Source organism: Shewanella sp. SR43-8 (genome assembly GCF_014163775.1).
Lineage (GTDB): Bacteria > Pseudomonadota > Gammaproteobacteria > Enterobacterales > Shewanellaceae > Shewanella > Shewanella vesiculosa.
This window is the reverse complement of record NZ_JACJDX010000006.1, coordinates 173,015-288,357: the sequence shown is the minus strand read 5'-3', so window position 1 is coordinate 288,357 and position 115,343 is coordinate 173,015. Positions and strand designations below refer to the sequence as shown.

The following is a 115,343-nucleotide window of genomic DNA, read 5'->3' as shown; positions in this document are numbered from 1 at the left end:
CTTCTGCCTCAACTACGGCACCAATATCGACGTAACTTCCGCATTCTGTGCAACTATCGCTTACAAGGCCTTGCTGCTGTTTAATTTGTTTAATCATGACTTCACCCACTAGTTAATTTAACGGTCACTTATGAATATAACGTAGATCAAGCAGCCATTTATTTGCCATGCTCACAAATCCTAAAAGTATTCACTTAATCTAAACAAGATCACCGCATTACAGGCTTATGCTAGCTGAAGTGCTAACGTGTTTGATATCTTACGCTGCGTGCTGAGTTGATCTAAAAAATGCATGTCTTCTATGGGAGTATGTTGCTGGTAGGCATTAATCGCTTTATTTTTAGTGAGGTAATCACAGTTACTTAATACTTCGACCATAGCATCAGATTGCGACCCTCTAATGACCAGAGCTTCAGGTGTTAATGCTTGTTGCAGTTGAAACTGTCTGGCACCTTGTTGCTGAAATATCATCGCGTGATCAAAGGTGTCTGGATGGACAGAAATATCATCAACTAATAACTGCGGTTGCGGTACAGAAAATTTGTTGCGTAACTTTTGTGTGTTATCAGTGTCAGTTTCTAATTGAAACTGTGCCATATCACGAGCATCTACAGACAGCATAGCCAATAGCAAGCCAAATTCACCGCGACGATTATGCTCAATCGCGACGTTTAATCGGTTCCCTATTTGTAATTCATTGACTAATGTTGACTCAATTTGCATATAAAAACATCACAACTACTGCTCGATGCTATTTTATCGACCAAACAGTCATAAACTTTAGTAATTTATTCAACTTTACACTTTACATACAAAAGGTTTCTGACTACTATGGCGACCGCAATTGAGGAGGGGTTCCCGAGTGGCCAAAGGGATCAGACTGTAAATCTGACGGCTCAGCCTTCGAAGGTTCGAATCCTTCTCCCTCCACCATTTGCGTTGTTATAAAGTGTTTGTTGTGAAGCGTTAAAGTTGTAAAGCGTTAGAATGTAAAAAGAGAGTAAGAAAAAAAGAAAATATGTGGAGGGGTTCCCGAGTGGCCAAAGGGATCAGACTGTAAATCTGACGGCTCAGCCTTCGAAGGTTCGAATCCTTCTCCCTCCACCATCTTTCTTTTATTCATATTATCTTGCTGTGGAGGGGTTCCCGAGTGGCCAAAGGGATCAGACTGTAAATCTGACGGCTCAGCCTTCGAAGGTTCGAATCCTTCTCCCTCCACCATTTTACATTTTGTTTTATCAATTTATATCGTGATACTAGCTAAATATCTGTCCACAATTCCTCGTTATCAAGCATCGATTTTTTCAATTCCTACACGACAAGTTTTACCCCCTAACGGTACTATTTTTTGCTTAATCTTTTCTGCTGCTGTTAATTGCCTATTTAGCCGGTCAACATTATTGATGCCATTATTTACGGTATTTTGTCTTTATCTGCTCTATTTCATCCTTTACTGCCATTATTGAACAATAAATACCTATATAGGTCGATAAACACTACTCTTAACTTTGTATTTTAGTTATTATTTATTCCTTTTTGGAATAACGAGTATTATTGCATGTCATCATCTTGGGTCAATCAGGCCATTGCAAAAATAGAAGCCGATTATCAACGTTCTGCTGATACACATCTAATCAAATTAGACTTGCCACAACTTGATGGAATAGACATTTATCTAAAAGATGAAAGTACACATCCTACCGGCAGCTTAAAGCACCGTTTGGCTCGATCATTATTTTTATATGCCCTTTGTAATGGCTGGATAAAAAAAGATACCCCAATCATTGAGTCATCCTCTGGCAGCACTGCCGTTTCAGAAGCCTATTTCGCTCGATTACTCGGTTTACCTTTTATTGCGGTAATGCCTAAAAACACCGCTAAAAAGAAAATTGAACAAATTGAATTTTATGGGGCTAAATGTCACTTTGTTGATAATGGCAGTCAGATGTATGCAGAATCAGAAAGATTGGCTGCTGAGTTAACAGGTCACTACATGGACCAATTCACTTATGCTGAACGTGCAACAGATTGGCGGGGTAACAACAATATTGCTGATTCTATTTTTAACCAAATGGAACGCGAACCACATCCAATCCCAAGTTGGATTGTGATGAGTCCAGGAACTGGCGGCACTAGTGCCACTATTGGTCGCTATATTCGCTATCAACAACAAAAAACCCAACTGTGCGTCGTTGACCCAGAAAACTCAGTCTTTTATGATTATTTTCACAGTGGTGATGCCACGATAGTGAGTGATAAATACAGTAAAATTGAAGGTATTGGCCGACCTCGGGTTGAACCATCGTTTATTGCAGGGGTGGTTGATAGCATGATTAAAATCCCCGATGCTGCGTCAATCGCAACCATTCAATGGCTAGAACAATTAATTGGTCGTAAAACGGGCGCGTCCACTGGCACAAACTTGTATGGGGCGTTATTGCTGGCAACACAGATGCGACATGCAGGCCAAACAGGTTCAATTGTGACGTTAATTTGTGATGCTGGTGAACGTTATCTCGATACCTACTACAACCCCGAGTGGATCGAAAATAATATCGGTTGTTTTCAGCACTATCGCGAGAAACTGTCTGCCTTTAATGTTTGTGGTTTAATCAGTTAACTAAACATTAAAAAAAGCCGTTGGATCTGGATTCAACGGCTTTCATTATTGGCTCAGCATCAAGGGGAAACGTTGCTAAATACACATTAGTCGATATTCAAATATTTGTGAGTTTGAATCGACAAACGCCAATTACGCGCAATACACACTTTCATTGCAAGATCGGTTGCCCGCGCCTTTTGACTAATAGGTTGTAAACAAATCGTTTTGGCACTGATATCTATGTGTTGTAACAGCTCATCTAATTCTTCAATATGCCGTTCTGTCGCAATAGGATGTTTAATTTCGTTAGCACGATTTAAGGCTTGATCAAGTACCTTGTAGCCACCTTTCATATTAATTTTAGGTGATACCGTCACCCACACATCAGGATGACATTTCACTTCAAACGTACCACTGGTCTCAATCTGGATCTGATAACCCGCCTCAACAAAATCGTTAGTTAATTCCGTTAGGTCATACAAACACGGCTCACCACCAGTTAACACGATATGTTTTGCGGTAAAACCTTTGTCCCGAAATGCTTGCAGTAATGTGTGACCATTATGATCAGCCCAACGTCCTATGGTGCCATCGACCTGAATCACTTGCTCTGCGGTCACGTTATTCTCAGGTAACACATCCCACGTTTGCTTGGTATCGCACCATGAACACCCAACAGGGCAACCCTGCAAGCGAACGAACAGCGCAGGAACACCAGTATATGTGCCCTCGCCTTGTATGGTTTCAAATACTTCGTTAACGGGATATTTCATTGTTTACCTTACTTGTAGTGACCAGCAGTAACCGGCTGACGAATTACGGGCCGGCATTTATAGAGTATTTTGCCATTAGCTGCAAGTATTTACCGCTATGGCTTTGCAGTTGAGCCTGCCTTAGGTAAAATATCCATTCTATTTACCTGAACCACTGGGCGTTGATCACCCCGATCTTGCAAGTCAGTTCAGTACGTTAAGAGTATATCCATGTCAGATACAAAGCTAAACACACCGACTAAAGCCCTTGTTGTTTTCAGTGGTGGTCAAGATTCAACCACTTGTCTTATCCAAGCATTATCACAGTACGATGAAGTACATGGGATCACCTTTGATTATGGCCAACGTCATAGACAAGAAATAGAAGTGGCAAAATCATTGGCAATTGAGTTGAAATTAGCCAGTCATAAAGTCATGGATACTAGCTTATTAAACGAATTAGCTATTTCGGCGCTAACGCGTGATGCAATTCCGGTTTCACATGAATTGATGAACAATGGTTTACCAAATACTTTTGTTCCTGGCCGTAACATTTTATTTTTAACCTTAGCAGGAATTTACGCGTATCAATTGGGCTGTAATGACATTATTACTGGCGTATGTGAAACCGATTTTTCTGGTTATCCAGATTGCCGCAATGAGTTTGTGCAATCTATGCAACATTCATTAGCATTAGGCATGGATAAACCCCTGAAAATTATTACACCTTTAATGTGGCTCAATAAAGCAGAAACATGGGCATTGGCAGACAAATATCACCAATTGGCTTTAGTGCAACATCAAACCTTAACTTGCTATAACGGAATTGTAGGCAAAGGATGTGGCGATTGCCCTGCTTGTGTACTTCGTCAACGTGGTTTAGATGATTATTTACAAAACAGTCAAGTCGTGATGGACTCGTTAAACAGTAAGCTATAAGCCTATTATTGATATTTAGCCAGTAGTGTAAAGTTAACCATCTGATTTTTATTTCTTTAAGATTGCTTAATCAATATGAAAACACACTATTAGCCTAGTGAAGTCTTTTTAGTCTACAGTTAATTCCGTGTTGAGCTAAATCGGCTTAATTAGCCGTGAACAGAAGTATATAGAGGATATTTTGCTAAAACATAATTCAAACACAATTGGTCTGTATCATTTTCTTGTGGTGATCAGTCTTATTTGTATTGCTCTGTTTGCAGCAGATATTCCCTCTCCTGCATTTTTACCTATTGATCAGTATTTTAGCTATCAGTATGACTTAATTGCCAGTGGTCAGGTTTGGCGCTTAGTCACTGGAAACCTGTTGCATACCAATTTATGGCATTTGCTAATGAATTTAGCTGGATTTTGGGTAATTGTTTTTTTACATGAAGTGCATTACAAAAATCATTCAGGCAAGTTGTTGCTACTGTTTTTAAGCTTATGTTTATTTGAAGGCATAGGTTTATACCTGTTCTACCCTACCTTAAAGGCCTATGTGGGTCTAAGTGGCGTATTGCACGGATTATTTGTATTTGGTGCTGTGATGGATATACGTAAAGGCTACAAGTCGGGATACTTACTCGTGATAGGAGTCATGTTAAAAGTCGGTTATGAGCAAGTATTTGGTGCCAGTGACAGCGTGACTCAATTAATCAATGCACGGGTTGCCACTGAATCACATCTTGTTGGCCTTTTAAGCGGTCTATTGTGCGTGTTGTGTTGGTCGATAATGGATAATCGCTTAAGACATCATAATGAGGCATAAACTTGTGTCTGTCTTACTGCAATAATCTCACTAACAATAATCTCACTAACAATAGCCTCGCAGACAATCGTTTCACTATCAGACATTAATGATAAACAATGAGTACACTAAGGTACTCATTGTGTCGTTATTGGCTCAACTTCTGATACGGGCGTAACCTCGGATTGATCCATTTCTGCAGCTATCCCAGCATTGGGTTGTGTCACCTGGCTCGCGGCATTGGCTTGTGCTCGCTCAACTAATTTATCGTATTCTGCTTGGGTAATAAGATAACTTTTTAAGGCGGGTAACGATTTTGTCGCCGGTTCAGTCACGGGAATATCTGACATTCCACTAATATCAACTCGTCCAAATAACACCACTAATGTAATCACAAGCAGGTGGACAAATACCACGAGTAAAGCAAGATAAGGACTCCTACTCACAACAGCCAAAGCCCGTTGCAAGGCATTAGCATTTGGCTCATCAGGCTGTAACAAAGGTTCGTTGCGATTGACTGAACTTGTTACACCCGTTAACTGCAGTTGAATATCATCAGCGACTTGCTGGCGATGCTGTTGTAACTCATGTTCATCCACAACATCATCTTCTGACTCTACAAAAGGTGTCACGTTTTTGTCAAAATCAATACTAACAGCATCTGCTTGCGGTAATGATTTATTTCCCCAACGCGAGTGGTGGCGAGTTGATGCTGAAATACTCGAATGGGATTGTTGGTTATTTTTAAACATAAAGTCTAATCTGCCAATAATGATTGCCTAAGTATAACGTCAACCGCCTTATTGAATAGCACCTTATTTATGCGGTTAACCCCTCAATGAGATTAATAAAGCTTAACCCAATAAAGCGTAAAAAGACGATCTACGCCATGATGTATGAGACTTAAATTTCAGCTTACACGTGTTCACCTAAATATAGCTATTTAATATTAGGGCTGATAAACTCAATTTGCTCAAAATCCTTTTAGCGTTATTCACAGGATATTATGAATTCACTATCAAACATCTCGACATCAGAGCAAACATCTACCGTTTCTTCTGGCTCAGATTACGGCCATAGGGAAGAACAAGCCAATGCATTATCGCATGCGCTTGGCGTGATAGCAGGTATTGTTGGGTTAATTCTGATGCTTATAAAAGCTCCAGATCATTTAACCTTGCTACAAATCACAGGTGTAACGATTTATGGGGTCAGTATTATTGCGTTATTTTTAGCATCGACCTTGTATCACTCAAGTAAAAGCGCGCTGTGGCGAAAACGCTTTAAAATGGCTGATCATTGCGCCATTTATGCGCTCATAGCAGGCACCTACACTCCAATGATGCTGATTAGCCTTCAAAGTTCTCAGGCCACGATTATCCTTGTGGCTATTTGGACATTAGCTCTAGGAGGAATTATATTTAAAACCTTGTTCATTGGCCGATTTAAAGCTTTTAGTGTGCTGCTGTATTTATCCATGGGGTGGTTATGTGTCACTATAATAAGCGACTTAAACACTAAAATGAGTGATTTAGGCTTGGGCTTATTATTCGCAGGCGGCTTATTTTATAGTTTAGGCGTGGTATTTTATGTAGGTAAACGTATCCCATATAATCATGCTATATGGCACTTATTTGTTCTTGGCGGTGCGATTAGTCACTTTTTGTGTATCTACTTAACCGTACTGTAAAAGTGAGCTAAGGTAATCGCCAACTAAAATACACTACAATCGTAATCAGCTTGATTACGATTGTACTTTTGAAAATGTTTTATTATCCTTGCCTAATATTCAACATCTAATCACTATTGTATCTATAGTGGGTTTATTTGGGATCTAATGTCTACCCTATCTTCAATTGAGCGCATTTGGTTTATTGTTAACCTTATCCCAAAAGGCAATGTGTTACCTTATGGCGTTGTTGCTGACTTTGCAGGATTACCAGGCAGAGCACGTTACGTTTCTAGGGCGTTAAAATTAGCACCACAGAATCTAACCTTACCTTGGCATCGAGTGATTAATAGCCAGGGTAAAATCTCGTTTGCTAACAACACTGATGCTTTTCAAACTCAACAACAATTATTAAGATTAGATGGAATAGAAGTGAACGCAGGCAAGATTTCATTGTCTCAATATCAATGGAAACCTGATATCGCCACCCTAGTAATGACTTTACCCTTTTAATATCAAGCTATTAACTATTATCAAAATTGAAGGTAACAATACTTTGGTCAATAAATTAACTCGCTTATCCACGTTAATCTTGTGTATTAGCCCGGTGATCCACGCACACGCAACTGACAATCAACAACCTATTGCTGATAGCGAAACCACGCCTAGATTACATCAGTCAGAAACCGCCGTCATAACAGAAAAATTTGAACAAGTTAATCCAGCTGCGGCATTAAGTGACATGGAACAAGCAGCCATTTTATCACCCTTAACAGCCCATACTGCTAGCTATAAGGTGTTTTATGGTAGCTTCGAGTTAGGTGTAGCAAATTATCGCTTACCTGCAACCGATAGCGGTTTTTACAGCTATCATTTCGACAGCGATGTCAGCTTATTAATGCTATCTGATCAACGCCACCTTAAAAGCGAATTTACCCTAGAAAACGGTAAATTAGTGCCATTTCGATACATACAAGAACGCACTGGTACTGGTAGTGATTACACTGAACAAACCGCCTTTGTCAAAGGGCAACAATTTATTCACACCATCTACAAGCAAGAAGCATTAAAGCTGCCATACCAAGAGAAAGTATTTGACCCTTTGATGGTGCAATTACAATTTAGAATGGATTTAGCGGCCAATATTCGACCACTAGATTATAAAATGGTGAAAGAAAAAGAAATTGACGACTATCAATTTCGAGTCTTAGGTAAAGAAAAAGTCACGATAGAAAGCGGTACTTACGATACCGTAAAAGTTGAAGTTGTCCGCGACAGTACTAAAAGACAAACCTTTTTCTGGATGGCACCGACTTTAGCGTATCTGCCAGTGAGGTTAAGCCATTTCTCAAAAGGCAGTAAACAACTGGATATTCAGCTAGCAAACTACCAATTTGAGCAACCTCTACCACCTATGACACCGACACTCATTGATGGCCCTAACAAGCAAAGTTCAACAGCGGTAGATGAACTGCATACAGACCCTGAAACTAGTGCTCAAATCACAGAGTCAGAATTAGATGAAATAAAGCAATTAGCGGAGGATTAACTCACCTTTTCTAAATAACTTCCACTCACCTGGCTGTAACACAACCCAATTTTCGTTATTGGTCAGTGGCCTAGTTGCAATAACGGTTACCACGTCGTTTGGCGTGGTTTCTTGACTAAAATCAATGACCACATCGGTATCAATTAAAGTTGCCTTTCCAAACGGTGCACGGCGCGTGATATGGCATAAGTTGTTGGTACAATATGTCATCAAATCAATGCCATTACTCAACAACATATTAAACACGCCTAACTGTCTTATTTCATCAGCAAGTTGACTGATATAATCAAACACATCATCGAGATTATCAGGCTCATGCTCACCAAACTTATTGACCACAGATTCTAAAATCCAGCAAAAAGCTAATTCACTGTCTGTATCACCTACAGGTTGAAATCGAGAAACGATGAATCTTGAGTGGTAATCGGTCAATTGGCCATTGTGGGCATAAGTCCAATAACGGCCCCATAACTCACGACTAAAAGGATGGGTATTGACTAAGGATACGCAGCCTCGATTCGCTTGGCGAATATGACTAATGACAATTTCACTTTTAATTGGATATGACTTTATCAGCTGTGCAATATGTGATTGACTACTAGGACAAGCGTCTTTAAATGTGCGGTTTCCTTTACCTTCATAAAAGGTAATTCCCCAGCCATCAACATGAGGACCCGTTACTCCACCACGCTCAGCTAAGCCTGTAAAACTAAAAACAATATCCGTTGGCACATTCGCGCTCATCGCCAGTAATTCACACATTAGCCTTGCCTTTTCTGTTGCTATATTGAGCTAAACACTTTTCATAAGCGTATTGTATCGAGTAAGCCAATTGAGTGGAATATTTCTGACACACAAATATTTAAACAATTGTTTGAAAAAGGCTTGTAATCGAGGCGGCATAAGGTTAACTTTTATGTGACACAGGTCCGACCACGATCATTCCTGTGAATGAGATCAACAATAAATAAGCTATTTTGCCTACATATAGCTTTAAGGAGAAGTACAGTGACCACCCTACTTTGGATCATCGCGATGATCTTTGTGCTCGGCGCTATGGCATACTTAAGAGTATCGCTATTATCAACCACGATTGCTGCGGCAATTGTGTTAGTCGTCGGTAGCACCTTGGACATTATTGGTGTAATTACATGGATTGTATTCCTTGTTATTGCGCTGCCACTCAATATTAAATCATTCAGACAAAACTTTATCAGTCGTCCGCTGCTAAAAGTGTATCGCGGTATCATGCCTGAAATGTCTTCTACAGAGAAAGAAGCCATTGAAGCAGGTACAACGTGGTGGGAAGCTGATTTATTTGCCGGTAACCCTAACTGGAGCAAATTACACAACTATCCTAAAGCACGTTTAACTGCCGATGAACAAGCATTCCTAGATGGTCCTGTTGAAGAAGTCTGTAAAATGACAAATCAACATCAGGTATCACATCAATTAGGCGATTTGCCTCCAGAAATCTGGCAATTCTTAAAAGATCATGGCTTCTTCGCGATGATCATCAAGAAGAAATTTGGTGGTCTTGAATATTCAGCTTATGCCCAGTCATGCGTATTACAAAAGCTTGCTGGCGTCAGCAGTGAATTAGCCTCTACTGTTGGTGTTCCTAACTCATTAGGCCCTGGCGAGCTTTTACAGCACTATGGTACCAAAGAGCAGCAAGATCACTATTTACCTCGTTTAGCTAAAGGTATAGACGTGCCATGTTTTGCACTGACTAGCCCTGAAGCAGGCAGTGATGCTGGCTCAATTCCAGACTTTGGTGTGGTGTGTAAAGGTGAATTCCAAGGCGAAGAAGTGCTTGGTATGAAGCTAACATGGAACAAACGTTATATTACGTTAGCACCAGTCGCGACTGTATTAGGCCTGGCCTTTAAACTACGCGACCCTGAGCACCTACTAGGCGATAAAGAAGAATTAGGCATTACTTGTGCCCTTATTCCAACTGACATTCCAGGTGTTGAAACCGGTCGTCGTCACTTCCCATTGAACTGTATGTTCCAAAATGGTCCTACACGCGGTAACGAAGTGTTTGTACCATTAAGCTTCATTATTGGTGGCCCAGAAATGGCCGGCCAAGGTTGGAGAATGTTGGTTGAGTGTCTGTCTGTTGGTCGTGGTATTACCTTACCTTCAAACTCAGCCGGTGGCGTTAAAACTGCCGCTGTTGCTACAGGTGCTTATGCACGTATTCGTCGCCAATTTAAATTACCTATCGGTAAATTAGAAGGTATCGAAGAGCCAATGGCCCGTATCGGCGGTAACGCATATTTAATGGATGCCGTTGCAACCTTAACCACAACTGCCATCGATTTAGGTGAAAAACCTTCAGTTATCTCTGCCATCGTTAAGTATCACTTAACCGACAGAATGCAGAAATGTATTATTGATGCAATGGACATTCATGGTGGTAAAGGCGTCTGTCTTGGCCCAAATAACTATTTAGGTCGTGGCTATCAAGCTGCTCCAATCGCCATTACTGTTGAAGGTGCAAACATTCTAACGCGTTCAATGATTATTTATGGACAAGGTGCTATCCGCTGTCATCCATATGTATTGGCCGAAATGGAATCAGCGTTTGATACTGATGCAAACCGTGGCTTAGCTAACTTTGATTCAGCTATCTTTGGTCATATTGGTTTTGCAACGTCGAACTTTATTCGTAGTTTCTGGATGGGTGTTACCTCATCTTACTTCACCAATAGCCCTTACTCAGATAAAACAAAACGTTATTATCAACAGATGAACCGTTTCAGTGCAAACTTAGCGCTATTATCTGATTTGGCCATGGCGACACTGGGTGGCAACCTAAAGCGCAAAGAACGTATTTCTGCCCGCTTAGGTGACTTACTGAGCCAATTGTATCTCACTTCTGCCACGCTTAAGCGTTATGAAGACGATGGCCGTTTAACTGAAGATTTACCTTTAGTGCAATGGGCTGTTGAAGATTCATTATACAAGTTACAAGATTCATTAGATGACTTGCTTAACAACTTCCCAATGGGTTTAGGCATTGCACTGCGTGCGGTAATCTTCCCATTCGGTCGCCCAATTAAGCGTCCTAGTGATGTGTTAGATCATAAAGTGGCTAAGATCATGCAAACGCCTTGTGCGAGTCGTGACCGTTTAGGTAAAGGCCAGTTCTGGACTGCTTCTGAGTTCAATCCAGTCGGTATCCAAGAACAAACGTTCAAAGATATCCTAGCTGCAGAACCACTCTATGACAAAGTCTGTAAAGCTGCTGGTAAACGTCTACCATTTATGTGGTTAGATAAAGTTGCTGCAGAAGGTAAAGCGCTTGGTGTGTTAAGCGACAGCGAAATCGCTTTACTTGAACGAGCTGAAATTGGACGTTTGAAATCAATTAACGTTGATGACTTCGATACCAATGAGCTTCAAGCACAACTTGCACCAAAAGCTAAGCAAGAGAAAGCAGCTTAGCTGCTAGGTTTAAAACCTAAAAATAAAAAGGGTAAAGCGTAAGCTTTACCCTTTTTTATAGTAATAAATTATTCAGATAACTAAAGGACTAAGATGAAACACCTTACTGGATTACAATTGATGCAAGCCATGCTTAATGGCGACATCCCTGCCCCTTCAATCACCCAAACTATGCCAATGAACGCGATTGCGGTAAGCGAAGGCAGTGTCACCTTTGAAGCTTTCGCTGATGAGCGCCATCTCAACCCAATGGGCGGCGTGCATGGGGGTTTTGCTGCAACGGTTCTTGATTCAGCTACAGCATGTGCTGTGCACTCTGCATTACCCGCAGGTGTCGGTTATTCAACCATAGATTTAAATATTAAAATGGTCCGCCCTGTGCCTCAAAAGCAACGCTTATTGGCTAAAGGTAGCGTAATGAACTTGTCTACATCTCTGGGCATTGCAGAAGCAACCTTAACCACCGAAGACGGTAAACTATTGGCCACAGCCACCGCAAGCTGCCTTATTCTTCGTGGCAAATAGTCAATATTTGACCGCGTTAGGATGAACAGATTGTTAAATTCAAAATATTACTTCACTTGGGTTTAATCTATAGCCGCGCGGATATTCATGCTGGCAAGGTGTACTGAACTGTTCACGCCAGCCAATGTAACCTAATACAATAAGCCCTCAAATTAGTATGAAAACGCTTTTCAAACTGCAGCTTGCACTGCCAATCACATTAAATTAACTTACAATAGACTAGATTGTTCTGAGATGAGTAAACAAAAAGCCAGTCATGAAAATGACTGGCTTTTTGTTGTGCTTATTATCGTGTCAAACTAGGATCAATCGTCTTGTAATTCTATTTCCAACTGTTTGGCCACCGCTTCAGGAGAGCTACTGTTACGGGCAAATAAGCTGTATGCAACCGGGATGACAATCAAAGTAAAGAATGTTGCTAATAAAATCCCCGATAACACAACAACACCAATAACAAAGCGAGTTTCAGCACCGGCTCCAGACGCCATCACTAACGGAATCGCACCTGCTGCTGTCGTAATACCTGTCATTAAGATAGGTCGGAGTCGTTGTGTTGATGCTTGTAAAATGGCTTGTTGAAATTCAACTCCGCGATCGCGCAGCTGATTTGAAAACTCAACAATCAAAATACCATTTTTTGCCGCTAATCCTATCAACATAATAATACCAATTTGGCTGTATATATTCAGACTTTGACCTGTTAACCAAAGCCCCACGAGTGCACCTAAGGTGGCTAGTGGCACGGTTAACATAATGACCATAGGATGAATAAAGCTCTCAAACTGAGCCGCCAAAACCAAAAATACAATCCCTAACGCCAATAAAAAGACAAAGTTCATTGAGCTACCAGAATCTTGGTAGTCAAGTGATGGACCTTTGTAACTTATGACCGCTTCGGCAGGCAAATAGGTTGCAGCCAAATCATTCAGGTAGTCTAACGCTTCCCCTAAACTATAATCTTCTGCCAAATTAGCTTCTAAGGTAATTGAGCGCATTCGATTATAACGGTTCAACGAACTGGCATCGGCGAACTCTTCAATTGAAACTAAATTAGATAAAGGGATCAGTTCTTGAGAACGATCTGAACGCACGTAGATATTTTCCATATCGGTAGCCGTGCTTTGATTCTCACGATTACCTTCTACAATAACATCGTACTCTTCACCATCGCGCATAAAGGTGGTCACTAAACGAGAACCTAACATCGACTCGAGTGTTCTACCAATATGAGAAATTGACACACCTAAGTCTGCTGCTCGTTCACGATCAATCACTACCCGCAACTGTGGTTTAGTCTCTTGATAATCATGATCTAAGCCAATGAGCTTATGATTTTCTTTGGCTTTTTCTATCATGATATCGCGCCACTGAGCCAGTTCTTCATAGCTAGGGCCACCAATCACAAACTGCACCGGTTTCCCCACACCACGGCCAAATGCTTGGCGCATGATAGGAAACGCTCTTATACCGGCTAAATCAGATAAACGACTGCGAATATCAACAATGATCTCGTTAGCACTACGACGTTCCGCCCAATCTTCAAGAACAATAATCGCCATACCATTAGAGAAATCAGAGGAGCCTCCAAACCCACGCGGAGCACGGATCAATAAACGCTTAATTTCACCGCTTTCAACCAATGGCATTAAGCGTCCTTCTACTTCATCCATATATTTTTCAATATATTCAAAGCTCGCCCCTTGCGGACCATTTACCATCAAGAACATGGAACCACGGTCTTCTTGCGGCGCGAACTCTTGTGGCACTTTATTGAGTAAAAAACCACTAAATGCAAAGGCAATTAATACAACTAGCGATACTAGAACAGGACTTTTCATGCCTATTTTCAGGGTGGTCAAATACCAGCCAGATAAAATATTCATCATCTTATCGACTTGTTTAACTAACCACGGATCTTGATCGGCCGGTTTAAGTAACTTGGAACACATCATCGGCGTCAGTGTTAATGCAACAACACTGGAAAAAATCACCGCAGCACTCATGGTGACCGCAAACTCTTTAAACAGCTTGCCTAAATCGCCCTCGAGGAAGGTGATCGGCATAAACACAGCAACCAGCACCAAAGTTGTCGCCACCACAGCAAAAGCGACTTCACGAGCGCCCAAAAAAGCGGCTTTCAATGGTGAATCGCCATCTTCAATACGCCTGTGAATATTTTCCAGCATGACGATGGCATCATCGACCACCATACCAATCGCCAATATCATCGCCAGTAAGGTTAATAAATTGATGGTATAACCAAGGGCATACAGCACAATAAAGGTAGCCAATAAAGATACCGGTACCGTAATGGCAGGAATAAGCATGGCCCTGACCGAACCTAAGAATAAATAAATCACCACAATAACTAACACCATGGCGATAAAGAGGGTTTGATACACCTCATCGATGGAAGCTTCAATGAACACAGAACTGTCGTAGGAGCGTTTAATGTGCATCCCTGCTGGCAGGGTTGGATTTAATTTATCGACCAAGGCATTGGCCGCTCGCGCCACTTCTAAAGTATTGGCTGTTGATTGCTTACTGACACCTAAACCAATCATTGCTTCTTTATTGCCCCGGAACATAATCCGTTCTTCTTCAGAACCAATATCGACCTTAGCCACATCGCCAAGTTTAACTAAGTAGCCATCCTCACCTTGGGTTATCACCAAGTTCGAAAAATCTTCCGCGGTTTTGAATACTCTGTCTAAACGCACGGTAAAAATACGTTCTTTTGATTCAATTGAACCGGCGGGTAATTCTACGTTTTCTGCCCGCAATGCTGCTTCAACGTCTGATACCGTTAAGTTACGTGAGGCTAATGCTTGACGGTCAATCCAGATCCGTAAGGCATATACCTTACCGCCACCTAAACGCAGTGTTGATACGCCATCAATCACCGAAAAACGATCCACTAGATAACGGTTGGCATAATCAGTGAGCTGTAAAATATCCATTTGGTCTGATACCAAATTGAGCCACATGATCACTTCATCGCCGCCGTTCGCTTTATAAATCGATGGGGCGTCCGCTTCTATAGGAAGCCTTTCAAGTAAACCAGAAATGCGATCACGCACATCATTGGTTGCGGCCTCAATATCACGATTAATATCAAACTCAATGGTCACACTTGAGCGCCCATCACTACTGGATGAGCTGATATGACGAATGCCTTCTACGCCACTAATTTGATCTTCAATCAGCTGAGTAATCCGGCTTTCGACTACCGATGCACTGGCACCACGATAACTGGTTTCCACCGACACAATCGGTGGATCGATATTGGGATATTCACGCAGCGGTAATTTACCAAAAGACACCAGACCCAATACAATAAGCAAAATACTGATTACAGATGCTAAGACCGGCCTTTTAACCGATAAGTCAGTTAATATCATGCCGATGTCTCCATTCCTTCGACTTGAGCGAAGGTGAAGTTTTCTGCTTGCTGCACTTTAACAGTATCACCAGGACGAACTTTGAGAATGCCACGAATGATAATTTGTTGGCCCACGTCAAGGCCTTTAGCTATTTCAACCCAACCTCGAGAACGTGTACCTAAAGTTACTTCAATTTGTTCTACTTTGTTTTCTGCATTAACGAAATAAACGAAGTGCTTGTTTTGAATTGGGATAATAGCAGCTTCGGGTAACAATAATGCTTCACGACTTTGCTTAATTAAACGCACCTTCATTAACATGCCGGGCAGTAATTTATAATCATCATTTGGCATAACAGCACGTACGATTACCGCGCGAGTATCTGGATTAACACGGGTGTCTATTGAGGTAACAACACCTTTAAATATCTGCTCTGGGTAAGCTACAGCTCGAGCTTCAACGAGTTTACCTGGCTGTAATTCTTGAATGAAACGTTCTGGTACAGAAAAGTCTAATTTAATTTTACTCACATCATCCAGAGTACTGATTTGCTCGCCTGGGGTAACTAAGCTGCCCACACTGACTTGACGTAAACCAAGTTTACCTGCAAATGGAGCTTTAATTGCACGGTCTTCTAGGGCCGCTTTTGCCTGTTGCACTTCTGCACGAGTGGTATCAATTAAACTTTGTAGACGGTCACGCTCTAACTCGGCAATGGTTTTACTGGTGACCAATGAGCGGATACGATCTAATTCACGTAAATTTTCAACTAGCTTGATTTCGGTTACGGCCAGCTTGGCTTTATGTTCCTCGTTTCTGAGCTGCACGAGCAGTGCACCTTTTTCGACCAAATCACCGTCATTAAAATCAATCTTAGTGACAATTTCAGTAACTTTGGATGTCACGATAATAGACTCGTACGCTTTACCAGTACCCAAAGCTTCTACTTCATCACGAATAGGCATAATCGCCACTTTAGCAACCACCACATTAGGTATAGGCCGTGGGCGTTGAACAATAGCTTCTTCAGGAGACATTAAGTTGTACGCCAACAGTGCCGCTAGCACAATGACGATCAGTACGATTATCATTTTCATTTTGAGTCCAAAACCATTAAAGGCTAAATGAATTATGTATAGGATTAATGAGCTTATGTGATTGTACTTAGCAATGATTCCACATCAAGTCGTTTTACTTTTGCTTACAAATTACGAACATATCCAACAATTAGATCATATCCTTTCCATATTCACTTAATTGGCTGTTTTAACCAAAATTTAAGCGCTTTATGAATATTTTAGGCAGTATTTGAGTAAAAAAAAGTATTACAGCCTGATTGTCGACACATGCTGTGACAAATTGCTTAACATCATGACGCCATTGTTCGGGCTCAAATTTGCAAATTTGCTGCGTTAACTGTCAAAACAACAATTAACGACTTGCCAACGCCTAGACAAAAAAATGGTATTGAGGACTTGTGAAGAGCAAAAAAAAGAGACGCTTTAAGCGTCTCTTTTTTTGGTCCAAGCTATGCATGAAACTTAACGAACTTTTCGGTCTTCTTGCATTAAGTCAGAGATAATTTTGTACACTTCAGTAATAGACTCATCAGGAAGAGGTTTGTCTTCTGCATCACGAAGTAAAATTTTAGTCTGATTGACATCATCTGTTTCTTTAAGCAATAAACGATAATTGCCTTTTTTCAGTGTTAATTTCTCTTCGCTCCACAACGAGCTCCAGAAACCACCACTTTCTTCTAGATTAATGTAAAACAAACCTTGGCTGTTATCGGTATCAACAACATCAAAACCCATTTCCGGTAATACTAAACGCAAACGATCCCATACTGACTTGTAACTTGCGTCAGCTAACCAATAAGCCGCTTCGTCAGTATTTGTGACTAAGTCGACCTTAATCCCAAGGCTTTGCTCAATTCGTGCAGCACGAATCGATTGATCACGTTTGATGCTCATGTAAGCAATAGCATTATTAAGCATGTCAGTGGTATAACGACGCTTATCTTCACCGCTTAATAAGATTTGCTGATCTTTGTCGTCATAGAACTCTTGGTGTTCAATTAAATCTATCGCCACAGTACCTGAACGACCGTGGGGTTTTACGTCTATTTGAAAACGGTAACGCTGACGCAGTTGATACACTTTGTCACTGCTCCACCAATTAGATTCAATGATTTCATCATTTTCAATCCAATCTGTTTCAATAAAACCGGCATTCATATCTTCACTACGAACAGGGATATTGCTCTTCGCTAGATAACCGTTGATGACGTCATAAATTTCTTGTTTTAAATCTGTGGTGCTTTCAATCGATTCAATCACAACACGAATATTGTCACTGCTTTCTTCGATATGAGTACCTTCGGCCATAGGTAACACTTGTAATGGCGCACGAATATCAAGATTTTTACCAACGAGTTGTTTATTGACCTTGTTACTTACCGCAGGAATATCATATTCCTTGCTATAAGTTGGCGTATTTAGCCCTTGTGGGATAGTCAATAATGGTGCAGTTTCAGCATTAATGAAATCATCATTACCATTTGCCTGACGGCGGTCTAATGGCGTAGAGCAAGCTGAAACAGCTGCAACAAGGAGTAACGGAGTGACTTTCTTTAACATGAATTTATTTTACCTCAATATGAGCTTGTTTCATTGTTTCTATTAACAGACCATGAAACTGCTCAGAAAGTTCAGTTAAAGGTAAACGAATGTGGCCATTAGCAATCAAACCCATTCTATGAACAGCCCATTTCACTGGGATAGGGTTGGCTTCACAAAATAACGAGCTATAGATGCCCATGAGTGGTTTATCGATTGATTCAGCTAATTGTGTATTTTTGGCTAACGCAGCATCACACATGGCTTTAAACGCATGTGGAACAATATTATTTGCTACGGAAATCACACCATTACCACCCAACAATAAAAACTCGCGGGCAGTGGCATCATCGCCGCTATAAAGTAAAAAGTCATCACCACACAATTCACGTAAACGTGCCACACGGCTCAAGTCACCAGTGGCTTCTTTTACACCAATAATGTTACTGACACTTGATAACTCAGCCACAGTTTCAGGCTTCATATCAACTGCAGTTCGACCTGGTACGTTATACAGAATTTGAGGAATATCAGTACTTGCCGCAACGGCCGTATAATGGGCAATTAAGCCCTTAGGCGTTGGCTTGTTATAATAAGGCGTGACACCCAACATGGCGACAACACCAGATTTTTGCATGGCTTTGGTTAAGTCAATGGCTTCAGCCGTTGCATTGGCGCCATTACCACCAATAACGGCGATACGACCTGCGGCAAACTTAACAGTTTGGCTGACAACAGCGGCGTGCTCTGCCATAGGCAATGTTGCTGACTCACCTGTAGTACCGACCGCGACAATGGCATCAGTACCTTGTTCAATATGAAACTCAACAAGTCGTTCAAGACTTGCATAATCTACTGTGCCATCACTGTTCATTGGAGTGATTAAGGCTACGATGCTTCCGTTTATCATCTATCTTCCCCACGGTTTCAGGATTCGCTATGTTACTGATGCCAACCACTAATGACAAGCTCTTCGGTAACCATAAACTGAAATAAGTCATTTATGCTATTTAATGCACGTAACCTAGCATCTTTAGAGCCATTGCGCTAAAAAATAATCATATTTATGTGAGTGATATAGGTTAGTATATTGAGGTGTTTTAATGAAAAATGATAACATAAACACCCGCACCAAAACTTACATGCTTAGCGTAAGTTTTCGCTCAAAGATATCGACAAGTGAGGAAAATCCATGACCAATTACCTGGTCGTTACGGCAATGGGCGCAGACCGTCCGGGGTTAGTGAGTCGCCTAGCACGTTTAGCAAGTGAATGTGATTGCGATATTGTAGATAGTCGTATGGCATTATTTGGTAATGAATTTACCCTAATTATGATGATATCGGGCTCTTGGACAGCGATAACAAAAATTGAAAGCTTGTTACCGGCATTGAGTGTTGAACTTGAACTCATGACCGTCATGAAACGAACATCAAAACATACGCCGAAAAACTTTGTCTCACGTATTGAAGTCATTTTTAATGGCGAAGACCAACGTGGAACCATGAAGAGTATTACTCAGTTTTTAGCAGAAAGAGGCCTCGATTTAGCGGCCGTCCGCTCCCACGCTGATGATAACGATAGTCTTAAAACCCAGTCGATTTTATTAGCCATTAATATTCCAGAAAAAGTCGACCTATTAAAACTTGAACAGGGTATTCATGAACTGGCAGAATCGATGTCGTTAGAGTGCAGCATTAAGCGTATGCAGGGCATTGCTGCACCTTAATCCAATATTCACATCAGATAGTAGTGAACTTTGTTACTAACATTGACGTAATAAGCTCACTTTTATCCGCTAAAGGAAACATGATGAACACACTACAAGTTGGTGATACAGCACCAAATTTTTCATTACAAAATCAAGCTGGCGAAACCATTTCTTTGCAAGACACACTCACCAAAGGCCCTGTCTTAGTCTATTTCTATCCTAAAGCGGCAACGCCAGGTTGCACAGTACAAGCTCAAGGTCTGCGCGATATCAAAGCACAACTTGATGGCTTAAATATAACTGTTTTTGGTATTAGTCCTGATCCTGTGGCGAAACTGGCCAAATTTGCTGAAAAGCAAGCGCTCAACTTTGCTCTGCTAAGTGATGAAGACCATGCCGTTGCCGATGCCTTCGGAGTATGGGGAGAAAAACAATTTATGGGTAAAATTTATGACGGTATTCACCGTTTGAGTTTTATCGTTGGTACTGATGGCAAAATTAGCCATTTACTCAATAAGTTTAAAACCAAAGATCATCACCAAGTTGTGCTAGACACTCTTGCTCAATAGTGGATTGAGTTAACAGGCCTCTATCGACATTAGCCTGTATCACTCAGTAGACAATAAAAAGGCTTAGCATTTAATTGCTAAGCCTTTTTCGTATTTACGATTAACTCAATGACGACTCAAATAGCGCTAAGGCTTAAAGAGTTTTAGGATCTGATTTTTCTTCAGACATAGTGTCAGTCGATTGCGGCTCTTTGTCTGTTGAGGCCGATGCCATGGCAGCTTTGGCTTTCTCATTTGCAGCCAGCTCTTTCGCCAATTCAGAGGTTTCTTGCTTAATCAGTGTGGCCTCCTCCTCGGCTAATAAGCGCGCTTTTTCCTGTTCTTCAAACAGTGCAAGTTCTTCCTCTTTACGGCGGGCTTTTTCAATGGCTCGTTGCTCAGCTTCTTGCGCTTCTCGAATAGCTCTTGCTTCAGCTGCTGCTTTGGCTTCTGCCTCTGCTAGAGCTTTCGCTTGGCGATCAGCTTCATCGTCTAATGCACGTTGAATAACCGCCTGATCTTGCGCCTCTTGTGGTAATAAACTAATGAGCTCTATGCCCACTGGCAACACAATAGCTTCAACACCTGATAGCACTTTAACCTTACCTTCTTTGGTTAAATAAACCAGCGGCAAAGCGGTTTCACCATAGCGTTTTTTAAAATGCTCAAAGGTAAAGTTTTCAGTAATGTTGGTAATTTTGAGTACCGCACCTTTTGCCATTAACGTAGCAATTTTAGCGTAAGAAATATTCTCACCAAATAAACATAGACGCTTTAGATAAGATTCAGATAGTTGATGACGCGCACTGGCGCTGTCGGCATTGTTTAAACCATATACTTTTTCAGTGCCCATTAAATCTTGAAAATGAAATGTCACTAAAGGATTTAACTGACGATATGGTGACATCACTAATACTCGGCCAATACCGCTTAAATCCATGTAATTTGAAGCATGCTCCGATGCCGGATTACCAAAATACACTGGAATGTTTTCCATTCGAGCTTGGCGAATACTGTCCCAGTTGTTATCAGCTAAAATAACTTTGATATTTTTAGACATTAAAATTGATGCCAATTCACGGGAAAACTTAGATGCACCAAAGATTAATAACCCTTGGTTAGAACCTTCTTTTACCCCTAAAAACTTAGCCCAACGGCCCGCGGTTAAACTCTGAATAACCACAGTGCCGATAATGATTAAGAACACTAGCGGCACGATTGAACTGGCCCCTTCTAAACCCACTGACTCTAATTTTATCGCAAACAAGGATGAAATCGCTGCCGCAACGATACCGCGAGGGGCAACCCAGCTTAAAAACCACTTGTCATTAGATGATAAATTAGTGCCTAAACCTGAAACCCATATACTCAATGGCCGTGCAATAAACATCACCACCAACAACACGCCAAGGCCACCGAAACCAAGGTCGAGCATAGCACCAGAATCAAGACGCGCCGCCAGTAGGATAAATAATGCCGAAATTAACAGTACTGTAAGGGTCTCTTTAAATTCGAGAATGTCAGCAATATCGACCCCGCGCATATTGGCGAGCCAAATACCCATTACGGTCACAGTTAATAGACCAGACTCTTCCTGAATAATATTTGAACCAACAAAGATACCCAGCATAATGGTAAGTACTGCGGTATTACGTAAATAATGTGGAAACAAGTTCTTACGTATCGCCAGACCGGTTAAATACCCTGCTGCTGCGCCTAAACCAAAACCAAGGAGTAAGGTCAGGCCTAAGGCATTTAATACATGAGTGGTGGGATCGGCAGCCACGGCAATATACTCAAACACCAGTACGGCCAATAGAGCGCCAATGGGATCAATAACAATACCTTCCCAACGCAAAATGCTGGCTAAATTGGATTTGGGTTGCACGGTACGCAACATAGGCACAATAACGGTTGGTCCTGTCACGACCACCAATGCACCAAACAACATGGCTATTGCCCAATCAAAACCGAGCAGATAATGGGCTGCTGGGGCAATACACGCCCAAGTAATGAAAGCGCCAATGGTCACGAGATGCGTCACCATTCGTCCGTGTTCTTTAATTTCTTTAAAGTTAAGTGTTAATGCACCTTCAAACAAGATGACAGCAACACCGAGGGAAATGATAGGAAACAATAAATCGCCAAAAATTTCATCTGGATCTAATATGCCTAATCCGGGCCCGAGTAATAGACCACACAACAACAGTGGTAAAATTGCTGGCAGACGTAATTTCCAACCTATCCATTGACACAAAAGCGACAACACACCGATTAATGCCAGCATGCCTGTAATGTGTTCAACCATATTTGTTTCCTTCTTTTTCGATACACCACAAGATAACATCTATGCAATGCGCTTCACGATCATACGTGAACTGTAATATCCATCAGGCTTAATATTTTATAACCTAACCCAAAAGTTATTCAGATGTTGACGAGTAATCGAAGTCTGAATCTTGTTAATTCACGGCGCCAAAATAGTATCTAGTCAGGCTAACAATACTCATTGTTGTCGTAAATTCAGCATATAACATACTACTTTAACTGTAGGATCAAGCGTTTTTGACGGTCATCACATTTTGTACCGATAACAAAGTAACATATTAAGTCTATAATTTAATTGTTAAATTTTTATGTCTGTAAACGATATTAGATTAATCTTACAGGCTAAATTATCGACAAAAAAAACCTTGGCATGACCAAGGCTTTTTCTATTTGACACAAAACATAGTCATATTGGCTATTGCGGTACTCTTACATTACCTTCCATTAATACTCGAGCACTGCGGCTCATTATGGCTTTTTTAACCTGCCATTGACCATCAAGCAACTGCGCTTGTGCCCCGACTCTGAGCGTGCCTGAAGGGTGACCAAAACGGACTGCGGTTCTTTCGCCACCACCAGCAGCTAAATTAACTAAGGTGCCAGGAATTGCCGCAGCCGTGCCAATTGCAACAGCAGCAGTGCCCATCATAGCGTGATGTAATTTCCCCATAGACAACGCACGTACAACTAAATCAATATCATCTGTGGTCACGGTTTTACCGCTGGAAGAAACATACTCAGCATGCGGAGCAACAAAGGCGACTTTGGGGGTATGTTGACGAGCAGCGGCTTCTTCAATATGGTTAATTAACCCCATTTTAACAGCACCATAAGCTCGAATAGTTTCAAACATGGCTAAGGCTTTATCATCATTATTAATGTCATCTTGTAGCTCAGTGCCAAGATAATTAATGTCAGCAGCATTGATGAAAATGGTAGGAATACCGGCATTAATCATGGTGGCTTTAAACGTTCCCACACCAGGTACCTCAAGTTCATCGACCACATTACCCGTTGGGAACATAGCGCCTTCACCATCTGCGGGGTCTAAAAACTCAACTTGAACTTCAGCGGCAGGAAATGTCACTCCGTCCAGTTCAAAATCGCCCGTTTCCTGCACTTCACCATTGGTTATCGGCACATGGGCAATAATGGTTTTATGAATATTGGCTTGCCAAATCCGCACAACAGCAGTGCCATTGTGTGGTACGCGGCTGGGATCAATTAAACCGTTGCTGATTGCAAATGAGCCAACTGCTGCGGTTAAATTACCGCAGTTACCACTCCAATCGACAAACGGTTTATCAATAGCTACTTGGCCAAATAGATAATCAACATCGTGATCGGCTTGAGTACTTTTAGATAAGATTACCGTTTTACTGGTGCTAGAGGTTGCACCGCCCATACCATCTGTTTGTTTACCGTAAGGATCAGGGCTGCCAATCACGCGCAGCAACAATGCATCACGCGCTGCACCCGCTACTTGGGCCGCTGCTGGCAAGTCAGTTAAGCTGAAAAACACACCTTTACTGGTGCCGCCACGCATATAGGTTGCGGGGATCTTTATTTGTGGTAAATGTGCCATAACTTCATCCTATTATAAAACATAAAAATCGGTAGCTTATGCGTTATAAACTACCGATTAAGCTAGACGAATATGAGGCTAGTTAGCCACTTCATTGGCTAAAAAGTCTTGCGCAAAACGTTGTAATACACCGCCAGCTTCATAAATAGACAGCTCTTCAGCCGTGTCGACACGACACTTCACCGCAATTGTCACTTGCTCACCGTTTTTACGCGTCATGATCACATCTAACATAGCACCTGGCTTACGCTCGCCAACCACATCATAGGTTTCTGTGCCATCAATCTGATAAGTATGACGGTTATGACCTGCTGTGAATTCAAGCGGTAACACACCCATACCGACTAAGTTGGTACGGTGAATACGCTCAAAACCTTCAGCAACAATCACTTCAACACCCGCAAGGCGCACGCCTTTTGCTGCCCAGTCACGAGATGACCCTTGGCCATAATCAGCACCAGCAATAATAATCAGTGGCTGTTTACGCTCCATATAGGTTTCAATGGCTTCCCACATGCGAGTGACTTGGCCTTCTGGCTCAAGGCGCGCCAGCGATCCTTGTTTCACTTTGCCGTTTTCCTGCACCATTTCGTTAAACAGTTTTGGATTGGCAAATGTCGCACGCTGGGCGGTTAAGTGATCGCCTCGGTGAGTGGCATAAGAGTTAAAGTCTTCTTCCGGTAAACCCATTTTATGTAAATAGGCGCCTGCGGCACTGTCGAGCATAATCGCGTTTGATGGCGATAAATGATCTGTGGTGATGTTGTCGCCCAATACCGCTAATGCGCGCATACCTTTCATCGAACGCTCACCCGCTAAGGCTCCATCCCAATAAGGTGGACGACGAATATAAGTACTTTGTGGACGCCATTCATATTGTGGATTAACGTGACTGCCATATTCTACTTTGATGTCGAACATAGGCTCATAAACTTTACGGAACTGTTCAGGTTTAACGCTAGCTTTAACAACCGCATCGATTTCTTCATCGGTAGGCCAAATGTCTTTTAATGTAACCGCTTGACCTTGGTTATCAATACCTAAGATATCTTTTTCAATATCAAAACGAATGGTACCGGCAATGGCATAAGCAATGACCAATGGCGGCGAGGCTAAAAACGCTTGTTTAGCGTATGGGTGAATACGTCCATCGAAATTGCGATTACCCGATAACACAGCCGTTGCGTATAAATCGCGATCAATCACTTCTTGTTGAATAACCGGATCGAGTGCGCCACTCATGCCGTTACAAGTGGTACAGGCAAAGCCGACAATGCCAAAACCTAAGTTTTCGAGCTCAGGTAACAAGCCCGCTTCTTCTAAATATAACTGCACCGCTTTAGAGCCAGGCGCAAGCGATGATTTCACCCAAGGTTTACGTAATAAACCACGTGCATTGGCATTTCGTGCTAATAACCCCGCGGCAATCATGTTGCGAGGGTTACTGGTGTTAGTACAGCTAGTAATGGCGGCAATAATCACGGCACCATCGGGCATTTTACCTGGCTCGTTTTCAACTACGCCGCTAATGCCGCGAGCAGCAAGCTCAGAGGTTGGAACCCGAGAATGCGGATTTGAAGGACCGGCAATGTTACGGCCAACCGATGACAAATCAAAGTGCAGAACACGCTCATACACAGCATTCGTTAAGGTGTCAGCCCATAAACCGGCTTGTTTGGCGTAGGTTTCGACTAATTTAACTTGTGCGTCTTCACGACCGGTTAATGTCAAATAATCAATGGTTTGCTTATCGATATAAAACATCGCCGCGGTGGCGCCGTATTCAGGTGTCATGTTGGTAATGGTGGCGCGATCGCCCAAGGTTAAATGGGTGGTACCTTCACCATAAAACTCAAGATACGATGACACGACTTTTTGCGCCCGTAAGTATTCGGTTAAAGCTAATACAATATCGGTAGCAGTAATGCCTGGTTGTGGTTTACCGGTAATTTCAACACCAACAATTTCCGGTAAACGCATGTAAGATGCGCGGCCGAGCATCACGCTTTCCGCTTCTAAACCACCTACGCCAATGGCTATAACACCTAACGCATCTACATGAGGTGTATGGCTATCGGTGCCGACTAGGGTATCAGGGAACGCCACACCATTTTGAGCATGCACCACTGGCGACATACGTTCTAAGTTAATTTGATGCATGATGCCGTTACCCGGTTGGATAACATCAACATTTTTAAACGCCGTTTTAGTCCAGTTGATAAAATGAAAACGGTCTTCATTACGACGGTCTTCAATTGAGCGGTTTTTCTCAAACGCGTCTTTATCAAAGCCGGCATGTTCTACCGCTAACGAATGATCGACAATCAATTGAGTCGGTACAACAGGGTTAACCTTTGATGGGTCACCGCCTTTTTCTGCAATGGCATCACGTAAACCGGCTAAATCAACTAAAGCGGTTTGCCCTAAAATATCGTGACACACCACGCGAGCGGGATACCACGGAAAGTCGAGGTCATTTTTACGCTCAATCAGCTGTTTTAACGAATCAGTCAACGTCTCTGGCGCACAGCGACGCACTAAGTTCTCGGCAAACACGCGAGAACAATAAGGCAGTTTGGCATAAGCGCCCGCCTCAATGGCATCAACGGCTTCTTCGGTATCAAAGTAGTCTAAAGTTGTGCCGGGTAAAGGTTTACGATAATCAGTATTCATAGTAAGACCCACAGTAAATTTGGTGATCGGTGAGCGGTTGTTGATATCAGCTAAGTTAAGACATCACCGCATTTGATATGCGTTAATTGAAAAAAGCCGAGCCATCATATTGATACTCGGCTAATCAGATTAACGTTGGCTGATAGCAACCACTTTACGTGGCTCACTACCAACATAATCAGCACTTGGACGAATAATGCGATTGTTCGAACGCTGTTCCATTACGTGTGCCGCCCAACCTGTTAAACGTGAACAAACAAAGATTGGCGTAAATAACTTAGTTGGAATACCCATAAAATGATAAGCAGAGGCATGGAAGAAATCGGCATTACAAAATAGCTTTTTGGTGTCCCACATAAACTCTTCACAGGCGACAGAAATGTCATATAAAGATGTATCACCGTTTTCATGAGCCAATTTTTCAGACCATGCTTTAATGATCACATTACGTGGATCTGACACGCTATAAATAGCATGACCAAAGCCCATGATTTTTTCTTTGCGTTCAAGCATCAAGGCCATTTGCACTTTAGCATCGGCAGGCGAGCTAAATTTTTGGATCATCTCCATCGCGGCTTCGTTCGCACCACCGTGCAGCGGACCGCGTAATGAACCAATCGCGCCAGTCACACACGAATACATATCTGATAAGGTTGATGCACATACGCGCGCAGTAAAGGTAGATGCATTAAACTCATGCTCTGCATAAAGAATCAACGACACATCCATTACACGGCGATGTTGCTCTGACGGCGTTTCACCACGAAGTAACTTAAGGAAATGGCCACCAAGAGAGTCTTCATCTGTAGTGCAATCAATTTCAACACCGTCATGGCTGTAACGGTACCAATAACACATGATAGCTGGGAACGCGGCAAGCAAGCGGTTCGAGGCCTTATGTTGCTGAGTAAAATCAACTTCTGGTTCAAGGTTACCTAAAAACGAGCAACCTGTACGCATCACGTCCATCGGATGTGCATCAGCAGGGATCAGTTTTAATACGGCTTTAAGGGCAGCGGGTAAATCACGCTGCGCTTTCAACTCGGCTTTATAAGCACTTAATTGTGCTTGAGTCGGCAATTCACCATTAAATAACAAATACGCGACTTCTTCAAAGGTCGCATTATCGGCTAAATCTGATACATCGTAACCGCAATAAGTCAGACCTGAACCTGATTTACCCACAGTACATAATTTAGTTTCGCCTGCACTCTGACCGCGTAATCCTGCGCCTGATAATTTCTTGTCAACCATGATCTCTTCCTTATTATGCTTGTCGCGATTGAGCAGTACTTAATCGCGATTGTAGGGTATTTTTATTTTGATTATAAAAGCAGTCCACACTCTAAGAGTGGCTGGCTATTTGTTTTTGCCTTCGGCAAATAGGCTGTCTAATTTTTGTTCATAATCGTGGTAGCCTAAATAGTCATACAAATCCATTCGCGTTTGCATGGTATCAACCACCGCTTTTTGGTCGCCATCAACTAAAATAGCGTTGTAGACATTTTCGGCTGCTTTATTCATCGCACGGAATGCGCTCAATGGGTACAACACCATAGATGCGCCCCACTCGCCTAATTGCTGCTTATTCCACAGTTCAGTTTGGCCAAACTCGGTAATGTTAGCCAAAATAGGCACATCAAGTGCTGCTGCAAAAGCACGATAATGCTCTTCGGTTTTAATTGCCTCAGCAAAAATACCGTCGGCACCCGCTGCAACATAGGCTTTAGCACGTTCAATTGCTGCTTCAAGGCCTTCTTGAGCAAATGAGTCTGTGCGCGCCATAATGAAAAAGTCAGGATCTGTGCGGGCATCAACAGCCGCTTTAATGCGGTCAACCATTTCTTCTACTGGGACAATTTCTTTATTAGGACGATGGCCACAACGCTTTTGCGCTACTTGGTCTTCCATGTGCACAGCGGCTGCGCCCGCTTTTTCCATATCACGAATAGTTTTGGCAATATTAAATGCCCCGCCCCAACCAGTATCAATGTCCACCAGCAAAGGTAAATCACAAGCAGATGTAATACGTTGCACATCAACCAACACATCATTTAATGATGTCATGCCTAAATCTGGTAAACCATAAGAGGCGTTAGCCACGCCACCACCGGATAAGTAAATGGCTTGATGGCCAATTTGCTTAGCCATCATTGCTGAATAAGCATTAATGGCACCCACTATTTGCAGTGGTTTGTTATTGGCTAATGCTTGACGAAATTTTTTACCTGCACTCATGATATTTCCCTCTCTGCAATTAATACTGTAAACGCGAAACGCTACAGAATAGTCGTTACGATAATTTATGTTCGATACTATTTTTAGAATACAAAATATGGCGGCGCATCAGCATTTCGGCTAATTCTGCGTCACGATTTAAAATGGCCTGAACAATATGTTTGTGTTCATCATAAGCAGTCGTTACACGCGGACCCGCCATGCCAAGTTGCACTCGATACATGCGCACCAAGTGATAAATGCCATCAAATAGCATTGAAATTAGGTGTTTATTTTTACTGCCTAAGATGATGCGGTAATGAAAATCAACATCGCCAGCTTCTTGATAATAAGACTCGCCACCTTTGACCTCGTCAAAGTGAGATTGCAATAACTGGTTTAAATCGGCTATTTCATCGTCGGTCATGTTCTTTGCCGCTAACCGTGCTGCCATTCCTTCAAGTGATTCACGCACTTGGTATAATTCGATAAGTCCCTGAGGTGACAAGGCTACGACTCTGGCACCGACGTTCGCTTTACGCTCAACAATATGGCACGACTCTAAGCGGTTAATGGCTTCACGGATCACCGCACGGCTGACGGCATACTTTGTCGACAATTCAGTTTCACTCAACTTAGAACCCGCTGCAATACGACCTTCGACGATATCGTCTCTTAGGGCTATAAAGGTCTTATCTGCTGAAGTAATCGGCTGGATCATGCTCATACCTTGAATATAAAATGGGATAACTCAAAACAAGTTGTCGACAATATAGCACCTTTAAGGCGTATAACAACCCCAAAATAGACTTTTTGTCGACAATAAATAAAATCCCCTCCTAAAGTGTTACCTATCACTAATTTATGCAATCAGTCGGTAATGCCTTAAGTCAGCCCATGCTAATATTAGCCAAAATGGCATTACTGATATCAATATGATGCCCAGATGCTCACCCAACTGTCCGTTTTACTCAGTGTTGAGCAAACAATGGATAAGTCGAATAATAAAATAAGGGTTTCTTAATGAGCCAACATTTAGCCTGTCATCTTGAATTGATCCATCTATTTGTTCACGTGGTCAATGCCGGAGGGTTTTCGTCTGCTGCGCAAGAATTACAGTTACCTATTGCCACCGTTAGTCGCAAAATCAGTAAACTAGAACAGAGCCTCAATACTCAGTTAATTATGCGCAGCACACGTAAGCTGCGATTAACAGAAGAAGGCGGAGCGTTATTCGACCGTTATCATCATGTGGTGGCACAGTTCGATACGATTTGTGGCCAAGCCCTCAATGAACCCCAAAGCACTTTGCGGATATCAACACCCGTCTCTATTACCTCGATGATCTTAATTGAAGCGATTAATGACTTTTCAAAACAACATCCGCACATTCAACTGCATATCACCCAAAATAACAGCACCATTGATTTAATCGATGAAGGTGTCGACGTCGCGATAGTAGGTGGTGCGCAACCAGACTCATCTTGGGTGTCAACATCATTAGGGGTGTTGAACTACGGACTCTACGCATCGCCAACTTATGCCAAGCAACTGATTGAACTACAGCATCCGCAGCAGCTGGTTGATTACCAATTAATTAAAGTATGGCCATTGTTTAACTGGAGCTTAAAACATTGCGACGGTGAGCAATATTATTACGATGGACCAGCAAAGTTAACTTTAGGTGATTTACACGGCGCAGTGCGGGCAGCCGTCGGTGATGGCGGGATTTTATACGGACCTGAGTTATTCGTTAAACAACAGCTTTTACACGGTGAGCTGATCACAGTATTACCACAATGGGCCGGCGAGCATCGCCGTATCAGCATCTTGTATCATCAACGCCGACAACAGCCATTAAAGGTAAAATTGTTTATTGAGTTTCTGCAGCAGCGAGCCGCGAGTATTTTCGACTATTTTTAAGCTGTACTTGGGTTTAACTACTTGGAATGATTGAACGCTTTTATAAGGCAGTGGATGGCTATTTTTACTGATTTGAGTTGCGGTTTTTGCTGTTGCAATGGCTTGATGATATCGATTCAATCTGACAAACAGTTACAGTGATGTCACTGACTTAGTCAATGGCATCACGGCAAGCTAGTGTTAATGAGTCATGAGTTAAACATTACTCACGACTCTTGGCTCATATAAATTAATACAAATACACATTTAAGCTACAGGCACCATGAGCGCCCACCACTAATGCTTGCTCAATATCAGCCGTTTTAGACGGACCCGATATAAATAATCCTAAATCACCTTGTTGCAGCGATACCTGTTTAACGGCTTGATGCATATTGGCGACAATATTGTCTTTGGATAATGCCAAGATCAGGTTTTCGCAAATAAACGGCGTCACTCTATGACTCGGTTGATTAACCCAAATCGCACCGTTTTCGGCCACACCGAGATCGCCTGGAATCACAGCATAATCAATATCCGCTAAAAGATGCGCAGTTGTTGGCACTGAACGATTACCTTTAATACCCTCAATTAATGATATCACCTGCATATTTTGCTTTATCAGATCATCTACAGCTTGCTGGAGCGAGGCTAAACCGCCGTCAGTGTGAAGCGTAGCTGCAACAGACTGTAAACTGGCATTAAACTGGCCGACAAGATCATCATTATTTGCCACAACATCGATCTCAGGCATGGCATGATTATCCAATGCCGACTCTGATAATGCTGATAAAATGGTTTGTTTACTCGACATATTAACGTCTCCGATTCTTGTTATACCAGCTAGCAAAGCTTGATTCTGGTGCCACTGGTAATTCGCGATACTTACCCCATGCACCACTAAATGGCTTAAGTAAACTCCCCGGTAACACCCGTAAGGCTAACCTTGCTGCCGACATAGAGGTATTCATTAAGGTTTCACTGGCCATAAAGCGCCCCACTAACGGCATATAGCCACCTTTTCCGTAAGGCAAGGTCTTAGCCTCGGCTTTTAAACGACGATGATGAGCAATAATCTTATCTAATGGCACCATTGTTGGACACACATAGGTACAACTACCGCACAAAGTACATGCCCAAGGGATAGAGTTGGTATCATCATGCTTAGCCCCCACAGCAATGCCAATAGGACCAGGAATCGTATAGTTATAGCTATACCCACCTGAACGGCGATATACCGGACAAGTATTTAAACAGCCGCCACAACGGATACACTTTAGCGATTCGGCTAAAATTTTATCCTTCATCATCTCAGTACGGCCATTATCAACAATAATCACATGCATCTCGCCGCCATCTTGCGGACCGCGATAAAATGAAGAATAAGTGGTGATTGGTTGCCCGGTGGCATTTCGGGCTAAGGTGCGCAATAACACCCCTGCAGAATCCATATCAGGCAGTACTTTATCAATGCCCATTGAGTGCAATTGCAGCTTAGGTAAGTTAGCGCCCATATCAGCGTTACCTTCGTTGGTGCACACCACAATAGCGCCTTGATCGGCAATTGCCATATTCACCCCCGTCATGGCCGCATCGGCACTGAGGAATTTCTCTCTCAAATGCGCACGAGCAGCACGGGTTAAATATAAGGGATCCGACTCACCAGCCTTAGTGCCTAATTGTTGGTGAAATAACTCACCCACTTCTTCTTTTTTCATGTGAATGGCCGGCACCACAATATGCGATGGTGGCATATGCGCTAGCTGTATAATCCGTTCACCTAAATCGGTATCAACCACTTCAATGCCGTGACGTTCTAGATACGGATTCATATGGCATTCTTCAGTTAACATCGACTTAGACTTAACCAGCTTCTTAACCTGATGTTGAGCTAAAATACCGTGGACAATTTCATTATGTTGCTGGGCATCTTTAGCCCAATGCACTTTAATACCATTACTAATGCATTGTTGTTCAAATTGTTCAAGGTACTGCGCTAAATGGCTCAAGGTGTGCAGTTTAAGCTGTGAGCCTAGCAGCCTTAGTTGCTCCCATTCAGGTAAACTGCCCGCGGCACGATCACGTTTTTCACGTAATGCCCACAGGGCTTTAGAATGCCAATCAACTCGAGTTTCATCGCGACAAAAAATATCAGCTTTATGGGCATGCACCTTAGAACCCGATGCGGTATATAGTTCGGACATAGTGGCTCCTAAAGTGCGTCATTAATGATTTGGGCAATGTGACGGGTTTCTATCGGTAATTGTTGGCGGCGGATCATGCCATCTAAATGCAATAAACATGAGGGATCAAACCCTACTGCATATTTAGCACCGGTTGCAGCGTGCGCTTGAGCTTTATCTTTGCCCATTTTGGCTGACACAGCACCTTCATCAACCGCAAACGTACCACCAAAGCCGCAACACTCATCAATACGTGCTGGGTAGACAATTTCAAGCCCGGCAATGTTGCCCAGTACCGCTTCTACTTTGTTAAAGCGTTGTTTGCCCATTTCTTCCGTGGGCGTAGCTAAATTAAGCATGCGAATACCATGACAGCTCATTTGCAGACTTATTTTAGCTGCCACAGGGCGTTTAAAGGATTTAATCGGAGCAACGTCATGTAGAAATTCGGTCAACTCATAAAGCTTATTAATCACATCTTGAGCTTCTTTGCTGCCATCAAACTCATGGAAGTTTTCTTTCGCAGCGACTAAGCAACTGGCTGCAGGACAAACAATGGCGTCGCACTCAACCCCTTTGAAGGCATTGAGTAATTTAAGGGTAGTATTTTTAGCTTCGTCAAAACAACCTGAGTTTGTCATTGGCTGTCCACAACAGGTTTGTCCTGCAGGGAAAAAAACCTCATGACCCAATTTTTCTAATAATGTCAGGGTTGCGATAGCCACTTCTGGCATCATTTGGTTGACTAAACAAGGTATAAATAATGCTATTTTCATAAGCGATGTATCCCCAAAGCGTTATTAAACATGGCACTCAATCAACACTTATTGATTCAATGTCATGACTAACGACTCATAATCGTGCAACCAATGTATGCCAATATCCTTACAATATGTAGTGCTTATTTAGTAAATATCGCCGCAGACTTTTCCATTTTTGATAGCAAGATTATTTTGATGATTCTCAGAGGCATTGTTTCGATACTGAAGGATTAAATCGTGATGATAAATATCTTACATTTCATTGCATACACCAGGCTAATACCTATGCATAGGAGGATTAATAGACAATGCCTGCGACAATGTGTCGCAGTTTGGACTTTATTGATTGCCACAATCGCAGCGATTAAGCACACTGAATTTACTGAATGACGTCAATGAGATCCCCTGTTAAGAATGATCCATTAACTCATGACGTTAATCCACTTTTGATACAACACGTTAGCATTGTTTGATTGCATACTTTGAGGTTTCAATCAAATGTCTACACAATGCATATGTAACTTTACTCAGTGTTTATTTGCTATGGGAATGGGGATAAATACTGGGTAAAGGTATCACTTTTAATCTTATTAAGATTGTAGGGCCTCTATTGATAGAGGCCCTTTTTTTTATAACCTGTGGCCACTAACCTAGTGACGCTTGATTTTGCCAGACAGAAATAGCCAACTGCCGAGCACGACCGAAAATGGGACCAACAACAAACCCTGTTACTGCTCAAATCATTGCCAGCCAGCCTATGTAAATAGAATCATTTAGACAGGCGGTGACAATAGCCTAAAAAATCACGATGAACAGCTCAAATGCGAGCACCCACCAACACCAAAGAATTCAGATGCCTTGGTTCGATAGTATTTGTCCTCAACTTGCTGGGACTGCTCTGCGTAAGGCTGGGTCATAACAGCCTGCAATTCTCTAACCAGTGCATAATTACCGACGCTGGCTTGCTGATAAGCAGGCACTAGCAACCACTCGCGCAAGGTATATTTAGGGTTAACAGCCTTCATCTGTGCAGAAATCTCATCACGACTGCGCGCCTGCGTATTTGTGTCACCTGTACTGCCAACCTCAGAGCTGTCGACCACAGTACTGTCGAGCAGAAATTGCCATTGTGTCAACCAAGCTGACCAGCGCTGCTCAAGTCCTGCGGGGGCTTGTGCTAAGTCTCGGTAGAAACTTTTTTTCAGTGAGCCAATATCATCCGGTAACGCCGAAAGCTCGCGGAAAAACAGAGTGTAATCCACAGGGGTTTGCAGCATGAGCGTTTCAAGTTCATCAAATAGCGCCGCGTTAAAAGTGCCAAGCCCAAGTTTGGCGGCCCACATCTGCTCCATTTTTGCTTGCATCTCGGCCGAAAAACCATTGACCAGCTGTTGCAGCTGGTCGACATAATCTGGCTCAGACGCCAGTAATGGGCTTAATGCTGTGCAAAACATCAAGAAATTGCGTTCCGCTGCGACACCTTGATTCAGAAATGCAAAGTGCTGTCCGCCACCTGTCCAAGGCTGATATTGCGGGTTAAACACATCACAAAATCCGAATGGACCATAATCCAGTGTAAAGCCACCTGCGGCACAGTTATCGCTGTTGAAGTTGCCCTGACAGTAGCCGACACGGATCCAGTTCGACACCAGTGAAGTTAGCCGACTTCGGAACTCGCCCGCCAGCACCAATACCTTTTCGGCATTGGTGAGTTGCGGGTCGATAACATCAGCGTATTCTCGATCAACTAAATGCAGCATCAGTTGTTCAAGCTCTGCCATCGCTTGTGGGTGTTCTTGCTTGCGAGCGCGGCGACCAAATAGCTCAAGCTGGCCGACCCGAATGAACGAGGGTGCCACACGAGTTGAGATAGCCACAGCCTCGGTGATCATTTGGTCAGGATCTTGTGAGTTAGAGCCCTCGGAATACCACGGTCGCTGGACTGTTTCAGTTTTAGACACATACAAACTTAGCGAACGTGACGTTGGCACACCAAGCGCGTGCATGTGTTCCTGTGCGAGGAACTCCCGCACACTGGATCGCAACACAGCACGACCATCAGCGCCGCGACAATATGGCGTGCGGCCTCCCCCTTTAAGCTGCATTTCCCAACGTTTGCCTTTGATGAAAGCCTCAAGCACCGAAACCGCACGACCATCGCCGTAGCCATTGCCCGTTCTGAACGGACATTGCTGGATGTATTCGGTGCCGAAGATTGACAGTGCATAGCCACACGCCCAACCGACCTTGCTCATCGGCTCTGGAACCTGCGAAATATCGCCAGAGAACAAGCTAATAAAATCGGCAGACTGCGCCATGCTGTCTGCAAAACCCAACTCACTAAAAAAGCGTTGGCTGTGTGCTACGTACTCAGGGTTTTCAATAGGCGTCGGCTTAACAGGGACATAGTGCCCCGAAAACACTTGTCGTGCTCTATGGTCGTCGCCATTTGTTGTTGCGTTAGGATCACTATTAAGCGTGTCCATCAAAGAGTAATTGGCCAACTTAGCAAGATCGTCAACTGTCTCGACAGTTGCGGATGTATGCTGGGACAGTTGCTTAGTCATAGGGATACCTTATTGATTAAGTAGAAGGGCTATTCCCCGCTGCGTGATATGTCGTATCGATGATTGTTCAATGTGTTCGATGTCTGGAGTCGAATCATTTCATCCTTTAATGTCGAATGCCTGCGCAGGGTAATTTGAAAGAGCCTGAGAGAAACGGAAACAACCCGCATCCATGGTAACTTCTGCTTATAATAATGGAAAGCTTAGCTTGCTGAATCTGTAAAATCGATAGCTTGTCATGGGTATCTATTCTGACTTATGGCCTGCGGCCACTAACGTCGGGCGCTTCGCCCATACCAAGTTATCAAACTTCGTTTGAATTAAGATCGCAAGGTTCCACCCTGCACCGACCAAAAGGGGATCAACAGCAATCCGCTCTTTGCTGTTTATAAAAGAATGGGCCCCTGCCGTTCCGGCAACATTTTAGCTATCTAAAAAAACAACAGCTGCGAAAAAATTGCGACGGAAATAAGTTTGGCTTTTAACTTTGATTTGTAACCTTCTTAGGCCCATCTTGTCATAAAGAGTAAAATGCTAACGCTTGCGATGGGAATCTGATGTGAAAGGATTCACGAATGTCGTGGTGGCATGGAAGGCAAAGAACGACCTGTACAGCGAAAACTAGCCTGATGTCCTGTCAGGCTCACGCATTCTGTTATAAAGAGTCTTCAACGGCCTCAAATTCAGAGTTGAATGTGTACTTTAAAAGCCAAAAATCTAACTCATCTTTGCCCTAAAATGATTTTGTAATATGGCCTGTGGCCACAAACGTCGTGGTGCTTCGCCCACACCAGACCAAGAGGAAATCAACGGCTATTCCCTCTTGGAACTCCCAGCCGCCCCGCAACATTTTCGCTATTTACAAAACAACAGCGGCGAAAAGGTCGCCATGGGGATTGAACAAGCTTTTAACTTCATTTGAAACCAGCTTCGGCCTTATTCGAAAATGCTAACGCTTCCGATGGTACATCCTGTACCGCGAAAGCTAAGCTCACATCCATGTGAGCTTCACACTATTTTCTTTAACGTCCTCAAGTTCAGAGTCGAATCACGCCAATTGCAAGCAAGGTATGCAAATCATTTATGCCCCAAAGCTTGCTAGCACTCTGCTTGTTAATCACAAACATGTCCTACAAATTCTATCCTATTAGTCCATTATTATTTAAAAGATTGTAAATCCTGCCCGTTGCAACAGCAATGTATGCGAAAACCGCCGATAAAAACGGGTCGGCAGGTGTGTTTAAAAATGATGACTCACGGAAAAAACTGAGTTACACCGACAAGATGAAAGTGAAAATAGACAGCCCAATGGGGCTACGGCAGTATAGCAAGCGACTGGGTTGTATTGAGCCTGTGTTTGGCAATATTACGGTCAACAAAAAGATGAATAAATTGACCTTACGCGGCCAAGTCAAAGTTAATGCTCAGTGGCAACTGTACTGTCTTGTTCATAATATAGAAAAGCTGCAACACGCGATACACTAAGAAGGGATAAGCCCTTTTTACCTCAATAACTCACCAAACCCGCCTTATACTCCCTCTAAAAACAACAATACATCAGCATGTTAAATAATAATCTAAACACCACTAAATAATTGAGTCAAAATAGAAACTCAGATATTGTTTGTTCATTAATCAAAATGAATTTTAAAACGAGTAATTCTACAGGCTCGTTTGTTGCCTACAACCCTATGGAGTCTTTAAATGTTAAAGGATATAAAATTAAAATTTGGGCGTGCCGAAGGTTTAGACAATCAGACATTAAAGGCCATGCCCATAACTGTTTTTGTAGGCCCAAATAATTCGGGTAAAAGTAAAATATTATCTGAAATTCAACAGTTTTGCACTAGCGGTAATCAGAACACCAATAATGTAATTATCGAAAATATTGACTTAGAGGGAATTGAAGAATCGGTTCTTGATGCTAAAATTAAATCACTAACTCTTAAAGCTAATCCCGGTGAAGCTATTCACCCTGATTATATTTTAGTTGGTAAAGGGCAAACTAGGCATCAAGTACAAGAAACACTGTTTAGACAAGCTTTACTAACTCCAAATGTGCACCCATCACATACTTGTTCATGGTTTCTTTCGTACAACACCTTAATTCTTAATGGCAGTAATAGGATTAATCTAGTTAATCAGCAGGGTGCAGGAGATCTACAACAACCACCACACTCAAGTTTTCAAGTTCTATTTAGGGATGATGATAAAAGACAAGAAGTTAGTCGAATAATTCATGAAGCTTTTGGGCAATATTTAGTTATAGATCCTACAAATCTAGGTCAACTGAACCTTCGCCTTTCAAAAGTTCCTCCTAAAGATACTATGGAAGAAAGAGGAATTCATCAGGAGGCCGTTGATTTTCATGCTAAAGCTCTACCTATATCTCTAGCTAGTGATGGTGTAAAAGCTTTTACTGGTATGGTAACTGAAATGATTGCAGGTGATCCTTCGGTATTATTAATGGATGAACCTGAAGCTTTTTTGCATCCATCGCTTTCCTTTAAGCTAGGAAAGGAAGTCTCTCAAATAATGTCTGGGACGGATAAAAGGCTCTTTGTAGCAACTCATAGCCCCAACTTTGTAATGGGATGTATTCAATCAGGTGCACCCGTAAATATTGTTCGGTTAACTTATAGGAATGATGTAGCTACTGCTAGAATCCTTCCTAATGAAGATATTTTGAAACTCATGAGAAATCCTTTGCTACGTTCAACTGGCGTTTTAAGTGGACTGTTTTATGAGTTTGTTATTGTTACAGAATCAGATGCTGATCGTGCATTTTATCAGGAAATCAATGATCGCCTTTTAAAAAGTTCTGATCAGAGAGGAATACCTAATTGCCTATTCCTTCATGCCCAAAATAAGCAAACTGTTAAAACAATAATTAAACCATTGCGTGAGTTAGGAATACCTGTTGCAGGAATAGTTGATATAGATGTTCTTAAAGACGGTGGAACAGTGTGGACAGGGTTCCTTGATAGTGGCTCTATACCAGAGTTAGAAAGAGCGCCGCTAGCTTCTTTAAGACAAGCTTTGAAGCAAAAGTTTGAAGAATCAGGGAAAAACATGAAACGAGATGGTGGAATTAAAATTCTCTCAGAAGATGATCAAGAAGCATTGCAAAACTTTTTTGATAAACTAGCAGATTATGGTTTATTTGTTGTTCCTAATGGTGAGTTAGAATCATGGTTAATGGGATTATCTGCCTCGGGGCATGGACCTAGTTGGCTGGTCGAAATTTTTGAAAAAATGGGTGAAGATCCCTTGTCTGAAAATTATCTAAAACCTGAATATAATGATGTTTGGCGGTTTATTGACTCAATTGCAGCTTGGTTCTTAAACCCTAGAAGAAAAGGTATACCTAAATAGCAATTAACTAAGGATAGACCGCGCGAAGCCGCGTCCTGCTACCAAGTGTTGAACAAGCCCGAACAACTAAGAGTGACTCTTTATTATGTAAATAACAGCGCGAAAATATGCGCTGTTTGATGTGATAGTTATCGTGCTAGCTTTTTGTAGTCAGCAAGCTACCTTAGCCCTTCTGTTAATTTTTTTAACGCAATATTTCAGTATCTTAAATTAACTCCTTCATAGTATTGATTAAGCCATTATTCTTATTATCATTTCTAGCTTTAGGTTGTGAGCCGTAAGTTTGTTGGTCGTTTCACTATGCCCATAAACCGTATTGGTTGCTGACAACAGGGGCTGCAGCGCGTCGCTAATCTGCGCTTTATCTCAGGCATGATTGGAAACACTGCCCCAGTAACTGCCAGCATTAGTTGTATTTGTTGCCTAAGCTTTTTGGCATTACCTCTGAGGTGTTCAAATAATTGTAGTGGCATAGTTATTCGTTAGCTTTTATACCAGACTGTTTAAATATGATTACAATCCCGTAATCTTGGTACATGTATCAACGTTCTCTGGTGTGCAAACTGTGATAGGTGTGTAAATTGTTTTCTCATATTTTTGTTCTGTTACAATTTTATACAGTGTCAAAATGGCTAGTCTTCCCATTTCATATGGGGCTTGACCAATATTGATATGAACAAGATTATCTTCCAACATAGCTAATTGTTCAGAGGATGTGTCAGTAATAACAATGATGACCTTATTGTTATTAATTTTTGCCTGGTACGGGGCAATCATTTTACGATAAAGTGCTTGGTCATTTTGCGGCCAACCACCAACAGCAATAAAAGAGTCTGCTTTTACAGGCTTACCTTTCATTACAGACTCCATTTGATTAATAGATTGATCCAATTGATCAAAATTAAAGAAAGGTTCTCTAACTTCAGTCCATCCCGAATCGTTATTAAGCAATTCTCCAGGAGGTACATCGTATTTTTTTCCCGATAATGCGGAACGGACACCCATCAATCTTAAATTCAGATTGGGAGAATCTGGTCGCCCAGATTGCATTATTAGCGTTCCCCCATTGGGCCGAAGTTTTTTTAACTCTTCACCTAATGACTTACCCAATTCAAAATTGTCAGTGCCTATATAGGCTAGGCGTAAACTATTAGGATCTTCATTGATTGAAACATCAATATCAGAGTCATAGGTAATAACCGGAATACCTGCTTCTTTAGCTCTCTTAAGGCTATTTTTAACGAGATATTTAGATTGTGTAACGGCTACTGCGATACCGTCTATACCTTCATCAATAAGTTGATTTATTACCTGATCTTGCATCCTAACATTACTTATATCTGGTCCCCGATATATGCATTCCACGCCTTTTATTTGAGCCGCTGCATCTATACAGCCAGCTTTGCTTCGCTCAAAAAAAACACTATGAAATTTAGGTACCACGGCAAGTCTTAATTCTTTTCCATAGACAGAAGATATGGGTATTAGACTAAAGGCAACAAACAATACAAGTGATCTCCCCATACTCCCTCCTTAAATAATCATATTGCGACTCAGCTTACAATAAAACATAGCAAAGAAACTCATTTAAAAATGTGAGCTGAAACGGTATTGCTGAACCTATCAGTGTGAGCTAATCGATATTGTTGTGTTTTGAACTCCCCCATGCGTCAGCATGGCAACACCATACAAGTAACCAATTGGTTCTAATTTTTGAATGCCTGTCATAATTTTATTGCTTGCTTGTTTTTGGCTCATTCCAAGCATCAAGCGCTTTCGCAGACATTCAAATGAAACTGGGTGGGGATATTAATAACTCAATCGAATCAGAGTAAACTTTTATAAAATTAAACTGAAACACTAGCTTCTCTAAAAATTCTGTCCAAAAATGAGTTAGTACCTGTAAATGGGTAAATTCAACTCTGAACTTGAGGCCATTGAAGACTCTTTATAAAAGAGTCAGTGAGCTGACCATAGCCTTTCACGAATTCCAAGGCATCCTGCCTATCAGATCCCCACTAGCTTTCGAGTTACAAGTCGTTCTTTGGCATACATGCCACCACGACATTCGTGAATCCATTCACCATAACAATCGTTAGCATTTTCACTCTTTATGACAAGATGGGCCAAAGCGGAATTCAAACGAAATTAAAAGCGGGATCTCCTTCCGTCGCGACCTTGTAGATTTTTGAAAATGTTGCCGGAACGCTGAGGGTTTGCAAAGGCTGATTTATAAATAAGAATGCGCTTTACCCTTTTGCTCTGGTGTAAGCGAAGCGCCACGACGATAGCGGCCTTAGGCCATAAAGCACAAAACATAAAAGAACAACGCTAGATTCCGGCTCAAAAGCATTACCGGAATGACACTTGGTTTAGCCACCTTTCTTACCGATTATCAGCCGTAGGCTTTTTCAATAACTTCCGCTGTAAGGTTCTGCGGTGCATACCCAATTGTCGTGCGGTTTCTGATACATTGCCATTGTTGTTGGCGAGCACTTGTTGAATGTGTTCCCATTCAACGCGCTTGGGGTTAAGTGGCTGTTCTTCAATATCATCATAAGTGGTTGTGGTTTCAGCCGAGACGGATAATGCATTTAATAACGTTTGGGTATCGACGGGTTTAGCGAGGTAATTGTCTGCTCCAAGGCGGATGGCTTCGACGGCGGTGGCGATGCTGGCAAAGCCAGTGAGCAATACCATGTGTACCTGGGGTAAAAGTTGTCTTAAGGGTTTAATTAACGACAAGCCATTATGTTCGGCTAATTTCATGTCTAACACGATATGGGTGGGCACAAATTGCCTTGCCATTAATAAGCTATCACTGGCGTGATGGCAGGTTTTACACTCAAACCCATGCTTGCCGAGGCGGCGGGCTAAAATGGCAGCTAGGGCCAAATCATCTTCAATAATCAATAGCTTGTTCATGGTGATCTCAATCCAGCTTATCTTTATTTCAACTTCTGTTTACTTCGATTCGCTTCTATTCGTTAAAATAGCTTCAACTCGCTTTTTGTACACTAAGCGGTAATGTCACTATGGCTTCGGTGCCACAGTCTGGGTGCGGTTTAAGGTATAACTTACCGCCTAAACGCTCAAAACTGGTGTGACTTAATAATACCGCGATGCCCATCCCTTTGGGGCTTTTTACCATATTATTACCTAAGGTATGAAGCAAATGAGTAGCAATGCCGACACCGTAATCGCGAATAGTGATGCTCAATTCTTGTGGCTGTGACAGGCTGATATTGATATCAACAACGGCTGAGTGCTGGTTATCTTGACTCGCCTGAGCGCCATTTTGGATCAGGGCCATTAACGCCGGTAATAAGCTCATGTCGGTATATAAGATCCCCTGCTCGACTTGTGGCGTTAAGGTGATGTTTAATTGAGTTTCTGGCATTAATAAATTCACTTGGTCAATCAACATATCAGCTAACTGATTAACCGGTTGGTGGGTTAATTTATGCTCGCGTATCGACTCTGTGGCGAGGCGTAAATCGCTTAAGGTAACTTCACATCGATTAAGCGCTTGTTGCATCTCACTAATCAATTCTGTTTGTTCAGCATCATTGGCCGATTCGAACAGTTCATCAACCAATAAGCGTAATGTTGCCAATGGTGTTGCCAGCTGATGAGCCATTTGTGCTGATGCGGTGCCTAACGCCAAAATCTTTTCTTGGCGTAACTGGGCTTCGCGTAAATAGCGTAGCTCTGCATTTTTTTGGCGTATCCGTTTGGCGATAAAACCTACGGTAACCGTTAACACCAATGCAGAAATCACAAAATTAAACCACATGCCTAAATAGTGCGAGCCCATATCCATACTGTGGCTTACAGGCATAGCCTGATTGGCTTGTATCGTATGGGTCATTGGCATTTGGCTCATGTCATGGGCCATAGCGGGATCGCGCATTTCATCTGAAATATCGACAATCATTAAGGTATAAAATGCGGTTGATACTATGGTTAAGTACCAAGGCGCCCAACGAGGCAAGGTAATGGCAGAAATAGCTATCGGTAATAACAGTAATGATACGAAAGCATTGGTCGCCCCGCCGGTAAAATATAACCAGGTTGCCCAAAACAAAGTGTCTAACAATAAGGTTAAAAACAACAAACCATTGTTGTTCATGCTCAGTCGATGAAAACGATAACTAAAGCCAACATAACAAGCTTCAATAATTAACACGTATGATAAAGCTATTGGAGGAGTTGTTAACCCAAATAAGTCTGTGGCAAACAAGATCAGCCCAATTTTTAAACCCCAATTAACCAGTCGTAGTAAGGCCAATTGTTGCTGACTTGCGTTAAAAGGCATGTTCACATTTGCCATACTATTGCGATCCTAATGTTGATGATATATTCAGCTCAATCCCCTGCTGCCACTATTCTGACGTTGCCATAATAGCAGATCACTTTATCAAACTATTTCACCATTGTGATGCCAATATTGACCATTTAATTCACAACAACACACTGACGTGATTATTGGCAAGCAAGTTTAACCTCACCTTTGAAATAAGTGAGCAGATAATGACGACAAAACATAATATTGAAGTCATTTATTATAAATGAATTACTGCTGTTTAACGTTAACTTGATCCATGCTAACGATAAAAACGCTAAATGATAACACGCATCAATGGCTGTATTGAGTCACTTATATGATGTCTATTTTAGGGTTAACAATAGATAACTGTTACGCTTTATAATTAATATTTAGCACAATAGGCTGGCCTTAGGTTACCGGCTTGTCGTAAAATAGTGATCTAACTAAAAGAGGCACTAATGGCTAATATTTCCAAATTTAATCGTGAAGAAGTACTTGAAAAAGCAAAAAATCTATTTTGGCAAAAAGGTTTTTTGGCGACTTCGACCCGAGAAATTCAAACTACCATGGATATGCGGCCTGGCAGCATATATGCCGCATTCGGTAGTAAGGCCGATTTATTTCACCAAACGTTGATTCATTACGTGCAAACCTCCACGGGTGATTTAAATGAAAAAATAGCCCAAAGTGACAGTGCCTGGAATGGATTTAAGCAATATTTACGCAGTATTATCGTGCCTTGCTGTGCAGAAGTGCCAAGCGAATTATGCATGGTTGTGCGCACTTTAGCTGAACTCGATGAATCTCATCAAGAAACACTGAACATAGCTAAAGATCTGCTGACTCAAGTTGAGCATCGCTTTGCCAGTATCATAGAAAAAGCTCAGCATGATGGTGATTTACCAAGCAAATTAGATAAATCTCAAGTGGCGAAAAAGCTACAAGTGCACATTATTGGTTTACGATCTTATCTCAAAGCCACCGGCGATACAGACACAGTAAACAGAGAACTAGAAGAATTCTTTATTCAATTAGAAAGTTAAAAAAGCGCCTTGAGCGCTTTTTTAATTTTTAACAAATGATAACAAAAATATGTCGTATTATTTAACGACAGCTTTAAATCCGCCAGCAACTCCACTAGGCAAGTAAGTCATAAAACTTGATATTAAAATGACCGATACCTATATATTCAATATTCACTTCTGTTGCCATGGGGACTTTGACAACACCGCAATATGAACCCGTGATAATGGCTTGACCAGCGCTGAGCTTAATGCCCAATTTTGCTAAGTAATTAATTAACCAATACACAGGGTTTTGGGGTAATTCACAAGGGTGTACCCCAGAAAATTGCTGTAATCTTGCGGTGCGTTCACCGTCACTGACCACCACCTCAATATGGCTGGCTTGATAAGCAATAGAAGTGTCTATTTTTGGACCTATGTACAGACCTTGATTGCTCAAGCCATCGGCAAGTTTTTGATAAAAACTGGGTTGTATCTCACGACTAAAACGATTTTGAATCAATTCTAAAGCCATGTGTGTAGCACTAATAGCTTGGTCAATGTCATCATTACTGTAATGGCGATAAGGCTCAATGTCCTGACCTAAAATAAACGCAATTTCAGGCTCTATCAGCGCGGTTGGCTGCCCGTCTTTAATACTGGGTATAATGCCGCAATCAATAGTCTGGCTCACTGCTGTTGATAATATTGGCGCAACAATTAACTGACCATTAGCTTGCGGAACTAGGCATTTCCAACCCGCAATAGTGTCATGTTGAGTTATCATCAATTGTTGGACAGCAATAGCCTGTTCAATACTTTGGGGCACAAAGGCTAAATAGTTTGAGTCAGGATGAGGAATACCACGCTGAGCATATAAATGCTTAGCAAGTTTATTAAGGGCTTTATCGGTCACAATAGCATCATCAAAAAATCAAAACGCTAGATTATCGTTTTTGGCTATTGAGATCGATAAATTTCGTATCCGAAAGCCAAAAACAACAAACCGCTGTAGCAAAGACAGCGGTTTGATTTTACTGCAAGTTATTAGCCTTTATTAGCGATATAACGCCAACCAGAAGCGGTTGATCTCATACAGCAGCTTACTTACGTGTAGCCCTTAACATCCATGCAGTTTTTTCATGTATGCGCATCCGGTCTGACACTAATGCAGCGGTTGATTCATCATCAGCCGCTTGAGCTAATTTAAGCACTTGTCGGGATGTTTTAACCACTTGCTCATGGCCTTGGGTTAATAAATCAACCATATCTGCAGAACTTGGTACACCTTCAACTTCTTTTATTGAACTTAAACGAGCAAACTCTTTGTAAGTCCCCGGTGCTGCTACATCTAATGTACGAATGCGTTCAGCAATATCATCAACAGCCACCGCAAGCTCAGTATATTGCTCTTCAAACATCAGGTGTAACTCACGAAAGTGTACACCTGTTACATTCCAGTGAAAATTATGAGTCTGTAAATAAAGTGTATATGAATCTGCTAATAAACTTTTTAAGCCTTCAGCAATTTTTAGTCGGTCGTCTTTTTTTATACCAATATCGATGTCTGTCATTTTATTCCTCTCAAAGTAGAATTAATTAGTCATAACATTACAGCATTTGTATAAATGGTGAATACACGTTATTCATAAGTCGCTTAATAAAATAAGCATAAAATCGAATAACAATATATTGGCCTTAATGCATATACCAACTTAACTAATATAATATTGCATCAGTGTATAGTATCAAACCTATTTGTTAAACCTATAAATAGAGTCTATATATTAACACTATTACTCAACTCATAGGTCTCTTTTTAAAAGGTCTCATTTAAAAATAAACCAATAACATCTTAACAGATGCCTTAACAATATATTACACACCATATAGTTACTGTTGATGAATAGCGCTATGGCTAACTCATCGTTAACGTTACTAATGTATTTATACTAACATCATGATATAAAGGATCAACTCTCAACGATTAATTTATGTTAATAGTTCAACTTAATCGCTTTATAAAAAATTTGAAATACAGCTCATATTGAAACGCGACGAGGAAATAACACCAAATACATATATCCCACCACCAGTAGATTAATTATCAGCACCACCACACTCATTAAGTTAAAGTGATTAACCACTTCATAAAGCTCTAAAGGCAGATATATCGCGCCACTGACCAACGCGAACCATTGAGTCCAGCGTAAGTTATGCCATAAACCATAAGCTTCAATAAAACGAATTAAGGTATATGCTGCAGCACCTATTGCCATTAACGTTAAACTCGATGGTGATACTGCGCTAACGGCCGAAATAAAAATACCGGGATAGTGACTCGCAGGATTTAAGTGCAGATGAGTCATCCATTGTGTTGCCAGCGCCGACAGGTTTTGCCCAGCATATGCATGCAGGCCGATAGCAACCAATAAAGCCAACATTCCTTTACTGGCTTCTAATACCGCAACCGCACGTACACCTTTGCCTGACGCTATCATTTTCGCATATCCACTCTAAACCGATTAGCCTATATTAGCGGCTCACAACAATGACGCCAATGACTATTTTACCGATAAAAAAGCACTTCAGTTGAAGTGCTTAGCCGTTAACCTGAAGATCATTTAAGGTAGTGAATAACGCAGTATTCGTTTAACCACTTGACTATATTGACGTAAAAAAGGTCCCGTATGATAAGCAATACCGTGACGGGCAAAGATAGCTTGCACTTTTGGCGCCACTTGCTGATAGCGTGACGATGGCAGATCGGGAAACAAATGATGTTCAATTTGAAAGCTCAAATGACCAGTGAATATATGAAATAATTTGCCGCCGAGAATATTCGACGAACCTAATGCCTGGCGATAATACCACTGACCTTGAGTTTCATTTTCACACTCAGCTTGGCTAAAGGTATGAACATCTGAGGTAAAATGACCACAAAATATGATAGTCGATGTCCATAAATTACGAATTAAATTGGCGATTAAGTTACCACATAGCACCCACAAAAATAGCGGCCCCGCGAGCAAGGGAAATAGCAGATAATCTTTGAATAATTGTTTACCACCTTTACTAAAAAAACGTCGTTTCAGTTCGCTTGGATCAATTTTTGATGGACGGTCTTGTTTCTTTTTGCCCATAAAAACACGTTCTGCGGCGAGTTCATGATAAGAAACTCCCCACTGAAATAGCATGCTTAAATTTAGGTAAGTGAGAAATTGCCACAGGTTTTTAACCCGCCAGGAAAAGTCATTCGACAAACGCAACAAACCATAACCAAAATCTCGGTCTTTACCAATCACATTGGTATAAGTGTGATGCTCATAATTGTGGATCCGTTGCCAACTTTTACCGTCACAGGCTATGTCCCAATCAAACTGACGCGAGTTAATATGAGGATCGTTCATCCAATCGTATTGTCCATGCAACACATTATGACCGATTTCCATATTGTCGAGAATTTTGGCACTGGCTAAGCTCAACACACCCAAAATCCAACAGAGTGGATGAATAACCCCCAACATCAATAACACACGCCCGCCCCACTCTAAAGCTCGTTGCCACACAATGACGTTACGAATATAGGCCGCATCGGCTGTGCCAACTTCGGTTAACGTTTGACGTTTCAACTCATCTAACTCGTTAGCTAACAGATCAAAATTAATATTCTTATTCATCACTTTACAGTTCCAACTCAAGTGGCGTCACCGCCTGAGAAATACATAATTGAATTAATTGCTCACCTTGCTGTGATATCTCACCGGTACGCATATTCCTCACCACACCAGATTTTTTAATACACTGGCATTGATGGCACACACCAATACGGCAACCAAAATTAGCACTGATCCCCTGTTGCTCTAAGCCATTGAGTAAAGAGTTGTTGGTTGCTAATGTTAGCTGGGTTTGTTTACCACGCTGGGTTAACTGAATATGCTGCTCGCCGCTGTGTGTTTGCGACATAACCGGAGCTTGAAAATACTCCGCTTGCCGCTGCTTTAACGGGTGATTAATGGCATCTAATTGGCGATCAACATCCTGCTTAAACTGGCCTGGGCCACATACCAACACTTGGCTTTGCACGGTGCAGTCACTCAGAGCATCCGCTAAATTGTCGCCATTTTTACGAATAAGCAATTGCACTTTTAATTGGTTTAACTGCTGCTGTAACGCCATGAGTTCGTCAACATACAAATGCTCACCCGGCTTGGCAAAGTAAACCAAATTAATGGGATTTTGTGGTTGTTGTGGTAGCAACGCCAGTTGGTTTAGCATCGCCATAAATGGCGTAATGCCACTCCCAGCCGCCACAAACCATAATGGTGTTGATGGTTGGATACGGTCACTTACTGCAAACTCACCTTGTGGCGCACTTAAATTGACGTAACTACCCGCGGTAATATTCGCCAATAATTTTGCCGTAAAAGCACCGTCAACATGGGTCTTAATGGTTAAACGAATCACGCGCTTTTTAGGGTATTGGCTATGGGACTGGTCGGGAGCAGAGGAGATTGAAAAAGGTCGGGTCATTAAACGGCCATTAATTTCTACCGTCAATAACACGTGCTGGCCTGCTATGGCTTGCGGCCAGGCTTTATCTGCAGACAAGTCTAGTTGCACAACATCGGCACGAAGTAATTGATGCCCCAACACCTGGGCGCGAAAACAATGGGTGCGCCAAGCTGGCTTTATGCGCTGCATAATAGGTTCGAAATAACTGCCAAGAGAGTCAGTATGGAATAAGGTTTTTGCGGTGACTTGGTTAAGTCGGGTCAATAGATTCATTTTAGCGCACAAGTGTTAGCTCAATTTCAGCGCACAATTGTACTCTTAAATTATATTGTGGTGCAAGTAGCCATGTTAACTATATCGTTTAAGCCTAATATAGCGTGATGGATGGTACAACATCACTCATGACCGTGGATGAATTTAAGCGGACTGAGTTGATGATGGGTTTATAAAAGGCATAGCATCAATTAAAAAACTGAAATAACCAGCTGAAAGTAATAAGCTGCAAAGCGTAAGTTAATCGGTCTAAAATGTTAACACTAGCCGATAAGTGATATTAAAAACCAGAGACATCTGAGTGGTTACGAAGAAAAAAATCGCTTACTTTTTCTCAAGAAAACACAAATAATGTTCGCGTGTAAGCTTAAAAATGCAAATGTATCATCTTGGCTAGGTAGCCCCAAATATTGCCCCTCTTGAGTTGAACTAGAATGGTGATATTAATAAGGGTTGTTACAGTTGCTCAACTTGCTTAAGCTCATCGACAGTTAACGAGCCGTAATCTCTAGGATACGACCAGCCATAACCCCAGCGAACGGATGTGGGTAAATAAGATGTGCAACCTAGGCAGTCATGTTTCACATTCACTTCCAGCTTATAATTATTGACGGGCTAAGATGGCACTGTGATCATGACAATAGTCATGACAGTAATATAAACAAACTCCGCTTAGGTATTAAATAGACCACACAGGTAATCATTAGTTTATACAAGTAATATAAGTTAACGATTATTGAGCCAATTTAATAAACCAAATTATTGAGCAAAATTAGCAAACCATTTTTGATACGGTTGATATATATCATAAAGCCAATTAAAGACCGCGGTATAAATTAAAATAAAAATCAACACTCCAGCTTCTAATATCAGGGTATCGATAAGGCTTAATGACAGATACCATGATACTAATGGAATAGTGACCAACAACATGCCGCCTTCAAAACACAATGCATGCATAATCCTGATCAGTAACGTTCTTTCAATCCTATTTGGACCAACTATTTTATCAAACCACACGTTATAAATGTAATTCCATAACATAGCAAATAACGACAAACCAATACTCACAACCAACATATCGCTGGCCTCTTGCTTCATCATTAACGCGCTTGTCGGCACAATAAGCGCCATTGCCAGCAGCTCAAACGTTATCGCCTGAAACACTCTTTCTTTACCTTGCATAATAGACTCAATATATCGTGACCTTTCAACTATTGTCATCCAGAATAGGGATACATAATAGTTGGATAGCATCGGGAAAAGCGATATGTATAGTATTGAGCAACTTGAGGCCTTTGTGGCGACAGTAGAAACTGGGTCTTTCTCTTCTGCTGCAAGATCCTTACATAAAGCGCAGTCGGTGGTCAGCCAGCATGTGATAAACCTCGAAATAGACTGCAACGCTAGCTTATTTGATCGTAGTGGACGATATCCGCAGTTAACCTCGGCCGGTAAAAAGCTGTTGCCACATGCCCAAGTCTTATTAGCGCAGCATCAACGCTTACGCTATTGCGCCCAAACCTTAGAACAGCAAACACTTTCAGAGTTAACCATTGGCTTAGATGAAGGCATTCCACTGCAAAAACTGTCGAATATTATTAATGAGTTAGAAGCAAATTTCCCAAATGTCACCTTAGAATTTTTAACCGCTTCAAGCATTGATATTATCGATATGATTGACACTGACCGAGCCGTCACTGGAATTATTTTCAGTGAACTGGTTATTCCAACGCAAATTGATTTTGAATCCATTGGCTCAATTAAGTTTGATATGTATGTCGCCAGTAGCCATGCGCTAGCACAACAAGTATGTGAAAACTTAGCCAGCTTAAAGCTGCACCGCCAATTATTGATGCGCTCACGTAATACCAAATCCAGTAGCTTTCAGTTAGCCATTAGTCCAGATGTTTGGTATGCCGACAATTATTATATTTTACTTGAACTGGCATTACAGGGACATGGTTGGTGCTTGCTGCCTAATCATATTGCCAAAAGCTATGTAGATAATGGCCAATTAGTACTGTTGCCCTCTGAATTTAAAGAAATTGGTTGGCAAGCAAATGTCGATGTTATTCAGCACCATCGCTATAGCAGCGAACCAGTATTTAAACAGCTAAGGCACTCATTACGGCAATTACTAACGCCTTAATATTAATAAAATATACAATATCGGCTAATGTTTATGCTAAAGCATAAGCGAAAATATGCGATATATGGATGTATGCCCAAGGGTTAACGTACAGGTTTCACGCGACTCAAATCATTTATGATATTTAGCTAAGATTGTTAACTCTTAGCATAGCGTTATTTTCTCAATGACCAGAATCTCTATTGTTGAACATTACCAGTGTGTTAATTCAGACTAATTTGCCATTAGCCAATATTCACACCTGTATTTAAAGGGTTGTATTAACGGTATAAACTCTATAAATCGGGCTAAAATAACACGATTAAATAACGATTGTTCAAAGCCATTGGACCTCACGGCTAATTAGGCATAATATCCAAATAGTACTCCGGCCACATTGTTGATTAACTGCACAAGCATTTTTGAACAATATCATGCTAAAGATTGAGCTAAAGATTGTGCTACAGGCTGATGTTGTTAGCATTTTTGCTTATATTACAATGTTAAATGAACTATCTTATGCAATGCTGTATGAATAAATACCGAGTAACTGATTTATCTTTGATGCAAATAAATACCCAAGGAACCGATATATGCTGATTGAACATAACATTACTGACGTTGATGTTGGAATGTATGTAGTTGAAATCACTGAACCTAAAGACATGTTTTCATTAACTAAGCCTGGTGTGATTAAAAGCAAGCGTGTTATCGAAGCATTAAAACAAAAGTCGGTTACTAAGCTGCTCATTGATACCAGTAAAAGTGAAGTTATTGTCGAAAAAGTTGATCTTAAGGTCAATGTGCCTAAGCCTCAAGCGCCTCGAAAAGTCACGCCTGCGCGCACCGATGTGACAGCAAATTTCTTTAATCAAGAAATAGTACGAGCGCGCCAAGTATTCAATGAGTCAAAAGACATTCAAAAAAAGCTGTTTCATAATGCGCAGCACGGTCTTCCGTTAGACATGGATCCGGTAGAAAAAATTACCACAGAATCAACAGATTTAATTTTTAATAATCCCAATGCCTTATCATGTGTGATTAATATTCGTAATAAAGATGAATATTTACTTGAGCATTCAGTGTCCGTGTCAGTACTCATGACGATGTTTGCCGTATACAAGAAAATCGACAAAGAGATTGTTAATCAACTGGCCATCGGGGCTTTTTTACATGATGTTGGTAAAATCATGATCCCCGATCGCATTCTCAACAAACCCGATAGACTGACTGAAGAAGAGTTTCATATTATGAAAACTCACGCCAGTTACTCTATTGAGATCATGAAAAATACTCCTGGGATCAGTGCGCTGAGCTTAGAAGTGGCGAGCCTACACCATGAAAAACTCAATGGTTTGGGTTACCCGTTCGGCGTAACGGCTGATAAAATTACCCTTTATGGCCGTATGATCAGCATTTGTGATATTTTCGATGCGCTCACTTCTCATCGTTGCTACAAACAAGGCTATGCTCAGGTAAAAGCCTTTAGTATTTTACGTGCGTTAGCAGACAACAATGAATTAGATAAAGATTTAGTCGACCAATTTATTCGCTGTATGGGAGTTTATCCTGTTGGCTCTGTGGTACAACTTGAATCAAATAGGCTGGCTATCGTTGAAGGCCATAATCCTCAAGATCCAATACGTCCTCTTGTGAAACCCTTTTATCATCTAAAACCGGATCATTTTGCATCTGATAAAAAAATTGATTTGGCAACCGTCACTGATGACTTAATTGTAAAGTGTGTGCGTGCTGATGATTTTAATCTGAACATGGAACAAATTATTGAATACCTGGCGCAAGAAGGCTAATCCCAACAAAGAAATTAACCGAAAAACTTAGCCACTATGTTAAAGATATATATGCATGTCATTGCTTAAAAAATATCATCACGATTAAATCCAGTTTTAGTATCACCATAAATAAAATGACAATACCTTCAGTATTGTCATTTTTTGTTGCAGGCATCTATCTTAGTGGTTGCTGTGATAAGTTATGATATAAACATTGATCATAATCGCTGGCCACTATGCAAAATCTCACCCATGACCATATCAACGCGCTATTACCGCCTCGGCCAGATAACAGCCATAAAATGACTTTTGGCCATGTATTGAATATTGCAGGTTCGATACATTATCGCGGTGCGGCTTACCTGTCGAGTATATCGGCATTGCGGGTTGGCGCGGGTTACGTCACCTTAGCCAGCAGCCCATCGGTATGTGACAGTGTGAGTGCATTAACGCCAAATGTTGTTACCCTACCGCTGCTGACTCAGATGACAGCAAAATATGATAATAACGCCCCAAAAACTGACTTATTAGCAACACAAATACAGACCGCTCGTTGGCAGACAATTGATGTACAAGCAATTGATAAAATGGCCGTGTTACAACTTGACGATAAACTTAACCAAGCCAGTGTGATTTCAATAGGCAGTGGATTAAGTATTGGCCAAAGTACTGACCAACTCAGCGTTAACTTTAGCCGTAGCCGTAATTATCTTGACAACAACTCTATCAACAACAGCTCTCTCGACAACAGCTCTCTGGGTAACAAAAAGCATCACAACAGCGATTCAGATGGCTTATCTGTCCCTAATGGTAATAGTGAATTTTTTTACGCGCTCTTAACTCAGTTACAAGCTAATCCTAATCCGGTCATATTCGATGCTGACGCACTGAATTTTATCAGTCGCTTACTTCACCCAGGTAATATCGCAACCACATCGATAACCCTACCAAAACACAGCATTATCACGCCACACCCCAAAGAGTTATCACGATTATTGAATCTTGATGTTAGCGAAATCCAAGCCAAACGGGTGCACTATACCAATATGGCCGCTAAGCAATTAAACGCAGTCGTTGTTCTTAAAGGCAAACATACTGTGATTAGTGATGGCGAGCAGGTATTTATCAACCCAACAGGAAACAGCGCGCTTGCCAAAGCCGGAACAGGCGATGTGTTAACCGGAATGATAGCTGGTTTTTGTGCTCAAGGTGTCAGCCCTATAGATGCCGCATGTTTAGGTGTCTATTTACACGGTTTAGCAGGTGATATTGCTGCAGAGGACTTAAGTCAATATGGCATGTTAGCCAGTGACCTACTTAACTATATTCCTCGGGCTATCTTGCAAGTTCTATCGGTTTAACGGTTTAACGGTTTAACGGTTTAATCATAAGTATAAAAAACAACCCGGAAGTACAACAAGCGTACGCCGGGTTACTCATATATTATTAAAGCTTGAGACTACTTAGCCGCGTTTCGTGCTTCAGTAAGCCAACCGTTCCATTTTTCTTGGTTGTTAGTAATCCACCCATCTACATGGTGTTGAATATCTTTCTTGCTCTTTTCGCCATCGTTCATACGAGTATTCTGCTCATTGATGTCAGCCAATGGCAGTGTAAATACCTCAAAAAACTTCCTTACCGCAGGATTTTGTTTAGTGAATTTTTTGTTGGCAACAATCTGAATATCAGAAGCAACAAACCCCAGTTTTACCGGATCAGAAACCGCGCCTTCAAGCCCCTTTACGGTCATTCGTTCAACAGCTGAACTTTGAGCTTTAGTCGGATTAATTTCAGGCACGTTTATCCACACTACGTCCTTACCTGGCTTCATTTTAAAAATGGTCCAGTTAGGCGCCCAAGTATAGAAAAATATCGGACCACCATTTTTATAACCCGCCATAGCGGATGCCATCCCAGCTGCATAAGCTGCTTTCACCGGATTAATCGAATCTTTTAGACCGTAAACATCCATATGATGGGTGATGATTTTCTCGCATCCCCAACCAGGAGGACATGCAGTCAAATCCGCTTTACCGTCTCCATTAGTATCGAATGCTTTCTTAACTTCAGGGCGTTTAAAATCTGCAAGAGAGGTAATATTATATTTATCGGCTTCTTTTTTAGAGACTAAATATCCGCCTAATCCACCGGCTTTAATAACATAGCCCACCTTTTCGGCTTTCTCGTCGAAATTGCTCGGTAGCTGATCGTTATGCATTGGAAACCAACCATTGGTCCAGTAATCAATATCACCGAGTGTGACGGTTTTGTAAAAAATGGGGTTAACCAGGGTTTTAGGCTTTTCGACATCATACCCAAGCGTTTCAAGACCCCGGCGAACAAGTGCTTCCTGAAAAAAACCTGTGTCCCATGTCGCACGAGCGGGTTTAACGGTTATCCCTTCACCTGGCTTGAGAGTATCTGCAAGCGCTGCTGATCCCGTCACTGTCATTGCAGCTAACGCTGCACCCAGTATTACTTTTTTAAGTATCATTTTACGTCCTTATTTTTTTTGGTTGCCATTGATTGGGTGATCCTATCGAGAATGATTGCTAATAAAACAATCGCTAGACCGCCCACCGTGGCCAAACCAATATCAAGTGTATTTAAGCCCAGAACGACAGGTGCCCCAAGGCCACCAGCGCCAATCATTGCGGCGATTACCACCATGGAGAGCGACATCATGATGGTCTGATTCAGGCCCGCCATGATGGTCGGTAAAGCAAGTGGTATCTGAACTTTAAGTAAAACCTGCGAGCTTGTTGCCCCAAAGGCGAGCGCAGCCTCGACTAACTCTGGGTGTACCTGCCTAATACCGAGACTGGTTAATCTCACCAAGGGTGGCAGGGCAAAAATGATGGTCGCCAGAACGCCCGCTGTGTTGCCAATAGAAAAAAGCATCACAATGGGGACCAAATAGACAAAGGCTGGCGTCGTTTGCATCGCGTCCAAAATGGGTCGTAGAATGTTGTTAACGCGATCACTGCGTCCAGCCCATATCCCAAATGGCACACCAACAAGGGTGCAGAACACCACGGATGAAAAGACCATGGCAAGGGTTATCATGGTTTCAGACCAGAAACCGAGTAGACCGATGAGCACCAATGATAACAGCGTAAAGATGGCCAGTTTTAAACCTGACACTCGCCAAGCAATGACACCAAACAGGGCAATAACAAGCAGAGGTGAAGTTGCCAGTAGACCATCTGATACACCAGACAAAATAAAGTCGACGGGCCATTTGATCAGTTGAAAAAACCATCGATAGCCTTCAACCAACCAGTTAACTAAATTGGTGATCCAAACATCTAAAGGAATCACTCTTTCATCAAAACTGAACATGATTTAAAACTCCTGAAGCTAATATTCTAAGATGCTGACTGCTCAAAATAAGTCCCCTTCTCTGCACGGTTTAAGGTACGAAGAAACAGATTTTTAGAAACAACGCCGCGATATCTACTTTCTGAGTTTACAACTGGAATAGGCCAAGAATGGGAGGCGACCAGGGATAAGATATCCTGAAGACTATCTGTTTCTTGAACTGATTTAGCATCTGTTAGAAAAGCATGCTCAAGTTTGCTGGCACCATTTCCTTGGTCAATAGCGTCGCGCAGGGAGTCTGAAGAGACCACACCTAAAAAGCGGTGTTCTGAGTCAAGTACATAGGCAAACTCGCGATCTTTAATACTCAACATTTCTAGGGTGGCGCGTGGGCTACCGGCTTTTGTATGCCAAACAACGGTTGGTTGACTGTCGCGGGCAATGTCCCCAGCGGAGATAACACCAGTTGGATCCACACCTCGGAAAAATGCGCGCACATAATCATCTGCGGGATTTTGCAGAATCTCTTCTGGGGTCCCCACCTGAATCACTCGGCCGCCCTGCATAATGGCAATTCGGTCGCCAATGCGTAATGCTTCGTCTAAATCATGGGAGATAAAAATGATGGTGCGTTCATGACGATCTTGCAGTTTCAGCAGTTCATCTTGCATCTCTGTCTTGATAAGCGGATCAAGCGCCGAAAATGCCTCATCCATGAGCAAGATATCAGGATCAACCGCTAAGCCTCGCGCTAATCCTACTCGCTGCTGCATACCGCCACTTAACTCATTGGGATAGGCCTTCTCCAAACCTTCGAGTCCGACTTGTTTTAAAGCATCTAGGGCTCGTTCTTCACGCTGTTTTTTATCCATGCCATCGAGTTCGAGGCCAAACGCGGCATTCTCTAACACTGTTTGATGGGGCATAAGCGCGAAGGATTGAAACACCATACTGGTTTTACTTCTGCGAAACTTGACCAGTTCATCCTTATTCATGTTGAGGATATTTTGGCCATCAACCAACACCTCTCCCGATGTGGGTTCAATGAGCCTGTTTAACATTCTTACTAGGGTTGATTTTCCTGAGCCGGATAGCCCCATAACCACAAAAATTTCACCTTTATTGACAACAAAACTGGCACCTTGTACGGCAACCGTTAGTCCTGTTTGTTCGTAAATCTCTTCTTTGCTTTTCCCTTGTTCAAGTAATTTCACCCCCTTGCGAGGCTCAGAACCAAAAACCTTATAAAGGTTTTTTATCTCTATTTTTTCCATACCAATTTCCATGACGCTTTTTTACGCCGTTCGGCTTTTTTGCACTAACGCTACATAAAAAGCACATGAATAGATCCTGCGCTGTTAAATATTTACCACACACTTTCGTGGTATATTTTATACAGTAGTCCCTAAGCGATCGCCCTGTCAACGTTAGCGTTTTTAAAAAAAGACATAAATCATTGAATTTAATGTAAAAATTCCGAGCAGATTGACAACGTTTTAACTTAGGATCATTGCTACTGATTCACTCACCGGTATCACTTTCTTCATGGGCGTTATTTGTCACTATTGTGTTAAGCATTTTGGCTTAGTGTTGACTGGCTAACCGCTAGGCAGATAGCGCTGTAAAATTGAATGCAGTCGGTGCTTATTTTTGTTTACAAGAGCAAGTGTCTTATGCGGTGATGACGAATCGATTTGATCCAATAATTGATATGGCCTCTACTGCGACAATGGGGATGAAAGCTTATTGATCAGTAAGTTAAAACAACGTGATTCATTGTCGCAATTTCGCTTTGATAGCAGCATTAAAAATGGATTAACTTAAATATCAGCCAATAAAATCAGAATTTTGTCTAAAAAAATCCCCAACACAATACTGCTAGGGATTCACATCAACAGATGAGGTTAGCTAACCTTTAAGGGGGATAAAAACCTTGATAGATTATATGTAGAAATTTAGTTATCAGTCTCGATAACATAACCCAATTAAGTCCAAAATATGGCTTAAATAAAGGGCATAAAAACAGATTAATGATTAACTAAATTGAGCTGTATATTTATATTTTGATAATGTTGACCGTTACGCTTAATTTGGTCACATTCTTGTTGTGATTGGGGTTTAATAATCAATTTAGCTTGGCCAAGATCAATATCATTTTGGCCATCTACACAGGCTTTATCAACCCAAGCATTAAACTCTCGCTTAACATCGACTTGCTTATTGATCGTCTTATCAGCGCTTAATAATTGAATATGGTTTAACGATTGCGTGACTACATCTACTTTTGCGTTATCGCCCGCGGTTAAGTAATGCATGACTCCTGAGTAAGATAGTGGTGTTTGAGTTACATGAGATTGTTCCACTACCCAAACACCATGCTCGCCAACAACAGATACTTTGTGATTGCGAAGATCAACTAACAGTGCGGTATTTTCATCGACTCCAAAGCCTAATTTATTTTCAGACAAGGCACTTAGCATGAATAATCTCACTTGCCGCTCACGCTGTGAGAAATGGGTATCAGTGACTCCAAATGGAAAAAAACCTAATCCTCCCGTGGTGGAATATGTAACCGCAGTAGCCGGAATGTCTGACTGACAATGACTCTCCTCACATCGCTCACTTGGCGCCTCGGCAGCCAACACGCCATAGGTTAATGCACCATGACTTGTGCCGCCTGTGACCATATATTGAGCTGTCATGACTGCCGTTCCTGCACTCGTGCCACCAATCACAATTTGATGTTGTTGTAATCTTTTTTTAATAATATCAAGCGCTTTACTTGGCTTTTTCTGTGGTGTTAACCAAGCTGATAATGTTAAACGTTGATCACCACCATTAAGAAATAACCCGTCAATATTAAGCAGTTGCTGGTAAAGAGAATCTGGAGATACACACATGGATTGTTGTAATGCGGTAGCAACCGGATACAATCGCGCGCGATCGACATTACCTTGAATTTTTTCGCGCAATACAGGTAACTGATCACATTGTTGTTGTGCTATAGCGGCTTGCAATGCGCTATCTAAAGGCAGCCAGATAACATCCGCACCGGCTTGCTCAAAAACTTGAGTATAGAAATCAATTGATTCAAAAGGATCTCTTGCAGATGCGGTAACTACGGCGATTAATGGCCGCTTAGCTTGCGGCTGCCGTTGTTGTTTTTTTAACAATGCTTGCTGAGTAAACAAAGAGAATATCTGCGCGCCATATTGGTTCTGGGTCGCACTCAGCATCACATGTTCTTGGCGATTGATACCCGAGGTAATGGCTTGTTCGTCTTCAAGTAAATCCAATAAAGCATAATAAACTTGATCGTTTAAATCCGTTAAAAAATCTTTTTCAACAGCAGAGATGGCATCATAAAATGCTTGATAGCTCAAACTAGAACCCGCATTACCCTGCTGCTGACTGGCATGGAGCAATATAGCTTTTTGAGGTGCTGTTAACCCAGATAAACTCGGATGTTTAAAGGCTCGCTCGAGTGCAGACTGCGTTAATCGATAAACAGAGGTTTGTTTTGCATCAGCAGTAAATTGACTGCCAAGCACACAGTTTTGTCTAGATAAAGAACTGCAAGTGACCAACCCACCGCCAACCATCATTAAATCGAAAGTTTGAACCGGCGGAGTAGCATCGGTATTGACAGCAGTACTAGCCAGCGCCATTGAACTGTATAACGACAGCAACAAAGTACTGATTAACAAGCTAAATAATAGACAAGATAAGGCATTGAAATTAGGTTTAATCGAAATTTTCATGGTAGTACTCAAAAAAAGTTTCTGCCATGTATTGACTCAGCACCTATCTTACGGATAGCCTCTTAACAGGTCAACAACAATAGCTCATAGTTTATAACATGATTCTAATTGCAACAATTTTCCAAAGATACCATTACCGCACATGGTATTTGTCTGAATGGTGGGACGAATAAACCACTGAATACAATAGTGTTCGGTGGAGTCTTGTCTTGCTGTCATTACTCCCCTCTCAAAACTTAATTGATGTAGTGCATCTGCATATTCTTACATGCCACGCGTATTGACTCACGCGCAGTTTGTCTGCATCTAAAAAAATACAATAAGAGATATCTCGGGAGCTTATCATGAGAAGTTCAGTATTATTATGCGCTGCATTTGGCGTAGCGTTATCACCTGTTGCAAGTGCTGTTAGCAATGAATTAAATGACACTCAAACAGAGGTCAATAAAGTAGAACGGGTCAGTGTTACCGGATCAAGGTTAAAAGGCGTTGATATGGAAGGCGCTAATCCATTACAAAGCTTTACTCACGATGACATCACTAAAAAGGGCTATGGATCGGTCAGCGAATTTCTCCGAGATTTACCACAAGCCTCCAGCGCTGGGACCTTTTCAGAAACCGGTGGCGTTGCCGGTGCAGATGGTGCCCCTGCAGGCTCGTCTGGTGTCAGCTTACGCGGTCTTGGATCAAGTTCTACCCTAGTATTAATTAATGGCCGCCGTGTTGCGGTTGATTCGTTCTCCAATGGTTCTGATTCATTTGTGAATGTTAATGCCATTCCACTGTCTGCCATTGAGCGTATTGATGTGCTAACAGATGGCGCATCATCCATTTACGGATCTGACGCTATAGCTGGGGTGATTAACTTTATCTTACGTAAAGATTTTGTCGGTCATGAATTTAGCGCTCAGTATGGAGACGACACATCAAGCCACGATGCAAGTCGCACCAACCTTACCTATGCTGGAGGCTTTGAAACAACCAATAGCAACACCACAGTTGTGGTAGATTATGCTACTCGTAATGCCATATTTAATAGCGACAGAGCGGTTAATGTTACCTATGAATCAAGTACACGAGTGTCGATAGATGGTAATGATTATGCTGAATCATGGTGTGGTGACGATACTCAACAAGATGGTAGTCGATGTAATTATGACTATGTTATCCAACGAGCAATTCAACCAGATTATGAGAATATAGGCACCACGTTAAATCACCTTTATCGATTAGATAATGGGATGACATTGTTTGCCGAAGCAATGTACCAGAAAAATACCGGATCATCTTACGAAGCCCCCGCTGGCTATACTACTTATATCGATGGTAATTCCACCAATGTTCCACAGTATCTGCGCGATATAGACTTACTTGATGGCACAGTAAGTGATTCTATTACCGTAAGAACCCGCTTCCCTGAACGTCGAATTCAGCAATATGATACTCAAAGTTATCGTGTGTTATCTGGTCTTCGCGGAGAATGGGACGATTGGAGCTGGGAAACGGCGTTGAGTTACGGAAAGTCGATTAACGAGATTAGCAATACTTCTGGTTATATGAATGGCGACTTACTCGATGCAGCAATCGCAAATGGCAGTTTTAATCCGTTTAATCTTGGGCTTGATAATACACAACAACAAATTGCTGCATTAAGGGATCCTGGCGTGCGCAAAGGTGAGTCAGAGGTGTTATCAGTCGACTTTAACTTTTCAGGCGATTTATTCGAATTACCCGCGGGCGTAATAAGCTCTGTTTTTGGTGGCGAATTTAGAAAAGAAGATATCTCAGACACACCGTCACTCAATGCGGTTAATAACAACATTATTGGTCTTGGAGCCAGTGATGCTGCAGCAGACAGAACACAATATGCAGCATACGGTGAATTTAACTTCCCGATTTTCGATTCTCTGGATGTCATCGCGGCTTTGCGTTATGACCATTACAGTGATTTTGGCGGCGATATTAATCCTAAAGTGTCACTGAGATACAATCCTTTTGATGACCTTGTCTTGCGCGCTTCATGGAGTACAGGTTTTCGGGCACCATCTCTATCGCAGTTAGGTGCGGGAACATCTTTGGGTAGCCAATATATTAATTGTGGTGCAGGCGAGCCATATAATGCACTTTGTGGTGTTGCGGGGGCTGATTACGGCGAGTTAGAATTTGATCAAGAAACCATAGGCAATAAAAATCTGCAGGCTGAAAAATCCCAGGCGATGAATGTAGGATTGTCCTGGAATACCACAGATGATTTACAATTCACTCTTGATTATTGGCGCTATGAACACGATGACATTGTTGATATTGATGCCAATACTACCTTAGATTCGTGTATGAAAAACCCAGCTAATGTGGTGAACAATATCGGTGACTTAGGTGATAATTTTGGTTGTGTTGTCGATGCTCAAGGCGACATTAGCTTTTTACGCACTGGTTACTTTAACGTTGGTAACCAAAGTACCGATGGCATAGATTATAAAATTAACTATCGTCTTCAAACGAGCAATATGGGTGATTTTTCATTCTATTTCACGGGTACTGAAACTTTCTCATTTGAACGACAAGTGTCTCCGACAACTCCTGTTGAAGATTTACTGGGTAAACTCAGTGGTGCATCTGAAATAGCCAGACCAGAAAGCGTACTTGATTTTGGTGCAGATTGGCAGCTAGATGATTGGAATGCCAGTGTGTCGAGCCACTATATTAGTTCACTTGGTGATGGTGACTTTAAATTTGATAACGAAACCGTGGATGATTGGTTAACCTTTAGTGCCAGCTTGGGATATGATTTCTCGCCACAGCACGCACTGTTGTTTTCGGTTCGTAATCTCACCGATGAACAACCACCCTATGCATCGTCACCGACTAACGGTTACGCCAGTTCAATTCATGATTGGCTCGGCCGTCGTTGGAATGTCCGATATACTTTTAAATTCTAAGTAAACCTGCGTTGGTCGTTGTCCATAAACGACCAACGTTTCTCTCTTTTCGGTGAAAAAGTATAACAATATGAAGCCACAAACTGTTCGAGAAATGCCTGATGCATTTATCATTTTATTTTTTGTTGTGATGTTTGCAGCAATCGCAACTCACTTTATACCAGCCGGTTTTTTTGAAGTTACGATCAATCCACACACAAACAAATCTGAATTAGTTGCCGGGAGTTTTCAATTTGCAAGCCAGTACAAAGGTGTGCCTTTATTTGCTGAACATGGCGAAATTGGATTTCTCAATTTTGCCTTTGAAGGCATGGTTTCTGGAAATAAGTGGGGATCGTCTATTGGCGTAATGATGTTTATCATTATTACCGGGGGAGCCTTTGGCATCATCATGCAAACACAGGCCATAGACAATGGTATTTTAGCGCTCATCGCTAAAACGCAAAAGTTTGAATTAGCCTTTATCCCTATTTTATTTGTGTTATTTTCTGCTGGTGGCGCTATTTTTGGTATGGGTGAAGAAGCCATAGCATTTTGTATCGTCTTGCTGCCATTAATGCGGGCGATTGGTTACAACGGTATTGTGACCGTGTTAGTCACTTATGTCGCGACACAAATTGGTTTTGCCGCCTCGTGGATGAACCCATTTAGTGTTGCCATAGCACAAGGTATCGCTGATTTACCTTTAATGTCTGGCTTGCAGTTTAGAGTCGTCATGTGGTGTATCTTCACACTTGTTGGTGTGGTGTTTACGATGCGGTATGCCAAACAGGTAAAGCACAATAGTGGCTTATTAGATGATCATCTTGATGGTCATCTAACAATCCATAGCGACACTGACTCCAGCGCTGAAAATACCTTAAAAGCAAATATCACTCTAACCGATATCCTTATCTTAACCACCTTTGCACTCGGTATTGTTTGGGTTATTTGGGGGGTTATCGCTCGTGGATACTATATTCCTGAACTGGCAAGCCAGTTTTTTACTCTTGGTTGCTTAGTTGGCATTATTGCTATTTTTAGCGGCCGACTTAAGGTCAATGCTGTTGCTGATGCATTTAAAAAAGGCGCAATGGAATTATTGCCAGCAGCAATGATTGTCGGGATGGCAAAAGGCATTGTCATTATATTAGGCGGCGATCAAGCCAATACACCCTCAGTGTTAAACACCCTGCTTTACTATACCGGCTTGTTTTTAGGCGATTTGCCAAAAACAATCTCCGCCGTTTGTATGTACTTATTTCAATCGGTATTTAATTTCTTCATCGCTTCAGGGTCAGGCCAAGCTGCGTTAACCATGCCCATTATGGCACCGTTATCAGATATTTTAGGTTTACCAAGGCAAATTGCAGTATTAGCTTTTCAACTCGGTGACGGTCTCACTAATATTATTATCCCCACATCCGCTGCATTAATTGGTTGTCTAGGTGTTGCAAAAGTAGACTGGTTTGTGTGGGCTAAATTTATATGGCGATTTATGTTGTTACTGGCAGTGATATCAATCTCATTCATCGTGATTGCCGTAAGCATTAATCTCAGTTAAGGAATTTCATGAAATTATTTAAATCTGCTCACGTTTATGCACCCCAATATCTTGGTCAAAAAGATGTGCTGATTGCTGGTGATAAAATTATTGCCGTTGAAGACAACATCAACTTAATCGCCAGCTCATTTGTTGAAGTAATCCAAACTGATGGACTTATTTTAACTCCAGGCTTTGTTGATTCACTCGTGCATATTACCGGTGGTGGTGGTGAAGGCGGTTATACCACTCGCACCCCGGAGATGCATATTAATGAAGCCATAAAAGGCGGCGTGACGACTGTAATTGGAGTGCTGGGAACAGATGCACAAACCCGAAGTTTAGAGAACTTACTCGCCAAAGCCTATGCCTTAGAAGAGCAAGGCATATCGGTTTACTGTTATACAGGTTCTTACCATTATCCTATGGTGACAGTCACTCAATCCATGAAACACGATATCATGCTTATTGAGAAGTTTATTGGTGTTGGAGAGGTGGCCATTGCTGATCACAGAAGTTCTCAATTAACCGCTCATGAAATGGCAAGGTTAACATCTGAAGCAAGAGTGGCCGGCATGTTAGCGGGAAAAGCAGGAATTGTAAGTGTGCATTTAGGCGATGAAAACAGTCGCCTAGATTTGCTTTATGATGTTATTGCACAATTTGATATTCCCATCACCCAGTACTATCCAACCCATATTAATCGCAGTCGCGCCTTGTTTGAGGCTGGGATTGAATTTACCACCAAAGGGGGTTATATCGACTTTACTACCAGTACAACAGCGCAAATTATTGAGCAAGGCGAAATACCGGCCGCACAAGCATTAGCCTTAGCGTTAAAACAGGGAGTACCTGTGCACCAAATCACCATGAGCTCCGATGGTAATGCGAGTTTGCCGGTATTTGATCACTTAGGTAAATTAATCGATTTACAAGTGGGTCAAGTCTGCAGCCTTCATCAAGCTATGGTTGACGCAGTAAAACAGTTTGACGTGTCAATTGAAGATGCTTTGACGTCGATAACTCTGTCCCCTGCGAGCATTTTGCAACTTAAGGCTAAAGGCTGTATCGCAGCTGGGTTGGATGCCGATATTAATCTACTTAATGCACATACATTGGCAATAGAGGCGGTATACAGTAAAGGCGAACGAGTCTATTGTGACGGCGTATCTCAATTGAAAATACCGTTTTAAGCGATTATAAATATCTCTCTCAATAACACAGTGCCTGTTAACCCGGGCACAGTAAGTATAAGAGTCGCGTGATTCATCTTATGTTTTTAGTGATCTCATATTTTAGAGAACTTATATTTTAGTGATCTTTTTGTCCCATCATATTAACTCAACAAGCTGCAACCTAGGCATCAATCACCACAAAGGTGCTTAAAATACAATCAAGCAAACCCAGTACGGTTAGCTATATCGGTATTGCTAAACAGCAGGTAGCAGCTTTTGTTACAACACAAGCACAGCAGTGATAGAATGAGACTTCCAAATTGACTATCGTTTGTCTTTACCTATTGTTTACTTATTATCTGCAATAACATCACCACTAAGCAGACTCAATATTCATCAACAACGATAGACGCCACTATTTTCGCGTTGATAGATTTGCATTTAAATACTATCAACGAAGCTCAGTCATCACATATTAGCAGGCCTATTTATGTCAGCCGAACTACTCGAAATTCAAAGCTTTATTGCCCAGTACGCTCCCTTTGATCAGCTTCCTGAACAAGTCATCATTGAAGTTGCCAAAAGCGTTGAAATTTCTTATTACCGTACCGATAGCATGATAGTTAATTTCACCGATAACATTACCGAACTGTATATGATCCGCAGCGGAGTGGTTGAGCTATATCGCCGTAAAGGTGAATTGTATAATCGCCTCGATCAAGGGCAATTATTTGGCCAAATGGGTTTACTGACTAATAATAAAGTTCGTTTTCCAGCCAAAGCGGTAAAAGATACCCTGCTATATTGTATTCCAGAGTCAGTATTTACTGATTTGTGCGAACATTACGACGATTTCGCCGATTTTGTAGAGGTTGAAGATACCACGCGTTTAAAACAGGCTGTAAAAGGTAAAACCAGTGACAATGCGCTGACCACATCTAAGGTGAAAACCTTACTGACCCGAGAGGCTCTGGTGCTTCCCTGTAATACGACAATCCAAGCAGTGGCCAAAATTATGGCCGACGAGAATATTTCTGCAGTATTAATTAATGATCCGACGATAGAAAATCAACAAGACAGCAGTTTCGTTGGCATTATTACTGAGCACGATTTGTGTGCAAATGTAATTGCTGCAGGCATCAATGTTGACAATCCTATCTCACAAGTCATGACGACTCAGTTGTTTTCACTGGATCATAACGCATATATCTTTGAAGCCATGCTGCTTATGTTGCGTAATAACATTCACCATCTGCCTATTTTAAAGAATAAAAAACCCATTGGACTGATCGAAGTTGCGGATATTATCCGTTACGAATCACAAAATAGTTTGTTATTTGTCAGCAGTATTTTTCAGCAAAAAAGTAGCGAAGATTTAGTGTTTCTTTCTGCACAGCTGAAAAATTGTTTTGTGCGTATGGTTAATGAAGATGCCAACTCCCACATGGTTGGTCGGGCAATGTCAGAAATTGGCCGTAACTTTAAACAGCGTTTGTTAGAACTGGCGGAAGAAAAATTTGGCCCGCCACCAGTGCCCTACTGCTTTTTAGCACTGGGGTCGATGGCCCGTGATGAGCAGCTGATGGTCACCGACCAAGACAATGCCATTATTCTCGACAATAGTTATCAAGTCGCCTTGCATGGTGCCTACTTTGAACAGCTAGCAAACTTTGTCTGTGATGGTTTAGCCGCCTGCGGCTACAGCTATTGCACCGGTGATATTATGGCCAGCAACCCAGAGAACCGCAAAACACGTGCGCAGTGGGAAGAATGTTTCGGTGACTGGATAGACAATCCTAATCCACAAGCGTTATTAAATTGCTCAATTTTCTTTGACCTTACCGGTGTCTATGGCCGCATCAAATGGGCTGAACAGTTAAATGCATTTATTCTTAGAAAAGCAAAGAAAAACAACCGCTTCTTAGCCTGCTTGGCACACAATGCTCTTAACCGTAAACCTCCGCTGGGATTTTTTAAAGATTTTGTAATGGAAAAAGATGGTCGCCACAATAACTCGATTAATTTAAAACGTCGTGGTACTGCACCATTGGCGGATTTAATTCGAGTACATGCCTTAGCCATCGGTTCGCAATCACAAAACTCATTTGAACGCTTAGAAGATATTATCGAAGCGGGTATTCTACCCACCTCAAAAGGTGAGGATTTACAACATGCCATGGAGCTTATCTCTCTGGTTCGCTTGCGCCATCAGTCGTCAGATATCGAATCTGGTATTGAACCTGATAATAATATTGAACCGGAAAGTATGTCTGATTTTGAGCGACGCAACCTTAAAGATGCTTTTTTAGTGTTAAGTAATGCGCAAAACTTTTTAAAATATCGTTATACAGCCAACAAACTTTAAGGCTAACTCATGACCAATTTTAGCGATAACGAAATTTTAAACTGGGCAGCGTTGCTTAAATTAAAAGCAAAAAACAGTAAAGATCGACGCTTACATGATTTTTATCAAGCGGGTACCTACTGCAATGAAACTCCATTGAGCGACATTGAATTTGTCGCGCTTGATTTTGAAACTACTGGCCTAGATTCGCAGCAAAATAGTATTATTAGTATTGGTCTAGTGCCGTTTAATTTACGGCGAATTTTTTGCCGTAAAGCCAAAAAATGGTATCTCAATCCACAAGATAAACTCCAAGAAAACTCGATTATTATCCATGGTATTACCCACTCCGATTTACAAGGAGCACCTGATCTGTTGCTTATTTTAGAACAGCTTTTAGATGAACTGGCAGGTAAAGTGGTCGTGGTACATTATCGCCATATTGAACGTGACTTTCTGGATCACGCTTTACGACTGTTGATTAATGAAGGCATTGTCTTCCCAGTGATTGATACCATGCAAATTGAAGCTAATTTACAACGGGCTAAATCTCAGGGAATATTGAGTTTTTTTAAACCCAAACACAAGGTGTCAATTCGACTGGCTAATACTCGAGAGCGTTACAACTTACCCGCTTATGCACCTCATGATGCCCTAACCGACGCAATTGCCACTGCCGAGTTACTACAGGCACAAATTAACTATCATTTTAGCTCTGATACTGAAATTCGAAAATTGTGGCTATAGTCTCACCGATAACCATTACCCATAAAAAAAGCCGATGAATTAATCATCGGCTTTTTGTTACAGATTAAGACTAGCCTTTATTATGTTTCTCGGTGCGCATGCCTAACAGTAAGCTGACACACATGATTAACAGAATAATGGTAAACGGTAATCCTGTTGATATCGCGCCGGCCTGCAATGCTTCAATCGCTTCAGTACCACCAACCCACAATAATACCGCAGCGATAGCACCTTCGATGACAGCCCAGAAAATACGCTGTGGGATCGGAGCATCTATTTTGCCACCAGCTGTAATACTGTCGATAACAAGTGAACCTGAATCAGAAGAGGTAATAAAGAACACCAACACTAAAAGTACCGCCAGCATTGATAACAGATTACCTAATGGCAACGAATCAAACATTTGGAACATAGCTAATGGCACTTCGGTTAGCCCTTTGCTGCCCAATGTACCGACATTATTGATCACTTGATCGATAGCGATACCACCAAATACAGACATCCATAAAATGGTTACTACAGTTGGAACAATCAATACAGTGGCCAGAAATTCACGAACGGTTCTGCCGCGTGAAATACGAGCAATAAACATACCCACAAACGGAGACCAAGAAATCCACCAAGCCCAATAAAACACAGTCCAACCATGCATCCAAGCTTCATCTTCACGACCGATAGGATTGCTCAATGGAATAATATTTTTAACATAGCCCATTACCGTGGTCGGAATCGTCCCCATGGAAACGGCAAAAGTAACAAGTGCAACAAACACAAGTAAAGCAACCGCAAGTAACATATTGATGTTACTGATCACTTTAACACCGCCTTCAAGACCACGTACCACAGAAATAACGGCAAGTAATGTGACAACCACAATAATCGTGATTTGTAAGGTTAAGTCAGCTTCGATACCAAAAACATGTTGGAATCCGCCAGCGGCTTGTTGAGCACCTAAACCTAATGACGTTGCAAGACCAAATAATGTGGCTAATACCGCTAAGATATCAATAATGTGTCCAGGCCAACCCCAAGTACGGTCACCCAAGATAGGATAAAAAGCAGAGCGTATTGAAAGTGGCAAACCTTTGTTATAAGCAAAGAAAGCCATAGACAAAGCAACAACGCCATAAATTGACCATGGGTGTAATCCCCAATGGAACATAGTTGCACCAAGAGCAAGCTCTGCCGCTTCAGGTGTATTAGCAACCACATTCAGTGGCGTTTCATACCAACCAGTGTAATACGCTAAGGGCTCAGCAACCCCCCAAAACATCAAACCAATCCCCATACCAGCAGCAAAGAGCATTGCTATCCAAGAAAGCCTAGAATAGTCCGCTTTAGCATCATCGCCACCTAAACGAATTTTACCGTAAGGAGATAAAATTAATCCGATACAGAAGAGCACGAAAAAATTCGCAGACCACATAAATAGACTGTCAAAAGCGTCTATAATCTGCCATTTCAAACCGTCCAAAAATTCTTTTGATGTTGCCGGATCAATAATTAAAATTGCAATTAAAAAGGTCGCTATTAGACCTGCACTAATACCAAAAACGGAATTATGAATATCAAAGCCCCATTTTTGGATATTATCCTGCCCCACAGTATAATCGGTATTATCTATACTGTATTTGTCCTTATTTATCTTCATAAATCCTCTGTTAGAGCCGCCAGCCCTGTAAATTTGACACTCAATTCAGTTCTTGGTGGGGATTTTAACAAAATAAGCTCATCATTTCAGGATTATTTAGAAATCAAGCATATTTACAAAAATAATCCTCTTTAAAAACAATCAACTGAATCAAAAATAATTATAAATAAACTGCTGTATATTAAATATATTTCCCTATAAATTATCTTTATTCAATATTGTAATAGTTGATCTTATGAGGATATAAGAGTTGATTTAGCCTCAGTAGACTATTATTAGATTTTTTCCTGCTAAAAACTCAACAAGATTAATTTTTACACACAGCAAGATACGCGAAAAATATATTCATTTCTTGCGCCATTAGAGAGTTAGCTTTTAATCATATTCATTATTATTCAGGCCATTTTTTTACGCTAATATAATTACTTAAACCATATTATAGCTTAGTTGATAAAATGAATTATTGAGCTTGCTGCGCGATAATTATTGGTCTTACCAAAATACGGCTTATTAATATAATTCCGCACGAGATCCTATATTGGGGAATTAATATCCTATTCTCTTAGTCAGTATTTGTTATTATTCATCAATAGATGAATTAACGGAGTTTGATATGGCTGATAAACCGGGAAGACCCAAAGGGGAGACACAAACTCGCGCGGCACTGATAGAGGCGGCAAAAGGATGCTTTCTTCATAACAGCTACGATCGTGTGTCTATTCGCGAACTCGCTCGGCGTGCTGGCGTAGATGCAGCAATGATCCGTTATTACTTTGATTCTAAAGCTGGTTTGTTTGAAACCATGGTGAGAGAAACCATTGCTCCTGTGGCCAGTGTATTCAAGCATGATTTAAAAAAACAACAGAACTCACCTGAAGCATTAATGCGCGCTTATTATCGCATAATGGAACATGTCCCCGCCCTGCCTCGGCTAATTTTCCAATCATTAAATCAACAGGCCAGTGATGAGGCATTCATCATAGTATCGAATGTTATTCATGAAATGCTCGGTTATGCAGGCGACTGGATTAAAGAATTATCCGACCAACAAAAAATCAACCCACAGCTCGATCCCAAATGGGTCCGCTTAAGCTTTATTAGCTTAATGGTCTTTCCATTAATCGCTCCCAAAGTGTTACTCAAACAAATGAATCTCCCCCTGAGCGAGTCTATGTTAGACCAACTGATTGCCCACAATATGCTGGTGATGAATCAAGGACTGTTTCAAGTTCCACCTCTAGAATCTTCAGGACCAGGAGTCCAAAAATGAAACCTCATCTAATTTACTTGCCGATTATTTTGCTCTTCGCGGGCTGTACCGCTGAAGAAGGTAACCGCGCAATGGGTTTAATTGAACGGGATCGGATCATGCTTTCAGCGCCGGTTACAGAGCAGATTAGCTCGATACAGGTAAAAGAAGGACAACAAGTCAACGCAGGAGACTTGTTACTTCAACTTGATCCTCGGCACGCGCAATGGCTTATTAACCAACGACAAGCGACGCTGACTCAAGCCCAAGCAAAACTTAAGCAATTACAAACCGGGACTCGGTTAGAGCAACTTGCCGCCGCTAATGCAGCAATGCTTGCCGTACAAGCTCAAGCCCAAGAAGCAGACCGAAACTATGTGCGCATGAAAGACCTTTGGTTTAAAAAAATTGTCGCCAAAGCCGATTTTGATTCAGCCAAAGCAATAAAAGATCAAACAGCTGCACAATTAACCCAAGCAAAACAGCAATGGTTAGAGCTTAAAAATGGTACCCGCAGCGAAGAAGTTGTCCAAGCACAAGCTCAAGCTGATGCGGCACAAGCATCATTGGCCGATGCCCAGCAATCTCTAGCCGAATTAAGCATTCGAGCCCCTAAAGCTGGAGTGGTAGATGTTTTACCTTGGAAACTTGGCGATCGAGTCGCAGCGAACGTGCAATTAGTGACATTGCTAGCCAGTGATCGACTTTACGCGCGAGTATATTTGCCCGCAACGGCTCTGGGTAAAATTAACCGCGGTGACACTGTAGCTGTGTGGGTTGATGGTTATGAACACCCAGTAACCGGGACGGTTCGCAATATCAGAAGTAGCCCAGCGTTTACACCTTACTTTGCTCTAAATGAACGAGATAGAGCAAGGTTAATGTATTTAACCGAAATAGACTTACCTATTGATGCAAACTTGCCTAATGGTCTGGGTGTTGAGGTTCGTTTACCATGAATGACTTAGCAAATGTGATCGAAACACAAGGCTTAACCCGTCAATTTGGCGATTTAATCGCGGTAGATAAACTCGATTTACAGGTGCCTAAAGGCAGCATTTACGGTTTTCTTGGCCCCAATGGCTGTGGTAAATCAACCTTAATCAGAATGTTAACTGGGTTACTAAAGCCTACTGCGGGCGAAGCCACCATTTTAGGTTTACCGTTGCAAGGAAATGAAGAATTACTTAAAAGCCGAATCGGCTATATGACGCAGAAATTTTCCTTATATGACAATTTGACGGTATTGGAAAATATGCGTTTCGTGGCGGCTATCTACAGTGTTAAAGACAAAAAACGCATAACCGACTTACTGGGCCAATATGGTCTCGAGCAGCAACAAAAGCAGCTAGCAGGCACCATGAGCGGTGGACAAAAACAACGTTTGGCGTTGGCCTGTGCCACGATGCACCGCCCTGAACTGCTGTTTCTTGACGAACCAACATCAGCCGTTGATCCACAAAACCGACGTGATTTTTGGGAGCATTTATTTGATCTGAGTAACAGTGGCACAACGATTTTGGTATCGACGCACTACATGGATGAAGCTGAGCGCTGTCATCACTTAGCCATTCTTGAAAATGGTATCAGACGAGCAAATGGCACGCCGCGTGACTTAATGCAATCAATGGGAGCCACGGTTATCGAAGTCAGTGGCAATAATATAAGAGAGTTAAAACAGAAACTGTCGACTGTTGATGCAATTATTTCTGCGTCTCAATCTGGTACGCGCTTAAGGGTCCTGGTGAATGAGTCGATATCGGAGCCTCTGCAGTTCCTGAGTTCTATTTGTCAGCAATATCAGCTTGAAATTGTTCGTCCGAGTCTTGAAGACGTATTTGTCACCAGCACCGGAGGTCGCAATGTGGGATAGATTAGTAGCGATTGTTGTCAAAGAAATGAAGCAACTGTCTCGAGATCGGATGACATTTGGCATGATAGTGATGATCCCATTGTTGCAGTTAATGCTATTTGGGTATGCCATTAACACCGACATTCGCCATGTGCCCGCAGGCATCATCGATATGAGTCAAACCACCTATAGCCGAGCCGTCACTCAGACGATAATCGCAACTCAAGCAGTGGATTTTCAATATCAATATTATTCTATCGAGCAAGCTGAGAAAGCGATTACCAATGGTGAAGTCAAAGCCGTACTTTATTTACCCCTTGATTTGCCTCAACGTTTACTCATCCATCCTGCATTTGATGCCAAACAAGGTTCATCGCAAATCACTCGTCCGGTAGGTCAATGGCTTTTGGACGGTTCCGATACTATGGTAGCCGCAACAATTCGCTCATTGAAGAATTTACCGTTGGACGAAGTGGCTAACCGCTCAGCCAGCATGAGTGTGCCGACATTTGAAGTGGTCGAATACTTTAATCCTGAGCAGCGATCTGTGGTCAATATTGTGCCTGGATTACTGGCAGTTATCCTAACAATGACAATGATTATGTTTACATCTGCGGCCATTGTACGTGAGCAAGAACTGGGAAATATGGAGTTTTTAATTGCAACTCCGGTTCGGCCATTGGAACTGATGCTGGGTAAAATTATTCCGTACATTTTGGTAGGGCTCATCCAAGTCGCGATTATTCTTAGCGCTGGGCACTGGATCTTTGCTGTTCCGGTCCGCGGTGGATTAGACTCTTTGTTACTGGCGTCTTTCTTGTTTATCTGTGCCAGTTTGTCACTAGGCTTAGTGATAAGTACTATTGCGAAAACTCAACTTCAAGCCATGCAATTAACCATTTTTGTGTTGATGCCCTCAATTTTACTATCTGGATTTATGTTTCCTTATGAAGCCATGCCGATTGGAGCACAATGGGTATCGGAAGCTTTACCTGCAACCCATTTTATTCGTATGGTACGAGGCATTGTGCTTAGAGAAGCGGAAGTCATGTCATTAAGCCAGGATGCACTGTGGCTACTGAGCTTTACCTGTCTTGGGGTACTATTAGCGGCAAAACGGTTTAATAAGCATCTATAAAGACTCAAAATAAGCGTTGGGCATTACATAGCCTGCGCTTATTTTGCATCTACAAATAAAGGCACAAAGCGCGTTAACCTTGCCAAGGCTGCGGCATAAGGCTATACCTTAAAACGGTTAAGTTGCTGTTTTAGCGTATACACTTCATGTTCTAATCTGTCTCTTTCATCGAGTAATTGTAAAATTAAACCGACGCCACCCCAGTCAAGTGCAAAATCACGTTGTATACGAGTGGCTTTTTTAACTTGATGTAAATTCTCGACACTAAATTGCCATTGCTCTATCACCTCCCCCTGCTGTGGAATGGCAATACTATGCTCCACAAGCTCCAGTAGTAGTGCCAGGCTAATATCGCTGCATTCACACAATTCATCACTGCTCAACCAACTATCTTGTTCACTTATATTAATCTGCAGCATGATTATTTACTCCAACTGGCACGAGGGTCGAATGTATTTTTTTCGGCTAATTCAGTCCATAAATTTTTGCTGGTATCATCTGATACCGTCGGCACCACAATTTTCAGCAGCGCAAATAAATCGCCTTGCTGTTTTTTATTCAGTAACCCTTTACCTTTTATGCGTAATCGCTGTCCAGATTGACTATTAGCAGGAATACTTAATTGGATGTGACCTGTTAATGTTGGTAATTTAACCTTAGTGCCCAGCACGGCTTCCCAAGGTGCGACAGGCACTACAATAGTTAAATCTCGCCCGTCGACATCAAACAAAGGATGAGGCGCAAAACGAATTTTCAAATACAAATCACCGTTGTCGGCTTTGGTTTGTCCCGGTCCGCCTTGGCCTTTAAGACGAATACGTTCACCATTGGCTACACCGGCAGGAATGTTAACTTTTAACGATTTGGGGTGTTCAACAATATGACCATCTGCATCGCGTTGTTGAAGAGTAAACGAGACAGGCTTAAGCGTGTCGGCCAATGTTTCTTCAAGAAACATCGGGAACTCCATTTCAATGTCTTGGCCTTTTGCAGGTTGAGTCTGTCGACCTTGATATTGGCCGTGAGGATCAAAGCCTGTATGCCTGCCACCAAAAATTGAATTGAAAAAATCAGAGAATTCTTGATCCGTTTGAGGATCGCTTTGCTGTTGGCCCCAATCTTGGCTGCCAGCTGCGTGATTTGCATATTGATTTTGGCTTCGGTTTAAATGATGCTGACGCACTTCATCGTATTCAGCACGCTTTTTAGCGTTATGTAATATCGCGTAAGCTTCACCAATTTCTTTGAATTTTGCCTCTGCATCATCATGCTTGCTCACATCGGGATGATACTTGACCGCGAGTTTTTTATAAGCGGCTTTTACCGCCTTATCATCCGCTTGAGGATCTATGCCTAATACCGTGTAATAGTCTTTAAAATTCATGTTATCCCCTAACAAAAACACGTTTGCAACGGAGCGTCGGACTGCTTTAAACACAGCTACATTAATGAGTGTAGACTCACAGAGCAACAATATGCTTGATCTTGATCAACACTAACACACTATGCTTAGGTTACTTAATCAGCATTAGTTGATTAAAAAAAAAGGTCTTACTGAGGCTTGATGTACAAAACACAAACAGAATATTTAATTGATTTAATTAAAAATGCCGCTAAATTTAGCGGCATTTTTGTCGATGCAATGTGAATGTTTAGTTCAAACCGCGTCGTTTAAGGAGAGCCTCAGTTGTCGGCTCTTGTCCACGGAAGGCTTTATAAGCTTCCATCGGTGGCACACTGTTACCCACTTCACGAATGGTCTTGCGGTATTTCATCCCAATCTCACGGTTTAATCCACCTTGAGTTTGTACATAAGCAAATGCATCAGCAGCTAAGATCTCACTCCACATGTAGGCGTAGTAACTTGCTGAGTATCCACCAGGGAATGCGTGAGCAAAGTAAGTCGATTTATAACGTGGCGGCACTGCAGCGATATCCACGCCATGCTTTTTCAACGCAGCAGCTTCAAACTGCGGGACATCTTGAAGCGGCGCATCTGCCGGCAACGAATGCCACTCTAAATCCACCAGTGCGGCCGCCATATACTCAAGAGTGTCGAAACCTTGATTAAAGCTGCGCGACTTAAGTAACTTTTGGAGTAGCTCATCGGGGATCATCTCGCCGGTTTGATAGTGTTTAGCGTAATTTGCCAGTACTTCAGGGTGCGCGGCCCAATCTTCTTCGAAGGTTGATGGGAACTCAACAAAGTCGCGGGTAACAGCCGTGCCAGAAAGACTTGGATAAGTGACTTTTGAAAACATTCCATGGGTGCCATGGCCCATTTCATGGAACATTGTGGTCACTTCATCATAGCTAACATACGTCGGCTGACCTTCAGGTGCCTTTTTGATATTCATGACATTAACAACGACAGGTTTGCTGTTAAGTAATGTCGATTGAGTGACAAATGCACTCATCCATGCTCCGCCGCGCTTACCTTCTCGGGCAAAGTGATCGGCATAGAAGATGGCCATCGAACTGCCATCGACATCAAACATTTCATAAGCTTTTACATCTTTATGGTAAACCGGTAAATCTAGACGTGGCTTGAAGGTGACGCCGTAGAGTTTTTCAAGGGTAAAGAAAACACCATCTTCCAATACACGGTTAAATTCGAAGTAAGGCTTGATTGAAGCGGCGTCGAGATCGTACTTCTCTTTACGTACTTTTTCAGCGTAGAAAGCCCAGTCCCATGGTGCTAGGGTAAAATCAGCGCCAGTCTTGTTGATCATCATTTGAATATCAGCGGCTTCTTTTTCGGTATTAGCGACAACAGCGGGCACCATAGATCCAAACATTTCATATACCGCCTCTGGCGTCTTAGCCATTTGCGGTGCCAGAGTATAATCTGCCCAGCTATCGTACCCTAATAGCGCTGCACGCTCAGCACGAAGCTGGGCTAAACGTGACACCAATGATGCGGTTTCGTTATCACCACTCATTCCGCGAGTCGATGAAGCCTGCCAAACACGTTGGCGCAATTCGCGATTTTCAAGCTTGGCTAATACAGGTTGGCGGGTGGTATTAGTAATACTTAGCAGATATTTACCATCAAGACCTTGTGCACTCGCATCTGCTTTCGCTGCTCGGAGCTCATTTACAGATAATCCTGCAAGCTCTTCTTCAGAATCAACAACAACTGCAATCTCTTTTGTCAGCCTGAGTAGGCGTTGGCTAAATTCATTGGTGAGTGTTGATTGCTCTTCATTGAGTAATCTAATTTGGGCTTTTTGCTGGTCGGTTAGCTTAGCGCCAGCCATGATAAAGCGCTGATGATAAACCTCAATCAGACGGATCTCTTCGGCGCTCAAGCCTAACTGCTGGCGTTGTTGATAAAGTGAGTCAATACGAGAGAACAATGCAGAGTTGAGTTGGATATTATCCGAGTGAACCGCCATTTTGGGTGCCATTTCACCCTGAATTTTTCGCAGTGTTGGGTTACTGTCTGTGCTCGCTAAATTATAAAACACATTCGCTGCTCTATTGAGTAGTTCACCGCTAGTTTCCAGTGCAACTATGGTGTTGGCAAAAGTGGCTTTATCATTATTATTAGCAATCATCAGTACTTGTTGATAATGCTCTTTAATACCTTGCTCAAGTGCTGGCTGAAAATGCTCATCTTTAATGATGTTAAAATCGGGGGCTTGATATTGCAATGTGCTAGCAACAAATAAAGGATTTGCGGATAGTGGACTAACCTGTAATTGTTGCTTGTTGTCCGCTTCTGATGCTGATTGGCATCCCGTGAGAAACAGGGTGGTTGAAAGTGTACCTGCAACGGCTAGCGCGATAAGATTGATTTTCATATAACAACGACTTCCTTCTTTTAATATTTGTTATTTTTCATAGTAAACAACTCATTGAATACGTTATCGACTAGTTTATTATTTGTGGCTTAAGTCAGGCTGAAATAATCAACATTGGTGGGTAAAACATAAAAAACCTAATAAAAGTCTGTAAATTTAGCCAGTTTGGTCTGTAAAACTTCACTTTTTGTAAGCGGGAAATTGAATAAAAATATGATGTTATTTGAAAATATCATATTGATGTTTTTTAGACTTAATTAAGTTAACACCAGATAAAAACCTGTTACTTGTATCGGCAATCAACCAACTGAAGCGGGTTTATTTTAGTTTGCCGTGGTTGGTTTATGAGATTATTAACACAAAGTATTAAATAAAAACGCTATGCCAAACTGGCTAAACTCCTTGTTATGAACAATCCTTATAACACATGAGATGCATGGTTAGATGAACTCACCGCTTTACTGATTCGATAAATCAAAGCTCGTGACTAAATAAGGATACACATAGTGAAAATAGGTAAATACTTAAGAGTAAACAACCTGTTTTTAACCGGTATATTGATGTCGACAAATACCCTAGCCGTGACATTGAACATACTAGAATGGGAAGGCTATATCAGCCCATTTAAAGAAGATTTTGTGGTCTATGCTAAATCTAAGGGGATGGAAGTTGAACTAAATATTATGGATCCCTATATCACAGATCCTGAACTTATCTTCAACAAACTGCGAGCCAGAGCCGCAGATGTGACTACCCCAACACACAATTACTACAAGATGAATAAAAACAGGTTACTTCTGGTATTACAACCCATAGATTTTAGTCGCCTGAGTCATTACCCCAAAGTACTAAATTCATTAAGAAACAGTCAATACGATGAATTTAAAGGCAAAAAATATTCAGTTCCTTTACTTGGAGGCTCATATGGCCTGGCTTACAATGCAGCAAAGCGAGATGAGCCAAAATCCTGGGAAGAATTGTGGCAACCGGAAAATAAAGCTAAATTTGCTATCACAGGCGATCAATTTGAAGCCAACATCTATACCACGCTACTGGTTTTAGGTTACCCACCAGAATCTTTCTACGACATAGATGCCATAGAGTTTGATAAGCCTAAAGTGCAAGCTAAACTGACGAGCCTAGTCCAAAATGCAGACTCATTTTGGAACGGTATGGCTGATGTAGAGCGCATGAAAGATCTAGAATTGGCCACCACATATTGGTTTGGGGTAGCAGCTGCCAATAAAAGCGGACAAAACTGGAAACTAGCAACCCCTAAGGAAGGCCAAACTGTGTGGCTAGATACTTTAGCTATAGGAAGGCATGTTAAAGGTGAAAAGCTAGATGCGGCCTATTTACTAATCGACTTTATGATCAGCGAACCAGTGCAAAAACGCATATTAGAAATGTATGGTTCTATTATTGTAAATGGTGCTACGGCTAAGTTACTCGACCCACAATTAGTTAAAGATGCCAGAGTCGGAGATGAGACATTTTTCTCTGAGCAATATTTATGGCGCCCTCTAAGCTCAAGAACCCGTAATACCTATAAGCAAATGTGGAATAAGGCCATGGATAAATAAAGCCTCCGCAATGCTCCCAAAAGAGTTTACACCCAAGACTCTCGCGTTAAATATTAAATTAATCATTCTGTTTCAATTGGTTAGTTTCACAAGCTAAAATCAACCCTGCAATTGCTAACTGAAACTGGCTTTATTCCTGAATTAAAAAGTCAATTTTTTAATCATAAAAATATGAGTTAACCATTACAACCGCTTAAAAACACTTATCAGATTTAACTTCCATATAATAATACGCTTTTGGATCAGTAAAATAACGGTAGTTTGTGAGACAGTGCTATTTCGCACTGCCTCTCTACTTGCTGTCGCGGTTAAAATGTAATCAGTTTAAATACTAAAGTGATGGTTTAGTGTGTTATTACAGATAGATTTATGCTGCCTACTTTGCTACTCGTTGTGCTGCACTGTCGAACCCGCGTAGGAACTATTGCGGCTTATCAACTGGCGCTGGGATCGGTGCCCCTGCGCGTCAGGTTTACTGAATTTGCCACGGCAAACAGTAAACTCAGTTGGTAGAGACGCACTGGGCCAAGTAAGGCGCCGTTCGGCTCGCTGGGTGAGCGGCCACTGCATGGGGCGTGCCGGCGACCACTATGCAGCCGCCCTTGTCACCGCCTTCAGGGCCAATGTCGATAACCCAGTCGGCGGCGGCAACTACGTCCATATCGTGTTCCACCACAATCACGGTATTGCCAGCATCGACGAGGCGGTTGAGCTGAGCGAGCAGTAATAGCACGTCGGCAGGATGCAGCCCGGTTGTGGGCTCGTCGAGAATGTACAGCGTATGGCCGCGGCGTGCCCGCTGCAGCTCGGTCGCGAGCTTGATGCGCTGCGCCTCGCCTCCGGAAAGCTCGGTGGCGGGTTGACCGAGTCGCAGGTAGCCGAGCCCAACCTCACTAAGGGTCTTAAGACTGCGCAATGCCGAGGGCACATCGGCGAGAAACACCATTGCCGCATCCACGGTAAGCCCAAGCACCTCGGCTATATTCTTGTTACAGTACGTCACCTCGAGTGTCTCAGGATTATATCGCGTGCCGTCGCAGTCGGAACAGGGCATATAACTACCTGGTAAAAAAAGCAGACCGACCGCCACAAATCCCTCGCCAAGGCAGGTCTCGCAGCGGCCGCCCGCCACGTTGAACGAGAACCGGCTGGCGCCGAAGTTTCGGCTTCGAGCCTCGGGGGTCGCGGCGAATGTGGTACGCACGGCATCGAACAGGCCTGTATAGGTGGCGAGGTTGGAACGCGGTGTGCGACCGATCGGTTTCTGGTCAACGCGCACCAGTCGATCGATCAGATCCGCCCCAGTGATCGTCTCAACCGTGGTGATTTCAACGGGTTTAGGCTCGGGTTGATCATCCTTCTCGCCGTTCATCGAGGCTGTGGATGCGATCCCGGTACTGGGGTCTAGATCTGGATGAAGGTACAAGCCTACAGTCTGGGCGAGCACCTGACTCACTAGGGTGGACTTGCCAGAGCCCGATACACCTGTAACCGCGGTCAGTATGCCGAGCGGAAACTTGGCATCAAGGCCGCGTAGGTTATGGCGGGTTATCCCCGTCAGGCCAAGCCAGCCGAGCGGATGTCGTTGCTCGCGTGCCGCCGGAACTGGGCGCTCGCTTGCAAAGAGAAATTTTCGCGTGATCGAGGCGGGTACATCTTTGAGTCCCGCCGTCGGTCCACTGTAAATGACTACTCCGCCCTGCTCTCCCGCATGTGGGCCGACGTCGATGACCCAGTCAGCGCGGCGCACCACGTCCATATTGTGTTCCACGATAAAAACTGAGTTACCGCTAGATTTGAGCTCCTCAAGTACGGCAAGGAGCGGCTCGGCATCTGCTGGGTGTAGCCCAGCGGAGGGTTCGTCGAGTACGTAGATCACGCCGAAGAGCCCAGAGCGCAGCTGGGTGGCAATGCGCAGCCGCTGCATTTCACCAGGAGAGAGCGTGGGTGTTGCGCGGCCTAGACTGAGGTATCCGAGGCCGAGATCGAGCAGCACATCGAGGCGGCGAGTAAGATCCTTGGTGATAGTTTCACCAGGGGTATTGCTGGCCGCCGGACGGTCAAGCACACGGCGGAGCTCGGTGAGCGACAAGCTGTTAAGCTCGGCTATGGTGCGGCCGTTGAAGGTAACCGCGAGAGCTTCGCTGCGCAGTCCGCTGCCCGCGCATGTTAGGCATGGCCCTGATTCAACATATTTCAATACACGGTTACGCACAGAGGTGCTTTTTGAATCGGCGAGCGTGTGCATCACATAACTCTGCGCGCTCCAGAATTTTCCCTTGTAAGGTCGAGGCCTTTCCCGCTCCGGCATGATGTCGACCACGGGTTGTTCCTCGGTGAACAAGATCCAATCGCGATCGGCGCGGGACAGCTGTTCCCAAGGTTTATCCACGTCATAGCCGAGCGCTGTGAGAATGTCACGCAGGTTCTTACCCTGCCACGCCCCAGGCCAAGCCGTGACGGCACCTTCGCGAATACTCAGTGAAGGGTCGAGCACCAGCGATGCCTCTGTGACTGTGTGCGCGGTTCCAAGTCCCTGACATTTAGGGCATGCGCCCATGGCGGTGTTGGGTGAGAAGGAGTCTGACTCGAGGCGCAAAGCCCCATCAGGATAGACTCCTGTTCGAGAATAAAGCATCCTCAGGGAATTCGAGAGGGTGGTAACTGTGCCTACACTTGAGCGTGAGTTGGGTGTTCCTCGGCGCTGTTGCAGTGCGACGGCTGGCGGTAATCCAGTAATTTCATCCACCTGAGGCGAATGGCCTTGCTGGATCAGGCGCCGGGCGTACGGCGCGACGGACTCGAAGAAACGTCGCTGGGCCTCAGCGAAAATGGTGCCAAAGGCGAGCGAGGATTTGCCGGAGCCGGACACCCCAGTAAAGGCGACTATCGAGTCCCGGGGTAGATCCACGTCGACGTTCTGCAGGTTATTCTCTCGGGCGCCCCGCACGCGCACAAACCCCGTGGGTATGGAGTGGGAAACGGATGTTGCTGTCGGGGTGTGGCTACTGAAAGTGTCAACTGGCAAATGATGGCTGCCGCTATTCTTTGCTTTATTCATGCTTAAAGACCCCTTAGGTTAATTCTTGTCTAGATATGCAGGATATGATGGGACGTGCAGAATATGATTGCCTCTACTGGCATTAATGTGGAATTCTCAGCCTAAATTGCCATTTATTTCATGGCTCAAAAATAACAATAATCAACCCATAAATGGCCTAGCATACTCAGTCAGGATGAACAGAACTCATGACATGCTCTTAACCGAGAGCATAAGATCACTATCTCCATCAAAATATTCCAGCTATTTTTAAGATAACACATAACGCCTTTCGTTTTTGAGTTGCCAACACCTGCGCTCATTTTATAAACGCACAGATTCAACCGAGTGATTTAAAATATGTGCGCTCAATGGCTAAAAAATGACACATTAGCTAAAACCAAGACAACAGAAAAGCTTGATATCGATCAAGTAGAAAATAGTTTGTGGAATTCAGAAGTGATTGTATACGCACACAACCCGCGCTGGCAATTTTACAGCGCCTTGTCGTCGTTTTCGGTCTAAATGTTGTAATGTCTTTTAATATGGGCAAAGCCCCCTACTTCTTCTTTGAATAACGCGCCAAACTCTATTGTGATTTTTAAGCAGTTTTCAGCAGTAATATTCAATCTAGTAAAAATAAATGGCGCTATGCTTATCCGCCAGTATTTCAGGTTGTCAGCATCAACTCTAATTACTACATCTAGAAATATTTGACTATGCCAGCCATTTTCTAGATAACAACATAGATGGATGACCATGTTTATAACAAACAAGAATTAGTGGGATTAAAGTCCTATCTATTTATTCAATATGGCAAAGATATAGCAATCTTAAAACTATGAATCTTGGATTTAAATGTTATAAATACAAAAAAGCCCCATCATTGCTGATGAGGCTTCCCCGTTAAATGTGGCGGAGGGATAGCTTGCTTGTAATAAAGAGGAACACTTGGGTTTAAATCTCTATCTTTCACCTAAACGAAAAAAGGCTCATCATTTCTGATGAGCCTTTCGTCTTTAATGTGGCGGAGGGGTAGCTTGCTTGTAATAAAGAAGAACCCTGGGTTTAAATCTCTATCTTTTACCCAAACAAAAAGGCCTTATCTTTCGATAAGGCCTTTTCATTGAATGTGGCGGAGGGATAGGGATTTGAACCCTAGAACGGGATAAACCGTTGCCGGTTTTCAAGACCGGTGCATTCGACCACTCTGCCATCCCTCCGAGCGGGCGAATAATATGATAATGCCTCTATGGTGTAAAGAGTAAATTGCAAATAATTTGTTAAGTGGCTATTTTATACCCAAGTTAAAATCCCCTTTGCAGATCTGCTATTAAACATAGTTTACAAAGCTCAGCTTGCTTGATGGTATTCACTCAATAAACACCCATAACCCGCTATTTGTAATAACAGCTGTTTAAGTCACAACAAATAGCCATTAGCTTAATGCAAATGTGATTAAACGGTCGATAACGGCGACTTTGCTTGATTTGATTTAGGTTAATGTTTACCTTTACTGCAAGTAATGTTGCTAATGGCAAGGATAGCGAGATGCTTTCAGAACAAGCATTCGAAATGATAGATATTGTGGCCCGCGTAGGCAGTTTTACCGCCGCCGCAAATAAATTAAATAAAGTGCCCTCTGCGGTGAGTTATGCCATTAAGCAGATTGAAGATGACTTAGGGGTAATATTGTTTGAACGTCATCATCGCAGCGTGAGTTTAACCCCTGCTGGTGAACATTTTGTCGCCCAGTCTCGTGAGATCATGACCAAACTTAATAATATTAAGCGTGATACACAAAAAGTGGCTAATGGCTGGCGCCCTTCATTGTCGATTGCGATTGACAATATGGTTCGCGCCGACAAAATAAGTGGCTTAATAGCTGATTTTTATCGGCATTTTACCGACATTGAATTGATTATTCGCTTAGAAGTATATAACGGCGTCTGGGAAGCATTGTCTACAGGAAAAAGTGACATCGCGATTGGCGCTACCTCGAGCATTCCTGTTGGTGGCACCTTTAAATCTCGCGATATGGGGATGATCCAGTGGTCTTTTTTAGTCGGTAAGAATCATCCTTTAGCTAAAGCTGAGCACGCGTTAACCGATGAAGAGTTATTACAATATCCGTCAATCTGCCTGCAAGACACAGCACATAATATTGCTCATCGACCGAATTGGTTATTGAATAATCAACGTCGAATTGTAGTACCCGATTGGATCAGAGCGATAAATTGCTTTAGAGAAGGTTTAGGTGTGGGGTATATGCCATATCATTTAGCCGATATCTTTATCAAAGCTGGTGCGCTAATAGAAAAACAGCTCGCTACTCCCAAACAAGACACCGCCTGCTGTTTAGCTTGGAATACTGCCAATATGAGCCCTGCTCTACAGTGGGTATTAGATCACTTAGGTGACACTGAAAAACTGAAAAAAGAATGGCTTAGCTAAACAGATTATGCAAAATATGTTTTTGTTAATAACATTACTTATCGAATAGTTTATGATAAATTAGCGCCTATTAAGATGATGTTTGTTATGAATTAATTTTTGTTTAATGTACATTGCTTACGCTATAGAAAAGGATTTAGCTTCAGAGTGAGAAAGATTTTTTTCTCGTTGAGCAAATCATTGAGTTAACACCTGGAGACGATAATGAATCAACAATCAGTTATATCACCCAGTCTATCGACGACTGATGTCAATAAAATGCTAAAAAACACCTACATGCTTCTGGCGATGACATTGGCATTTTCTGCTGTTACTGCTGGTTTAGCCATGGCGATTAACCTTGGCCCAATGATGTCATTAGGTTTATCGCTTGGTAGCTTAGTATTATTATTTGTGACCCTAAAAAAAGCCGATAGTGCTGCAGCAATATTTTGGGTATTTGCCTTTACGGGTATGCAAGGTGCGTCACTCGGTTATATTTTAAATCATTATGTTGGTATGGCGAACGGCCCAGGGCTTATCATGCAGGCGTTAGGCTTAACCTCAGTGATTTTCGTATCACTGTCGGCTTATGCACTAACCACCAAAAAAGACTTCTCATTTATGGGCGGTTTCCTATTTGCCGGTATGTTAGTGATGATCGGTGCTGTGGTGATTAATATTTTCGTCGGTAGTTCAGTATTATTTATGGCAATGAATGCGGGTATTGCATTGCTTATGACCGGTTTCATCCTCTACGACACTAGTCGTATCGTGAATGGCGGCGAAACCAACTATGTTCGCGCGACCATTTCATTGTACTTAGACTTTTTGAACTTGTTCATGAGCCTGCTACATTTGTTAGGTATGGGCAACGACGATTAATCGTCGATAGAGTTCATTGGTAAATTACGTTAAAATGACCCTACATTAGGGTCATTTTTTTTATAATGAGCAAATTCATCATTCAAGTAAACGGAAGTGTTTATGGCTCAACAGCCAGCTTTCGTGCGTTATCTTTTTGCCAAAGCGCATTAGCTAACGGTCATCAAATCATCAATGTCTTTTTCTATCAAGATGGCGTAACCAACAGTAATGCCCTTACTTGTCCGGCATCTGATGAAATAGATATGCACTCACATTGGCAAAAATTGTCAGCGCAGCACGCAATACCATTAACCAATTGTGTTTCAGCAGCATTGCGTCGTGGCATACTCTCACCACAAGATGCATCAGAAAATGGTAAGCCACAATGGAATAGCAGTGACGCATTTACCATGGGCGGCTTAGGTGAATTAGTGGTCGGTATTGAACAAGCAAACAGATTAATTAGCTTTTAAGATATTTGTGGAATAGATAATGAAATCACTGGTGATTATTTTTAGACATGCACCTTTAGGCACCACGAGTACTCGTGAAGGGCTTGATTTTGCTATGCTCAGTGCCAGCTTTGAACAACAGGTGAGTATTATGTTTACCAATGAAGCTGTATTGCATTTACTGGCAGGCCAAACACCTGAGCAAGCAGGATCGAAAGATTATGTGTCGGCGTTTAAAGCGCTATCTCTTTACGATATTGATACCGTATTGGTTTGCGCTGAATCAATGCACACATTAGGATTGCAGCCCAATGACCTCAGTATTGCGGCAACGGTAGCGACGCCAGAGATGATTAGGCAAACCCTGCAAGCGGCTGATGAGGTGCTAGTATTTTGATATTACATCATATCCAAGCATCAGTAATGAGTGACGATGCCTTAAGTACATGCCTGCGCTATATTCACCCTAAAGACAGTATTTTATTGTCTAGCGATGCGGTGAATTGTTTATTACAACCTCAATGGCAACAGCGTTTAGCAAATATTGCACTGTTTGTACTACAAGATGATGTTGTCGCTAGGGGGTTATCCGATCGCTTGATGATTATTTTAGCCAATAAAGCTGCGGGTGATTTTGATATTATTGACTATTCACAATTTGTTGAACAATCTTTGCGACACGATAAGGTGATAACTTGGTAAACTTTTTTGAATTTAATGGCCTGAAAATTGAAACCGATCATCAAGGCTACTTAAAAAATATCAATGACTGGCAAGAACCTATGGCAACTGTGATTGCCGCCACTGAGAACATTGAGTTAACCGAGCAACACTGGGAAGTTATCCGTTTTGTGCGTGATTTTTATCTAGAGTACAAAACTAGTCCTGCTATTCGTGTGCTGGTTAAAGCTATCGGTCAACGATTAGGAGCCGATAAAGGTAACTCTAAATATTTGTATACCTTATTTCCTGGGGGCCCGGCTAAGCAAGCAACCAAAATTGCTGGGCTGCCCAAACCCGCTAAATGTTTATAGTTGATTAAAGCCTACAAAAAAGCCCGCTTAAGATAACTTAAGCGGGCTTTTAAATAATTAACCTCATAAAGGTTATTTAGGGAAAATGTTTTCTACCACTATCAATGCTGCTTGAGCTAGTTCAACAATTACCAACAAAATAAAAAAGAAGATAACTGATAAATAGATAAGCCTACGATTATCACGCCGACTTGAACCCATTGCTGGTTGTACCAATCCTTATCAATAATGCTCAACTTAAACAAAGTGGCACCAATTTAAATACTCGAAGTAAGCCCAAATATAATGCGTTGTTACCTCACTCTGTGCTCATAGTAATAAGCACAGAGTGATTAGAGAACCTAGCCAATAACGCTTAAGCCGCTCATGTATGAACGTAACACCTCAGGTACTGTGATAGTGCCATCTTGATTCTGATAATTTTCAAGCACGGCAACTAATGTCCGTCCCACCGCTAAACCAGAACCATTTAAAGTGTGCAATAACGCAGGTTTGTTATCTACCTTGCTACGATATCGAGCTTGCATTCTGCGCGCTTGGAAGTCTTTCATGTTTGAACACGATGAAATTTCACGGTAAGTATTTTGTGCTGGTAACCACACTTCAATATCAAATGTTTTACTTGAACCAAAGCCCATATCACCAGTACATAACACCATAGTGCGGTGCGGCAAGTTTAATAACTGCAATACTTTTTCAGCATGTGCGGTAATTTCATCTAACGCATGCATTGAATTGTCTGGATGAGCAATTTGCACTAATTCGACTTTGTCGAATTGATGCTGACGGATCAAACCACGGGTGTCACGACCATAAGAGCCCGCTTCACTTCTGAAGCATGACGTTAATGCGGTCATTTTTATGGGTAGCTCACTTTCATCAACAATCATGTCGCGCACATAGTTAGTTAATGGCACTTCTGCGGTCGGGATAAGTGACAAGCCTTGGCCTTCTTCTGTTGCTGGTTTGGTGTGAAATAAATCTTCACCAAACTTAGGAAGCTGACCAGTACCTAATAAGCTGTCTTCGTTAACCAATAGCGGTACATAGGTTTCGCTATAGCCATGTTCAGTGGTGTGTAGGTCTAGCATGAACTGACCTAAAGCACGATTTAAACGGGCGATTTGGCCGCGCATGATAATAAAACGTGAACCAGTAATTTTAACGGCACTTTTAAAATCTAATCCACCGAGAGCTTCACCTAAATCTAAGTGATCTTTCACTTCAAAATCGAATGTTCTAGGTGTACCCCAACGACGCACCTCTACATTGTCATTTTCATCGGCACCAATTGGCACAGATTCATCAGGCAAGTTTGGTACGCTCATGGCGATGCTATTGATTTGTTGCAATAACTCAGCAAGTTCAGCTTTCTTTGCATCAAGCTGCACACCTAAATCCCCTACCTGCGCCATAATGGAACTGGTATCTTCGCCACGAGCTTTAGCTTGACCAATCGACTTGGAGATCGCATTACGCGACGCTTGTAAGTCTTCTGTTTCTACTTGAAGCGATTTACGCTTTTCTTCAAGTTTGGTCAAATTATCAACCTCTAAAATAAAGCCACGAGTGGCTAAACGCTCGGCGGTGACGTCAAGATCATTACGCAAAAATTTTGGATCTAGCATGTTGTGAGTTCTTTTTAGTTAAACGCGAGAAAATATAAGTTGTTGACCTACATACACCATAAATAGACATAAGGTGACATTCAACAACACATTTAAAATAGCTTTATGCCATAAGCCTTCTTGCAACAGCAGTAAGGTTTCATTCGAGAAAGTTGAAAATGTAGTTAATGCGCCCAATAGGCCAATGCCAACTAGCGCTTTAATTTCAGGGCTAACATGACTTAACTGCCCTAGCGCATAAACTACGCCCATTAAAAACGATCCCAGTAGATTGACTAACAGTGTACCAAAAGGAAAACTGCTTCCAAATAGCTGGATCATAAAAATTGATAGAAGATAGCGTAAAACTGCACCAATTGAACCACCTAATGCCACCAAGATCACATTAGTCATAGCGTTTGTCCTCGCTTTGTTGATCAAGCTGACGCAATTGCCCTAATTTATCTTGAATACGTTTTTCAAAGCCTCTGTTCGTTGGCTGATAAAACTGGCTATGTTGCAATGATTCAGGGAAGTAGTTCTCGCCGGCAGCATAGGCCGCGGGTTCATTATGAGCATAGCGATATTCTTTACCAAAACCGATTTCTTTCATCAATTTTGTCGGCGCATTACGCAGATGATTAGGTACAGGTTCGTGTCCAGTTTGCTTGGCAAGCTCACGGGCTTGATTAAACGCACTATAAACGGCGTTACTTTTGGGCGCGCTGGCTAAATACAACACGGCTTGAGCAATTGCGCGTTCACCTTCAGCGGGTCCAATACGGTGATAACAATCCCATGCGTTAAGTGCAACTGTCATGGCAATAGGATCGGCATTACCAATGTCTTCTGAAGCAATGGCCAATAAACGACGAGCAACATATAAGGCATCGCCACCACCTTCTAAAATGCGGCAATACCAATATAATGCCGCATCGGGCGCTGAGCCGCGCACAGACTTGTGTACTGCAGAAATTAAATCGTAAAATTGATCGCCATTTTTATCGTAACCCGCTGCTTGATGGCCCGCAACTTGAGTGAGCATCTCGGTGGTAAACGCACTTTCATCTGCAACTAAATCGCTCATTAACTCGATTAAATTAAGTGCTTTACGTGCATCACCCTCGCTAATATCGGCTAATTGCTTGGCCACTGTGCTAGGTAATGTTAATTGGCGTTTGCCTAAACCACGTTCAACATCAGTTAACGCTTGAGTCACAATTAAGCTGATTTCATCGGAGCTTAAGCGATTAATAAGGTAAACACGCGCCCGGGATAACAAGGCATTATTAAGTTCGAATGAGGGGTTTTCAGTGGTAGCACCAATGAAGATAACCGTGCCATCTTCAATAAAGGGTAAAAATGCATCTTGCTGGCTTTTATTAAAACGGTGTACTTCATCGACAAATAATAAGGTACGTTGACCGCGACTTTGGGCCACGGCTTTGGCTTGTTCAATCGCCGCACGGATCTCTTTCACCCCAGAAGTCACCGCAGAAATACGCTCAACATGGGCGTTAGCATAATGGGCAATAAGCTCAGCTAAGGTGGTTTTCCCGGTACCGGGCGGGCCCCACAGTAACATTGAGTGGGCTCGATTTGCCTCTAGCGCCTTACGCAGTGGCTGGCCCTCACCCAATAAGTGTGCCTGACCTATGTATTCACTAATATCCCTTGGGCGCATACGCGCAGCCAAGGGGCGAAAGTCTGGGGCGAAATCAAAACCTAAGTTAGCCATAAACTGCTTAGTGAGCTTGCTTTAAGCGTTGATCGTCTATATCGACGTTATCAGGTACAGCGAAATTAAAGATATTGGTCTCGTCTGCTTTTACGCTGCGCTGCTCAGTGAGCGAAAATTGGCTTAAATTACCTTGCTCGTCGGTTAAGTTAAATTTGACTAACTGCTTGGCGTCAAAACATACACTAACAGCAATAACGTTACTGTTGAGTTTCTTAGGCTGAATATCAAAACAGCTAGATGTCGCATTAATAACCCGTTTGGTGACTGAATATTTAGCCCATGTGGCTTCATCTCGATGCACTAACAAAGCCATCGGCGATGCATCAACCGCTTGAGCAACATCCATTACGGTTACTTCTTCGGCAAAGGGGTTATAAATCCATAAATTAGCGCCATCGGCCACAATCAAAGATTCATCTGGCTGAGTTAAATGCCAGTAAAATTGATTGGGATATGCCAGGGCAAATACGCCACTGCCAGTTTGGATTGGTTTATTATTAATGTCGGTAACGTGCTGGGAAAATGTCGCATGCAAACTATCAATATTAGACAGTTTTGCTCGTAGCTCAGTGGCGTCATCGGCCATCGCGGCAAAGCAAGTTACGCTGGTGGTTAATAATAGGCTCAATACAGCAAAACGTTTATTCATTATCATTCCTATTATGATCTCGGTGGCGGTGGAGCCAATACTTCACGATTACCATTATGACCTTGAGCTGTCACAATACCTTGGCTTTCCATCATTTCAATAATACGGGCGGCACGGTTATAACCAATTTTAAATTTACGCTGTACGCTAGAAATAGAGCCACGGCGCGTTTCGGTAACAAATGCAACGGCATCATCATATAACGCATCTAACTCTTCTTCACTGTCTGAGGTTTCACCGGGTAACAATACTTGCTCGCCATCGGTGGCGCCGTTAAGAATGTCGTCAATGTATTGCGGTTTGCCTCGAGCACACCAATCGGCAACCACTTTATGAACTTCGTGATCATCAATAAACGCTCCATGAACACGATTAGGTAAACCGGTACCAGGTGGAAGATACAGCATATCCCCCATACCTAATAAGGTTTCTGCACCTTGCTGATCAAGAATGGTACGAGAATCAATACGTGATGACACTTGAAACGCAATACGGGTTGGAATGTTAGCTTTAATCAAACCAGTGATAACATCAACCGATGGCCGCTGAGTGGCCAATATTAAGTGGATCCCTGCAGCACGAGCTTTTTGGGCTATACGGGCAATTAACTCTTCAACTTTTTTACCAACAATCATAATCATGTCAGCAAATTCATCAACCACCACCACGATAGATGGTAGTTTTTCAAGCGGCGGCGCATCATCTAACATACTTTCAGATGACTTCCATAATGGATCGGGAATGTACTCCCCTTTGGCGGCAGCATCTTTAATTTTGATGTTGTAACCTTTAAGGTTACGTACCCCTAATGCCGACATTAATTTATAACGTCGCTCCATTTCACCGACACACCAACGCAATGCATTAGCGGCTTCTTTCATGTCGGTAACCACTTCACAGAGTAAATGTGGGATCCCCTCATACACAGATAATTCGAGCATTTTAGGGTCAATCATAATAAAGCGAACATCATCCGGGCCTGATTTATACAATAAGCTGGTGATCATCGCGTTCACCCCCACAGACTTACCAGAACCTGTCGTACCGGCAACCAATAGATGAGGCATTTTACCTAAATCAACCACCACAGGTTCACCGGCGATGTCTTGACCCAGCACCATAGATAATGTTGATTTGCTGTCTTTAAAAGCGGCAGAATCGAGCACATCACGCATAAATACGGTTTCACGGAATTTGTTTGGCAACTCTAAACCGACATAAGCTTTACCAGGAATCACTTCAACAACACGCACGTTTTCAGATAATAATGACCGGGCTAAGTCTTTCGAAAGATTGGTAATTTTAGAGGCTTTGACCCCAGGGGCTAATTCAAGCTCAAAGCGAGTAATCACCGGGCCAGGATAAACGCCAACAACGTTGGCGATAATATTAAAATCGGCCAGCTTTGCTTCAACTAATCGAGCGACTTGCTGAAGTTCGGCTTCACTAATAGGATTTTTCTTGCGATCAGGCACATCAAGCAAGGTAATGCTTGGTAAAGGATCCATTTTCTGGCGAGCTTGTTGCGTGGTTTGACCATCGATTACCACTACGCCGTCAACAATTCTGGCTTCTTTTTTCGGTTTTTGTTGTGCAACTAATGCCCCCTTTGAATGAGGTTTGGCAAAAGCTTCCTCAAATGGCTCATCACTATCAGAGTGATTCATACTCTGAGCAATATCGAGGTCATCATTGTCGTCGTCAAGATTGAAGTCAACGTCGTCTTTTGTCGCGACCCAAGGCGCAAATGGCGTGTCTTCATGATCAAATTGTATTGACGGTTCTTGACGATCGTCACTATCAAACTGTTGGTCATCAATGTCTGAAACCGCAATATCTTCAGCGGGTTTAGGCTTGCGACTAAAGAAGCTACGTTTCTTTTCTACAACCTGCGGTGTCTCGACTGCTTGTTTAATATGGATTGGCGTTTTAACCGGCTTGTTAGATTGAGTTCTTGTTGGCTGATGTTGATCATCCATTTCATTACGACGTTGGGTAAATTTATCCACTAATGAAAGGAAGCCTTTAGTATCTTCGGTTTCTGTTTCTCGTTTAAATAATTTAGGTAAATGCCATATTTTCTTGGCACACCAGATAGAACCTAAGCCGGTTAATTCAATAATGGTTAACCAACTAATCCCAGTCGCTAAAGTGAAGCCTGCGCCAAAAAAACACATTAGCAATAATGTGGTTCCTAACTTATTAAAGTACGGCAACATCGCCTGACCAATCACATCACCGGCTACCCCACCGGCTGAAAAGACGTACATATTGTCGGCATTCATACTGACCAATGCAGCTAAGCCTAACAACATCAAAATAAAACCAATAATTCTTAATCCGACTGAAAAATAATCTATTTCAAACAAACGATGTGCACGATTGAAAATAAACCAACCCGTGGTGGCTATCATGATAGGAATTAAAAAGGCGATGAAACCAAAGAAGTAAAACAGCACATCTGCAGTCCAAGCGCCAACAGCACCAGTCCAGTTGTGAATTTCACCTTGGAAATGCGACTGACTCCAGCCTGGATCACTTGGATTAAAACTGGATAATGCCAATAGAATGTATGTCGCGATCATGCAACATAAAATAAGGCCACCTTCAAGCAATCGTTGAAGGCCACTGAGTGTTTTTAGACTATTTTCCTGAGTCAAACGAAAGAATCCATAAAAAGTGAAAAATAAGGGTTAAGATAACAGAATATCACTGTATTTGCAGTGATTATGCACCTTGAATTAGTCAAGCTCAATCGATTGTTATACCGAATTAATCCAGAAACAAAAAAGCCTTAACGATTACTCTCAAGATGATGATTTTATATACAAAGATTAGTTCTATTTGATTAGATGATGAATATAAGTGGACAATGGTCATCTATATTCATCAATCAACGGCTAAAGACTTGATGGGAGATTAAACTGTAGGATTAGCCTAAGTTGTATAACGCGACCTTATTAGTCTGTTTGACCTCTTCCATTACCACATAAGTACGAGTATCTGAAATTGAGGGCAGTTTCAGCAATGTTTCACCTAATAAACGTCTATAAGCAGACATATCTGATACTCGAGTCTTTAATAGGTAGTCAAAATCACCAGAGACCAAATGGCATTCTTGGATATCATCGAGTAATTGTACTGCACGATTAAAGCGGTCAAAAATATCAGGAGTATCACGATTAAGAGTGATTTCAACAAATACTAATAAAGAAGCACCAAGAAAATGTGGATTAACCAGTGCAGTATAGCCACTTATAAAGCCTTGTTTTTCTAGCCTTTTCACTCTTTCTAAGCATGGGGTTGGACTCAAGCCTACTCGTTTTGATAGTTCAACATTCGAAATGCGACCATCCAATTGAAGCTCATTTAAAATATTGCGATCTATACGGTCTAAATCTTTTACTGAAAAGCTTTTACTATTTGCCATATATTTAACCTTGCTTTGTACTTAAAACAATATTTTTGTCTATAAAAAGTGCAATTTCAGCAGCATAATCTGCTAAAGCAGCACTATACTAGAGTGGCTTGAAATAAGCACGTTCAGGTCACAATTAATAACAATTATACCCATTTGAAGTGGGTTTTATGTCAATCGAGGCTCAAAAATGATTATTGGTGTTCCAACAGAAATCAAAAACCACGAATACCGTGTAGGCATGGTCCCTTCAAGCGTACGTGAATTGACCTTAAAAGGTCACGATGTTTTTGTACAATCAGAAGCGGGTGTGGGGATTGGGTTTACCGATCAAGATTATATAGACGCTGGTGCCTCGATTTTAGCCACTGCAGCTGAAGTTTTTGCTAAAGCAGAGATGATTGTAAAAGTAAAAGAGCCGCTAACCGTTGAACGTGCAATGCTACGTCACGACCAGATTTTATTTACTTATTTACATCTTGCACCAGATTTAACACAAACAAATGAGCTAATCGCCAGCGGTGCTGTGTGTATTGCTTATGAAACCGTAACAGATGACCGTGGTGGATTACCATTACTTGCACCTATGTCAGAAGTGGCTGGGCGCATGTCAATCCAAGCTGGTGCTCGTGCTCTTGAGAAATCATTAGGCGGACGTGGTATGTTGCTTGGTGGTGTACCGGGTGTTGAGCCTGCTAAAGTTGTCATAATTGGCGGCGGTATGGTAGGTACTAATGCTGCACAAATGGCTGTAGGTATGGGTGCTGACGTTGTTGTATTAGATCGTAGTATCGATGCATTACGTCGCTTGAATATTCAGTTTGGTTCTGCTGTAAAAGCGATTTACTCAACAGCGGATGCCATTGAACGCCATGTATTAGAAGCCGATCTTGTGATTGGTGGTGTATTGGTTCCTGGTGCAGCGGCACCAAAATTGATTACCAGAGATATGGTTAAGCGTATGAAGCCTGGTAGCGCGATTGTTGACGTAGCAATTGACCAAGGTGGCTGTGTTGAAACATCACACGCAACGACGCACCAAGACCCAACGTATATTGTTGACGACGTTGTGCATTACTGTGTGGCAAATATGCCAGGTGCAGTTGCCCGCACTTCGACGTTTGCATTAAACAATGCAACGCTTCCTTACATTATCAAGTTGGCGAACCAAGGTTACAAACAAGCATTATTAAATGACAAGCATTTACTTAATGGCTTAAATGTTATCCACGGAAAATTAGTCTGTAAAGAAGTGGCTGAAGCATTAAGCCTTGAATTTACTGAACCTAAGAGCATGTTGGCTTAATTTATTTTGACCTAACATTGCCTTACTAAATAAAAATGCCGCATTAATTGATGCGGCATTTTTTTTACTTCACTATTCAGATTAAGAAAATGAACTTATCAACCAGGATATGAATATATTAACTTGCTGGCATCACTCTACTCATCATTCTGGGTAATTGACGTTCTGCCGTTCTATTTTAATCTTGCTATTGATTCGGCTTGTTTAGCTAACAAATCGAAAAACGCCTCTTGTGGCATCGGTTTATGAAAGTAGTAACCTTGTACAGCGTCTATGTTTTGCTGCTTAATAAAATCAAGCTCTGCTTCGGTCTCCACTCCTTCAGCAACAATCGATAAGTCTAATGCACGACTCATGCTAACAATGGCTTCAATTAAGGATTTGTGACGTGAACCTGATGAAATTCGTTGAATGAATGATTTATCAATTTTGATTTGATCAACGGGGAAGTTAACTAAATACGATAAAGAAGAATATCCGGTACCAAAATCGTCTACCGAAATCTGCATGCCGCGATGCCTTAAATCTGTCAGTAACTGATTTATGCTGTCTTGTTGCGACATCATTAATGATTCTGTTATTTCAAGAGTAAGCAGAGAGTAAGGAAAAACGTCAAGCCCAAATTGTTGCTGTAACACATCAAAGTAAGCGGCAAAACGATGTTGTAAATCAGTATTCCAAAACTCAATAGTGGACACGTTAATGGATAACGGGATAGTAAAATCACTTTTTTGCATCGCGACAATACTTGTTAACGCTTGCATTCGTACCCACTCACCGATTTGGACAATTAGCCCAGACTCCTCTGCAATAGGAATGAACTCATCTGGGGAAATAAACTGGTCATCATGTATCCAGCGTAACAAGACTTCAGCTTTGGTAATTTGAGCGGTAAAAGGATTAACAATTGGTTGATAATACAACTGAAATTCATTTTGGATTAATGCTGTTTTGAGGTAGAGATGCAGTTCCGCATTTCTTTCGGCATCTTTTTGAATTTGTTGATTAAAAAACTGCATACAATTACGGCCATGCGCTTTGGCACTGTACATAGCTTGAGTGGCACAATTTAATATTTGTTCAACATTATCGGCATCATAAGGATAACGAGCAAGACCGGTACTCATTGATAACATCATATCTTGGTCGGCAATAATAAAATGCTTTTTTAACTCATCAGTGATGTTGTTAAACATACTTATCAATGACTCAGTACACATTTTTCCCGGTATGACCAAGGCAAATTCATCAGCGGCAATACGGGCAATAAGGACATTCTCGGGAATTGTATTTAACAAACGTTGCGCGACTAATTTGAGAACCAGATCACCGTTATCATGGCCAAACGTATCATTAATTTGTTTGAAGTGATCAATGTCCATCAGCATCAAACTGAATTCTTGCCTTTTAGCATCAATACTATTTTTGCACTTCATTGCTTGCAGAGTTTCAAACAAGTACTTGCGGTTTGACAATCCGGTTAATTGATCATAATTAGTTTGGAAACTTATTATTTTCTCAGCATTTTTACGTGCAGAAATATCAGTAATTAGCCATGCAAAACAATTTTGTTGAGTAAAGGTATCTCTAATAACCGTCACATTGAGCGCTATGTCAATGATATCATTATCAGTTTTAAGTCCTTTTAACTCCCCTTTCCAAGCATGCCCGCGTTTTAAATGTTCAAATAAATCTGCAACCTCCTCCGCTTTGGAGTGGCTTAAAAAACGATGAACATCGAATAACTTAAGATTGGCATAATAGGTAGATGTTAACGACTTAAAAACAGGGTTAGCAGACAAAACGACATTATCTTCACTGGTGATCACTAGCGAGATAGGCAAACTGTTAAATATTGTGCTGCTTAAACGTTGAATATGCATGCCACGACTGCGTTCAATGGCTAAACTGGCCAAACGTGCCGCCTCTTGAATTAAATATAAATCTAGCTCTGAAGGCGATTTAACCGTGTCGTAATACATGGCAAACGTGCCGAGTACTTTTTGATTGCTGTCTTTTATCGGTTCTGACCAACACGATTTTAATCCCGCTTTAAGCGGTAATTCTTTATACTTTGTCCAATTGGGATGATGTTCAATATCTTCAACAATCACTCTTTCACAGGTATATGCCGCGGCTCCACAAGAACCGACATCAGCGCCGATCTCAACACCGTTAATGGCATTATTATATTCTTCTGGAAGATTTGGCGCCGCCCCGAATAGTAGACGTTTACCGTCATCACTCAATAACAACACAGATGCTCGAGTGCCTATCTTTTGAGCTTCAATCAACAATATTAAGGCGTGAAGCATTTCGCCTAATGGAAGGCCCTTTAGTACCATATCAAGTATTGCACTGTAACGCTCAATACTCGATTCACGAAAATCGGCTTGAGGCGTATCTTCTATGAATTTATTGATATGCGGACCTATATCCATAACACTCCAACATCACAACGAATGATTCGACATACTTTTATAATACACATAAGATTATGCATTTGTGAGAATATTATCAATATATTAACGTTTTTTTAATAAATTAATTACACCTAAACCCTAAATATTCCCCATAAAAAAACAGCACAATATTTTTGCGCTGTTTTTAAGTGATTAATAATCAATGTCGTGCTTGTAAAAAAGAGTAATGATGAATAACTATTCTGCTATCCGTTCCATCTTAGCTAGGTAGAAGCCATCAAAACCACGTTCCGACACTAAAATATTTTCATCTTCTATCAGCGAAAACTGCGGATTTTCAGCTAGAAAAGCATCCACTTGATGACGATTTTCTTCAGGCATAATTGAGCAAGTTGCATAAATTAACATGCCGCCCACTTTCACCATGCGGCTATAACTTTGTAAAATATGCTTTTGTAATTCAATCAATACTGGCAAGCGCTCTGGAGTATCACGCCATTTAGAATCCGGATTTCGTTTCAATACCCCAAGCCCAGAACAAGGGACATCTAACAATACCCTGTCTGCGGTTAATTTTAAGCGTTTAATGGTTTTCGAACTGGCGATAATCCGCGTTTCAACATTATGAGCACCTGCACGTTTAGCGCGTGTTTTAAGATTATCGAGTTTCCATTGCTCAACATCCATGGCTAACAAACGGCCTTTGCCCTGCATCTGTGCAGCAATGTGTAAGGTTTTACCACCCGCACCAGCACAAGCATCAACAACTCGCATACCCGGTTTTGCGCCAACGGCATCGGCAACCAATTGCGATCCGGCATCTTGTTGTTCAAACCAGCCGTCTTTAAAGGCGTCAGTTCGAAACAGTGCTGAGTCAGACGTTACCTCAATTGCAGAAGCCACATCATCCAAAGGCACAGCTGTTACACCTTCTTTTTGTAAGCGACTGATCAATTTTTCACGGTCACATTTAAGCTCATTAACGCGTAAATAACGTTTTGGTTGCTCGGCAAGTGCTGCACGTTCAGCTGGCCATTTATCACCTAATTGTGCTTGTCCAAGTAAGTCTAGCCATTGTGGGCAACCGTCCCAAAGCACAGGATCCATTTTGGCCTGTTCAAGGTTAGCATCAAATTTCGCTTGCTCAATCTGCAATGAATACTGCATTTTGGGTAAATCTAAACCGTGAAAGACGTGCCAACCGTTGAGTAACTTCGATCCTAAACGATCGAATTCTTCCGGTTCAATATCCACAAGAAAACAATATAAGTTTAATCGACGTAAAATATCGCCAGTGACCTGCGTGATCCGCGCTTGCTCTGATGGGTTAAGCGTTAAACCAGAAAAATGCTCTGAGTAAGCTCTATCTAATGGTTTTCCTCGGGTTAACACCATAGTAAGTACATTTAAGACTAACTCTGATGAACTGCCTGACAACGGATAAGTCAACATGGGGGCTCTCTATCTAAGATTACGTTCAATTTAAAAACGTGCTGATCATAGGGATTAAAACACTTGATAGCAAGGCAATATCGGCCTTTGTCCCTTCAGTTGGGTGATTAAATCAGTCATTTCGTCAATCCATTTAACGTCAGTTTATCGCTTTAACTCATTCGGACTCTGTTTGCGAGTTATCCTCAAGATAAACCACAGACCAATGATATATTGCTTTAAATAAAAAAGCGGCCCGAAGCCGCTTTTTCATCATGACATAAGTGAGTGTTTACACGACACTACATTCTTGAGCCTTTAGCACCATAAAAGACAATAAAGGCATAACATACAACCGGCAGAATAAACGCCAATTGCAGCCCCATATTATCGGCCAACACCCCTTGTAACAGTGGTAAAATCGCCCCACCGACAATCGCCAAACATAAAATACCACTTCCTTGAGAGGTATGTGGACCTAAATCTCGTAGCGCTAAACTAAAGATGGTTGGGAACATGATTGAATTGAATAGACCTACAGCTAAAATTGACCACATGGCTACGGCACCACTGCTGTTCATAGCAATCAAAACCAAAGTCGCGGCGACGCAAGCATTAAATGCTAATAAGGTCCCTGCAGGAATTTTCTGCATAATCACAGAGCCCACAAAACGGCCAACCATGGCGCCGCCCCAGTAGTAAGTAATGTACTTAGCGGCATCAGCTTCTTGCAAACCTGCAATTTGCTCTTCACCTAGAAAACTCACTAAAAAGCTGCCAATTGAGACTTCTGCCCCAACATATACAAAAATACCAATTGCTCCCAGGACCAAGTGAATGCTTTGTAATGCGCTAGTTTTACCATTGTGAGTTACCACACCAGTATCAGAAGTATCATTGTGTTCGGTAATCTTAGGTAAATTAAGCTTGGCAAAAATTAAAGCCAGCAAACCGAGCATTGCAGCAAGAATTAAATAGGGCAGCTTAACCACTTCAGCTTCGGCTTGGGCGTGATCCAGTCCATCTAATGCACCTGACGCTACCGACAAAATTAATACCGCGCCAAAAAAGGGGGCCACTGTGGTGCCAAGCGCATTAAAGGCTTGGGTTAAATTTAAACGACTTGAGGCTGTTTCAACTGATCCTAACGCATTCACATACGGATTAGCTGCCACCTGCAAGATAGTTATCCCTGATGCCAATACAAATAATGCACCTAAAAATAATCCATAAGTTGCAAATGCAGCAGCAGGATAAAACAGTAAACAACCGATACAGGCAATAATAAGCCCAGTGACGATACCTTTTTGATAGCCTAATTTTTTGACTAACTTACCGGCTGGTAATGAAACTAAAAAATAGGCGCCAAAGAAACAAAATTGAATCAACATGGCTTCAGTGTAATTTAACGAAAATACAGCTTTTAAATGAGGAATTAAAATATCATTTAAGCAGGTAATGAATCCCCACATGAAAAATAATGATGTCAGTGACACGAGCGCAAAGCGGTAATTACCACTATTGCCTGTTTCTGTTGTTTCAAGGGTACTGTGAATTGCTGTAGCCATAGGGAGATCTCTTCTTAATGATTATTGTTATACTACTGTTTTTAATCGTTAAACTCACCATCACATCCGCTATGATAGTGTAAAACTTTATCGCCAATATACTGAAAATAGTTCAATCAAAAAATAATCCAAAAAAAACCGAAATACAGCAGTATTTCGGCTTCGTCATGCTATCCAAGTAGGCCATAAAAACTGGCGAAGCTTGGCAACACAATAGTTGCAGGGTCCAGTATATCTTGCGCGCCACAGAGTAACCCATGATCGTCTATAATTGAAGACAATCGTAACTCATTTAATGCAAAAGTTTGTTGCTCACCACACAAATTAAACAACACTAGCATGCGCTGATCATCTTGACTGCGGATGAAGGCTAACACATCAGGATGACTGTCAATAAAGGTAATATCACCCTCAATCAGTAAATGTTGCTTTTTGCGCCACTGTAAAAAATGACGGTAACTTTGCAAAATCGAATCTTGATCAGCTTCTTGCACATCCACAGCACTATTATTATGTGCAGGATCGATAGGTAACCAAGGCGTTGCTTCAGTAAAGCCTGCATTAGCAGCCCCTTTGACCCAAGGCATCGGGGTACGGCATCCATCACGACCTTTAAACATCGGCCAAAAGGCAATGCCAAAAGGATCTTGTAACTGGTCATATTCAATTGAGGCTTCCGTTAACCCTAGCTCTTCCCCTTGATAACTGCACACACTGCCACGTAATGAAAATAACATCGCATTGAGCATTTTCACCATTGTTGGGTTCACGCTGGCTTTACCCCAACGAGATGCAACCCTTTTAACATCATGATTACCTATGGCCCAACATGGCCAACCATCACCAATACTAGCTTCTAGTTCTTCCACGGTTTGACGAATATAAGCCGCGCTAAAGTCATCGGTTAACAACTCAAAACTGTAGGCCATATGTAATCGGTCATCACCTTGAGTGTATTCAGCCATAGTGGCTAACGAGTCTTCAGATGACACTTCACCTAAGGTGACGGCGCCAGGATAACGATTAATTAACGCCCGCAGCTGTTCAATAAAGCCAACGGTTTGCGGCCGAGTATTATTGTAATAATGATATTGGTAAGCATAAGGATTATCTTCACTGAAACCACGGCCTTGGCGCTTATCTTTGGGTTTAGCAGGGTTGTCACGTAATTGTTCATCGTGGTAACAAAACGTAATCGCATCGAGGCGAAAACCGTCAACGCCTTTTTTGAGCCAAAACTCAACATTGTCTAATACCGCTTGACGAGCCTGAGGACAGTGGAAGTTTACATCCGGCTGACTTTTGAGAAAGTTATGCAGATAGTATTGCTGACGACGAGGTTCCCACTCCCATGCACAACCACCAAAAATGGCGAGCCAGTTATTAGGCGCACTGCCATCGTCTTTAGGATCAGCCCACACATACCAGTCAGCTTTGTCATTGTCTCGGCTTTGACGACTTTGCTCAAACCAAGCATGTTGGTCTGAAGTATGGCTTAGCACTTGGTCAATCACGACCTTGATATTTAACTGATGGGCTTTTTCGATAAGCTGATCGAAATCAGCCATGGTGCCAAACAGCGGGTCAATTTCGAGATAGTCGCTGATGTCATAGCCAAAGTCTTTCATTGGCGACTTAAAAAACGGCGAAATCCAAATTGCATCAACATTCAGGCTGGCAATATAATCAAGTTTAGCAATGATGCCCTGTAAATCACCAACACCGTCACCATTAGTATCCATTAAACTGCGAGGATAAACTTGATATATCACTCCGCCGCGCCACCAACTGACCTGACCCATTGCATCCCCTTAGAAGTAAGTTAACCCTGAAATAAATCGACGAGTTACCTTGATGTTGCGACTGCGTAACAGTTCGCTAGTGTTTTTTTATTACCCCGAGGATACGTGAATAAGGAAATCAGGTTCAATACACCTGCATACGTATGCAAAGAAATAATTAGCTTGCAACATACAACTAAAACGCTATAAGCCTCATTAATACAACGAATTAAGTATGATACAAAGCCCCACTCAGTTGTTTCAAAATTGTAAAAAACTGTCACTAATTAGCCATGATTAGCGCTGAATACGTATGCATAATATTGTCGGCAAAACTGAACTGGGAGTAGTATCGTCACTGTTGTGCAACAATTTGGTCATAACTTCAGCACTTATGCAGTCACTTACAAAAGTTAATTAAGCATGCTGAGGTAAAAACACAATAAAGAATGTAACCAAAAATCAAAAGGATACTAACACTCAACTTGTACTTTACGTTGTTAAGTATCCACAAAAGGGGAAATATTGATGTTGCTATTTAAACCGAGCCTACTCACGCTGGCGTTAGTTGCAGCTGGTGCAAGCATGACTGCTTACGCTGCTGATGACGTAAATACTACGGCAACTGCCGACGAAAATATTGAAGTGGTAAAAGTCACAGGTATTCGTCGCAGCTTACAAGAATCACAATCACTAAAAATGTCTTCGTCATCAATTGTTGAAGCCATTTCAGCCGAAGACATCGGTAAATTACCCGATGTTAGTATTGCAGAATCACTCGCCCGTTTACCTGGCGTATCAGCACAGCGCCTTGATGGCCGAGCTAACGTTATCTCTATCCGTGGTTTAGGTCCAGATTTCACTACTGCAACATTAAATGGTCGCGAGCAAGCCTCGGTAAACGATAACCGTGGTGTTGAGTTTGACCAATACCCTTCTGAATTATTAAACCGTGTGGTGGTATACAAAACACCAGATGCTTCTGTCATGGCGCAAGCCATCGGCGGCACGGTAGATATGCAAACGATTAGCCCGTTAACTCATGGCGAACAAACGATAGCCATGTCGCTTCGCGGCGAAATGAACGACTTAGGCTCACTTAATAGTGGTTCAAGCGATACCGGTTACCGTGGCAGTATTTCATATATTGACCAGTTTGCTGATGACACCATAGGTATTGCCCTAGGTTATGCGCGCATGATGTCCCCTAACCAAGAAGAACGCTGGCAGGCATGGGGTTACCCTGAAAATGATGCTGGTGACAGTGTTTTAGGTGGCGCAAAACCATTTGTGCGTTCAAGCGAATTAGAACGTGATGGTGTATTAGCAGTATTTGAATACGCACCTAACGAAAAATTCACTTCAGTTGTTGATATTTACTATACAAAATTTACTGATGATCAACGTTTACGTGGTATCGAAATTCCTGCTGCTTGGGGCACTAATGGCGGCGTAACATCGACCACTGCTGAAGACGGTTTAGTCACTCAAGGAACCATTAATGGTGCCGAAGTCGTTGTGCGTAACGATGTTAACAAACGAGATGCTAAATCGCTTGCGATTGGTTGGAATAACAAGTTTACCATCAATGATAACTGGCGCGTAGAAGCTGATATTGCCCTATCAAAAGCTGAACGTACCGATATTGGTATGGAAAGCTACAGTGGCACAGGCCGTGGAACCGGCGTCGGCGCAGTGGATGACTTAGGTTTTAACTACAATGGAAATGGCGGCTACGACTTTACTCATAGCCTTAACTATGCAGATCCTAATGTCATTAAATTAGGTGATCCACTCGGTTGGGGCAGCCCACTGGGCGCTAATACTCAAGACGGTTTTATTAACAAGCCTGAAATTGACGATGAACTTAAATCATTCCGTTTAACAGCAGAATACGTGTTTGATGAAGGTGCAGTGCGCAGTGTCGAGTTTGGTGTTAACCGCACTAATCGCGATAAAAGCAAACTTGATAAAGGTTATTACCTGACTTTAGCAGGCTATGACGGATCTGATAATTACTTAGAGACCGTTCCTGAACAGTATTTACTATCACCAACTTCACTTGATTTCTTTGGCATGGGTGACGTACTAAGTTATGACTCATTAGCGTTTTATAATGCTGGTGGTTATACCGAAACTGACGTAGCAGATGTGGATTTATCACGTGCGACTAACTCTTGGGCTGTATCAGAAGAAGTCACCACGACTTATGTTAAAGCCAATATAGAATCTGAATTGTTCGGTTTTCCTTTGACGGGTAACGTCGGTATTCAAGCTGTAAACACAAACCAAAACTCAGACGGTACAGTGGCCACAGTTGAAGATGGCGTTGTGACTTTAACGCCTCGCACTGCGGGTGACTCATACCTTGAATGGTTACCTAGCATGAACTTAGGCTTTGAAGTTGCCGATGGTCAAATGTTACGTTTTGCTGCTGCGCGTACGTTAACCCGTGCTCGTATGGACAAAATGAATGCTAACGTTAACTTTAGCTACACTCAAAACCCTAATGATGGTGTTAACTGGTCTGGTGGCGCTGGTAATCCAGAACTACGTCCTTGGTTAGCGCGTCAATACGACATTAGCTATGAAAACTATTTTAGTGACCAAGGTTATTTCTCATTGGCAGTGTTCTACAAAGACTTAGAAAACTACGTTTATGATCAACAAACTAACTTTGATTTCAGCACTATTTTGCCACAGAACCCAGGTGACAACCCAATTGGTAATGTCAGCCAACCTTTAAATGGTAATGGCGGTTATGTACAAGGTATTGAGGCCTCGTTATCAATCGACTTTGGTTTGTTTGCTGATTCTCTAAGTGGTTTTGGTACTATCTTAAGTGGTTCATACAACGACAGCGAAGTAAAAGAAACTGCAGACAGCGATCCAACGACTCTGCCTGGTCTTTCTGAAAAAACCTTCAATGCCACTGTTTACTATGAAAACTCAGGTTTCGAAGCCCGTATCAGCTCTCGTTACCGCAGTGACTTCTTAGGTGAAGTGACTAAAATCAGTCTTCAACGTGAAAACGTTAACATCAAAGCAGAAACGGTTGTTGATGCGCAAATTGGCTATGACTTTACTGAAAGCGGTATCGATGCGCTATACGGTTTATCAGTACAGTTCCAAGTGAATAACTTAACCAACGAGCCATTTACGTCTTACACTGGTGATGACCAACGTTTAGTACGTGATTATCAAAACTACGGTCGTAACTTTATGTTAGGCGCAAACTACAAGTTCTAATGGGCTTGTAGAATGTACTAAACCGACAAAAAAGCCTCTGTAACCTATTACAGGGGCTTTTTTACTTTGTCGGGTTCAGTAAAAATAAATCCTAAATAGTTAAAAGGCGATAACAATGGACCAAACGATAATAAAAAACATTGTCATTGTAGGCGGCGGAACGTCGGGCTGGATGACCGCAGCCATGTTAGCCAAGTTGTTTAACAAACAACTCAACATCACCCTTATTGAATCCGACGCCATAGGTACTATCGGTGTGGGTGAAGCCACTATCCCGCCACTGCAGATATTTAACAGTGTACTTGGGATTAGTGAAACTGATTTTATCAAAGCCACTCAAGCCACTTATAAATTGGGTATTGAATTTCAAAATTGGCATCAACAAGGCGAAGCTTATATGCACGCCTTTGGTAATATTGGCCGTGACCTAGGCTTTACCTCATTTCATCATTATTGGCTTAGTGCTCAGGCCAATCTTTCTCCAAGCAATCCTTCTCAAGCCAATGGCAGTCAATATAATGCCAATGACTTTTGGCAATACTCGCTTAACTATCAAGCGGCCAAACACAACAAATTTCAACCCATTAAAACCATTGCTCAAGCGCAAATGAGCGGTATTACCCACGCGTACCACTTTGATGCAGGCTTATATGCCAACTTGCTACGCCAATACAGTGTTCAACGTGGTATCAATCGAGTTGAAGGCATTATTACCAGCACCGAACTTAGCACCGATGGCAGTATAAAAAGTGTCACCTTACAAAATGGTCCTTGTATTAGTGGCGACTTATTTATTGATTGTTCGGGTTTTAGTGCATTGTTAATTGAACAGGCATTAGGCGTTGAATACGAAAACTGGCAGCATTGGCTACCTTGTGACAGCGCATATGCAGTGCCTTGTGAAAGCACCTCTCCCCTTACGCCTTACACTAAAGCCACTGCCCACCATGCTGGTTGGCAATGGCGTATTCCACTGCAACATCGTACAGGCAATGGCATTGTATATAGCAGCCAACATATGAGCGACGAACAAGCAAAACAGCATTTATTAGCCAACCTAGATGGAAAACCCTTAGCCGAGCCGCGTAAAATAAACTTCACCACTGGCAGGCGCGTCAAGCAATGGCATAAAAACTGCGTGGCTATTGGTTTATCGAGTGGATTTTTAGAGCCGTTAGAGTCCACCAGCTTACATTTAATCCAATCAGCAATCATTCGTTTAACTAAATTATTTCCTCGAAACGGTATTCAACCCCAGCACATTGATGAATTTAATCGCCAATCACAAACTGAGTTTGAGCAAATCCGCGACTTTATTATTTTGCATTATCATCTTAATGCAAAGCAATCTGCCGACGATGAACGCGGTTTATGGCAGCAATGTCGCGATATGGACATTCCCGAAAGCTTGCAACATAAAATCGATTTATTTAAAGCCACAGCAACAGTTTTCAGGCATCAAGATGAATTGTTTACTGAAGCAGCCTGGATCCAGGTGATGTTAGGACAAGGCATTATTCCAGAGGATTATCATCCGCTTACACAAGCGGTCAGCCAAGATGATTTAACCGACTACTTAACTAATATCCGTAAGGTTATTAACACCACTGTGAGTCAAATGCCGAGCCATAAAGACTATATTGCAGCGCTGTAACTGGTTTATATAACAACTTGATTTAATTATCTTAAGCGACTAATTAACCGTCATCAATAAACAACAAAAAATACAGGATGAGTAACTATGTCATTTCATTACCCCCATTTAGCACAAGCCTACCAACAACACCTGGGCAGATTAGCATCAAGCTTCTTACTCGGTTGTGCATTGAGCACATATGCCATGTCGGCCAATGCAACACTCAGTGTCGAGCCAATGTCATGGTGGGCAGGCATGCAACAACCCCAGCTACAACTATTGCTTACGGGGGAAAATATTCGTGAAAGCCAAGTTAAATTAATTAAGGCTCAAGGTGTCACGCTGATTAATGTTGATAGAACTGATAGCAATAATCATCTATTCGTTAATTTGGATTTAAGCCAAGCTAAACCACAACAACTGATCTTAGGCTTATTTAAAGATGATCAGTTAATTGAACAATTTGATTATGAGCTACAAACGCGCAAAAAAGGCTCACGAGATCGCCAAGGCTTTAGTAATAAAGATGTGATTTACTTAATTACCCCGGATCGTTTTGTTAACGGTAATCCAGACAATGATAATCAGCCAGACATGCTTGAAAAAGCTGACCGCAGTTTTGATGGCGGTCGCCATGGCGGTGATATTTTGGGGATCCGCAAAGCACTGCCCTACTTACATGACTTAGGTGTGACCCAGTTATGGATAAATCCACTGCTTGAAAATAACCAACAAGAGTATTCTTATCATGGTTATTCCACCACCAATTTCTATCGCATAGATCCACGTTTTGGCAGCAATGAAGAATACCAATCACTCGTAGAAGAAGCGCAATCATTTGGTATTGGGATCATTCAGGATGTCGTGGTTAATCATATGGGTTCAGGCCATCAGTGGATGAGCAGTATGCCGAGCAACACCTGGATTAATGGCCAATCACGTTGGCTAAAAGATCCAACCGATGTCAGTTACTCAAGCCATAGACGCACTACAGTACAAGATCCTTACTCTGTGAATGCAGACAAAACTGATTTTAGCGACGGATGGTTTGACGTCACCATGCCAGACCTCAATCAACGCGATCCACACATGGCAACATACTTAATCCAAAATAGTATCTGGTGGGTCGAATATGCAGGGTTGAGCGGTATTCGCGAAGATACTTACTCTTACGCAGATAAAGCGTTTTTAACTGCTTGGTCAAAAGCCATTATGGATGAATACCCTCATTTTAATATCGTTGGTGAAGAATGGAGCAGTAATCCAGTGACGGTGAGCTACTGGCAGGCAGGAAAGAAAAATGCCGATGGGTATCAATCTTTTGCACCCAGCATGATGGATTTCCCGCTTTACGACACGCTCATAGCCAGCTTAACTAAAGAAGAAGATTGGGGAGCCGGCTTTATCGACCTTTATCAAATGTTGGCTAACGACGTGGTGTATGCCAATCCAAGTCAGTTAGTGTTATTTGAAGGTAATCACGACACTAACCGTATTTATAGTTTAATGAAAAACGACATTGAACTGTACAAAATGGCCATGGCTTATGTGCTCACCAGCAACCGTATTCCGCAAATATTTTACGGTTCAGAAATAGTCATGCAAAGCCCTGCAGAAGGCCGTAACGACGGCGCTGTTCGGGGTGATTTTCCGGGTGGCTGGCCACAAGACAGTGTCAATGTGTTTACAGGAAAAGGCTTGGATCCACAACAAACTGAAGCACTGACTTTTGTGCGTACATTACTCAATTACCGTAAAAACTCGTTAGCGATTCAACAAGGTAAATTGCAGCACTTTGTGCCTCAAGACGGTATTTATGTCCAAAGCCGTCATCAAGGCAATGAAACCTTACTGGTCATCTACAATAAAAATACCCAAGCCGTTGAGCTTGATTTACAGCGCTTTAAACCTGCTATTAATGACAATACTATGGGCGTTGATATTATCAGCAAACAATCGTATTCATTATCCAAGCCACTTTCGTTGGCTAATAAAGGTGTCACTATACTTAAACTTGAACGCTGATATGTAGACGATTCAATCATTAAGGTACTGCAAATTATGGCGTGTTTCTATTGTCTTCAATACAAACACGCCAATAAAAACAATAAAAGAGAGACTCATGGGCCCCATCACCAAACCGTTAGTAAGCCAACTTCACATTCACCTACCGTCACCAAGCGTAAAAGTGTTGATTATCGCCTGTATGCTGGGTTTAGGATTAAGTGCTTGCCAACCTAGTAAAGTTGAACAAACCAATACATCGATAAAAATCGATAAAGATAAACTATCAGTTACTCCAACCACCCAAATACCTGCAACGGGCAAACCTGTGGTATATCAAGTATTCACACGTCTGTATGGCAACACTAACACCACAAATAAACCTTGGGGCACAATTGCAGCTAATGGTGTAGGTAAATTTAGCGACTTCACGGATGTGGCATTACAAGATATCAAATCCTTAGGTACCACTCACGTTTGGTATACTGGGGTACCACATCATGCGCTGATCAATGATTATACTGCCTATGGCATTAGTAATGATGATCCTGATGTTGTCAAAGGCCGTGCGGGCTCACCTTATGCCGTAAAAGATTATTACAACGTCAATCCGGATTTAGCTAATAATCCGGCTAGCCGCTTGGCAGAGTTTGAAGCACTGATCGCCAGAACTCACGCCAATGACATGCAAGTTATCATCGATATAGTGCCAAACCATGTCGCACGAAATTATCACTCTATTTCAGCGCCCAAAGGTGAACTAGACTTTGGTGCTAATGACGATAAAACCAAGGTATACAGCAGGCACAACAATTTTTACTATGTGGTCGGTGAAGATTTTCAAGTCCCTGATGCGTCAAATGGCTATCAAGCATTAGGCGGTGAAGCTCAGCCACTCAGTGATGGTAAGTTTCAAGAATCGCCCGCTAAATGGACCGGAAATGGTTCGCGTTTAGCCAAACCCGACGCCAATGATTGGTATGAAACCGTTAAAATTAACTATGGCGTTAAACCTGATGGCCGCCATGACTTTCCAACGCTACCGCGTGACTATGCGACTAAATCTGCTGCAGAGCATTTAGCCTTTTGGCAAGCTCAAGATGCAAACAATATTCCCGATTCATGGCGTAAATTTGAACATATCGCCCAATATTGGTTAGCCAAAGGCGTAGATGGTTTTCGTTATGACATGGCCGAAATGGTGCCTGTGGAATTTTGGAGCTATCTCAATAGTCACATCAAGCACACTAATCCAAACGCATTTATCCTTGCAGAAGTGTATAACCCCGACTTATACCGTGATTATATTCATTTAGGCAAGATGGATTATCTTTACGATAAAGTCGATTTATACGACACCTTAAAAGCCATCATTCAAAGTAAGGCCAGTACAGCAGCCATTGCGACAGTTCAAGCAAAAGTCAGTGACATCGACCAGCATATGCTGCACTTTTTAGAAAACCATGATGAGCAACGCATTAATACCAGCGATTTTGCCGGCAATCCATTTAACGCCTTACCTGCTATGGTGGTATCGACCACGTTAAGTCGCTCACCTACCTTATTGTATTTTGGCCAAGATGTGGGCGAACAAGGCGCTGAAATAGCAGGCTTTGGCCAACCGACTCGCACTAGTATTTTTGACTATGTGGGCGTGCCAGCCCATCAACGTTGGATGAATAACGGCAAGTTTGATGGCGGCCAATCCACAGCCGATGAAAAAGCCCTGCGCACCTATTATCAAACGCTATTAAGCCTAAGCCATACAGCATCGGCGTTAAGCGGTGATTACATGGAATTAGACACCCTACAGCGCCAGCTGAATACTCAAGGTTACGATAACCAAGTATTTGCTTTTAGCCGTTTTAACCACAACCAACAATTGATCATTGTCAGTAATTTCAGCCAAAAACAAAGCAAACAATTTACCCTTGTGTTACCAAAGACGTTAATACAAAACTGGCATATTACAGGCAATAAAACGCTGACGAACTTATTAACAAATAACACAATAAGTCAGCAACTTATTTTAAATAACCAAGGTGGTGCCAGTGTTGATATTAACCTGCAACCACTGCAATCAGTGATCCTTGAACTAAAAAACTAACATCGGGCGTAGCGATCCTAGGCTGCCCAGACACATAACAATCATTATCCTCTGACAATTTAGGGAGGATAATGATTGTACTCAAGCTATCGGCCCTGCAATTTACCCATCCCTCTCTGTACGCAGATATTCCTCATCCGTTTCAAACAACAATTATTCTCTAATACGCGTTAAATCAATTCGCTAATAGCGACACATAACAGTACTGATCATAGACCTTTACTGGCGTATTAATGATTAGCCAACTAATGTTATCTTCGATACATGAACATCATCGTGTTATAGGACATAACAATGATCAAACCACTTATCGTAACAATAACAACACTATCGCTTTCTATGAGTGCAATTGCGAAGGAAAACCACAGCGAACATCAGATCTCGATAGCTGATAATGTTATTGCTACACAAAGGGAAAACCTTGCAAATAGTACTAAAGGTAGAGGTTTTGGGCCTCAATCACCCCGAGATTTAAACTCACTGGTAGGAACCAATCCAATCAATTTTTCTCCTGCGCCAGCTTATACAGAAATGAATTTATGTAACATCCATTTCCATAAAAATGCTGAACATTCAGGAGGTGAATTTACTACCTATGCCGGTAACGGCAATGGCCAAGGCGTGACATCTGGCTATCAATATTCAGGTAAATTAACTAAAGCCGAATTGATGCCAGTGGACCATGCTATTTGCTCTAGTGAACACGGCGCTTTAATCTCTGGTGATACCATAGAAGTCCATTATGTATATTCAAGTGCACAGGTTAGCCCTGGCCCAACATTAGGCGCTTGCTTAAACGAGGCAATCAATAACCCACAGCTACGAGTTGAAACGCAAGTCTTTGTCTTAGTCAATGACGCTAAAGCGCTAGATTTTTCAACATTAACGGCATTAGATATCAAAAATGGACTTCACCAAGCACTGAATATGCTTAGTAATACTGGCGAAGCGATTCAATATCTTGGCTCAACAACAGGCCCAAGCTACAATCAAGTCGGTTCGCCATTTCAAGTGTCTTGGAGTGTTCATCCTAAAGTCGCGAAAGTGAATATTGACACTGTCGGTAACTGGTGTGAGGGTAACGTGTTCAAAGAAGATCATCCTCATGGTGTGAGAAACTTAGTCACGAATCCTGCACTACTGTCACCGATGAAATAAGCTATATTATCAATAACCTTAATTGGTCAAATCTAAAAGTCTCAGCTAACCTCTGTGACTTTTTATTTTTGGCCTTATTATTTTACCTATCAATAATATAGAACTAAACAGCCTTTTATTGGCCTGATGAGCAGCATCAACAGTTGAATAAATCTCACTTCAGCATGCTCAA

89 protein-coding genes, 4 tRNA genes and 1 pseudogene (1 of these 94 cut by a window edge) are annotated in these 115,343 nt (G+C 42.0%); 44 read left to right on the top strand and 50 right to left on the bottom strand.

The window, feature by feature from the left end:
- Nucleotides 1–97 carry the start of a DUF406 family protein gene (locus H5114_RS10005; protein WP_124014987.1) on the bottom strand. Its footprint begins 191 nt before the window's first position, so 97 of the gene's 288 nt are visible here — the first part of the coding sequence; the start codon lies at nt 95–97; its stop codon lies off the left edge, out of view.
- Nucleotides 98–225: 128 nt separating this feature from the next.
- Nucleotides 226–723: a VC2046/SO_2500 family protein gene (locus H5114_RS10000; RefSeq protein ID WP_124014988.1), complete on the bottom strand. Its 498-nt coding sequence runs from the start codon at nt 721–723 to the stop codon at nt 226–228.
- A 125-nt stretch (nt 724–848) separates the two neighbouring features.
- Here H5114_RS10000 and H5114_RS09995 point away from each other — a divergent pair.
- The 4 genes from H5114_RS09995 to H5114_RS09980 all read left to right on the top strand — a co-directional run bounded on the left by H5114_RS09995 (nt 849) and on the right by H5114_RS09980 (nt 2,620).
- Nucleotides 849–933, top strand: a tRNA-Tyr gene (locus tag H5114_RS09995).
- Nucleotides 934–1,022: 89 nt separating this feature from the next.
- A tRNA-Tyr gene (locus H5114_RS09990) sits at nt 1,023–1,107 on the top strand.
- Between the two features lie 29 nt (nt 1,108–1,136).
- Nucleotides 1,137–1,221 (top strand) — tRNA-Tyr (locus H5114_RS09985).
- Between the two features lie 337 nt (nt 1,222–1,558).
- Nucleotides 1,559–2,620 carry a PLP-dependent cysteine synthase family protein gene (locus H5114_RS09980; RefSeq protein ID WP_124014989.1) on the top strand — a complete coding sequence of 354 codons (1,062 nt, stop codon included), beginning with the start codon at nt 1,559–1,561 and terminating at the stop codon, nt 2,618–2,620.
- 86 nt (nt 2,621–2,706) lie between these two features.
- Here the strand turns inward: H5114_RS09980 and queE are convergent, their stop codons facing one another.
- A complete protein-coding gene (queE, locus tag H5114_RS09975) occupies nt 2,707–3,375 on the bottom strand; it encodes a 7-carboxy-7-deazaguanine synthase QueE (RefSeq protein WP_124014990.1) in 669 nt (222 codons plus the stop codon).
- Between the two features lie 210 nt (nt 3,376–3,585).
- Between queE and queC the strand changes: the two genes are divergently transcribed.
- Nucleotides 3,586–4,293, top strand: coding sequence for a 7-cyano-7-deazaguanine synthase QueC (gene queC / locus H5114_RS09970; protein WP_124014991.1), 708 nt, complete (start codon nt 3,586–3,588; stop codon nt 4,291–4,293).
- Nucleotides 4,294–4,474: 181 nt separating this feature from the next.
- On the top strand, nt 4,475–5,104 hold the full coding sequence (rrtA, locus tag H5114_RS09965) for a rhombosortase (protein ID WP_124014992.1): 630 nt from the start codon (nt 4,475–4,477) through the stop codon (nt 5,102–5,104).
- A 116-nt stretch (nt 5,105–5,220) separates the two neighbouring features.
- Here the strand turns inward: rrtA and H5114_RS09960 are convergent, their stop codons facing one another.
- A complete protein-coding gene (locus H5114_RS09960) occupies nt 5,221–5,835 on the bottom strand; it encodes a hypothetical protein (RefSeq protein WP_124014993.1) in 615 nt (204 codons plus the stop codon).
- A gap of 254 nt (nt 5,836–6,089) precedes the next feature.
- Between H5114_RS09960 and H5114_RS09955 the strand changes: the two genes are divergently transcribed.
- From H5114_RS09955 to H5114_RS09945, 3 genes are all read left to right on the top strand, one after another.
- A complete protein-coding gene (locus H5114_RS09955; protein ID WP_124014994.1) occupies nt 6,090–6,773 on the top strand; it encodes a hemolysin III family protein in 684 nt (227 codons plus the stop codon).
- A gap of 147 nt (nt 6,774–6,920) precedes the next feature.
- Nucleotides 6,921–7,265 carry an MGMT family protein gene (locus H5114_RS09950; RefSeq protein WP_124014995.1) on the top strand — a complete coding sequence of 115 codons (345 nt, stop codon included), beginning with the start codon at nt 6,921–6,923 and terminating at the stop codon, nt 7,263–7,265.
- Nucleotides 7,266–7,494: 229 nt separating this feature from the next.
- The gene (locus tag H5114_RS09945; RefSeq protein WP_165870031.1) at nt 7,495–8,301 is read left to right on the top strand and encodes a DUF3108 domain-containing protein; all 807 of its coding nucleotides are present in this window, start codon (nt 7,495–7,497) and stop codon (nt 8,299–8,301) included.
- On the opposite strand, the gene H5114_RS09940 is transcribed toward H5114_RS09945, so the two are convergent.
- Nucleotides 8,287–9,063, bottom strand: coding sequence for a class II glutamine amidotransferase (locus tag H5114_RS09940; RefSeq protein ID WP_124014996.1), 777 nt, complete (start codon nt 9,061–9,063; stop codon nt 8,287–8,289). The genes H5114_RS09945 and H5114_RS09940 overlap by 15 nt on opposite strands.
- Before the next feature lie 246 nt (nt 9,064–9,309).
- Here H5114_RS09940 and fadE point away from each other — a divergent pair, with 246 nt between their 5' ends.
- Nucleotides 9,310–11,757 carry an acyl-CoA dehydrogenase FadE gene (gene fadE, locus H5114_RS09935; RefSeq protein WP_124014997.1) on the top strand — a complete coding sequence of 816 codons (2,448 nt, stop codon included), beginning with the start codon at nt 9,310–9,312 and terminating at the stop codon, nt 11,755–11,757.
- 93 nt (nt 11,758–11,850) lie between these two features.
- Complete coding sequence (locus tag H5114_RS09930; RefSeq protein WP_124014998.1) at nt 11,851–12,282, top strand: PaaI family thioesterase; 432 nt, start codon at nt 11,851–11,853, stop codon at nt 12,280–12,282.
- Between the two features lie 305 nt (nt 12,283–12,587).
- Here H5114_RS09930 and H5114_RS09925 read toward each other — a convergent pair whose 3' ends face one another.
- The 4 genes from H5114_RS09925 to dapA form a co-directional block, all read right to left on the bottom strand.
- Nucleotides 12,588–15,683 carry an efflux RND transporter permease subunit gene (locus H5114_RS09925; RefSeq protein ID WP_182697230.1) on the bottom strand — a complete coding sequence of 1,032 codons (3,096 nt, stop codon included), beginning with the start codon at nt 15,681–15,683 and terminating at the stop codon, nt 12,588–12,590.
- On the bottom strand, nt 15,680–16,762 hold the full coding sequence (locus tag H5114_RS09920) for an efflux RND transporter periplasmic adaptor subunit (protein ID WP_182722826.1): 1,083 nt from the start codon (nt 16,760–16,762) through the stop codon (nt 15,680–15,682). The genes H5114_RS09925 and H5114_RS09920 overlap by 4 nt, the downstream gene beginning before the upstream one ends.
- A 444-nt stretch (nt 16,763–17,206) precedes the next feature.
- Nucleotides 17,207–18,304: an outer membrane protein assembly factor BamC gene (gene bamC, locus H5114_RS09915; RefSeq protein ID WP_182722825.1), complete on the bottom strand. Its 1,098-nt coding sequence runs from the start codon at nt 18,302–18,304 to the stop codon at nt 17,207–17,209.
- Nucleotides 18,305–18,308: 4 nt separating this feature from the next.
- Nucleotides 18,309–19,193, bottom strand: a complete 885-nt coding sequence (dapA, locus tag H5114_RS09910; protein ID WP_124015003.1) for a 4-hydroxy-tetrahydrodipicolinate synthase — start codon at nt 19,191–19,193, stop codon at nt 18,309–18,311.
- A gap of 282 nt (nt 19,194–19,475) precedes the next feature.
- Between dapA and H5114_RS09905 the strand changes: the two genes are divergently transcribed.
- Nucleotides 19,476–20,012, top strand: a complete 537-nt coding sequence (locus tag H5114_RS09905; protein ID WP_182697227.1) for a glycine cleavage system protein R — start codon at nt 19,476–19,478, stop codon at nt 20,010–20,012.
- 83 nt (nt 20,013–20,095) lie between these two features.
- Nucleotides 20,096–20,563 carry a thioredoxin-dependent thiol peroxidase gene (gene bcp / locus H5114_RS09900; protein ID WP_124015005.1) on the top strand — a complete coding sequence of 156 codons (468 nt, stop codon included), beginning with the start codon at nt 20,096–20,098 and terminating at the stop codon, nt 20,561–20,563.
- 133 nt (nt 20,564–20,696) lie between these two features.
- Here the strand turns inward: bcp and H5114_RS09895 are convergent, their stop codons facing one another.
- From H5114_RS09895 to H5114_RS09870, 6 genes are all read right to left on the bottom strand, one after another.
- On the bottom strand, nt 20,697–22,850 hold the full coding sequence (locus H5114_RS09895; RefSeq protein ID WP_124015006.1) for a sodium:proton antiporter: 2,154 nt from the start codon (nt 22,848–22,850) through the stop codon (nt 20,697–20,699).
- 435 nt (nt 22,851–23,285) lie between these two features.
- Nucleotides 23,286–24,455, bottom strand: a complete 1,170-nt coding sequence (gene prpF, locus H5114_RS09890) for a 2-methylaconitate cis-trans isomerase PrpF (RefSeq protein ID WP_182722824.1) — start codon at nt 24,453–24,455, stop codon at nt 23,286–23,288.
- A 78-nt stretch (nt 24,456–24,533) separates the two neighbouring features.
- A complete protein-coding gene (gene acnD, locus H5114_RS09885) occupies nt 24,534–27,128 on the bottom strand; it encodes a Fe/S-dependent 2-methylisocitrate dehydratase AcnD (RefSeq protein ID WP_182722823.1) in 2,595 nt (864 codons plus the stop codon).
- 129 nt (nt 27,129–27,257) lie between these two features.
- Nucleotides 27,258–28,382, bottom strand: coding sequence for a 2-methylcitrate synthase (gene prpC / locus H5114_RS09880; protein ID WP_124015009.1), 1,125 nt, complete (start codon nt 28,380–28,382; stop codon nt 27,258–27,260).
- 105 nt (nt 28,383–28,487) lie between these two features.
- On the bottom strand, nt 28,488–29,366 hold the full coding sequence (gene prpB / locus H5114_RS09875) for a methylisocitrate lyase (protein ID WP_124015010.1): 879 nt from the start codon (nt 29,364–29,366) through the stop codon (nt 28,488–28,490).
- Between the two features lie 55 nt (nt 29,367–29,421).
- Entirely contained in the window at nt 29,422–30,066 is a 645-nt protein-coding gene (locus H5114_RS09870) for a GntR family transcriptional regulator (RefSeq protein ID WP_371698450.1), read from the bottom strand.
- Between the two features lie 302 nt (nt 30,067–30,368).
- On the opposite strand from H5114_RS09870, the gene H5114_RS09865 reads away from it, so the two are divergent.
- On the top strand, nt 30,369–31,268 hold the full coding sequence (locus H5114_RS09865) for a LysR family transcriptional regulator (protein WP_124015012.1): 900 nt from the start codon (nt 30,369–30,371) through the stop codon (nt 31,266–31,268).
- Between the two features lie 229 nt (nt 31,269–31,497).
- Here H5114_RS09865 and H5114_RS09860 read toward each other — a convergent pair whose 3' ends face one another.
- The 4 genes from H5114_RS09860 to H5114_RS09845 form a co-directional block, all read right to left on the bottom strand.
- The gene (locus H5114_RS09860; RefSeq protein WP_124015013.1) at nt 31,498–32,061 is read right to left on the bottom strand and encodes an LUD domain-containing protein; all 564 of its coding nucleotides are present in this window, start codon (nt 32,059–32,061) and stop codon (nt 31,498–31,500) included.
- Nucleotide 32,062: 1 nt separating this feature from the next.
- Nucleotides 32,063–33,451 (bottom strand): lactate utilization protein B, encoded by a 1,389-nt coding sequence (locus H5114_RS09855; protein ID WP_124015014.1) that lies wholly within the window; start codon nt 33,449–33,451, stop codon nt 32,063–32,065.
- Between the two features lie 8 nt (nt 33,452–33,459).
- On the bottom strand, nt 33,460–34,206 hold the full coding sequence (locus tag H5114_RS09850) for a (Fe-S)-binding protein (RefSeq protein ID WP_124015015.1): 747 nt from the start codon (nt 34,204–34,206) through the stop codon (nt 33,460–33,462).
- Nucleotides 34,207–34,994: 788 nt separating this feature from the next.
- Nucleotides 34,995–36,758, bottom strand: coding sequence for a YdiU family protein (locus tag H5114_RS09845; protein WP_124015016.1), 1,764 nt, complete (start codon nt 36,756–36,758; stop codon nt 34,995–34,997).
- A gap of 751 nt (nt 36,759–37,509) precedes the next feature.
- On the opposite strand from H5114_RS09845, the gene H5114_RS09840 reads away from it, so the two are divergent.
- The 3 genes from H5114_RS09840 to H5114_RS09830 all read left to right on the top strand — a co-directional run bounded on the left by H5114_RS09840 (nt 37,510) and on the right by H5114_RS09830 (nt 40,133).
- On the top strand, nt 37,510–37,680 hold the full coding sequence (locus tag H5114_RS09840) for a hypothetical protein (protein WP_165870028.1): 171 nt from the start codon (nt 37,510–37,512) through the stop codon (nt 37,678–37,680).
- A gap of 275 nt (nt 37,681–37,955) precedes the next feature.
- On the top strand, nt 37,956–38,243 hold the full coding sequence (locus tag H5114_RS20485) for a transposase (RefSeq protein WP_124015017.1): 288 nt from the start codon (nt 37,956–37,958) through the stop codon (nt 38,241–38,243).
- Nucleotides 38,244–38,462: 219 nt separating this feature from the next.
- The gene (locus H5114_RS09830) at nt 38,463–40,133 is read left to right on the top strand and encodes an ATP-dependent endonuclease (RefSeq protein WP_124015018.1); all 1,671 of its coding nucleotides are present in this window, start codon (nt 38,463–38,465) and stop codon (nt 40,131–40,133) included.
- Nucleotides 40,134–40,396: 263 nt separating this feature from the next.
- Here the strand turns inward: H5114_RS09830 and H5114_RS20480 are convergent.
- The 4 genes and pseudogenes from H5114_RS20480 to H5114_RS09815 all read right to left on the bottom strand — a co-directional run.
- Nucleotides 40,397–40,582: pseudogene (locus H5114_RS20480) on the bottom strand (IS91 family transposase); the annotation flags it as partial.
- Between the two features lie 64 nt (nt 40,583–40,646).
- The gene (locus H5114_RS09825; protein WP_124015019.1) at nt 40,647–41,657 is read right to left on the bottom strand and encodes a substrate-binding domain-containing protein; all 1,011 of its coding nucleotides are present in this window, start codon (nt 41,655–41,657) and stop codon (nt 40,647–40,649) included.
- A gap of 861 nt (nt 41,658–42,518) precedes the next feature.
- Nucleotides 42,519–43,058 (bottom strand): response regulator transcription factor, encoded by a 540-nt coding sequence (locus H5114_RS09820; RefSeq protein WP_124015992.1) that lies wholly within the window; start codon nt 43,056–43,058, stop codon nt 42,519–42,521.
- 73 nt (nt 43,059–43,131) lie between these two features.
- Nucleotides 43,132–44,466, bottom strand: a complete 1,335-nt coding sequence (locus tag H5114_RS09815) for a sensor histidine kinase KdpD (RefSeq protein ID WP_182722822.1) — start codon at nt 44,464–44,466, stop codon at nt 43,132–43,134.
- 455 nt (nt 44,467–44,921) lie between these two features.
- Here H5114_RS09815 and H5114_RS09810 point away from each other — a divergent pair, with 455 nt between their 5' ends.
- Entirely contained in the window at nt 44,922–45,506 is a 585-nt protein-coding gene (locus H5114_RS09810; RefSeq protein ID WP_182697214.1) for a TetR/AcrR family transcriptional regulator, read from the top strand.
- 94 nt (nt 45,507–45,600) lie between these two features.
- On the opposite strand, the gene H5114_RS09805 is transcribed toward H5114_RS09810, so the two are convergent.
- The 7 genes from H5114_RS09805 to H5114_RS09780 form a co-directional block, all read right to left on the bottom strand.
- Nucleotides 45,601–46,383, bottom strand: a complete 783-nt coding sequence (locus H5114_RS09805; RefSeq protein ID WP_182722821.1) for a hypothetical protein — start codon at nt 46,381–46,383, stop codon at nt 45,601–45,603.
- A 187-nt stretch (nt 46,384–46,570) separates the two neighbouring features.
- Nucleotides 46,571–47,041, bottom strand: a complete 471-nt coding sequence (locus H5114_RS09800) for a Dps family protein (RefSeq protein WP_124015988.1) — start codon at nt 47,039–47,041, stop codon at nt 46,571–46,573.
- Nucleotides 47,042–47,509: 468 nt separating this feature from the next.
- Nucleotides 47,510–47,968: a DUF2127 domain-containing protein gene (locus tag H5114_RS09795; protein ID WP_182722820.1), complete on the bottom strand. Its 459-nt coding sequence runs from the start codon at nt 47,966–47,968 to the stop codon at nt 47,510–47,512.
- A gap of 123 nt (nt 47,969–48,091) precedes the next feature.
- On the bottom strand, nt 48,092–49,147 hold the full coding sequence (locus tag H5114_RS09790) for an acyl-CoA desaturase (protein ID WP_182722819.1): 1,056 nt from the start codon (nt 49,145–49,147) through the stop codon (nt 48,092–48,094).
- A gap of 4 nt (nt 49,148–49,151) precedes the next feature.
- Nucleotides 49,152–50,255, bottom strand: coding sequence for a flavin reductase family protein (locus H5114_RS09785; protein ID WP_182722818.1), 1,104 nt, complete (start codon nt 50,253–50,255; stop codon nt 49,152–49,154).
- Between the two features lie 456 nt (nt 50,256–50,711).
- Nucleotides 50,712–50,840 carry a hypothetical protein gene (locus tag H5114_RS20475; RefSeq protein WP_259395266.1) on the bottom strand — a complete coding sequence of 43 codons (129 nt, stop codon included), beginning with the start codon at nt 50,838–50,840 and terminating at the stop codon, nt 50,712–50,714.
- A 174-nt stretch (nt 50,841–51,014) separates the two neighbouring features.
- Entirely contained in the window at nt 51,015–51,440 is a 426-nt protein-coding gene (locus tag H5114_RS09780) for a PACE efflux transporter (RefSeq protein WP_182722817.1), read from the bottom strand.
- Between the two features lie 85 nt (nt 51,441–51,525).
- Here H5114_RS09780 and H5114_RS09775 point away from each other — a divergent pair, with 85 nt between their 5' ends.
- From H5114_RS09775 to H5114_RS09765, 3 genes are all read left to right on the top strand, one after another.
- Nucleotides 51,526–52,407: a LysR family transcriptional regulator gene (locus tag H5114_RS09775; RefSeq protein ID WP_182722816.1), complete on the top strand. Its 882-nt coding sequence runs from the start codon at nt 51,526–51,528 to the stop codon at nt 52,405–52,407.
- Between the two features lie 572 nt (nt 52,408–52,979).
- Nucleotides 52,980–54,197, top strand: coding sequence for an HD-GYP domain-containing protein (locus H5114_RS09770; protein WP_124015982.1), 1,218 nt, complete (start codon nt 52,980–52,982; stop codon nt 54,195–54,197).
- 218 nt (nt 54,198–54,415) lie between these two features.
- Nucleotides 54,416–55,540 carry an NAD(P)H-hydrate dehydratase gene (locus tag H5114_RS09765; protein ID WP_124015981.1) on the top strand — a complete coding sequence of 375 codons (1,125 nt, stop codon included), beginning with the start codon at nt 54,416–54,418 and terminating at the stop codon, nt 55,538–55,540.
- A 98-nt stretch (nt 55,541–55,638) separates the two neighbouring features.
- Here the strand turns inward: H5114_RS09765 and proX are convergent, their stop codons facing one another.
- The 4 genes from proX to H5114_RS09745 form a co-directional block, all read right to left on the bottom strand.
- Nucleotides 55,639–56,673 (bottom strand): glycine betaine/L-proline ABC transporter substrate-binding protein ProX, encoded by a 1,035-nt coding sequence (proX, locus tag H5114_RS09760; protein ID WP_124015980.1) that lies wholly within the window; start codon nt 56,671–56,673, stop codon nt 55,639–55,641.
- Nucleotides 56,670–57,521, bottom strand: coding sequence for a proline/glycine betaine ABC transporter permease (locus H5114_RS09755; protein ID WP_124015979.1), 852 nt, complete (start codon nt 57,519–57,521; stop codon nt 56,670–56,672). Before H5114_RS09755 ends, proX begins: the two co-directional genes overlap by 4 nt.
- A gap of 26 nt (nt 57,522–57,547) precedes the next feature.
- Nucleotides 57,548–58,774 (bottom strand): glycine betaine/L-proline ABC transporter ATP-binding protein ProV, encoded by a 1,227-nt coding sequence (gene proV, locus H5114_RS09750; protein ID WP_182722815.1) that lies wholly within the window; start codon nt 58,772–58,774, stop codon nt 57,548–57,550.
- Between the two features lie 753 nt (nt 58,775–59,527).
- Nucleotides 59,528–61,261 (bottom strand): cyanophycinase, encoded by a 1,734-nt coding sequence (locus tag H5114_RS09745; RefSeq protein WP_182722814.1) that lies wholly within the window; start codon nt 61,259–61,261, stop codon nt 59,528–59,530.
- 344 nt (nt 61,262–61,605) lie between these two features.
- Here H5114_RS09745 and H5114_RS09740 point away from each other — a divergent pair, with 344 nt between their 5' ends.
- The 5 genes from H5114_RS09740 to H5114_RS09720 all read left to right on the top strand — a co-directional run bounded on the left by H5114_RS09740 (nt 61,606) and on the right by H5114_RS09720 (nt 69,988).
- Entirely contained in the window at nt 61,606–64,200 is a 2,595-nt protein-coding gene (locus tag H5114_RS09740; protein WP_124015976.1) for a TonB-dependent receptor, read from the top strand.
- A gap of 70 nt (nt 64,201–64,270) precedes the next feature.
- Nucleotides 64,271–65,743 (top strand): putative basic amino acid antiporter YfcC, encoded by a 1,473-nt coding sequence (gene yfcC / locus H5114_RS09735; RefSeq protein WP_124015975.1) that lies wholly within the window; start codon nt 64,271–64,273, stop codon nt 65,741–65,743.
- A gap of 8 nt (nt 65,744–65,751) precedes the next feature.
- Nucleotides 65,752–66,915 (top strand): beta-aspartyl-peptidase, encoded by a 1,164-nt coding sequence (gene iadA, locus H5114_RS09730; RefSeq protein WP_124015974.1) that lies wholly within the window; start codon nt 65,752–65,754, stop codon nt 66,913–66,915.
- Nucleotides 66,916–67,387: 472 nt separating this feature from the next.
- Entirely contained in the window at nt 67,388–69,262 is a 1,875-nt protein-coding gene (locus H5114_RS09725; RefSeq protein ID WP_124015973.1) for a putative nucleotidyltransferase substrate binding domain-containing protein, read from the top strand.
- Between the two features lie 9 nt (nt 69,263–69,271).
- On the top strand, nt 69,272–69,988 hold the full coding sequence (locus H5114_RS09720; protein ID WP_124015972.1) for a 3'-5' exonuclease: 717 nt from the start codon (nt 69,272–69,274) through the stop codon (nt 69,986–69,988).
- A gap of 70 nt (nt 69,989–70,058) precedes the next feature.
- On the opposite strand, the gene H5114_RS09715 is transcribed toward H5114_RS09720, so the two are convergent.
- Nucleotides 70,059–71,639 carry a BCCT family transporter gene (locus H5114_RS09715; protein ID WP_124015971.1) on the bottom strand — a complete coding sequence of 527 codons (1,581 nt, stop codon included), beginning with the start codon at nt 71,637–71,639 and terminating at the stop codon, nt 70,059–70,061.
- 613 nt (nt 71,640–72,252) lie between these two features.
- Here H5114_RS09715 and H5114_RS09710 point away from each other — a divergent pair.
- From H5114_RS09710 to H5114_RS09695, 4 genes are read left to right on the top strand one after another with little or no spacing between them, the layout of a single operon-like run.
- Nucleotides 72,253–72,909 carry a TetR/AcrR family transcriptional regulator gene (locus tag H5114_RS09710; RefSeq protein WP_124015970.1) on the top strand — a complete coding sequence of 219 codons (657 nt, stop codon included), beginning with the start codon at nt 72,253–72,255 and terminating at the stop codon, nt 72,907–72,909.
- Nucleotides 72,906–73,847 (top strand): HlyD family secretion protein, encoded by a 942-nt coding sequence (locus H5114_RS09705; RefSeq protein ID WP_124015969.1) that lies wholly within the window; start codon nt 72,906–72,908, stop codon nt 73,845–73,847. The genes H5114_RS09710 and H5114_RS09705 overlap by 4 nt, the downstream gene beginning before the upstream one ends.
- On the top strand, nt 73,844–74,761 hold the full coding sequence (locus H5114_RS09700) for an ABC transporter ATP-binding protein (RefSeq protein ID WP_124015968.1): 918 nt from the start codon (nt 73,844–73,846) through the stop codon (nt 74,759–74,761). The genes H5114_RS09705 and H5114_RS09700 overlap by 4 nt, the downstream gene beginning before the upstream one ends.
- Entirely contained in the window at nt 74,751–75,878 is a 1,128-nt protein-coding gene (locus H5114_RS09695) for an ABC transporter permease (RefSeq protein WP_124015967.1), read from the top strand. The genes H5114_RS09700 and H5114_RS09695 overlap by 11 nt, the downstream gene beginning before the upstream one ends.
- A 101-nt stretch (nt 75,879–75,979) precedes the next feature.
- On the opposite strand, the gene H5114_RS09690 is transcribed toward H5114_RS09695, so the two are convergent.
- The 3 genes from H5114_RS09690 to H5114_RS09680 form a co-directional block, all read right to left on the bottom strand.
- On the bottom strand, nt 75,980–76,297 hold the full coding sequence (locus tag H5114_RS09690; RefSeq protein ID WP_124015966.1) for a chaperone modulator CbpM: 318 nt from the start codon (nt 76,295–76,297) through the stop codon (nt 75,980–75,982).
- Between the two features lie 2 nt (nt 76,298–76,299).
- Nucleotides 76,300–77,262, bottom strand: coding sequence for a DnaJ C-terminal domain-containing protein (locus H5114_RS09685; protein WP_124015965.1), 963 nt, complete (start codon nt 77,260–77,262; stop codon nt 76,300–76,302).
- Between the two features lie 268 nt (nt 77,263–77,530).
- Nucleotides 77,531–79,684: a M3 family metallopeptidase gene (locus tag H5114_RS09680; protein WP_124015964.1), complete on the bottom strand. Its 2,154-nt coding sequence runs from the start codon at nt 79,682–79,684 to the stop codon at nt 77,531–77,533.
- A 506-nt stretch (nt 79,685–80,190) separates the two neighbouring features.
- Here H5114_RS09680 and H5114_RS09675 point away from each other — a divergent pair.
- Nucleotides 80,191–81,267 (top strand): PotD/PotF family extracellular solute-binding protein, encoded by a 1,077-nt coding sequence (locus tag H5114_RS09675; RefSeq protein ID WP_182722813.1) that lies wholly within the window; start codon nt 80,191–80,193, stop codon nt 81,265–81,267.
- Nucleotides 81,268–81,769: 502 nt separating this feature from the next.
- On the opposite strand, the gene H5114_RS09670 is transcribed toward H5114_RS09675, so the two are convergent.
- A complete protein-coding gene (locus tag H5114_RS09670; RefSeq protein ID WP_182722812.1) occupies nt 81,770–84,328 on the bottom strand; it encodes an excinuclease ABC subunit UvrA in 2,559 nt (852 codons plus the stop codon).
- 339 nt (nt 84,329–84,667) lie between these two features.
- Between H5114_RS09670 and H5114_RS09665 the strand changes: the two genes are divergently transcribed.
- The gene (locus tag H5114_RS09665; protein ID WP_182722811.1) at nt 84,668–84,832 is read left to right on the top strand and encodes a hypothetical protein; all 165 of its coding nucleotides are present in this window, start codon (nt 84,668–84,670) and stop codon (nt 84,830–84,832) included.
- 608 nt (nt 84,833–85,440) lie between these two features.
- Here H5114_RS09665 and H5114_RS09660 read toward each other — a convergent pair.
- Nucleotides 85,441–85,530: transfer RNA gene (locus tag H5114_RS09660), tRNA-Ser, on the bottom strand.
- Between the two features lie 328 nt (nt 85,531–85,858).
- On the opposite strand from H5114_RS09660, the gene punR reads away from it, so the two are divergent.
- From punR to H5114_RS09630, 6 genes are all read left to right on the top strand, one after another.
- Nucleotides 85,859–86,761, top strand: coding sequence for a DNA-binding transcriptional activator PunR (gene punR / locus H5114_RS09655; RefSeq protein ID WP_124015962.1), 903 nt, complete (start codon nt 85,859–85,861; stop codon nt 86,759–86,761).
- A 204-nt stretch (nt 86,762–86,965) separates the two neighbouring features.
- On the top strand, nt 86,966–87,625 hold the full coding sequence (locus H5114_RS09650; protein ID WP_124015961.1) for a Bax inhibitor-1/YccA family protein: 660 nt from the start codon (nt 86,966–86,968) through the stop codon (nt 87,623–87,625).
- A 65-nt stretch (nt 87,626–87,690) separates the two neighbouring features.
- Nucleotides 87,691–88,080, top strand: coding sequence for a sulfurtransferase complex subunit TusD (gene tusD / locus H5114_RS09645; RefSeq protein WP_182722810.1), 390 nt, complete (start codon nt 87,691–87,693; stop codon nt 88,078–88,080).
- 19 nt (nt 88,081–88,099) lie between these two features.
- Nucleotides 88,100–88,456 (top strand): sulfurtransferase complex subunit TusC, encoded by a 357-nt coding sequence (gene tusC, locus H5114_RS09640; protein WP_182722809.1) that lies wholly within the window; start codon nt 88,100–88,102, stop codon nt 88,454–88,456.
- 26 nt (nt 88,457–88,482) lie between these two features.
- Nucleotides 88,483–88,761 (top strand): sulfurtransferase complex subunit TusB, encoded by a 279-nt coding sequence (gene tusB, locus H5114_RS09635; protein WP_404716580.1) that lies wholly within the window; start codon nt 88,483–88,485, stop codon nt 88,759–88,761.
- The gene (locus H5114_RS09630; RefSeq protein ID WP_182722808.1) at nt 88,755–89,093 is read left to right on the top strand and encodes a TusE/DsrC/DsvC family sulfur relay protein; all 339 of its coding nucleotides are present in this window, start codon (nt 88,755–88,757) and stop codon (nt 89,091–89,093) included. Before tusB ends, H5114_RS09630 begins: the two co-directional genes overlap by 7 nt.
- 341 nt (nt 89,094–89,434) lie before the next feature.
- Here H5114_RS09630 and serS read toward each other — a convergent pair whose 3' ends face one another.
- The 6 genes from serS to lrp form a co-directional block, all read right to left on the bottom strand.
- Nucleotides 89,435–90,721, bottom strand: a complete 1,287-nt coding sequence (gene serS, locus H5114_RS09625) for a serine--tRNA ligase (protein ID WP_182722807.1) — start codon at nt 90,719–90,721, stop codon at nt 89,435–89,437.
- A gap of 18 nt (nt 90,722–90,739) precedes the next feature.
- Nucleotides 90,740–91,114 carry a fluoride efflux transporter CrcB gene (gene crcB / locus H5114_RS09620; RefSeq protein ID WP_124015955.1) on the bottom strand — a complete coding sequence of 125 codons (375 nt, stop codon included), beginning with the start codon at nt 91,112–91,114 and terminating at the stop codon, nt 90,740–90,742.
- On the bottom strand, nt 91,107–92,438 hold the full coding sequence (locus H5114_RS09615) for a replication-associated recombination protein A (protein ID WP_182722806.1): 1,332 nt from the start codon (nt 92,436–92,438) through the stop codon (nt 91,107–91,109). Before H5114_RS09615 ends, crcB begins: the two co-directional genes overlap by 8 nt.
- Nucleotides 92,439–92,445: 7 nt before the next feature.
- Nucleotides 92,446–93,090 (bottom strand): outer membrane lipoprotein chaperone LolA, encoded by a 645-nt coding sequence (gene lolA / locus H5114_RS09610; RefSeq protein WP_182722805.1) that lies wholly within the window; start codon nt 93,088–93,090, stop codon nt 92,446–92,448.
- Between the two features lie 11 nt (nt 93,091–93,101).
- On the bottom strand, nt 93,102–95,750 hold the full coding sequence (locus H5114_RS09605) for a DNA translocase FtsK (protein WP_182722804.1): 2,649 nt from the start codon (nt 95,748–95,750) through the stop codon (nt 93,102–93,104).
- A 272-nt stretch (nt 95,751–96,022) separates the two neighbouring features.
- Nucleotides 96,023–96,520 carry a leucine-responsive transcriptional regulator Lrp gene (gene lrp / locus H5114_RS09600; protein ID WP_124015951.1) on the bottom strand — a complete coding sequence of 166 codons (498 nt, stop codon included), beginning with the start codon at nt 96,518–96,520 and terminating at the stop codon, nt 96,023–96,025.
- 178 nt (nt 96,521–96,698) lie between these two features.
- On the opposite strand from lrp, the gene ald reads away from it, so the two are divergent.
- Nucleotides 96,699–97,814 carry an alanine dehydrogenase gene (gene ald / locus H5114_RS09595; protein WP_124015950.1) on the top strand — a complete coding sequence of 372 codons (1,116 nt, stop codon included), beginning with the start codon at nt 96,699–96,701 and terminating at the stop codon, nt 97,812–97,814.
- Nucleotides 97,815–97,987: 173 nt separating this feature from the next.
- Here ald and H5114_RS09590 read toward each other — a convergent pair whose 3' ends face one another.
- The 4 genes from H5114_RS09590 to H5114_RS09575 all read right to left on the bottom strand — a co-directional run bounded on the left by H5114_RS09590 (nt 97,988) and on the right by H5114_RS09575 (nt 105,038).
- Nucleotides 97,988–100,255: an EAL domain-containing protein gene (locus tag H5114_RS09590; RefSeq protein WP_182722803.1), complete on the bottom strand. Its 2,268-nt coding sequence runs from the start codon at nt 100,253–100,255 to the stop codon at nt 97,988–97,990.
- A gap of 219 nt (nt 100,256–100,474) precedes the next feature.
- Nucleotides 100,475–101,689, bottom strand: a complete 1,215-nt coding sequence (locus H5114_RS09585; RefSeq protein WP_124015948.1) for an RsmB/NOP family class I SAM-dependent RNA methyltransferase — start codon at nt 101,687–101,689, stop codon at nt 100,475–100,477.
- A gap of 281 nt (nt 101,690–101,970) precedes the next feature.
- On the bottom strand, nt 101,971–103,236 hold the full coding sequence (locus tag H5114_RS09580; RefSeq protein ID WP_124015947.1) for a sugar MFS transporter: 1,266 nt from the start codon (nt 103,234–103,236) through the stop codon (nt 101,971–101,973).
- A 170-nt stretch (nt 103,237–103,406) separates the two neighbouring features.
- Complete coding sequence (locus tag H5114_RS09575; protein WP_182697185.1) at nt 103,407–105,038, bottom strand: alpha-glucosidase; 1,632 nt, start codon at nt 105,036–105,038, stop codon at nt 103,407–103,409.
- A gap of 507 nt (nt 105,039–105,545) precedes the next feature.
- Between H5114_RS09575 and H5114_RS09570 the strand changes: the two genes are divergently transcribed.
- The 5 genes from H5114_RS09570 (at nt 105,546) to H5114_RS09550 (ending at nt 115,171) form a co-directional block, all read left to right on the top strand.
- Entirely contained in the window at nt 105,546–108,266 is a 2,721-nt protein-coding gene (locus tag H5114_RS09570; protein WP_182697184.1) for a TonB-dependent receptor, read from the top strand.
- Between the two features lie 115 nt (nt 108,267–108,381).
- Nucleotides 108,382–109,920: a tryptophan halogenase family protein gene (locus tag H5114_RS09565; protein WP_182722802.1), complete on the top strand. Its 1,539-nt coding sequence runs from the start codon at nt 108,382–108,384 to the stop codon at nt 109,918–109,920.
- Between the two features lie 87 nt (nt 109,921–110,007).
- Nucleotides 110,008–111,927, top strand: coding sequence for an alpha-amylase family glycosyl hydrolase (locus H5114_RS09560; protein ID WP_182722801.1), 1,920 nt, complete (start codon nt 110,008–110,010; stop codon nt 111,925–111,927).
- Between the two features lie 97 nt (nt 111,928–112,024).
- Complete coding sequence (locus H5114_RS09555; RefSeq protein ID WP_259395265.1) at nt 112,025–114,013, top strand: alpha-amylase family protein; 1,989 nt, start codon at nt 112,025–112,027, stop codon at nt 114,011–114,013.
- Between the two features lie 294 nt (nt 114,014–114,307).
- Nucleotides 114,308–115,171, top strand: a complete 864-nt coding sequence (locus H5114_RS09550; RefSeq protein WP_182722800.1) for a delta-class carbonic anhydrase — start codon at nt 114,308–114,310, stop codon at nt 115,169–115,171.
- The last annotated feature ends 172 nt before the right edge of the window (nt 115,172–115,343 follow it).

Coding starts and splice junctions, on each gene's coding strand:
- H5114_RS09555 (WP_259395265.1), top strand. CDS start 112,025: ATGGGCCCCATCACCAAACCGTTAGTAAGCCAACTTCACATTCACCTA.
- prpC (WP_124015009.1), bottom strand. CDS start 28,382: ATGGTTGACAAGAAATTATCAGGCGCAGGATTACGCGGTCAGAGTGCA.
- queE (WP_124014990.1), bottom strand. CDS start 3,375: ATGAAATATCCCGTTAACGAAGTATTTGAAACCATACAAGGCGAGGGC.
- tusB (WP_404716580.1), top strand. CDS start 88,483: ATGAGTGACGATGCCTTAAGTACATGCCTGCGCTATATTCACCCTAAA.
- punR (WP_124015962.1), top strand. CDS start 85,859: ATGCTTTCAGAACAAGCATTCGAAATGATAGATATTGTGGCCCGCGTA.
- H5114_RS09685 (WP_124015965.1), bottom strand. CDS start 77,262: ATGAATTTTAAAGACTATTACACGGTATTAGGCATAGATCCTCAAGCG.
- H5114_RS09895 (WP_124015006.1), bottom strand. CDS start 22,850: ATGGTTGAACACATTACAGGCATGCTGGCATTAATCGGTGTGTTGTCG.
- H5114_RS09775 (WP_182722816.1), top strand. CDS start 51,526: ATGTATAGTATTGAGCAACTTGAGGCCTTTGTGGCGACAGTAGAAACT.
- H5114_RS09720 (WP_124015972.1), top strand. CDS start 69,272: ATGACCAATTTTAGCGATAACGAAATTTTAAACTGGGCAGCGTTGCTT.
- H5114_RS09980 (WP_124014989.1), top strand. CDS start 1,559: ATGTCATCATCTTGGGTCAATCAGGCCATTGCAAAAATAGAAGCCGAT.
- dapA (WP_124015003.1), bottom strand. CDS start 19,193: ATGATAAACGGAAGCATCGTAGCCTTAATCACTCCAATGAACAGTGAT.
- H5114_RS09615 (WP_182722806.1), bottom strand. CDS start 92,438: ATGGCTAACTTAGGTTTTGATTTCGCCCCAGACTTTCGCCCCTTGGCT.
- H5114_RS09840 (WP_165870028.1), top strand. CDS start 37,510: ATGGCCTGTGGCCACAAACGTCGTGGTGCTTCGCCCACACCAGACCAA.
- crcB (WP_124015955.1), bottom strand. CDS start 91,114: ATGACTAATGTGATCTTGGTGGCATTAGGTGGTTCAATTGGTGCAGTT.
- H5114_RS09590 (WP_182722803.1), bottom strand. CDS start 100,255: ATGGATATAGGTCCGCATATCAATAAATTCATAGAAGATACGCCTCAA.
- H5114_RS09855 (WP_124015014.1), bottom strand. CDS start 33,451: ATGTCCGAACTATATACCGCATCGGGTTCTAAGGTGCATGCCCATAAA.
- serS (WP_182722807.1), bottom strand. CDS start 90,721: ATGCTAGATCCAAAATTTTTGCGTAATGATCTTGACGTCACCGCCGAG.
- H5114_RS09690 (WP_124015966.1), bottom strand. CDS start 76,297: ATGCTGCAGATTAATATAAGTGAACAAGATAGTTGGTTGAGCAGTGAT.
- H5114_RS09845 (WP_124015016.1), bottom strand. CDS start 36,758: ATGACTAAGCAACTGTCCCAGCATACATCCGCAACTGTCGAGACAGTT.
- H5114_RS20485 (WP_124015017.1), top strand. CDS start 37,956: ATGTATGCGAAAACCGCCGATAAAAACGGGTCGGCAGGTGTGTTTAAA.
- H5114_RS09580 (WP_124015947.1), bottom strand. CDS start 103,236: ATGGCTACAGCAATTCACAGTACCCTTGAAACAACAGAAACAGGCAAT.
- H5114_RS09930 (WP_124014998.1), top strand. CDS start 11,851: ATGAAACACCTTACTGGATTACAATTGATGCAAGCCATGCTTAATGGC.
- H5114_RS09850 (WP_124015015.1), bottom strand. CDS start 34,206: ATGAAAATAGCATTATTTATACCTTGTTTAGTCAACCAAATGATGCCA.
- bcp (WP_124015005.1), top strand. CDS start 20,096: ATGAACACACTACAAGTTGGTGATACAGCACCAAATTTTTCATTACAA.
- prpF (WP_182722824.1), bottom strand. CDS start 24,455: ATGGCACATTTACCACAAATAAAGATCCCCGCAACCTATATGCGTGGC.
- prpB (WP_124015010.1), bottom strand. CDS start 29,366: ATGAGTGCAGGTAAAAAATTTCGTCAAGCATTAGCCAATAACAAACCA.
- H5114_RS09705 (WP_124015969.1), top strand. CDS start 72,906: ATGAAACCTCATCTAATTTACTTGCCGATTATTTTGCTCTTCGCGGGC.
- H5114_RS09725 (WP_124015973.1), top strand. CDS start 67,388: ATGTCAGCCGAACTACTCGAAATTCAAAGCTTTATTGCCCAGTACGCT.
- H5114_RS09765 (WP_124015981.1), top strand. CDS start 54,416: ATGCAAAATCTCACCCATGACCATATCAACGCGCTATTACCGCCTCGG.
- H5114_RS09830 (WP_124015018.1), top strand. CDS start 38,463: ATGTTAAAGGATATAAAATTAAAATTTGGGCGTGCCGAAGGTTTAGAC.
- H5114_RS09560 (WP_182722801.1), top strand. CDS start 110,008: ATGTCATTTCATTACCCCCATTTAGCACAAGCCTACCAACAACACCTG.
- H5114_RS09695 (WP_124015967.1), top strand. CDS start 74,751: ATGTGGGATAGATTAGTAGCGATTGTTGTCAAAGAAATGAAGCAACTG.
- H5114_RS09575 (WP_182697185.1), bottom strand. CDS start 105,038: ATGGGTCAGGTCAGTTGGTGGCGCGGCGGAGTGATATATCAAGTTTAT.
- H5114_RS09745 (WP_182722814.1), bottom strand. CDS start 61,261: ATGAAAATTTCGATTAAACCTAATTTCAATGCCTTATCTTGTCTATTA.
- H5114_RS09820 (WP_124015992.1), bottom strand. CDS start 43,058: ATGAACAAGCTATTGATTATTGAAGATGATTTGGCCCTAGCTGCCATT.
- H5114_RS10000 (WP_124014988.1), bottom strand. CDS start 723: ATGCAAATTGAGTCAACATTAGTCAATGAATTACAAATAGGGAACCGA.
- H5114_RS09790 (WP_182722819.1), bottom strand. CDS start 49,147: ATGAATAAGAATATTAATTTTGATCTGTTAGCTAACGAGTTAGATGAG.
- H5114_RS09665 (WP_182722811.1), top strand. CDS start 84,668: ATGTGCGCTCAATGGCTAAAAAATGACACATTAGCTAAAACCAAGACA.
- H5114_RS09920 (WP_182722826.1), bottom strand. CDS start 16,762: ATGAAAATGATAATCGTACTGATCGTCATTGTGCTAGCGGCACTGTTG.
- H5114_RS09785 (WP_182722818.1), bottom strand. CDS start 50,255: ATGAATCTATTGACCCGACTTAACCAAGTCACCGCAAAAACCTTATTC.
- lrp (WP_124015951.1), bottom strand. CDS start 96,520: ATGGCAAATAGTAAAAGCTTTTCAGTAAAAGATTTAGACCGTATAGAT.
- H5114_RS09795 (WP_182722820.1), bottom strand. CDS start 47,968: ATGATAGCGTCAGGCAAAGGTGTACGTGCGGTTGCGGTATTAGAAGCC.
- queC (WP_124014991.1), top strand. CDS start 3,586: ATGTCAGATACAAAGCTAAACACACCGACTAAAGCCCTTGTTGTTTTC.
- H5114_RS09945 (WP_165870031.1), top strand. CDS start 7,495: ATGGAACAAGCAGCCATTTTATCACCCTTAACAGCCCATACTGCTAGC.
- H5114_RS09810 (WP_182697214.1), top strand. CDS start 44,922: ATGGCTAATATTTCCAAATTTAATCGTGAAGAAGTACTTGAAAAAGCA.
- H5114_RS09865 (WP_124015012.1), top strand. CDS start 30,369: ATGAGCCAACATTTAGCCTGTCATCTTGAATTGATCCATCTATTTGTT.
- acnD (WP_182722823.1), bottom strand. CDS start 27,128: ATGAATACTGATTATCGTAAACCTTTACCCGGCACAACTTTAGACTAC.
- H5114_RS09955 (WP_124014994.1), top strand. CDS start 6,090: ATGAATTCACTATCAAACATCTCGACATCAGAGCAAACATCTACCGTT.
- H5114_RS09800 (WP_124015988.1), bottom strand. CDS start 47,041: ATGACAGACATCGATATTGGTATAAAAAAAGACGACCGACTAAAAATT.
- H5114_RS09860 (WP_124015013.1), bottom strand. CDS start 32,061: ATGTCGAGTAAACAAACCATTTTATCAGCATTATCAGAGTCGGCATTG.
- tusC (WP_182722809.1), top strand. CDS start 88,100: ATGAAATCACTGGTGATTATTTTTAGACATGCACCTTTAGGCACCACG.
- H5114_RS09700 (WP_124015968.1), top strand. CDS start 73,844: ATGAATGACTTAGCAAATGTGATCGAAACACAAGGCTTAACCCGTCAA.
- H5114_RS09550 (WP_182722800.1), top strand. CDS start 114,308: ATGATCAAACCACTTATCGTAACAATAACAACACTATCGCTTTCTATG.
- tusD (WP_182722810.1), top strand. CDS start 87,691: ATGAGCAAATTCATCATTCAAGTAAACGGAAGTGTTTATGGCTCAACA.
- H5114_RS09940 (WP_124014996.1), bottom strand. CDS start 9,063: ATGTGTGAATTACTGGCGATGAGCGCGAATGTGCCAACGGATATTGTT.
- H5114_RS09780 (WP_182722817.1), bottom strand. CDS start 51,440: ATGCAAGGTAAAGAAAGAGTGTTTCAGGCGATAACGTTTGAGCTGCTG.
- H5114_RS09925 (WP_182697230.1), bottom strand. CDS start 15,683: ATGATATTAACTGACTTATCGGTTAAAAGGCCGGTCTTAGCATCTGTA.
- H5114_RS09680 (WP_124015964.1), bottom strand. CDS start 79,684: ATGAAAATCAATCTTATCGCGCTAGCCGTTGCAGGTACACTTTCAACC.
- H5114_RS09710 (WP_124015970.1), top strand. CDS start 72,253: ATGGCTGATAAACCGGGAAGACCCAAAGGGGAGACACAAACTCGCGCG.
- H5114_RS09870 (WP_371698450.1), bottom strand. CDS start 30,066: ATGATCCAGCCGATTACTTCAGCAGATAAGACCTTTATAGCCCTAAGA.
- yfcC (WP_124015975.1), top strand. CDS start 64,271: ATGAAGCCACAAACTGTTCGAGAAATGCCTGATGCATTTATCATTTTA.
- H5114_RS09815 (WP_182722822.1), bottom strand. CDS start 44,466: ATGGCAAATGTGAACATGCCTTTTAACGCAAGTCAGCAACAATTGGCC.
- iadA (WP_124015974.1), top strand. CDS start 65,752: ATGAAATTATTTAAATCTGCTCACGTTTATGCACCCCAATATCTTGGT.
- H5114_RS09585 (WP_124015948.1), bottom strand. CDS start 101,689: ATGTTGACTTATCCGTTGTCAGGCAGTTCATCAGAGTTAGTCTTAAAT.
- H5114_RS09950 (WP_124014995.1), top strand. CDS start 6,921: ATGTCTACCCTATCTTCAATTGAGCGCATTTGGTTTATTGTTAACCTT.
- ald (WP_124015950.1), top strand. CDS start 96,699: ATGATTATTGGTGTTCCAACAGAAATCAAAAACCACGAATACCGTGTA.
- lolA (WP_182722805.1), bottom strand. CDS start 93,090: ATGAATAAACGTTTTGCTGTATTGAGCCTATTATTAACCACCAGCGTA.
- H5114_RS09960 (WP_124014993.1), bottom strand. CDS start 5,835: ATGTTTAAAAATAACCAACAATCCCATTCGAGTATTTCAGCATCAACT.
- H5114_RS09670 (WP_182722812.1), bottom strand. CDS start 84,328: ATGAATAAAGCAAAGAATAGCGGCAGCCATCATTTGCCAGTTGACACT.
- H5114_RS09740 (WP_124015976.1), top strand. CDS start 61,606: ATGAGAAGTTCAGTATTATTATGCGCTGCATTTGGCGTAGCGTTATCA.
- proX (WP_124015980.1), bottom strand. CDS start 56,673: ATGATACTTAAAAAAGTAATACTGGGTGCAGCGTTAGCTGCAATGACA.
- H5114_RS09770 (WP_124015982.1), top strand. CDS start 52,980: ATGCTGATTGAACATAACATTACTGACGTTGATGTTGGAATGTATGTA.
- H5114_RS09570 (WP_182697184.1), top strand. CDS start 105,546: ATGTTGCTATTTAAACCGAGCCTACTCACGCTGGCGTTAGTTGCAGCT.
- proV (WP_182722815.1), bottom strand. CDS start 58,774: ATGGAAAAAATAGAGATAAAAAACCTTTATAAGGTTTTTGGTTCTGAG.
- H5114_RS09755 (WP_124015979.1), bottom strand. CDS start 57,521: ATGTTCAGTTTTGATGAAAGAGTGATTCCTTTAGATGTTTGGATCACC.
- H5114_RS09905 (WP_182697227.1), top strand. CDS start 19,476: ATGACCAATTACCTGGTCGTTACGGCAATGGGCGCAGACCGTCCGGGG.
- bamC (WP_182722825.1), bottom strand. CDS start 18,304: ATGTTAAAGAAAGTCACTCCGTTACTCCTTGTTGCAGCTGTTTCAGCT.
- H5114_RS09650 (WP_124015961.1), top strand. CDS start 86,966: ATGAATCAACAATCAGTTATATCACCCAGTCTATCGACGACTGATGTC.
- H5114_RS09565 (WP_182722802.1), top strand. CDS start 108,382: ATGGACCAAACGATAATAAAAAACATTGTCATTGTAGGCGGCGGAACG.
- H5114_RS09825 (WP_124015019.1), bottom strand. CDS start 41,657: ATGGGGAGATCACTTGTATTGTTTGTTGCCTTTAGTCTAATACCCATA.
- H5114_RS09715 (WP_124015971.1), bottom strand. CDS start 71,639: ATGAAGATAAATAAGGACAAATACAGTATAGATAATACCGATTATACT.